110 protein-coding genes, 1 pseudogene, 1 riboswitch and 4 other annotated features (2 of these 116 running past the window's edge) are annotated in these 115,343 nt (G+C 51.4%); of the genes and pseudogenes, 92 read left to right on the top strand and 19 right to left on the bottom strand.

What is annotated here, in order from left to right; translation table 11 throughout:
• Together metK and D889_RS0103675 are read left to right on the top strand one after the other, a co-directional pair.
• On the top strand, window positions 1-627 hold the 3' portion of the coding sequence (gene metK, locus D889_RS0103680; RefSeq protein ID WP_010630476.1) for a methionine adenosyltransferase. The gene continues 606 nt to the left of window position 1, outside the view; only the last 627 of its 1,233 coding nucleotides appear in the window; its start codon lies off the left edge, out of view; it ends in the stop codon at window positions 625-627.
• Window positions 628-844: 217 nt separating this feature from the next.
• Entirely contained in the window at window positions 845-1,915 is a 1,071-nt protein-coding gene (locus tag D889_RS0103675) for a tetraprenyl-beta-curcumene synthase family protein (RefSeq protein ID WP_026038968.1), read from the top strand.
• 91 nt (window positions 1,916-2,006) lie between these two features.
• Here the strand turns inward: D889_RS0103675 and mnmL are convergent, their stop codons facing one another.
• The gene (mnmL, locus tag D889_RS0103670) at window positions 2,007-2,969 is read right to left on the bottom strand and encodes a tRNA modification radical SAM protein MnmL/YtqA (RefSeq protein WP_010630474.1); all 963 of its coding nucleotides are present in this window, start codon (window positions 2,967-2,969) and stop codon (window positions 2,007-2,009) included.
• A 166-nt stretch (window positions 2,970-3,135) separates the two neighbouring features.
• Window positions 3,136-3,375 (top strand) — a binding site (T-box leader).
• 68 nt (window positions 3,376-3,443) lie between these two features.
• Between mnmL and leuS the strand changes: the two genes are divergently transcribed.
• Entirely contained in the window at window positions 3,444-5,867 is a 2,424-nt protein-coding gene (gene leuS, locus D889_RS0103665) for a leucine--tRNA ligase (protein ID WP_026038967.1), read from the top strand.
• Between the two features lie 286 nt (window positions 5,868-6,153).
• A complete protein-coding gene (locus D889_RS0103660) occupies window positions 6,154-7,761 on the top strand; it encodes a putative polysaccharide biosynthesis protein (RefSeq protein ID WP_010630472.1) in 1,608 nt (535 codons plus the stop codon).
• 131 nt (window positions 7,762-7,892) lie between these two features.
• Here D889_RS0103660 and D889_RS0103655 read toward each other — a convergent pair whose 3' ends face one another.
• The 3 genes from D889_RS0103655 to cysK form a co-directional block, all read right to left on the bottom strand.
• A complete protein-coding gene (locus D889_RS0103655) occupies window positions 7,893-8,294 on the bottom strand; it encodes a hypothetical protein (protein ID WP_010630471.1) in 402 nt (133 codons plus the stop codon).
• Between the two features lie 163 nt (window positions 8,295-8,457).
• On the bottom strand, window positions 8,458-8,676 hold the full coding sequence (locus D889_RS15355; RefSeq protein WP_010630470.1) for a DeoR family transcriptional regulator: 219 nt from the start codon (window positions 8,674-8,676) through the stop codon (window positions 8,458-8,460).
• 373 nt (window positions 8,677-9,049) lie between these two features.
• Window positions 9,050-9,982 carry a cysteine synthase A gene (cysK, locus tag D889_RS0103650; RefSeq protein WP_010630469.1) on the bottom strand — a complete coding sequence of 311 codons (933 nt, stop codon included), beginning with the start codon at window positions 9,980-9,982 and terminating at the stop codon, window positions 9,050-9,052.
• Window positions 9,983-10,237: 255 nt separating this feature from the next.
• Between cysK and thpR the strand changes: the two genes are divergently transcribed.
• From thpR to trmB, 4 genes are all read left to right on the top strand, one after another.
• On the top strand, window positions 10,238-10,792 hold the full coding sequence (gene thpR, locus D889_RS0103640) for an RNA 2',3'-cyclic phosphodiesterase (RefSeq protein WP_010630468.1): 555 nt from the start codon (window positions 10,238-10,240) through the stop codon (window positions 10,790-10,792).
• Between the two features lie 136 nt (window positions 10,793-10,928).
• A complete protein-coding gene (locus tag D889_RS0103635) occupies window positions 10,929-11,663 on the top strand; it encodes a hypothetical protein (RefSeq protein ID WP_010630467.1) in 735 nt (244 codons plus the stop codon).
• Window positions 11,664-11,905: 242 nt separating this feature from the next.
• Window positions 11,906-12,700 (top strand): phosphotransferase family protein, encoded by a 795-nt coding sequence (locus D889_RS0103630; RefSeq protein WP_010630466.1) that lies wholly within the window; start codon window positions 11,906-11,908, stop codon window positions 12,698-12,700.
• Between the two features lie 128 nt (window positions 12,701-12,828).
• Window positions 12,829-13,473, top strand: coding sequence for a tRNA (guanosine(46)-N7)-methyltransferase TrmB (gene trmB / locus D889_RS0103625; protein WP_010630465.1), 645 nt, complete (start codon window positions 12,829-12,831; stop codon window positions 13,471-13,473).
• A gap of 9 nt (window positions 13,474-13,482) precedes the next feature.
• On the opposite strand, the gene D889_RS0103620 is transcribed toward trmB, so the two are convergent.
• Window positions 13,483-13,803 (bottom strand): hypothetical protein, encoded by a 321-nt coding sequence (locus tag D889_RS0103620; protein WP_010630464.1) that lies wholly within the window; start codon window positions 13,801-13,803, stop codon window positions 13,483-13,485.
• Window positions 13,804-13,929: 126 nt separating this feature from the next.
• On the opposite strand from D889_RS0103620, the gene D889_RS0103615 reads away from it, so the two are divergent.
• The 8 genes from D889_RS0103615 to ccpA all read left to right on the top strand — a co-directional run bounded on the left by D889_RS0103615 (window position 13,930) and on the right by ccpA (window position 22,282).
• Window positions 13,930-14,457 carry a DUF84 family protein gene (locus D889_RS0103615; RefSeq protein ID WP_010630463.1) on the top strand — a complete coding sequence of 176 codons (528 nt, stop codon included), beginning with the start codon at window positions 13,930-13,932 and terminating at the stop codon, window positions 14,455-14,457.
• Window positions 14,458-14,589: 132 nt separating this feature from the next.
• Window positions 14,590-15,408 (top strand): DUF1444 family protein, encoded by an 819-nt coding sequence (locus tag D889_RS0103610; RefSeq protein WP_010630462.1) that lies wholly within the window; start codon window positions 14,590-14,592, stop codon window positions 15,406-15,408.
• A 77-nt stretch (window positions 15,409-15,485) separates the two neighbouring features.
• A complete protein-coding gene (gene ytpR / locus D889_RS0103605) occupies window positions 15,486-16,115 on the top strand; it encodes a YtpR family tRNA-binding protein (protein WP_010630461.1) in 630 nt (209 codons plus the stop codon).
• Between the two features lie 36 nt (window positions 16,116-16,151).
• A complete protein-coding gene (locus D889_RS0103600) occupies window positions 16,152-18,539 on the top strand; it encodes a DNA translocase FtsK (protein WP_010630460.1) in 2,388 nt (795 codons plus the stop codon).
• Between the two features lie 284 nt (window positions 18,540-18,823).
• Window positions 18,824-20,137 (top strand): UDP-N-acetylmuramate--L-alanine ligase, encoded by a 1,314-nt coding sequence (gene murC, locus D889_RS0103595; protein WP_010630459.1) that lies wholly within the window; start codon window positions 18,824-18,826, stop codon window positions 20,135-20,137.
• Window positions 20,138-20,306: 169 nt separating this feature from the next.
• Complete coding sequence (locus tag D889_RS0103590; protein ID WP_010630458.1) at window positions 20,307-20,729, top strand: DUF948 domain-containing protein; 423 nt, start codon at window positions 20,307-20,309, stop codon at window positions 20,727-20,729.
• A gap of 28 nt (window positions 20,730-20,757) precedes the next feature.
• The gene (locus D889_RS0103585) at window positions 20,758-21,036 is read left to right on the top strand and encodes a DNA adenine methylase (protein ID WP_010630457.1); all 279 of its coding nucleotides are present in this window, start codon (window positions 20,758-20,760) and stop codon (window positions 21,034-21,036) included.
• 247 nt (window positions 21,037-21,283) lie between these two features.
• Window positions 21,284-22,282, top strand: coding sequence for a catabolite control protein A (gene ccpA, locus D889_RS0103580; protein WP_010630456.1), 999 nt, complete (start codon window positions 21,284-21,286; stop codon window positions 22,280-22,282).
• Between the two features lie 100 nt (window positions 22,283-22,382).
• Here the strand turns inward: ccpA and D889_RS0103575 are convergent, their stop codons facing one another.
• The 3 genes from D889_RS0103575 to D889_RS0103565 all read right to left on the bottom strand — a co-directional run bounded on the left by D889_RS0103575 (window position 22,383) and on the right by D889_RS0103565 (window position 26,444).
• Window positions 22,383-24,929, bottom strand: coding sequence for a transglycosylase domain-containing protein (locus tag D889_RS0103575; RefSeq protein WP_010630455.1), 2,547 nt, complete (start codon window positions 24,927-24,929; stop codon window positions 22,383-22,385).
• A 203-nt stretch (window positions 24,930-25,132) separates the two neighbouring features.
• Window positions 25,133-25,735 (bottom strand): 30S ribosomal protein S4, encoded by a 603-nt coding sequence (gene rpsD / locus D889_RS0103570; RefSeq protein WP_010630454.1) that lies wholly within the window; start codon window positions 25,733-25,735, stop codon window positions 25,133-25,135.
• Between the two features lie 259 nt (window positions 25,736-25,994).
• On the bottom strand, window positions 25,995-26,444 hold the full coding sequence (locus D889_RS0103565) for a GAF domain-containing protein (protein ID WP_010630453.1): 450 nt from the start codon (window positions 26,442-26,444) through the stop codon (window positions 25,995-25,997).
• 192 nt (window positions 26,445-26,636) lie between these two features.
• On the opposite strand from D889_RS0103565, the gene refZ reads away from it, so the two are divergent.
• A complete protein-coding gene (gene refZ / locus D889_RS0103560) occupies window positions 26,637-27,299 on the top strand; it encodes a forespore capture DNA-binding protein RefZ (protein ID WP_010630452.1) in 663 nt (220 codons plus the stop codon).
• Here refZ and D889_RS0103555 read toward each other — a convergent pair.
• The gene (locus D889_RS0103555) at window positions 27,293-28,063 is read right to left on the bottom strand and encodes a sulfite exporter TauE/SafE family protein (protein ID WP_010630451.1); all 771 of its coding nucleotides are present in this window, start codon (window positions 28,061-28,063) and stop codon (window positions 27,293-27,295) included. The two genes, refZ and D889_RS0103555, sit on opposite strands and share 7 nt — an antisense overlap.
• 224 nt (window positions 28,064-28,287) lie before the next feature.
• On the opposite strand from D889_RS0103555, the gene D889_RS0103550 reads away from it, so the two are divergent.
• The 17 genes from D889_RS0103550 (at window position 28,288) to D889_RS0103470 (ending at window position 44,443) form a co-directional block, all read left to right on the top strand.
• Window positions 28,288-29,982: a septation ring formation regulator EzrA gene (locus D889_RS0103550; RefSeq protein WP_010630450.1), complete on the top strand. Its 1,695-nt coding sequence runs from the start codon at window positions 28,288-28,290 to the stop codon at window positions 29,980-29,982.
• Window positions 29,983-30,086: 104 nt separating this feature from the next.
• On the top strand, window positions 30,087-31,229 hold the full coding sequence (locus D889_RS0103545) for a cysteine desulfurase family protein (protein ID WP_010630449.1): 1,143 nt from the start codon (window positions 30,087-30,089) through the stop codon (window positions 31,227-31,229).
• A 5-nt stretch (window positions 31,230-31,234) separates the two neighbouring features.
• The gene (thiI, locus tag D889_RS0103540; protein WP_010630448.1) at window positions 31,235-32,434 is read left to right on the top strand and encodes a tRNA uracil 4-sulfurtransferase ThiI; all 1,200 of its coding nucleotides are present in this window, start codon (window positions 31,235-31,237) and stop codon (window positions 32,432-32,434) included.
• 119 nt (window positions 32,435-32,553) lie between these two features.
• Window positions 32,554-32,736, top strand: coding sequence for an alpha/beta-type small acid-soluble spore protein (locus tag D889_RS0103535; RefSeq protein ID WP_010630447.1), 183 nt, complete (start codon window positions 32,554-32,556; stop codon window positions 32,734-32,736).
• 430 nt (window positions 32,737-33,166) lie between these two features.
• Window positions 33,167-34,381 carry an ATP phosphoribosyltransferase regulatory subunit gene (locus D889_RS0103530; protein ID WP_010630446.1) on the top strand — a complete coding sequence of 405 codons (1,215 nt, stop codon included), beginning with the start codon at window positions 33,167-33,169 and terminating at the stop codon, window positions 34,379-34,381.
• Window positions 34,378-35,028 carry an ATP phosphoribosyltransferase gene (hisG, locus tag D889_RS0103525; RefSeq protein ID WP_010630445.1) on the top strand — a complete coding sequence of 217 codons (651 nt, stop codon included), beginning with the start codon at window positions 34,378-34,380 and terminating at the stop codon, window positions 35,026-35,028. Before D889_RS0103530 ends, hisG begins: the two co-directional genes overlap by 4 nt.
• Window positions 35,015-36,298 carry a histidinol dehydrogenase gene (gene hisD, locus D889_RS0103520; protein ID WP_010630444.1) on the top strand — a complete coding sequence of 428 codons (1,284 nt, stop codon included), beginning with the start codon at window positions 35,015-35,017 and terminating at the stop codon, window positions 36,296-36,298. The genes hisG and hisD overlap by 14 nt, the downstream gene beginning before the upstream one ends.
• Window positions 36,291-36,884, top strand: a complete 594-nt coding sequence (gene hisB / locus D889_RS0103515; protein WP_010630443.1) for an imidazoleglycerol-phosphate dehydratase HisB — start codon at window positions 36,291-36,293, stop codon at window positions 36,882-36,884. The genes hisD and hisB overlap by 8 nt, the downstream gene beginning before the upstream one ends.
• Window positions 36,881-37,543: an imidazole glycerol phosphate synthase subunit HisH gene (gene hisH / locus D889_RS0103510; RefSeq protein WP_010630442.1), complete on the top strand. Its 663-nt coding sequence runs from the start codon at window positions 36,881-36,883 to the stop codon at window positions 37,541-37,543. Before hisB ends, hisH begins: the two co-directional genes overlap by 4 nt.
• Entirely contained in the window at window positions 37,543-38,301 is a 759-nt protein-coding gene (gene hisA / locus D889_RS0103505) for a 1-(5-phosphoribosyl)-5-[(5-phosphoribosylamino)methylideneamino]imidazole-4-carboxamide isomerase (protein ID WP_010630441.1), read from the top strand. Before hisH ends, hisA begins: the two co-directional genes overlap by 1 nt.
• On the top strand, window positions 38,270-39,028 hold the full coding sequence (hisF, locus tag D889_RS0103500; RefSeq protein WP_010630440.1) for an imidazole glycerol phosphate synthase subunit HisF: 759 nt from the start codon (window positions 38,270-38,272) through the stop codon (window positions 39,026-39,028). Before hisA ends, hisF begins: the two co-directional genes overlap by 32 nt.
• Window positions 39,025-39,696 (top strand): bifunctional phosphoribosyl-AMP cyclohydrolase/phosphoribosyl-ATP diphosphatase HisIE, encoded by a 672-nt coding sequence (hisIE, locus tag D889_RS0103495; protein ID WP_010630439.1) that lies wholly within the window; start codon window positions 39,025-39,027, stop codon window positions 39,694-39,696. Before hisF ends, hisIE begins: the two co-directional genes overlap by 4 nt.
• 122 nt (window positions 39,697-39,818) lie before the next feature.
• Window positions 39,819-40,457, top strand: a complete 639-nt coding sequence (locus D889_RS0103490) for a DUF2953 domain-containing protein (RefSeq protein ID WP_010630438.1) — start codon at window positions 39,819-39,821, stop codon at window positions 40,455-40,457.
• A complete protein-coding gene (gene ytfJ / locus D889_RS0103485; protein ID WP_010630437.1) occupies window positions 40,414-40,893 on the top strand; it encodes a GerW family sporulation protein in 480 nt (159 codons plus the stop codon). The genes D889_RS0103490 and ytfJ overlap by 44 nt, the downstream gene beginning before the upstream one ends.
• A 406-nt stretch (window positions 40,894-41,299) precedes the next feature.
• Window positions 41,300-42,280 (top strand): class I SAM-dependent methyltransferase, encoded by a 981-nt coding sequence (locus D889_RS0103480; protein WP_010630436.1) that lies wholly within the window; start codon window positions 41,300-41,302, stop codon window positions 42,278-42,280.
• A gap of 24 nt (window positions 42,281-42,304) precedes the next feature.
• Entirely contained in the window at window positions 42,305-43,507 is a 1,203-nt protein-coding gene (locus D889_RS0103475) for an acetate kinase (RefSeq protein ID WP_010630435.1), read from the top strand.
• 84 nt (window positions 43,508-43,591) lie between these two features.
• Window positions 43,592-44,443 (top strand): glycosyltransferase family 8 protein, encoded by an 852-nt coding sequence (locus tag D889_RS0103470; RefSeq protein WP_010630434.1) that lies wholly within the window; start codon window positions 43,592-43,594, stop codon window positions 44,441-44,443.
• A 72-nt stretch (window positions 44,444-44,515) separates the two neighbouring features.
• On the opposite strand, the gene D889_RS0103465 is transcribed toward D889_RS0103470, so the two are convergent.
• Window positions 44,516-45,613, bottom strand: a complete 1,098-nt coding sequence (locus D889_RS0103465; protein WP_010630433.1) for a M24 family metallopeptidase — start codon at window positions 45,611-45,613, stop codon at window positions 44,516-44,518.
• A 244-nt stretch (window positions 45,614-45,857) separates the two neighbouring features.
• Between D889_RS0103465 and D889_RS0103460 the strand changes: the two genes are divergently transcribed.
• From D889_RS0103460 to D889_RS0103415, 10 genes and pseudogenes are all read left to right on the top strand, one after another.
• Window positions 45,858-46,541 carry a metal-dependent hydrolase gene (locus D889_RS0103460; RefSeq protein WP_010630432.1) on the top strand — a complete coding sequence of 228 codons (684 nt, stop codon included), beginning with the start codon at window positions 45,858-45,860 and terminating at the stop codon, window positions 46,539-46,541.
• A gap of 31 nt (window positions 46,542-46,572) precedes the next feature.
• A complete protein-coding gene (locus tag D889_RS0103455) occupies window positions 46,573-47,895 on the top strand; it encodes a DRTGG domain-containing protein (RefSeq protein ID WP_010630431.1) in 1,323 nt (440 codons plus the stop codon).
• A gap of 42 nt (window positions 47,896-47,937) precedes the next feature.
• Window positions 47,938-48,873, top strand: coding sequence for a DHH family phosphoesterase (locus tag D889_RS0103450; protein WP_010630430.1), 936 nt, complete (start codon window positions 47,938-47,940; stop codon window positions 48,871-48,873).
• Between the two features lie 47 nt (window positions 48,874-48,920).
• Window positions 48,921-52,301: a DNA polymerase III subunit alpha gene (gene dnaE, locus D889_RS0103445; protein WP_010630429.1), complete on the top strand. Its 3,381-nt coding sequence runs from the start codon at window positions 48,921-48,923 to the stop codon at window positions 52,299-52,301.
• 167 nt (window positions 52,302-52,468) lie between these two features.
• Window positions 52,469-53,347, top strand: a complete 879-nt coding sequence (accD, locus tag D889_RS0103440) for an acetyl-CoA carboxylase, carboxyltransferase subunit beta (RefSeq protein WP_010630428.1) — start codon at window positions 52,469-52,471, stop codon at window positions 53,345-53,347.
• Window positions 53,325-54,299 (top strand): acetyl-CoA carboxylase carboxyltransferase subunit alpha, encoded by a 975-nt coding sequence (locus tag D889_RS0103435; RefSeq protein WP_010630427.1) that lies wholly within the window; start codon window positions 53,325-53,327, stop codon window positions 54,297-54,299. The genes accD and D889_RS0103435 overlap by 23 nt, the downstream gene beginning before the upstream one ends.
• A gap of 57 nt (window positions 54,300-54,356) precedes the next feature.
• The gene (gene pfkA / locus D889_RS0103430) at window positions 54,357-55,319 is read left to right on the top strand and encodes a 6-phosphofructokinase (RefSeq protein ID WP_010630426.1); all 963 of its coding nucleotides are present in this window, start codon (window positions 54,357-54,359) and stop codon (window positions 55,317-55,319) included.
• 103 nt (window positions 55,320-55,422) lie between these two features.
• Window positions 55,423-56,859, top strand: a pseudogene (gene pyk, locus D889_RS0103425) (pyruvate kinase); the annotation flags it as partial.
• Window positions 56,860-56,987: 128 nt separating this feature from the next.
• Window positions 56,988-57,410: an acyl-CoA thioesterase gene (locus tag D889_RS0103420; protein WP_010630424.1), complete on the top strand. Its 423-nt coding sequence runs from the start codon at window positions 56,988-56,990 to the stop codon at window positions 57,408-57,410.
• Entirely contained in the window at window positions 57,407-57,856 is a 450-nt protein-coding gene (locus D889_RS0103415) for an FxsA family protein (protein ID WP_010630423.1), read from the top strand. Before D889_RS0103420 ends, D889_RS0103415 begins: the two co-directional genes overlap by 4 nt.
• 3 nt (window positions 57,857-57,859) lie before the next feature.
• Here the strand turns inward: D889_RS0103415 and ytvI are convergent, their stop codons facing one another.
• On the bottom strand, window positions 57,860-59,002 hold the full coding sequence (gene ytvI, locus D889_RS0103410; RefSeq protein WP_010630422.1) for a sporulation integral membrane protein YtvI: 1,143 nt from the start codon (window positions 59,000-59,002) through the stop codon (window positions 57,860-57,862).
• A 302-nt stretch (window positions 59,003-59,304) separates the two neighbouring features.
• Between ytvI and citZ the strand changes: the two genes are divergently transcribed.
• The 24 genes from citZ (at window position 59,305) to D889_RS0103280 (ending at window position 84,133) form a co-directional block, all read left to right on the top strand.
• On the top strand, window positions 59,305-60,420 hold the full coding sequence (gene citZ, locus D889_RS0103405; protein ID WP_010630421.1) for a citrate synthase: 1,116 nt from the start codon (window positions 59,305-59,307) through the stop codon (window positions 60,418-60,420).
• Between the two features lie 82 nt (window positions 60,421-60,502).
• Complete coding sequence (icd, locus tag D889_RS0103400) at window positions 60,503-61,771, top strand: NADP-dependent isocitrate dehydrogenase (protein WP_010630420.1); 1,269 nt, start codon at window positions 60,503-60,505, stop codon at window positions 61,769-61,771.
• 166 nt (window positions 61,772-61,937) lie between these two features.
• Window positions 61,938-62,873 carry a malate dehydrogenase gene (mdh, locus tag D889_RS0103395; RefSeq protein WP_010630419.1) on the top strand — a complete coding sequence of 312 codons (936 nt, stop codon included), beginning with the start codon at window positions 61,938-61,940 and terminating at the stop codon, window positions 62,871-62,873.
• Between the two features lie 210 nt (window positions 62,874-63,083).
• A complete protein-coding gene (locus D889_RS0103385) occupies window positions 63,084-64,004 on the top strand; it encodes a phosphate ABC transporter substrate-binding protein (protein ID WP_010630418.1) in 921 nt (306 codons plus the stop codon).
• A 97-nt stretch (window positions 64,005-64,101) separates the two neighbouring features.
• Window positions 64,102-65,064 (top strand): phosphate ABC transporter permease subunit PstC, encoded by a 963-nt coding sequence (pstC, locus tag D889_RS0103380; RefSeq protein WP_010630417.1) that lies wholly within the window; start codon window positions 64,102-64,104, stop codon window positions 65,062-65,064.
• The gene (gene pstA, locus D889_RS0103375) at window positions 65,064-65,951 is read left to right on the top strand and encodes a phosphate ABC transporter permease PstA (protein ID WP_010630416.1); all 888 of its coding nucleotides are present in this window, start codon (window positions 65,064-65,066) and stop codon (window positions 65,949-65,951) included. The genes pstC and pstA overlap by 1 nt, the downstream gene beginning before the upstream one ends.
• A 50-nt stretch (window positions 65,952-66,001) precedes the next feature.
• Window positions 66,002-66,778 (top strand): phosphate ABC transporter ATP-binding protein PstB, encoded by a 777-nt coding sequence (pstB, locus tag D889_RS0103370; RefSeq protein WP_238537523.1) that lies wholly within the window; start codon window positions 66,002-66,004, stop codon window positions 66,776-66,778.
• Window positions 66,779-66,911: 133 nt separating this feature from the next.
• Complete coding sequence (locus D889_RS0103365; protein WP_010630414.1) at window positions 66,912-67,607, top strand: response regulator transcription factor; 696 nt, start codon at window positions 66,912-66,914, stop codon at window positions 67,605-67,607.
• The gene (gene pnpS / locus D889_RS0103360) at window positions 67,588-69,303 is read left to right on the top strand and encodes a two-component system histidine kinase PnpS (RefSeq protein ID WP_010630413.1); all 1,716 of its coding nucleotides are present in this window, start codon (window positions 67,588-67,590) and stop codon (window positions 69,301-69,303) included. The genes D889_RS0103365 and pnpS overlap by 20 nt, the downstream gene beginning before the upstream one ends.
• A gap of 57 nt (window positions 69,304-69,360) precedes the next feature.
• Window positions 69,361-71,994, top strand: a complete 2,634-nt coding sequence (polA, locus tag D889_RS0103355; protein ID WP_010630412.1) for a DNA polymerase I — start codon at window positions 69,361-69,363, stop codon at window positions 71,992-71,994.
• 117 nt (window positions 71,995-72,111) lie between these two features.
• Complete coding sequence (gene mutM / locus D889_RS0103350) at window positions 72,112-72,951, top strand: DNA-formamidopyrimidine glycosylase (protein ID WP_010630411.1); 840 nt, start codon at window positions 72,112-72,114, stop codon at window positions 72,949-72,951.
• Window positions 72,945-73,544 (top strand): dephospho-CoA kinase, encoded by a 600-nt coding sequence (gene coaE / locus D889_RS0103345; protein WP_026038965.1) that lies wholly within the window; start codon window positions 72,945-72,947, stop codon window positions 73,542-73,544. The genes mutM and coaE overlap by 7 nt, the downstream gene beginning before the upstream one ends.
• A gap of 85 nt (window positions 73,545-73,629) precedes the next feature.
• Window positions 73,630-74,112 carry a transcriptional regulator NrdR gene (gene nrdR / locus D889_RS0103340; protein WP_010630409.1) on the top strand — a complete coding sequence of 161 codons (483 nt, stop codon included), beginning with the start codon at window positions 73,630-73,632 and terminating at the stop codon, window positions 74,110-74,112.
• 60 nt (window positions 74,113-74,172) lie between these two features.
• Window positions 74,173-75,540, top strand: coding sequence for a replication initiation and membrane attachment family protein (locus tag D889_RS0103335; RefSeq protein WP_010630408.1), 1,368 nt, complete (start codon window positions 74,173-74,175; stop codon window positions 75,538-75,540).
• An 18-nt stretch (window positions 75,541-75,558) separates the two neighbouring features.
• Window positions 75,559-76,491 (top strand): primosomal protein DnaI, encoded by a 933-nt coding sequence (gene dnaI / locus D889_RS0103330; protein ID WP_010630407.1) that lies wholly within the window; start codon window positions 75,559-75,561, stop codon window positions 76,489-76,491.
• Between the two features lie 379 nt (window positions 76,492-76,870).
• Window positions 76,871-77,695: a sporulation protein YtxC gene (gene ytxC / locus D889_RS0103325; RefSeq protein WP_010630406.1), complete on the top strand. Its 825-nt coding sequence runs from the start codon at window positions 76,871-76,873 to the stop codon at window positions 77,693-77,695.
• A gap of 490 nt (window positions 77,696-78,185) precedes the next feature.
• On the top strand, window positions 78,186-78,338 hold the full coding sequence (locus D889_RS15720) for a YrzI family small protein (protein ID WP_018962139.1): 153 nt from the start codon (window positions 78,186-78,188) through the stop codon (window positions 78,336-78,338).
• A 264-nt stretch (window positions 78,339-78,602) separates the two neighbouring features.
• Window positions 78,603-79,181, top strand: coding sequence for a DJ-1 family glyoxalase III (locus D889_RS0103310; RefSeq protein ID WP_010630404.1), 579 nt, complete (start codon window positions 78,603-78,605; stop codon window positions 79,179-79,181).
• Window positions 79,182-79,248: 67 nt separating this feature from the next.
• Window positions 79,249-79,469: a binding site (T-box leader), on the top strand.
• Between the two features lie 92 nt (window positions 79,470-79,561).
• Window positions 79,562-81,487 carry a threonine--tRNA ligase gene (gene thrS, locus D889_RS0103305; protein WP_010630403.1) on the top strand — a complete coding sequence of 642 codons (1,926 nt, stop codon included), beginning with the start codon at window positions 79,562-79,564 and terminating at the stop codon, window positions 81,485-81,487.
• A gap of 95 nt (window positions 81,488-81,582) precedes the next feature.
• Window positions 81,583-81,698: a sequence feature (ribosomal protein L20 leader region), on the top strand.
• A 71-nt stretch (window positions 81,699-81,769) separates the two neighbouring features.
• Window positions 81,770-82,273 (top strand): translation initiation factor IF-3, encoded by a 504-nt coding sequence (gene infC / locus D889_RS0103300; protein WP_010630402.1) that lies wholly within the window; start codon window positions 81,770-81,772, stop codon window positions 82,271-82,273.
• 67 nt (window positions 82,274-82,340) lie between these two features.
• Window positions 82,341-82,535 (top strand): 50S ribosomal protein L35, encoded by a 195-nt coding sequence (gene rpmI, locus D889_RS0103295; RefSeq protein ID WP_010630401.1) that lies wholly within the window; start codon window positions 82,341-82,343, stop codon window positions 82,533-82,535.
• A 114-nt stretch (window positions 82,536-82,649) separates the two neighbouring features.
• On the top strand, window positions 82,650-83,003 hold the full coding sequence (rplT, locus tag D889_RS0103290) for a 50S ribosomal protein L20 (RefSeq protein WP_010630400.1): 354 nt from the start codon (window positions 82,650-82,652) through the stop codon (window positions 83,001-83,003).
• Window positions 83,004-83,136: 133 nt separating this feature from the next.
• Complete coding sequence (locus D889_RS0103285; protein WP_010630399.1) at window positions 83,137-83,826, top strand: AzlC family ABC transporter permease; 690 nt, start codon at window positions 83,137-83,139, stop codon at window positions 83,824-83,826.
• Window positions 83,819-84,133, top strand: coding sequence for an AzlD domain-containing protein (locus tag D889_RS0103280; protein ID WP_010630398.1), 315 nt, complete (start codon window positions 83,819-83,821; stop codon window positions 84,131-84,133). The genes D889_RS0103285 and D889_RS0103280 overlap by 8 nt, the downstream gene beginning before the upstream one ends.
• An 88-nt stretch (window positions 84,134-84,221) precedes the next feature.
• Here the strand turns inward: D889_RS0103280 and sspI are convergent, their stop codons facing one another.
• The gene (gene sspI / locus D889_RS0103275; protein WP_010630397.1) at window positions 84,222-84,425 is read right to left on the bottom strand and encodes a small acid-soluble spore protein SspI; all 204 of its coding nucleotides are present in this window, start codon (window positions 84,423-84,425) and stop codon (window positions 84,222-84,224) included.
• A 116-nt stretch (window positions 84,426-84,541) separates the two neighbouring features.
• On the opposite strand from sspI, the gene D889_RS0103270 reads away from it, so the two are divergent.
• The 14 genes from D889_RS0103270 to D889_RS0103195 all read left to right on the top strand — a co-directional run bounded on the left by D889_RS0103270 (window position 84,542) and on the right by D889_RS0103195 (window position 101,934).
• The gene (locus D889_RS0103270; RefSeq protein WP_010630396.1) at window positions 84,542-85,309 is read left to right on the top strand and encodes a TrmH family RNA methyltransferase; all 768 of its coding nucleotides are present in this window, start codon (window positions 84,542-84,544) and stop codon (window positions 85,307-85,309) included.
• A 62-nt stretch (window positions 85,310-85,371) separates the two neighbouring features.
• Window positions 85,372-85,600: a binding site (T-box leader), on the top strand.
• 61 nt (window positions 85,601-85,661) lie between these two features.
• The gene (pheS, locus tag D889_RS0103260; protein WP_010630395.1) at window positions 85,662-86,705 is read left to right on the top strand and encodes a phenylalanine--tRNA ligase subunit alpha; all 1,044 of its coding nucleotides are present in this window, start codon (window positions 85,662-85,664) and stop codon (window positions 86,703-86,705) included.
• Between the two features lie 15 nt (window positions 86,706-86,720).
• Complete coding sequence (gene pheT / locus D889_RS0103255; protein WP_010630394.1) at window positions 86,721-89,132, top strand: phenylalanine--tRNA ligase subunit beta; 2,412 nt, start codon at window positions 86,721-86,723, stop codon at window positions 89,130-89,132.
• Complete coding sequence (locus tag D889_RS0103250; protein WP_018962136.1) at window positions 89,098-89,346, top strand: hypothetical protein; 249 nt, start codon at window positions 89,098-89,100, stop codon at window positions 89,344-89,346. The genes pheT and D889_RS0103250 overlap by 35 nt, the downstream gene beginning before the upstream one ends.
• Entirely contained in the window at window positions 89,346-89,897 is a 552-nt protein-coding gene (locus D889_RS0103245) for a CvpA family protein (RefSeq protein ID WP_010630393.1), read from the top strand. The genes D889_RS0103250 and D889_RS0103245 overlap by 1 nt, the downstream gene beginning before the upstream one ends.
• 43 nt (window positions 89,898-89,940) lie before the next feature.
• Window positions 89,941-91,662 carry a DNA polymerase/3'-5' exonuclease PolX gene (gene polX / locus D889_RS0103240; RefSeq protein WP_010630392.1) on the top strand — a complete coding sequence of 574 codons (1,722 nt, stop codon included), beginning with the start codon at window positions 89,941-89,943 and terminating at the stop codon, window positions 91,660-91,662.
• Window positions 91,663-91,702: 40 nt separating this feature from the next.
• Entirely contained in the window at window positions 91,703-94,063 is a 2,361-nt protein-coding gene (locus D889_RS0103235; RefSeq protein ID WP_010630391.1) for an endonuclease MutS2, read from the top strand.
• Window positions 94,064-94,155: 92 nt separating this feature from the next.
• Window positions 94,156-94,473 (top strand): thioredoxin, encoded by a 318-nt coding sequence (trxA, locus tag D889_RS0103230; RefSeq protein WP_010630390.1) that lies wholly within the window; start codon window positions 94,156-94,158, stop codon window positions 94,471-94,473.
• Window positions 94,474-94,855: 382 nt separating this feature from the next.
• Window positions 94,856-96,637: an excinuclease ABC subunit UvrC gene (gene uvrC, locus D889_RS0103225; RefSeq protein WP_010630389.1), complete on the top strand. Its 1,782-nt coding sequence runs from the start codon at window positions 94,856-94,858 to the stop codon at window positions 96,635-96,637.
• A gap of 61 nt (window positions 96,638-96,698) precedes the next feature.
• Window positions 96,699-96,920: riboswitch (Lysine riboswitch) on the top strand.
• Window positions 96,921-97,101: 181 nt separating this feature from the next.
• Window positions 97,102-98,334 (top strand): aspartate kinase, encoded by a 1,233-nt coding sequence (locus D889_RS0103215; RefSeq protein ID WP_010630388.1) that lies wholly within the window; start codon window positions 97,102-97,104, stop codon window positions 98,332-98,334.
• 380 nt (window positions 98,335-98,714) lie between these two features.
• Window positions 98,715-99,335 (top strand): TetR/AcrR family transcriptional regulator, encoded by a 621-nt coding sequence (locus D889_RS0103210; RefSeq protein ID WP_010630387.1) that lies wholly within the window; start codon window positions 98,715-98,717, stop codon window positions 99,333-99,335.
• 77 nt (window positions 99,336-99,412) lie between these two features.
• Window positions 99,413-100,294 carry an ABC transporter ATP-binding protein gene (locus D889_RS0103205; RefSeq protein WP_010630386.1) on the top strand — a complete coding sequence of 294 codons (882 nt, stop codon included), beginning with the start codon at window positions 99,413-99,415 and terminating at the stop codon, window positions 100,292-100,294.
• A gap of 5 nt (window positions 100,295-100,299) precedes the next feature.
• Window positions 100,300-101,103, top strand: coding sequence for an ABC transporter permease subunit (locus D889_RS0103200; RefSeq protein WP_010630385.1), 804 nt, complete (start codon window positions 100,300-100,302; stop codon window positions 101,101-101,103).
• 36 nt (window positions 101,104-101,139) lie between these two features.
• Window positions 101,140-101,934, top strand: a complete 795-nt coding sequence (locus D889_RS0103195) for an ABC transporter permease subunit (protein ID WP_010630384.1) — start codon at window positions 101,140-101,142, stop codon at window positions 101,932-101,934.
• Window positions 101,935-102,055: 121 nt separating this feature from the next.
• Here the strand turns inward: D889_RS0103195 and D889_RS0103190 are convergent, their stop codons facing one another.
• Window positions 102,056-102,529, bottom strand: coding sequence for a YslB family protein (locus D889_RS0103190; RefSeq protein ID WP_010630383.1), 474 nt, complete (start codon window positions 102,527-102,529; stop codon window positions 102,056-102,058).
• 214 nt (window positions 102,530-102,743) lie between these two features.
• Here D889_RS0103190 and D889_RS0103185 point away from each other — a divergent pair, with 214 nt between their 5' ends.
• From D889_RS0103185 to murI, 6 genes are all read left to right on the top strand, one after another.
• Window positions 102,744-103,349: a succinate dehydrogenase cytochrome b558 subunit gene (locus D889_RS0103185; protein WP_010630382.1), complete on the top strand. Its 606-nt coding sequence runs from the start codon at window positions 102,744-102,746 to the stop codon at window positions 103,347-103,349.
• 119 nt (window positions 103,350-103,468) lie between these two features.
• The gene (gene sdhA / locus D889_RS0103180) at window positions 103,469-105,172 is read left to right on the top strand and encodes a succinate dehydrogenase flavoprotein subunit (RefSeq protein WP_428834899.1); all 1,704 of its coding nucleotides are present in this window, start codon (window positions 103,469-103,471) and stop codon (window positions 105,170-105,172) included.
• A 14-nt stretch (window positions 105,173-105,186) separates the two neighbouring features.
• Window positions 105,187-105,957: a succinate dehydrogenase iron-sulfur subunit gene (sdhB, locus tag D889_RS0103175; protein WP_010630380.1), complete on the top strand. Its 771-nt coding sequence runs from the start codon at window positions 105,187-105,189 to the stop codon at window positions 105,955-105,957.
• A gap of 112 nt (window positions 105,958-106,069) precedes the next feature.
• Window positions 106,070-106,294: a helix-turn-helix domain-containing protein gene (locus D889_RS0103170; protein ID WP_010630379.1), complete on the top strand. Its 225-nt coding sequence runs from the start codon at window positions 106,070-106,072 to the stop codon at window positions 106,292-106,294.
• Between the two features lie 233 nt (window positions 106,295-106,527).
• Window positions 106,528-106,695 carry a hypothetical protein gene (locus tag D889_RS15555; protein ID WP_018962135.1) on the top strand — a complete coding sequence of 56 codons (168 nt, stop codon included), beginning with the start codon at window positions 106,528-106,530 and terminating at the stop codon, window positions 106,693-106,695.
• A gap of 216 nt (window positions 106,696-106,911) precedes the next feature.
• Window positions 106,912-107,694, top strand: a complete 783-nt coding sequence (gene murI / locus D889_RS0103160; RefSeq protein WP_010630378.1) for a glutamate racemase — start codon at window positions 106,912-106,914, stop codon at window positions 107,692-107,694.
• 50 nt (window positions 107,695-107,744) lie between these two features.
• On the opposite strand, the gene D889_RS0103155 is transcribed toward murI, so the two are convergent.
• Window positions 107,745-108,176: a hypothetical protein gene (locus D889_RS0103155; RefSeq protein WP_010630377.1), complete on the bottom strand. Its 432-nt coding sequence runs from the start codon at window positions 108,174-108,176 to the stop codon at window positions 107,745-107,747.
• Between the two features lie 180 nt (window positions 108,177-108,356).
• Here D889_RS0103155 and D889_RS0103150 point away from each other — a divergent pair, with 180 nt between their 5' ends.
• The 4 genes from D889_RS0103150 (at window position 108,357) to D889_RS0103135 (ending at window position 111,419) form a co-directional block, all read left to right on the top strand.
• A complete protein-coding gene (locus D889_RS0103150) occupies window positions 108,357-109,382 on the top strand; it encodes a GerMN domain-containing protein (RefSeq protein ID WP_010630376.1) in 1,026 nt (341 codons plus the stop codon).
• Between the two features lie 164 nt (window positions 109,383-109,546).
• On the top strand, window positions 109,547-110,299 hold the full coding sequence (gene rph, locus D889_RS0103145) for a ribonuclease PH (RefSeq protein WP_010630375.1): 753 nt from the start codon (window positions 109,547-109,549) through the stop codon (window positions 110,297-110,299).
• Window positions 110,296-110,901 (top strand): XTP/dITP diphosphatase, encoded by a 606-nt coding sequence (locus D889_RS0103140; protein ID WP_010630374.1) that lies wholly within the window; start codon window positions 110,296-110,298, stop codon window positions 110,899-110,901. Before rph ends, D889_RS0103140 begins: the two co-directional genes overlap by 4 nt.
• Window positions 110,898-111,419: a metallophosphoesterase family protein gene (locus tag D889_RS0103135; protein WP_010630373.1), complete on the top strand. Its 522-nt coding sequence runs from the start codon at window positions 110,898-110,900 to the stop codon at window positions 111,417-111,419. The genes D889_RS0103140 and D889_RS0103135 overlap by 4 nt, the downstream gene beginning before the upstream one ends.
• An 825-nt stretch (window positions 111,420-112,244) precedes the next feature.
• On the opposite strand, the gene D889_RS0103110 is transcribed toward D889_RS0103135, so the two are convergent.
• The 5 genes from D889_RS0103110 to D889_RS0103085 form a co-directional block, all read right to left on the bottom strand.
• Entirely contained in the window at window positions 112,245-112,805 is a 561-nt protein-coding gene (locus tag D889_RS0103110) for a cob(I)yrinic acid a,c-diamide adenosyltransferase (protein ID WP_010630370.1), read from the bottom strand.
• A 143-nt stretch (window positions 112,806-112,948) separates the two neighbouring features.
• Complete coding sequence (locus D889_RS0103105) at window positions 112,949-113,227, bottom strand: DUF3243 domain-containing protein (RefSeq protein WP_010630369.1); 279 nt, start codon at window positions 113,225-113,227, stop codon at window positions 112,949-112,951.
• A 250-nt stretch (window positions 113,228-113,477) separates the two neighbouring features.
• Complete coding sequence (locus D889_RS0103095; protein WP_010630368.1) at window positions 113,478-115,028, bottom strand: DUF4153 domain-containing protein; 1,551 nt, start codon at window positions 115,026-115,028, stop codon at window positions 113,478-113,480.
• Window positions 115,029-115,277 carry a helix-turn-helix domain-containing protein gene (locus D889_RS0103090; RefSeq protein ID WP_010630367.1) on the bottom strand — a complete coding sequence of 83 codons (249 nt, stop codon included), beginning with the start codon at window positions 115,275-115,277 and terminating at the stop codon, window positions 115,029-115,031.
• A 10-nt stretch (window positions 115,278-115,287) separates the two neighbouring features.
• Window positions 115,288-115,343, bottom strand: partial view of a DUF2975 domain-containing protein gene (locus D889_RS0103085; protein ID WP_010630366.1) — the 3' portion only. Its footprint extends 406 nt past the window's final position; the window shows 56 of its 462 coding nt (coding positions 407-462); the start codon falls outside the window, past its right edge — the gene reads right to left on this strand; its stop codon occupies window positions 115,288-115,290.

Raw genomic sequence — 115,343 nt, 5'->3', positions numbered from 1 at the left:
TCCACGCAGCATGATCCCGATGTCTCACTGGCGCAGATTACGAGAGATATTCGTGAACATGTGATCGCCCCTTCTGTTCCTGAAGGATTAATTGATGATGAGACGAAATTTTTCATTAATCCGACCGGACGGTTTGTCATCGGCGGGCCTCAGGGGGATGCCGGACTGACCGGACGAAAGATCATCGTGGATACGTATGGCGGTTATGCCCGCCACGGCGGGGGCGCATTCTCCGGAAAAGACGCTACGAAGGTCGACCGCTCGGCCTCTTATGCTGCCCGCTATGTAGCCAAGAACATTGTCGCTGCAGGCCTGGCTGATAAATGTGAAGTACAGTTTGCCTATGCCATCGGCGTTGCCCGTCCTGTATCCATTTCCGTCGATACTTTCGGCACGGGTAAAGCGTCGGAAGAACAGCTCGTTCAGCTGATCCGCCATAATTTTGACCTGCGTCCGGCAGGCATTATCAAAATGCTTGATCTGCGCCGTCCCATTTACAGGCAGACGGCGGCATACGGCCATTTCGGCCGGACGGACATCGATCTGCCCTGGGAAAAGACAGATAAAGCAGAGCTGCTGAAACAGCAGATCAGCAACGGTTCTTTTGCCGCAACGCATCTTGACTAAAACTTATTGATTTGAAAAACAGGATCTCCGGCAGACTGTGCCGGAGATTCTTTGGCTTCTGAACATAACGTATGCTGAAGGGATTTATTTCTATGATGTGTCTATAATAGATATAAAGAAGTGACCGGGTCCTGTGGCCAACAGACAGATTTACCGCAGCATTGCGAATGGAATGAAGACGGAGAATACATTCTGTCCGGAAGGGAGCAAAGAGACGATGGCTGTACCCACAACGCCAATCAGACTGATGTCGCAGATTTACAGGCATGTGCTCCCTGAAGTGCATCGCCGCCTGGGCACGTGGCAGCAAAAGGCGGAAAAGATTCCGGATCCGGAACTGCGCAGGCAGGCACTGGCAAGCATCGAAACGAAAACCTTTCACTGTGAAGGCGGCGCCATCTACGGGCTTCTTGCCGGTGATCGGCGCAAGGAGGTCATGGCGTTTATCATTGCCTACCAGACGATCAGTGATTATCTGGACAACTTGTGCGACCGGAGTATCTCGCTGGATCCTGAAGATTTTCGCTGCCTTCATGCATCAATGCTCGAGGCACTGACGCCTGGCGCCCCGCATTCGGACTATTACCGGTTTCGCGGGTCTTTAGGTGATGATGGGTATCTTGACGGGCTCGTCACTGCCTGTCAGAGCGTCCTGGCCCGTTTGCCTGCCTATCCTCTTATCCGGGCATCATTGCAGGAACTGGCCGGACTTTACTGCGATCTTCAGGTGTATAAACATATCCGAAAGGATCAGCGTGTTCCGAGACTGATTGCCTGGTTCCGGAAACATCAGGAGCGGTTTCCTGAGATGAGCTGGTATGAGTTTGCTGCGTGCTCCGGTTCCACACTCGGCATCTTCTGCATTGTCGGTTATGCCGCTTCCCGCGGAGATGAGATGGCACGCCTGACCGGGATCATCCGGGGCAGCTATTTCCCCTGGGTACAGGGCCTGCATATTCTGATGGATTATTTTGTTGATCAGGAAGAGGACCGGAAAGAGGGGGACCTCAATTTCTGCTTCTATTACGACAGCGAAGAAGAAATGATGCGGCGGTTCAATCATTTCATCGAAGAGGCGGATACCTCGATTGCGGACATGCCGGATCGGAATTTCCATAAAATGATCAACCGGGGTCTTCTCGGTATCTATCTGGCGGATAAGAAAGTCGCCCGGCAGCGCAATGTCCGGATTCTCGCCAGAAAACTGATCCGTCATTCCGGGGGATGCGGTCTGTTCTTCTTCCTCAACGGATGGATTTATCGGAGACTGCGGCAAAATTTCTCATGAGAAAAACAGCCGGGAGCTGTGAACGCCTGCTCCCGGCTGTTAACCTTTACCTTATGCATGAGATTGGGTTTGTTTCCGCTTTTCCCTTTGCCTAGTGAATCACCGGTGCTTTGTAACATTTCCCCTGCCAGCTGTCACGCCGTTTTAGCTCCGCATCGATTGCATCGAGAACTTCCCATTTGTTGAGGCTCCACATCGGACCGATCAGCAGATCCGCCGGCCCGTCACCGGTGAGCCGATGAATGATCATTTGCGGCGGCAGCACTTCCAGCTGATCACAGACAAGCTGAATGTAAGTCCGGAAATCGAGAAATTTCACCATGCCTTTTTGATATTGCCGGACCATTGCTGTTTTTCGCAATAAATGCAGCAGATGGATTTTGATTCCCTGGATATCCAGTCCGGCGACCGCCCGGGCCGTTTCCATCATCATCTCCGTTGTTTCAAGCGGCAGTCCGTCAATAATATGCACACAGACACGAATTCCCTGATTCCGCAGCTTCCGGACGCCGTCGATGAAGCACTGGTAGTCGTGAGCCCGGTTGATCAGCCTGCCGGTTTCATCATGAATGGTCTGCAGGCCGAGCTCAACCCAGAGAAAGGTCCGCCGGTTCAGCTCAGCCAGGTAGGCAACGACATCGTCAGGCAGACAGTCGGGCCGTGTGGCAATCGACAGTCCGACAACCCCTTCCTGTTCCAGAATCACTTCAAATCGCTCGCGGAGCACGCTGACCGGAGCGTAGGTATTCGTGAATGCCTGAAAGAATCCAATGTATTTTCTGGCATGCGGCCACTTCTGCAGCATTCTTGCCTTGACGGTTTTGAACTGGGTGACCAGATCATCGCGACGATCTCCTGCAAAGTCACCCGATCCGCGCTGGTCGCAGAACGTGCAGCCTCCATAGGCTACTTTCCCGTCACGGTTCGGGCAGTCGAAGCCGCCGTCAAGAGGGACTTTGAACACTTTTTCTCCGAACTGATTCCGCAGATAGGTGTTCCAGGAATAGAAACGTTTTTCAGAGCCGAAAAAGGCCGGCCGTTCGTTCTCGGGCATGTGTGGCAGCCCCCCTTCCGTAATCTACTGAAAAATTTTATCAGAGTTCGGAGAAAACTTAAAGGCAGGGACGCGGGCGCGAAGAGAAAATACAGGGTTGATTGTCGCAGACTGTTGACATGTCGCATGAGAATACATAAAATGGATTACACAGCCTAATTAATCAGGAAAAGCAATGACGGGGAGCAGTAATCACCGCATCCGCTTCAGAGAGCCGGCGGAAGGTGCGAGCCGGCCGGATAAAGTGATGAACTCGTCTCTGAGCTGCAGAAGTCCTTGACTGGACAGTTCTGCCGTTACCCTGCGTTACGGGATCAAGTGAGCGGCGGTCCGCGTTCGGGCTGCATGCTAATCTGGGTGGTACCGCGGGAAATAGTCTATCTGTTAACAACCTCTCGTCCCTGACAAACGTGTCAGTGACGGGAGGTTTATTTTCATGTTGAGTGGATCAAAAGGGGAGGATTCGCAATGGGACTGGCTTATGATCATCGCAAGATCGAAGCAAAATGGCAGAAATACTGGGATGATCATCAGACTTTTAAAACGGATGATCATTCAGGTAAGCCGAAATATTATGTAATGGATATGTTTCCGTATCCATCCGGCAAGGGACTTCATGTCGGCCATCCGGAGGGCTATACGGCGACCGATATTCTGGCGCGAATGAAACGGATGCAGGGCTTCGAAGTGCTGCACCCGATGGGCTGGGATGCTTTCGGGCTTCCTGCCGAACAATACGCGCTGAACACAGGACATGATCCGAAGGAATTCACGGCGCAGAATATCGGCACTTTTAAACGTCAGATCAAATCGCTTGGCTTTTCATATGACTGGACCCGTGAAATCAATACAACGGATCCGGAGTATTATAGATGGACTCAGTGGATTTTTCTGCAACTCTATAAAAAAGGACTCGCCTATGAGGCGGAAGTACCGGTAAACTGGTGTCCGGCACTCGGGACAGTGCTTGCCAACGAGGAAGTCATTGACGGGAAAAGCGAACGCGGCGGTTTTCCTGTCATCCGCAGGCCGATGAAGCAGTGGATGCTGAAGATTACGGCTTACGCCGACCGGCTGATCAAAGATCTGGACGGACTGGACTGGCCGGAAAGCATCAAAGAGATGCAGCGCAACTGGATCGGACGTTCCGAGGGCGCCGAAGTCGTCTTTGAAATCGACGGGCATCCGGATGCATCGGTCACCGTTTTTACCACCCGGCCGGATACGCTTTTCGGTGCTACCTACATGGTGCTTGCCCCGGAACATAAACTGGTCGACAAGATTACGACACCGGAACAAAAGGCAGCAGTGGATGCCTATCGTAAGAAAGTTGCCGTCAAAAGCGATCTGGAACGCACCGATCTGAACAAGACAAAGACCGGCGCATTCACCGGCGCCTACGCAGTGAATCCGGTCAACGGCCGCAAGGTTCCGGTCTGGATTGCCGATTATGTCCTGATCACCTACGGCTCCGGGGCCATCATGGCGGTTCCGGGTCATGATGACCGTGATTATGAATTCGCGAAGAAATTTGGCCTGCCTGTGGTTGAAGTGGTTGCCGGCGGTGATCTTTCAAAAGAAGCCTATACAGGAGACGGAAAACATGTCAATTCCGGTTTTCTGGACGGAATGGGCAAACAGGAAGCCATCTCTGCGATGATCGACTGGCTGGAAACCCGTCATGTCGGCAAACGGAAAGTGACCTACCGGCTGCGCGACTGGCTGTTCAGCCGCCAGCGCTATTGGGGCGAACCGATTCCGGTTATTCATTGGGAAGACGGAACGACCACGACGGTATCGGAAGACGAGCTGCCGCTCAGGCTGCCGGTGATGAAGGACATCAAACCGACAGGCAACGGTGAGTCGCCGCTGGCCAAGGACAAGGATTGGATTGAAGTGACCGATCCGAAAACCGGAAAGAAAGGCCGGCGTGAAACGAATACGATGCCGCAATGGGCGGGCAGCAGCTGGTATTTCCTCAGATACGTTGATCCGCACAATAAGAAACAGCTTGCTGATCCGGAAAAACTGAAGCACTGGTTCCCGGTCGATCTGTACGTCGGCGGCGCGGAACATGCCGTCCTGCATCTGCTCTATTCGCGTTTCTGGCACAAGTTCCTTTATGATATCGGCATTGTACCGACAAAGGAACCATTCCACAAACTGGTCAACCAGGGCATGATTCTCGGCGGCAATCACGAAAAGATGAGCAAGTCGAAGGGAAATGTGGTCAATCCGGATGATATCGTCGCGTCACACGGAGCCGACACCCTTCGCCTGTATGAAATGTTCATGGGGCCGATTGATGCGGCGGTTTCCTGGTCGGAAAAGGGCATCGACGGCGCCCGCAGATTTCTGGATCGCGTCTGGAGACTGTTTGTCTCGGCAGACGGTGATCTATCGGACAATGTTGCCGATGGTGTTCAGGCCGACCGGGAGTTTGACAAGATCTATAATCAGACGGTCAAGAAAGTAACCGAAGATTATACGATGATGCATTACAATACGGCCATTGCCCAGATGATGACATTTATCAACGATGCGTATAAGCAGAACAAGATCCCGAAACGGATGGCTGAAGGATTCATACAGCTGCTGTCTCCGGTCTGCCCGCACATCTGTGAAGAGATATGGTCGCTTCTCGGTCATAATCAGTCGATTGAAAAATCATCGTGGCCGACCTTTGATGCGTCCAGGCTGACAGAAAAGCAGGTCGAAGTGATTGTCCAGGTCAACGGCAAGATCCGTGCCCGGCTGACGCTGGATAAGGGAACGCCTAAGGATGCGCTCGAGAAGAAGGCGCTGGGCGAGAACCGGATTTCGGAACTGCTCGCCGGCAAGACGGTGCGCAAAGTCATTGCCGTGCCGGATAAACTGGTGAATATCGTCGCTAAATGACGCCGGCTCATTCTGTTCAAGCCGGACAGGCGGGACCGTTTCGTCTCTATGTGGATCATCGAAACGGTTCGGCGGCCTGGACAGGGGAAATGGCCCGATTCCGAAAAAACAGATGAACGGACTGAAGATTGCCCGGTGCTCCTTGCCGCGGCAATCTTTTTTTGCATCGGTCGGCATATTTTTCCTCGATCCGACAAACCCGGGTGATTTGAAACCCGGATTAATGTGGTAAAATACATAGAGTTGCGGGCTCGGAAACTGCCGCATTAATAGGAGTGTACTTTTCATGGCTGCATCAAAAATGATCAGGGGAACGATGATTCTTACCGTTGCCGCTGTTGTTTCGCGCTTTTTAGGCATCTTTTTTATGGTTCCATATTATTGGCTCACCGGATCCGAGGGTTCTTATCTCTATGCCAATGCCTATACGCTTTACGCCATTATGCTGAGCATTTCCACTCTTGGGCTGCCGCTGGCAGTCTCTAAATTCGTGTCAAAATATAATACGCTCGGTGACTATGAATCAGGAAGAAGGCTGCTGAAATCCGGCGTTGTCCTGATGCTCGCCGCCGGGTTTGCGGGTTTTCTGATTCTGTTTTTGGGCGCTCCGGCACTGGCAGACGCCTACGGTATTCCTGCTGCGAATTTTGATAATATCGTTCTGATGATTCGCGCTGTCAGTATTGCGATCACGATTGTTCCGCTGATGAGCCTTTTACGCGGCTATTTTCAGGGATTTCAGTCGATGGGGCCGACGGCCGTTTCCCAGGTCGTCGAACAGGTCATGCGTGTCGCGTTCATACTTGTCAGTTCTTTTGTCGTCATGAACGTCCTGCACGGCTCGGTAGTTACGGCGGCGGCACTGGCTACTTTTGCCGCGTTCATCGGTGCGGTTGCCGGTCTCTATGTGGTGCTTCATTACTGGGTAACCCGCCATCGGAAAATTGCGGCGATGGCAGAAAAAGCGGGGACGACACAAAGGTACCGGATGTCGCTCTGGTCGATGTACAAGGAACTGATCACCTATGCCGCACCGTTTGTCGCTGTCGGCATCGCGATGCAGGCGTACCAGCTGATCGATCAGATGATGGCGTTCCACTATCTGCCCTATTCGGAAGATATCAAGGATATCGTTGTTGGCGACCTGACGATGAACGACCAGAAACTGGTGCTGATTCCTGTCACTCTGGCCACTTCGCTGGCAGTCAGTGCTGTTCCGGCCATCATCTCTTCCTTTGCCAATAAAGATCTGCGTGCGGTCCACGAGAAGATTACCCAGGCATTTGAGCTTGTTCTTTTTCTGACCGTCCCTGCTGCCGTCGGATTATCGATGCTCGGCTATATGGTCCATGGTTTTCTATATACAGCTGATCCCCAGCAACTGGCGATCGGGGGAAAAATTTTACGCTGGTATGCGCCGACCGCGCTCCTGTTTGCCCTGTTTCAGGTCGGCGCGTCGATCCTGCAGGGCATTAACCGGCAGTTTGTTACACTTATAGCGCTTGGTGCGGGCATTCTGCTCAAGATTCTGCTCAATCCGATCTCGATGAAACTGTTCGGGATGATCGGCTCGATCATCGCGACAGATATCGGTTATACGGTCTCCATTATCATGATCTTCATTGCGATCCGGAAAACAACAGATTACCAATTCTCCCTGCTGGGTCAGCAGATCGTCCATATTCTCGCTTATACAGGGATCATGGCGCTGATCATCAAAATCATCTTTATGCTGACCGGCGGTGCTATTCCGGGCGGAAGGCTGCCTGCCCTGATGATCACGCTGCTGGCGGTTCTGATCGGGGCAGCGGTCTATCTCACCCTGGCGAAGTGGACCGGATTGCTCCGGCGGATTTCAGGCGGAACACGCCTGAGCGTCCGGAAACGGGGTTAATAAGTACAGCCGTCCATCGTGAGACCGGGATGATCCGGTATCCTGGTGGACGGCTGTTTTTTTTCTGAGAAGGTTTGGTTAAAAATGATCCGGAGTCAGAGGACGAGACCGTTCTGACTGCGACAGGATCATCATCTCGGCGGAAACGGTACGGGCGGAACAGGAATGCCGATTCGCCGTTCAACAACACGCAGGCGCCGGTCGATCCGGTCCACTTCCCGGCTCAGGCGCTCCTGTTGGCGCTCCAGCCGGTCCACCCGGCGTTCCAGCCGGCTGAGCCGGTCACCCCCGGGCTGCTGCTGCGGCGGTCGGGGGGGCTGGCGGTCGTCGGGCAGTGAAGGGGCACCATACCATTCAAATGTATTTCCGGGTACAGAATAAGCTGCCGACGGGCTATCCGGATATTGAGAAAAGCTGTCTGTGACAAATCCCTGAGGAACAGCAGCCTCCGGACCTGCGGGCAGGCGTGAAGCCGTCTGGTCCTGCGGCGAAAAAGTTCCCGGGTAATTCTGTGGATCATATGGATGAAACATTGATCAATTCCTCCCTGGTCATATGCCTTATTGCCGGTTCAGTAAACAGTCTATGACTGAAGCCTGAAATTGACCGCAGTTCGGGGCAAACGCCCGGATCGGTGACGGCAGGATAAGATCAGGCCGAGGTAGGCGAAAATAAAAAGAGCTGTTTCACAACAGCTCACGATACTCTGACTTTCCTTTCGGTAACCACCCACTGGCCTCTTTTTGGGCTTCGGACCAGCCGGTTATAGGTAAGAATATTTAAGTCTCTTTGCATTGTTCTTTGTGTCATGTCAAATTCTTCAACCAGTTCTTTCGTTGAGACCGGACCTTGTTTACGAATAAATAAATAGACCGACTTTACACGAGTTAACATACGATCAGTTGAAGGACTCAAATCACCACTCCCCGAAAGTTTTATCATTAAAGAATCGGACGGGTCCATTTCGGATCTCTCCGGCTTCTCTGATGAAGCAACGACCAAATTCAGAATGATGGAAGTTCAGGGTATGCAAGTTGAATAATGAAACTATTCTATTAATTAACTATAATTAATATACCGCTTCATCGTGAAAAGTCAAATAATTATCATCTTCTCTTCGGTAATGTTCGGTTTTTGACGAAAAATTTCTGTTTACAGTGAAATTTGTCGCACGGTCTGTTCTTTCTCTCCGGAAGCACACTGTCCGGAAGTGATTCATGGACCTTTTTGCCTGAACATTTGCTGTGAAGAGACACCAGGCTAAAAAAGGGAGATACCCTTTTCGCTTTCAGCGTTGAAAGATATCTCCGGACAAATAACGTTCTCCTGTGTCGTTGATCATACAGACGACGATGTCATCGGGTTTAAAACGCCGTGCAACTTGAAGTGCGACAAAAACAGAGGCTCCGGAAGAAGGGCCGCAGAGAATCCCTTCTTCGCGTGCCAGCCTCCGGGTGATTTCGTAGGCATCTTCATCAGTCACGGGTATGATTTCATTAATCAGAGAAAGATCAAGCGTGTCGGGGATAAACCCCGGGCTTGTCCCGACAATTTTGTGTCTGCCGGGTTTCCCGCCCGTCAATACCGGGGATCCGGCCGGTTCGCAAATATGAATGGTCATTTTCGGAAATGCTTTTTTAAGCGCTTCTCCGGTTCCTGAAACCGTACCCCCTGTGCCGGCTGCGCCGATAAACGCGGTGAGCGGTTTGCCGAGCGTCCGCATATCCTCGATAATTTCCGGGGCCGTCGTTTTTCGGTGCGCTTCCGGATTATCCGGGTTGGAGAACTGCATCGGCATAAAGCTGCCGGGTATCTGCTGAGAAAGCTCACGCGCCTTGCGAATCGCTCCCGGCATTTTATCTTTTCCCGGTGTCAGGACCACCTGAGCACCGAATGCCTTCAGCAGTTTAATCCGTTCCTGAGTCATTGTATCGGGCATGACGATCATTGCCTGGTATCCCCTGGAAACCGCGTTCATCGCGAGCCCGATCCCCATATTTCCGGATGTGGGTTCGATGATCGTCGCACCTTTTTTTAACCTGCCGTCTTTTTCAGCGGCCAGAATCATATTCAGGGCCGCCCGGTCTTTGACACTCTTTGTCGGATTAAAATAGTCAAGCTTGGCATAAATCGTCGCACCGTTCGGATCAGGGATTCTGTTGAGCCGGACCATTGGTGTCTGGCCGACCAGGTCGGCCATCGTTGCAGCCACTTTAACCATCACAGTCACTCTCTTTCTTCGATAACTAAAAACACATGTTCATCAGAAACAGCGGCTTACCGGCCAAACGGCCGGAAAAAGGATTACCGCCTGCATGCTTTCTTTCCATTATACAGGATTGTCCGGCATCCGGCAGGCGTAGTTGGCTTTTTCCATATTTAAGAACGTGGAATGATCGTTACATGGTAAAATAGATGAGGATTTTGAATCTTTTGTAATGAACGGTGGAAAGGATAATCGTGGAGGTGCTTACAAATGGACAGATATTATTTTCTTGCCGTTCCGATTCCGGAACACATCCGTCTGAGTCTGAAACAGGAAGCCGATCTGCTGAAGGACAAGTGGGCCTACCGAAAATGGACGGGCTGCGGCGACTATCATATCACCCTGCATTTTTTCGGCGGACTGGATCCAGAGCAGCTGGAAAAAGTTCGGCTACTGTCTGCAGAAACCGCTGCAAAGCATCGTCCTTTCCATTTGACACTGTCCGGCCCGGGCGGCTTCGGTTCGAAGGGCCATCCGCGGGTGATTTTCTTCGGCACGGAACCCAGCGCTTCGCTGATAAGACTGCACAGTGATCTCATGTGCAGTCTGGATGAATCCGGTTTCCGGACGGAAAAACGGCCGTACCATCCGCATATTACGCTTGCCAAAAACTGGCAGTCCGGTGAATCCGGAGACTGGAGATCAATGGCGTGTGCGGCGGCAGGACAGTCATGGATCACGGACAGGATCGTCCTTTATTCAATCTGGCCGGGACAGACACCTGAATATCATTCAGAAGGAGCTTTTTCGCTCAAACTGTCCTGACAGTGTTACCCATCACCTCGTTTTGAGATACAATAAAACTGATTTACTAAGACTTAATACATCTCGCGGTTATTTTTCGTTCCAATCCATGGAGAAGATAAACTCGCCGTAAGAGCTTAAAAGAAAAGGTGGGACTATGGCTCAGCTGATCAAGGTCGGTCAATGTGTTTCACGCTATCAGAATGATGTGCTGCGCTATGCAGGCCGATTTCTCAGACTGAAAAGCAGACGGGCCGCCGAATGGGACGACCGGCAGGAAGGAACAGGGCGTAATTTTGAACACTGGCTGTTCCGGATGCAGCTGGACTGGGCCACACGGACCGCGGATCGGCGGTCGGCCTGTCCCGATGACATGCAGCGGGCTCTGTGGGTTCAAAAATTGCTGCATCAGATCAATGATCTTTCCTTCATTGCCTATAAGCCCGTCCTTCTGACACGATCCGGAGCCGTCCAGCTGGATTCACTGCTGATTACAAACGATGTCGTCTGGTGTATCCTGTCACTGCCGGGGGAAACAGGAAGTGTTTTCCAGGAAATCTCCGGCCGCAGATGGCGGGAAATTATCAGCGGCGGTGAACGTACACTGATCAGTCCGCTGATCTCCCTGAAACGTACTCAGAAAGTCATAGATGCTTTTCTGAAACAGGAAGGGCTTGAGATGAGAACGGCATCTGCTGTTCTGAGTACGGAAAGCTTTATCGAATTCGTCCCGGATGACCGCGGGGTTTCCCTGGTGGACCGGCGCAGTCTGCGAAACTGGCTGGATGAAATAGCCAGACATTCCCTGATCCTGAAGAAGGGGCAGGTTCTGGCGGCAGAAGCGCTGCTGGCTCATTTTGAGACGGTTGATGAATCCCGCTTCCCGCTGTAAAAAGGGAATACCATGACACTCAGGATCCTCATCCCGGAAACTGATCAAAAATAAATATTTGTCCGATTCGACGGAAAGTGATATATTTTGATTCATGCAGATTTATCTTTATTCTAACGATTATTCATATATGAAATTGACGGTATCCGCGATATGGACAGCTCAGGGAAGCCGGAGAAGTGAAATGTTGCCGGTTCCTGTGGTGCAGCACTCTGATATTTGCAGTAAAGGTGGCCTGTCCGATGAAGTTTTTCGACAGTGAGGATTGGGAGCTTTCATCCGCCGGAGGTCTGACCGGTGAAGCCTATATGGCCACTTCAGGCGAAAACAAATTATTTATCAAACGGAATTCATCGCCGTTCCTCGCTGTTTTATCCGCAGAGGGCATTGTTCCAAAATTATTGTGGACCCGGCGCATGTACAATGGCGATGTACTGACCGCCCAGCAGTGGATGAACGGCAGAGTGCTGAAGACAGAGGAAATGAAATCGGCCGAAGTGGCTGCCTTGCTGAAGAAAATCCATACGTCGGTGCCGCTCCTGAACATGTTAAAACGCCTGGGCAAGCGTCCTGTGTCAACCCGGCAAATTGCCGGCGAGCTGGCGGCAAGGGCAGGCGGACGGGGAGAAATCCCCGGGCTGCAAAAGTCGATACGTTTTCTTCTGGAATCGGCGGATCAAGCGGACCACCAGGAGAAATTTGTCTGTCATAGCGACGTCAACCGCAATAACTGGCTGCTGAATACAAGCGACAACAGCCTCTACCTTGTTGACTGGGATCAGGCGGTCATCGCCGATCCGGCGATGGATCTGGCGATGCTGCTTTACTGGTACGTGGAAGAGGATCAATGGGGCGAGTGGCTGAAACTGTACGGCTGGGAACTGAATTCCTCACTTCAGCTCCGGCTGGTCTGGCACATGATTGCAATGACACTCCGGTTTATGTTCTGGCATCAGGAGCACGCAGATACAAAGAAGCTGATTCTTTTTGAAAAAGACCTTCTCTGGCTGAATGATTATGCTGTGCACATCGGCTGACGATCAGCATACGGTCTGAAGTCATTAAATAAATGAGGAACTAACGGAATTCTGCTCGGACAGCCGCAGCCGGCACTGGGGGGGTCGAAGAGCGGAAATTTCACGCATGAAAAAAGGGGAACCTGATTATGAGAGTACGTCATAAACCATGGGCAAGGGGTAAACTGGAGAAACATTCCGACATTGTCATCCCGTCGCCCAGGTATTATAACGGCGAATGGGGCGAAGTCTTTCATCGCGAAGCCCCGCTGTGTGTGGAAATCGGCACAGGAAAAGGCAAGTTTATTATCGGGATGGCGAAGAAACGTCCCGATGCAAACTTTATCGGCATTGAACTGAATGAGAGTATCATTGTTTCGGCACTTGAGAAGTGTCTTGAGGCCGGTGCCACCAATGTACGGCTGATCAATGAAGATGCCCGCGGGCTCACAGACTTTTTTGCGGAGGACGAGGTCGACGATCTGTATCTCAATTTCTGTGATCCCTGGCCGAAGAAGCGGCATGAAAAGCGGCGCCTGACGTATTCGGCTTTTCTCGCACAGTATGAATATGTCCTGAAAAGTCACGGCGTGATCCACTTCAAAACCGACAATCAGGGGCTTTTTGAGTATTCCCTTGAAAGCTTTTCACAGTATGGCTTCCTGTTACGGAATATCAGTCTTGACCTTCAGCATGCGCGCGATGCCAAGGATAACGTGATGACGGAATATGAGGAAAAATTTACGGACAAAGGGCAGAGAATCTATCGTTGTGAGGCAGTCTGCAGCGACTGAACCACAGCCTTATCGCTGTGCCTTCAGGTCGATCAGGCTGCCTGTTTCCGCATCGGCAACGAAATCATAATGTTTTACGCCCTCACCCTTCTTGACGGTAAGGCCGCCCTGATAGGCATATGTCTTCAGGTCGTTTCGGATGACTTCATGCGGGGATAAAAAAATCCAGACACCGTTCACCGGCAGCTTGTTCTGCAACGACTTTTTCACAAGCTCGAGGACTTTCTCAGGTGTGAGCGGTCTCTTTTTGTTCTGTTTTTCAAGTATGAAGCCGGCGGTAAAACCGGCAGCAGCTGCCGCAAGGATGATTGAACCGATGTTTCGTTTCATAATTGCCCCTCCGATACATGTTGGCGTTGTCCTGCTCCATTAAGTATATTCGGAACATCGCCTGAAACCAAGTGATTCATCGAAAAACCGCCGGGTCTTCCGGCTGAACAGAATGGAAGTGTACGCATGACAACTATGAAAATCGGCGTCGGTACGCTGAATCCGGCGAAACTTGATGCGGTCGAACGCTATGCTGCAGAGTTTGGCCTGACTGCAAAAGTGACCGGGTACGACGTGGCTACCGGCGTCTCCGCGATGCCGATGAGCGATCACGAGACCCGTCTCGGGGCAATGAACCGGGCACGCGCCGTACTGGCGGCTGATCCGGAAGTGACTTTCGGCATCGGACTGGAGGGCGGCGTCAGCATGCTGGATGAACAAATGTTTCTGGTGAACTGGGGTGCGGCCGCCGATCGTTCCGGCCGCATCATTACGGCGGGAGGAGCAAGAATCGTTCTTCCCGATGCGCTTTCCAGGGGCATTCTTGACGGCCGGGAACTCGGCGATGTCGTCGACGACTATGTCCATCAGAAAAATGTTCATCAGCATGGCGGGACAATCGGTATTCTGACCGACGGGCGCGTGACCCGGAGCGATATGTTTCTGGATATTCTCCGGCTGATCGGCGGTCTTTATGCCCACAGCCGGAACTGACAACTGCACCTGCATGAAGCACGGGGCAGCTTGCGGTCAGCACTGTAGCGGTGATCTATGATAAAATGAGTTTAACTGTTTAAAAACACCACACTGCAGATCTTAATGGAGAATAAAGAAGGTTGATCGTCTGTGGATCTTCACAAACTGAGACAAAAAATAACGGATGAACTGAACACTGACGGCCGGACTATCCATTTTGACAGCCGCTCCGGGAAATTGCGTATTGAGGATAAACAAACCGGAAAGGGATTCAGCGTGTCTCTGCCGGACCTTTTGAGGCAATTTGAACAGACCGGTGAGAATGCGGTGGATGAGTGTATCCGGACAATCCGCAAGGGACTCGCCGCACTGCATACAACGCTTCATCTTCGCGGCCATGAGAACCGGATCTTTCCGGTTGTCCGGTCCGCTTCATTTCCGCAGAAGACAAAATCCGGAAAACGTCTGATCTCCCGGCCGCACACTGCGGAAACCCGCATCTTTTATGTGCTCGATCTGGGTGAAGCCTATCGGATGATCGATGAATCCTGGGCGGAAGAAGAAGGCATGGACAGCAGTCAGGTGACAAGAGATGCAGCTGCGAATCTGACGGCACTGCCGGCCAGCCCGAAGAAGGACATGGTCCGGCACAACGTATTTTACTTTATAAATGAGAATGACGGGTACGATGCCAGCAGAATTCTCAACCGGCAGTTGCTGAATATGATGAAAGCCAAAGCACATGGGGATCTGGCCGTCGCTGTTCCTCATCAGGATGTACTGATCTTTGCCGATCTGGTTAATCCGGAAGGCTACGATATTCTGGCACAGATGGTCATGAAATTCTATGCGGAGGGCCGTGTTCCGGTCAGCCTGCTTCCGTTTATCTATGATCAGGGACAGCTTGAACCCATATTTATCATGGCCAACAGACGGCCTCAGCCAGGACAGCGTAAGGATAATCGCTGACCGGCGGGCTTCCGGTGCCAGGAGCGACACGTTTGTGATGCGAAAAGATTCATGCCATTGGAAGGAGAAAGCAAGAGATGATTCTTTATTATAACAAGCAAAGTATTGGTGACACATTGATCTGTTACCTGAAAGAAGGTACCGGCGAAGCGTTTGAACGCCGGTTGGATGTTGCCCGGATTTTTGATCCGGAATCCGGTGAAACGCTGGGATACAATTTTTTCACCGCCTCGGGAATACTCGGCACCGGTCAGGCCGGCGGCCGCATCATTCCCGACAGCATCCTCCTGAACCAGCTGAATGAGAAGATTACCGGTGCCGGTTTTCAGGATTTACTGGCAGCAGACCGTCATGCCCATATCGTCACCGGTTATGTTGTATCGCTGAAGAAGCATCCGGATTCCGATCACCTGCATATTTGCCGGGTTGATGTCGGTGAGGAAAACCTGCAGATTGTTTGCGGTGCGCCGAATATCGGTCAGGGACAGAAGGTTGTTGTGGCAAGGACAGGCGCCCTGATGCCCAATGGCCAGATCATCCGGCCTTCAGTGCTGCGCGGTGTGGCGTCCGACGGGATGATCTGTTCGGCACGGGAACTTGGCCTTCCCGGTGCACCGCAGAAACGCGGCATTCTGATTCTTGATAACCGTGTGACGCCCGGACTCGATTTTTACGCCTACTTCAATAAGGAAATGAAAATGGCCTGATGAACCACTGAATGACGGCAAAAGGAGGCGGACTCTGTGAATTGGAAAGACTGGTGGCATCGACTTTTTGATGATGATTTAAAAGAAAATGCGGATCCAGAGCAGCGGCTGCGGCCGGAGGAGCCCGAGAACGGCCATTCCTTCGGTACCGGGCGCTTCCATGATGCTCGTCACACAGTAAAGGTCAGGATGCTGTCCCAATACCCGGACGGGATGAGAAAAGTCTCCGGCAGCCCGGTTCAGAACCGGAAAACTCAGGATGACGGTATCCCGGAGGCTTCGCCTGCTGTACGTCCGGATGCGCCGAAAATCCCGAAAATCCCGAAAATGCCGGAAACGCCGACAGTAAAAGATAAACCGACGATCCGGCAGCGGTTCCGGCCGAGCAAGGTACCATCCCCGATCTTCGGCTACAGGAAACCGCCTGAAAATTTTTACCGCACCGATGAGCATCGTGATTTTTATCTTAATCCGGATAAAGAGATTCAGGAGAAAAAGCAGATTCAGGAAGCAAAAGCGGCAGAGAAGCGAGCCGCTCCGCCATTACTGACGCCACACGGGAACGGGCCGGTTGTGGATTCTGAAGTGACTGAAAAGCCCTCTCTAACACGGCTTCCGGAAAATGAGCGGGATGCGGCGCAGGACGATGCTGCTGCACGTGCAGCAGCATCGACGGCGACGGACAGCCGGGCCGCAAATGATTCATTGCGCCGTCCGGGTACAGCAGACGATCCGGTGCAACAGGAATCTGACTCGCTGCATGCGGAACACCATGCTGATCGTGATGAAGCAAGCGTACATAAGGCCGGCGAGACAGGTGCCGGTACCAGGCAAGTAGAAACCGATCAGCCTGTTCCGGCGGGAACCCGGCTGAACCGTTCGATCCATCATTCCGGAACCGCATCGAGAGTGCCTTTTAATGTACTGATGTTCCGGCAGGACCGGGAAGCTGCTTCGCGTCCTGCCCGTCCGCTGCAGCAGTCATTCGCGAACAATGCGGCGCCAAACAGCGGCAACCGGTATGGCTCGCTGCGTCTGCCGCTCAGTCTGCTGGACGATCCGCCGGAAACGGGCGGGGACAGTGGAACGTGGATCAGCCAAAAGCAGCAGCGGCTTGCGGAGACGCTGACAAACTTCCATGTGGCTGCAAAAGTGACCGGTTATGTTCAGGGACCGAGTGTGACGCGTTTTGAAATACAGCTTCATCCGGGTGTAAAAATCAATAAAGTGGTGCGGCTTTCTGAAGATATCAAGCTGAGTCTGGCCGTCCGGCAAATCAGAATTGCACCGGTCCCGGGGAAGAGTATTGTCGGCATTGAGATACCGAACGAAATTCGCAAACCGGTTGTTCTGAAACAGATTCTGAGTTCAAAAGCCTTTCGGGAGAGCCGGAAGCCGCTGACCGTGGCCCTCGGCCAGGATGTTGCCGGGAATCAGATTGTCACTGATCTGGCAACGATGCCCCATGGCCTGATTGCGGGTGCAACCGGATCCGGAAAGAGTGTCTGCATCCATTCGCTGATTATCAGCCTGATCTATCGAAACTCACCGGCGGATGTGCGGCTGCTTCTGATTGATCCGAAGGTTGTCGAACTGGCGCCGTACCAGCAGATCCCCCATCTTGCCGCACCGGTCATCACGGAACCGAAAGAGGCAGCACTCGCTCTGAAATGGGCGGTCGACGAAATGGAGACGCGTTACCGTAAATTTGCGGCAGAACGCGTCCGTGACATTGAAGGTTATAATAAGAAGTTGAAAGCCGTGGGAAGAGAAACACTTCCTTATCTCGTGATTATCATCGACGAACTTGCCGATCTGATGATGACGTCGCCTCAGGAAGTTGAAGAGTCGGTCTGCCGCATCGCCCAGAAAGCGCGTGCTGCAGGAATTCATCTGCTCCTGGCAACACAGCGGCCGTCGGTGGACGTGATTACCGGGCTGATCAAGTCGAATATTCCGACACGAATTGCCTTCAGTGTATCTTCTCAGGCAGACTCCCGGACGATTCTCGACAGCGGCGGAGCGGAACGGCTGCTGGGAAGAGGAGATATGCTTTTTTCCGGAAATGGGATGCGCGGCCAGCAGCGCCTGCAAGGATGCTTTGTTTCGGATGAAGAGATTAACCGGGTCGCTGCCAGCAGCGCTGCGTCTCAAAAAGCTGATTACCTTTTTTCAGCGGAAGACCTGCATGAACGGATCGAGGACGCCGGGAACTCTGAAGATGACTTGCTGGATGATGCTGCGGCGTTTGTCATCGAACAAGGCCAGGCATCGGTGTCCAGCCTTCAGCGCCACTTTCGGATCGGGTACAATCGGGCTGCACGTCTGGTGGAGGATCTGGAATCCCGCAATGTGGTTTCCGGTGCGAACGGCAGTAAGCCGCGACGTGTCCTGATTACCGGAGAACATCACACAGACCGGTAACCGGCAAAACTGCGCACCTGGTGCTTTTTCAGGAAAATCACGCCTGTTCAGGGAATTTTGAACCCCGTCGAATTATGCTTTTACAACCTGAATGAGAAAGGTTAAAATAAGTGTCGGGTCGATGGTCCGGGATGAAAACAGCCCGGACCGTTATTCTGAAAAAAAGGTCCGGGTGCCGCAGCCATCCGGGTTAAGGCAGCGGCGGGCACTCATCTTGGCAACAACGAGTATACTGCAATGTCTCTGCATGAATGAATGATGAAGCATGTTATGGAGGTCATTTTATGACGAAGTACCATTTTGTTGGGATAAAGGGTACAGGAATGAGTGCACTGGCACAGGTTCTTCAGGGCCTGCACAATGAAGTTCAGGGATCTGACGTAGAAAAACGATTCTTTACGCAGAAAGCCCTGGAAGAGAAACAGATCAAAATTCTGCCTTTCTCAAAATCGAATATCCAACCGGATGAAACCGTGATTGCCGGAAATGCTTTTCCCGACACCAATGAAGAAATTGTCCGTGCCCGGGAACTGAATGTACCGGTCCGCCGGTATTATGATTTTCTCGGCGACCTGGCAAAAAAGTATACCAGTGTGGCGGTGACAGGCACACACGGCAAGACGTCGACGACCGGAATGCTTTCATTCGTGTTCGAGAAATTTGCGCCGACATCGTATCTGATCGGTGACGGAACCGGGTCGGGAAGCGAGAATGCAAAGTATTTTATCTGGGAGTCCTGCGAGTACAAACGGCATTTTCTTCACAGCACACCAGATTATTGCATCATCACGAATATTGAATTTGACCATTCGGACTATTATAAAGATCTGAAAGATGTTGTCAGTGCTTTCCAGGAACTGGCGCTGAAAGTGAATAAGGCGATTTTTGCCTGTGGCGATAATGAACAGTTGCAGACGATCAAATCCAATGTGCCGATTATTTATTATGGATTCAATGAGGATAATGATTTTCAGGCGCGGAATGTGGTTTTCCAGGCCGACGATTCGGGTACCACATTCGATGCCTATATTCGCAACGACCTGTATGGTCATTTTAAAATCCGCGGGTATGGGAAGCACAATGTACTGAATGCCCTGGCCGTCATTGCTTTCTGCAATTACATGAATGTGCCGCTGACGCTGATTCAGGAACGTCTGGCTGAGTTTGAAGGCGTCAAGCGCAGATTCAGCGAAACACGCCTTCATAAATTCGATCAGGTGATGATTGATGATTATGCGCATCATCCGACAGAAATCCGGGTGACCATGCAGGCGGCGAGGGAAAAATATCCGGACCGGAAACTGGTGGCCATTTTCCAGCCGCATACGTACTCCCGGACAATGACGTTTATGGACGAATTTGCTGAGACGCTGAAAACGGCGGACGATGTCTATCTCTGCGATATCTTCGGTTCTGCCAGGGAAAAGACCGGCAGAACGTCGATTCATGATCTGCAGGACCGGATCCCGGGTTCACACATCCTGCACAACAGCAATATTGAAGAGCTGACCACGTTCCATCATAGTGTGCTCCTGTTTATGGGTGCCGGGGATATTCAGAAATACCAGAGTGAATATAAGAAATTGCTCAATCCGTGAGAGAAGGTGTCCCCCCTTCTCCTTTTTTTTGCGGTTATTCCATGATAATATATAATGAGAACTTTTTTCAGATGACTCGTTTCCGGAACCGTTCGATCTGAAAAAAAGCGAATAGAAAAACATTTATATATCAAACTAAAACGGACTTGCTAATTAAGGGGGACTTACCGTGATTATTATCCTGTATCTGGCCGTGGCCGTTATTGCGGTTGCTTTTTCCATCCTGGTGTATTTCCTGGCCCAGACATTGAGCGCGGCTCAGAAAACCATGGATGACGTGGCATCGACACTGGAAAATGTTCAGGAACAGATGAAAGGGCTCAACGCAGAAACAACGGAACTGCTGCACCGGACAAACCAACTGGCTGAAGATGTCCAGCAGAAGTCCAAATCTCTGAACAGTGTGTTCGATGCTGTACAGGGATTCGGGGAATCACTCGGAACAGTAAACGATTCCATTCGGAAGATCACGTCCAGTGTGGCGCGCAGTGGTGAGGAACATGCCGGGAAGACGGCACAGGCATTGCAGTGGGGCAAGGCAGCGATTGATCTGATCCATCGCTGGAAAAACAGAAGATCAGCGGATTCATGATCTTTTTCGACAAAAGAAGGGACAGGTTATGACGCAATCGAACAGCCGGACCGGGAGACGCACGGCTTTTCTCACAGGTTTTCTGGCAGGCGGTTTTCTGGGCGCCGCCGCAGTTTATTTTTCATTCGTTCCTTCAGGGAAGGAATGGCTAAAGAGTCAAAGTGCCGCGTTAAATGCGGAGCGTGCCAGGCTTTATCGGAGTGCGCAGAAAAAGACGATTGATCTGAAAAGAGCCGCTGATTTTCTGAAACATCGCTCGAGCGATGAAGATCAGCAAATGATACCGATTCCGAAAGATTATATCTGAAGGAAATTTGTCGTATCATAAAATTTTTTACGGGCAATGTTGGTTTCATGGCGAAAAATTTGTTATGATAGTCATATATTGTCAGCTGTTCCCGATTAACGTTTCTCAGGCGTTATCCGCCTTGCTGTTCCGGCAAAGACGAGTCGGGTGCATCGGAAGTTTGGTTCTGCCAGGCTTTTTTGAGGTGCAGAAAAATGAAAACGTTACAGCCGTTCAGAAAGGCTGATCAGGAAGAGGAGGAATGGTTTTGAGCGCTACAATTTATGATGTTGCCCGTGAAGCCGGTGTATCGATGGCAACCGTTTCCCGTGTTGTCAATGGGAATCCCAATGTCAAGCCGACCACAAGAAAAAAGGTGTCGCAAGCCATTAAAAGGCTTGGTTACCGCCCGAACGCCGTTGCCCGTGGCCTGGCCAGCAAAAAAACAACCACGGTCGGAGTGATCATACCGGATATATCCAGTGTCTTTTTTTCGGAACTGGCCAGGGGTATTGAAGATATCGCAACGATGTATAAGTACAATATTATTCTTTGCAATTCTGATCAGAACAAGGAAAAGGAAATCCGTCTGCTTCAGACACTGCTGGGAAAACAGGTTGACGGTATCGTCTTTATGGGCGGGAAGATCACGAAGGAACATGCGGAAGAATTTAACAACACGTCTGTTCCGATTGTTCTTGCAGCCACAGTGGATGAGAATAAGAAGATTCCTTCCGTCAACATCAACTATGAACAGGCAGCTTATGAGGTTGTGTCCGGACTGATCGCGAAGGGGCACAGGAAAATCGGTTTTATCGATGGTCCTCTGGAAGTGCCGATCAGCGGCAAGGAGAAGCTGAACGGTTATAAACGCGCGCTTAAAGAAGCAGCGATCCCGTTTGACGAGACACTGCTGTCCGTCGGGGATTATACTTATGAATCCGGAAAAGAAGCGACTGAGCAGTTTCTCGATCAGGAGAACAAGCCTACTGCTATTTTTGCGGATTCGGATGAAATGGCGATCGGGGCGATCACCCAAATCCAGGATCGCGGCCTGAAGGTTCCTGACGATATTGAAGTCATCAGCAGCGAGAACACCCGGCTTGTCCAGATGGTCCGTCCGACGCTTTCCAGCATTGCCGAACCGACTTACGACATCGGCGCTGTTGCCATGCGCCTGCTGACGAAGCTCATGAACAACGAGAAGGTCGAAAATGTGACGGTCGTTCTGCCGCACCGGATTGAATACCGGCAGTCGACGAAATGAAGCAATCGGCTGCATGAATCTTTATTAGTGAACAGTAAAAAACCGTCTTCCGGGGAAGACGGTTTTTTGTGTTAAGCTGAACGGTTGTTTTCCACTGCATTCAGGGGATAATCTTTCCGAGCAATTTCGGGTTGGCCTGATGCAGGTTGATATAGGGAAACCGCGAGTTCATGATTTCCGGTTTGATCCGGTACCGGTCACCGGCTGTTCCGGAATCTGCAGCGTCTGACGGCTGAAGCGCTTCGACCGACGTTTTCGGCAAATATTTATTATTCACCAGATCCGTTGTCACAAATCCGGCTGCCTGACAGATGGCCGTGGGTTTCTGATCGCTAAGTCCGCACATGGCTGTCCGGGACATGCCTGAAGGCCGGGCAAACTTCGCAGTCGGCGCCATGAGCTGCGGATCGTTATGATAGGCACTGTTGGCGAATCCTGCCCAGAGCTGGCGTGTCTGCGTTGAATACGTATAGCGATTAAGCCGGCTGTTATGGGCGTAACCGTTCCAGACGCCCATCGTGATGTTCGGGTTCGACGCGACCAGCCAGGAATCATGCCAGTTCTGAGAAGTACCGGTTTTCCCTGCCCAGTCGGCAGAAAACTGAAGCAGACCGGGAAGAGCACGTGCCGTACCGCTCTTCACGACATCACGCATCATGTCCAGCATCAGGTAGCTGGTCTGCGGCGTGAAGACGCGAACCGGATTCGACTGATGCTGATAAACGATCCGGCCCCTGCCGTCGACAATTTTATCGATCAGATAGGCATCGACGAACTGTCCCTCATTGGCAAATGTTGTATACGCATTGGTGTTCTCTTCAACGGTGATCCCTTTTGTGATGCCGCCCAAAGCTGCCGAAACATTGTGCCCGTCACTGCCCACAAGTGAAGTCACACCCATTTTCTTAAGATAGTCGGGGGCATTGTCCGTCGCCGAACTCAGACGGGTAAATGTATCGACAGCAGGCACATTATGGGACAGGGCCAGTGCTTTTCTGGCCGTTTCAAAACCGCTGAAAATTTTCGTTGTCGATGTGGAACCGTAGTCTGTCGGTTCATATTTATGACCGTTGACGATCCGTGAATAGGGAAGATCGGCGACAATCGAGCCCGGTTGAATCAGGCCAAGTTCCATCGCCGGTGCGTAGACAAGCAGCGGTTTCATTGTCGATCCATTCTGCCGTGTGACACCGGTAGCATAATTATATTCCGATGATTTAAAGCCGCGCCCGCCGACAAAACTGATGATTTTACCCGTTTTGTTTTCGATCAGGACAGCGCCTACCTGCATCGGATCCGACACTTTTTTCACTGCACCTGTTTTTGTTCTACCGGCCGCGACCGTTTTATCCGGGCCGTAGCCCTGATAATTTTCCGCAAATGTCTGCATGTCGTCATAGATCGGTTTGTTGATCGTTGTATAAATCCGGTAACCGCCGTACTGGAGGTTTTTCCGTGCGGCACTCTCAAGACTTGAGAAGAGCTGGTAATGGTTCTTTAATGTTTCGAAATTTTCATGGTGAATCCCGGCGATCTCGCTGATCGTGCGGTTCCCGTACAAATGATTGTCTGCTTCATAAATTAACTTGCGGTAGTTTTGATAATCCTGATAGAGGACCTGACCGTTCTGTCCCTGTTCGCCCGCCATCTTCTCAGCGAGAATCAGCGTCGCCCGGTTTTCCACTTCGAGGGACAGATACGGGTAATCGGAATAAACCGGTTTTCCCGGCTTTGCAAAATGTTTCCGGTAATCATAGTTCAGCGCTGTATTCAACTGACTTTTGGTGATCGTCCCGGTATGATACATCCGTTTGAGAACCTGATGTGCCCGGCCGACGCCTGCCGAGATATCTTTTTTAAGACCGCCCTGATTCATGAACGGTGTATAAGCAAACGGATTCTTCGGTAAACCGGCAAGAAAAGCGGCCTGAGGCAGATTCAGCCGGTCCGCACGGACATGAAAGATACCCTCTGCGGCCGCCTGAGCGCCGGCCACATTCCTCCCGGTTGAGTCCCGTCCGAACGGGGCCATATTGAGGTAAGATTCAAGAATTTGATTTTTGGTGAAGAATTTCTCCAGACGCAGAGCAAGCAGGATCTCCCGGAACTTTCTGTCGACGGTAACCTGACTGCCCAGAATCTGATTTTTCACCAACTGCTGAGTAATGGAACTGCCGCCGGTCACTTGCGGATCGTGCATCACCTGTTCCAGACTGGCGCGGATGACGGCCTTCGGAACGACGCCGTGGTGTTGATAGTACAGCTCATCTTCAATGGAGATCACAGCATGTGTGAGATTGGGTGAGAGGTCGCTGAATTTGGTCTTGCTCCGGATCAGCTCGCTGTTCAGCCGTCCGATCGGGATATTCCCGGCAAAGAAGCTCATGCTGCTTTCACTGTAATTGTTGATATCGGCGTTCAGCGTCTGATAGCTGAGAACCGGCTGATCCCGCACTAGTCTGGCAAAATAACCCGACAGTGCGCCGGCGCCGAAGCAGACCACGATGAAGACGACACTGACCGTGATCAGGAAGGAATTCCAAATGGTCTTCCCGACTGTATGGAACTTGCGGATCTTTGGGCTGGCAGCCCAGAACGCAGCCAACTTATCGAAATACTCGGAAATTTTTTTGATACCGGACCGCATTGCCAGTCTCCTTTTTATATCTGTACTGTGCTCCTAGTCGTCACTCAAGTGACGTGTTTCTTCTATCTTAACGTAAACCAGGAAGCAATGGAAGGGAATGGCAGCTGCCTTCACTGCGGCAGCCGTACGGGTTTCTTATCGTTTGTTAAATCGGCCGAAAAAAATCCCGCCTGCATAAAGCAGACGGGACGTTGTCCAGCGGATTATTTGGAATAGAATTCGACGATCATGGCTTCTGTGATTTCTGCAGGAAGTTCTGAGCGTTCCGGAAGCCGGCTGAACGTAGCTTCCAGCTTCTTTTCATCGAAGGAAAGATATTCAGGAACGAACGTATTCGTATCGAGTGCGTCTTTGACGATGGTCAGGTTCCTCGATTTCTCGCGAAGGCCGATCGTCTGTCCCGGCTTAACACGATAGGAAGGAATGTCCACACGTTTGCCGTTCACGGTAATATGTCCGTGATTGACGAGCTGACGAGCCTGACGGCGGGTTCTGGCGAAGCCGATCCGATAAACCAGGTTATCAAGACGGGATTCAAGCAGAATCATAAAGTTGGCGCCGTGTACGCCTTTCATTTTCGCAGCATCGTCAAATGTCCGGCGGAACTGCCGTTCGTTCAGACCATACATGAACCGCAGTTTCTGCTTTTCCTGCTGTTGCAGGCCGTATTCGGACAATTTGATACGCTGGGTCGGGCCGTGCTGCCCAGGTGCATATGGACGCCTTTCGAGTTCTTTTCCTGTACCGCTGAGAGAAATTCCCAGACGGCGTGATTTCTTCCATATCGGACCAGTATAGCGAGCCATAAAGATGACTCCTCCTTTGTCATTTTATTGGATAAACGCGTTATCCGTATCGGCATAAAATGACACCTCCGGCTGTTCTTCCGAAGCGATTCTGCCATCTTGCATCTTCGCCCAGGCAGCCTAGGTTACATGATGCACCTCACGGAGAGGAACAGAATAAACTTCCGAAACTTACCGGCACTGCCTCATTTTACACGCTGACTATTATACTGTTTTCGCGCAGGCACTGTCAACAGGCCGCGCTCCGCTGCAGCAAGTTTTACAGATAACGGACGAGCGTTTCGGCAAACGCTTCAAGAAACTGCTGGTCGTCCTCTGAAAACCGGTCGGTAACCGGGCTGTCGATGTCGAGCACACCGATCAGCCTGTTGCCGGAAATGAGCGGTACAACAATTTCCGACCGGGATTCTTCATCACAGGAAATATACCCCGGAAAATCGTGGACATCGGCAACGCGGACAATTTCATTATTCTGGGCGGCCGTACCACAGACGCCCTTTCCCAGAGGGATGCGGACACATGCCGGCTTTCCCTGAAACGGCCCCAGTACCAGTTCTTTTTTGTCGAGCAGGTAGAAACCGACCCAATTGACACGGTCCAGACATTCATTCAGCCAGGATGAACTGTTGGCCAGATTGGCGATCCGGCTCGGTTCATCCTTAACCAGCGATTCGAGTACCTGAAGCCGGGTTTTATTTACAGAATTCATTTGTTTTCTCCTCTGCTTTCTTTGATACAGTCATTAATAACCTCATTCTATCAGATCATTTTACAACTTTCAGCAGGGAGAACAAAAAGTTTTTGCAGGGTAGACGGATTTCAGGACGAATGTATTATAGAGGTTAGAAGCGGCCGGGCAGCAGCCGGTCCAGAAAAAATTCCAGGGAAAGGATGACGCTGCATGGCGCCGGAGTCCAGACATTCAGTACGTACGAAATCGAAGGAGGCAGTCGTTCATTCTGCGTTGAAGCTGTTCAACATCTCCGGATTCGACGGGACGTCTGTCCGGGCGATTGCCGCCGATGCGGGGGTCAACCTGGCACTTGTTTCCTACTATTTTGGGGGAAAGCAGGGGCTTCTCGAGGACCTGATGGCTTCGTTCTTTGAGGGATATCTCAGTGAACTGGAACGGGGCATGAAGGATGCGGCGGAATCCGGACTGTCGTCTCAGGAACGGCTGATTCACGTGGCGGATAAGCTGATCGGCTACCAGCAGAACTATTTCTATCTCTCGCGGTTCGTTCACCGGGAGATGACGCTGGACAACCAGCTTGTCCGCGAACTGATGTCCAGCTATCTGATGAAAGAAAAATATTTGCTCGACCGGCTGTTCCGGCAAGTTATTCATGATGCGGCAACCGATCCGCTGAACGCGGACTTTGTCATGCTGCAATACCGGGACCTCATCACGATGCCCTTTATGCAGCCGCAGTACCTCAGAGAGGTCTATTATCTGAACCCGCGTGAGGCAGCGTTCCGCGCAAATTATCTTCGCTACATCCGCAGATGGGTCGCCCGACTGACGGACCGTACGGAACGCCTGCCGGAAACAGGTCTTCAGTGAAACAGTGTACTTAGATAGTCAAAGATGTTTTTTCCAATCAGTGTAACGGTAATCATGATGAACAGGACTTTGACGTAAGACGAACCTTTTTTAATCGCAAATTTCGCGCCGCACCATGAACCGGTCAGCAGGCCGGCCGCCATGATGATTCCGATCATCAGATCGACGTAGCCGAGAATGGCGAAGGTGATCAGTGCCGCGATGTTGCTGCCGAAATTAAGTACTTTAGCGTTTCCGGCAGCATAGAGAAAGTCAAAACCCAGCATCAGAAATGAGAAAATCAGGAAAGAACCGGTTCCGGCACCGAGAAAACCGTCATAAAATCCGATAATAAACGTAAGCGGCAGAAACCCGGCCGCTTTTTTTCGGGTCAGACCGGTATACGTTGATGCCGCACCCCACTGTTTGTTCACCAGTGTATAAACAGTGACCGCACAGAGCAGAAACAGGATCAGCGGACGAAGCAGGGCCGGTGAGAGAAAATGGACGAGCATGACGCCGAAAACGGCACCGCAGAAGGAAAGAGGAAAAAGTTTCAGCGTCAGTTTCAGGTCGATTTTGCCGGAACGGATAAACGTCAGCGAGCTGGTCAGTGATCCGGCCGAACTGGCCAGTTTATTGGTGCCCAGCGCAATCTGCGGCGGGAGTCCGGCGGCAAGCAGAGCCGGTGTCGAAATCAGCCCGCCTCCTCCGACCACCGCATCAATAAAACCGGACGTGAAACCTGAAGTCAGCAGAAAAAGAGTGGTCCATAAGCCTGTCACCGCGCAGCCATCCCCGTTCATTCGATGAATGTGATCAAGAATACGCTGATTATAATAGCATTCACCGGACCGTTTGTGCAGGACGCCGCTGAGTTCAGCAAGGGTTCGTCCATGTCACAAAAATCGACTGTTTCTTACTTTTTTTAATCTTAACAGGCTGTTTTTTTGTTACAATAGATAATAATTGTAAGCAGGGTTTCATGCGAGAATGGAGGAAATTCCGTATGCTTTATCTGATCATCGGACTGATACTTCTCATTATTATAGTTATTTCGTATGGTGGCTGGATGAGGAAGAAAACCTACGGCGCCATCGATCGGGCTGAAGAAACGCGTACCGCACTTGCGGCGCTGCCGCTGGCCGGGGAAATCGCCAAAATCAAGCAGCTGAAAATGGCCGGCGATACGGAAAAAAAGTTTGAGCAGTGGCGAAAAGACTGGGACAGCATTGTAACGGCCGAGCTGCCTTCCATTGAGGAACAGCTGTTTAAAGCGGAAGAATCCACCGACAGATACCGGTTTAAAAAAGCGGCCGCGCTGGTGGCGCAGATGGACCGTCAGATGGAAGGCATAAAAGAAAAGACGGACCGGATCCTGAAGGAAATCAACATGGTGGTGGACAGCGAGCGTAAGAACAGGAATGATGTCACACCGATTAAAGAAGCCTACCATCAGATCAAAAAGCTGATGATCACGAAACGGAGCCAGTTCCGCGGAGCCCTCAATCTGCTCGAAGCATCGGTGAAGGAAATTGACGATCACTATGAAAAGTACGGCAGTGAAACAGAGAACGGGAATTATATTGAAGCCAGGGACATCCTCCTTCAAGTGAAAACAAAAATTGAAAAGGTAAACGGGCAGATTGAACAAGTACCCGATTTCTATGAAGAAATCCTTCAGTCGATTCCGGATCAGCTCAAAGAACTGAGCCAGGGCAAGGAAGAAATGGAGGAACAGGGTTATTCGCTGGGACATCTGCGCATCGATACACTGATCAGGGAGACAGAAGAACAGCTTCAGGTACTTAAAGATCTTGTCGATAAACTGGAACTGGATCAGGTTGCTGCAGGACTTAAAGGCATCCATGATCAGCTGGACTGGCTCTACAGTCAGCTTGATAAAGAAGTGGACAGCCGCAAGCAAGTGATCGAGATGATTCCCGAGATCGGTTCGAAACTGGAAGACACCGGAACACGACTTGAGGCGGTGACGCGTTCGACGGAGGCACTCAGGGACAGCTACCGGATCAGGGAAGAGGATCTCAGCGCGCAGCGGGAAATCGGAAGGACTTATCAGAAGCTGCAGAAAAATTTCAATCAGACAGATGATCAGCTCTCCCGTCATACGGAAGCCTTCAGTCTGGCGCTTGATCAACTGAAAAAGATTCAGTCGGATATCGATAATGTTGCTTCGCTGACCCTTGAATTTGATCAAAAACTGAAAGCTTTGCGGAAAGATGAAATTGAAGCACGGGATACGATGGTTCAGCTGCGGCATTCACTTTTTGAAACCGGCCAGTTGTTCCGGCGGAGCAATCTTCCCGGGGCACCGCAGTCTTTTTCTGCGGCTATGGAGCAGGCCGGCGATCACATTAAGTTTGTTGATGAAAAACTTGATGCGAAGCCCCTGAACATGGAGGAAGTGCGGGAGGCACTCAAAGCAGCGGGAAAGGACGTCGAAGAAGTGGCTCGTCAGGCGCGTTCGCTTGTGGATACGGCGGGGTATGCGGAATTTATGATCCGTTACGGGAACCGCTATCGGAGCAGCGACCCGCAGATCGACAGTGATCTGAGCAAGGCCGAGGCACAGTTCCGTGCGTATGACTATTCGGGAGCGGTGAAAACAGCTATCGAAGCTGTCGAACGGAAAGAACCGAAAATATTAAAAAGGACCGATTTATTCCCGCAACATCAGGCGTAATCATCGACATTGGAGCCATTCCATGATACGCTCTTTGTCTGAAGAAAGCAGCCTGATTCATGACGGGTGATCCGGTATGGAAATGAAAGGAGTTATGGAAAATAATGATTTATCTGGATAATAGTGCGACCACAAAACCATATACTGAGGCGATTGAAACCTACCAGAAGGTTTCTGAAGATTTCTTTGCCAATCCTTCGTCGATTCATTCCCTCGGCGGGCGAAGCGAATCCTTGCTGGCAAAATCACGTGAACAGGCAGCGTCACTTCTTGGTGTTGATCCTGATGAGATTGTATTTACCTCAGGCGGGACAGAAGGAAACAATCTGGCTGTGAAAGGAGCCGCACTCGCATATCGCGGACGCGGGCGCCATCTGATTACGACAACGGTGGAACACGCGTCGAGTCTCAATGCTTTCCATCAGCTGGAAGAACTTGGCTTTGAGGTGACTTATCTTCCGGTTGACCGTGACTGCCGGATTTCTTTTGACGATTTCAAAAAAGCGTACCGCAAAGATACGATTCTTGTGTCGGTGATGCATGTGAATAATGAAGTCGGCACGGTGCAGCCGATCCGGGAAATTGCAGAATTTCTCAAGACGAAACCGACGACGGTCTTTCATGTGGACCACGTACAGGGATTCTCGAAGGTGCCTCTGGAACTTAAAGACAGCGGGATTGATCTGTGTACCATTTCCGGACACAAGTTTCATGGACCAAAGGGTACGGGTATTCTCTATGTACGAAAAGGTACATCGCTGTCGCCGCTTCTTTCCGGAGGCGGTCAGGAAGGCGGCCTGCGTTCCGGTACGGAAAATCTTCCCGGTATCTGCGGGATGGTCAAGGCACTGCGGATAACGAAGGAACATGAGAAGGACGGGATCGGGCACCTTCTTGCTCTGCAGCAGCAATTGCGGAAGGGACTGTCGCGGATCGATGACGCAGTGATCCATACTCCGGAAGATGGCGCAGCGCCAAGTATTATGAACGTGTCGTTGAAAGGCATCCGATCGGAAGTGCTGGTTCATGCGCTTGAAGAGAATCAAATTTATGTGTCGACAAAGTCTGCCTGCTCGTCAAAGGACAGCGGAGCGAGCGGTGTACTTCTGGCGATGGGTGTAGATGAGCAGGAAGCGCGTCAGGCGATCCGGATCAGCACGGCTTTTGAAAATACAGAAGAGGATATTGCCGCGTTTCTTTCGGTTCTGGCCGATAAGGTGCGTCAATTGAAACCTGTCATGAGGTGAATTCAGTGATTTATGATTATCTGGTGATCCGCTTCGGCGAAATCACCTTAAAAGGTAAAAACAAAAAGGATTTTGTCCTGAAACTTGAAAATGATGTCCGGGCGAAGCTGAGTCGTTTCACGAAACTTGATGTCAAACGTCATTTTGATGATCTGGAGATTCATCTGAATGGCGAGGATGCGGAGCCGGTGATTCACGTTCTGACGCGGATTTTTGGCATTCAGAACATCTCTACCGCGATCAAAGTCGAAAATAATCTGGATGCCATCCGTGCCGGCGTTCTGCGTGTTATGGGTGCCGAGAAGGACGTGCATACATTTAAAATTGCGGCACGCCGCAAGAATAAGCAATTTCCGGTTCATGGGAGTGAACTGAATCAGGAATTGGGCGCCTGCGTACTGAAAAACTGCGAAGGGGTCAGCGTCGATGTGCATCACCCGGATCTGACCGTGCGTGTTGAAGTCGGCTATCATGAGACAAGAATTTATGGTCATGAATACGACGGTGCCGGCGGACTTCCGGTCGGGAGCAGCGGGAAAGTGCTGCTGCTTCTCTCCGGGGGGATTGACAGCCCGGTTGCCGGATATCTGCTCGCAAAAAGAGGGGCCACTGTTGACGCCATTCATTTTCAAAGCCCGCCCTATACCAGCGACCGTGCAAGGCAGAAGGTCATTGACCTGGCTGGTAAAATCGAGTCGTTCGGCGGTACTGTCCGGATCCATATTGTTCCTTTCACCAAGGCGCAGCTGGCGATCCGTGATCAGATCCCTGAAGATTACCGGGTGACGATCATGCGCCGCCTGATGTTCCGGATTGCCGAGAAAGAAGCACAGAGGACCGGGGCGCTGGCGCTGGCTACCGGTGAAAGCCTCGGCCAGGTCGCAAGCCAGACAATGGAGAGCATGAATACAATCAACCAGGTGACCAATCTGCCGATCCTGAGGCCGCTGATCACGATGGACAAGATCGAGATCGCACGTCTTGCAAAAAAGATCGACACTTATGATATATCGATCCGTCCGTATGAGGACTGCTGCACGATCTTTTTGCCGAAAGCGCCGAGAACGCGTCCTGATCGTATTCATGCGGCCCGTTTCGAACGGGCACTGGACATCGACGCACTTGTTGACGAGGCGGTCCGCGGTATCGTCGTACAGACAGCTGCGGATGAGAACCAGAAGGATACATTTAACCAGTTGCTTTAATCCTTTGCGTTCTGCCTCCGGGACAAGATGACTTCACCCGGTTGAAATAATTACCATACTCACTTCTGAATGGTACCGATCATGCCTGCACATGATAATGGCACAAGGAGGTGAGAAACATGGCTGAAAACAACAAAATTCTTGTTCCGGGTGCAGAACAGGCTCTTGAACAGATGAAGACTGAAATCGCTTCTGAATTCGGTGTTCATCTTGGCCCGGATACAACCTCACGTGCCAATGGTTCCGTCGGTGGTGAAATCACTAAGCGTCTTGTCGCAACTGCACTGAGCGGCAAGTTCTGATCCAGATGAAAAAGACTGTCAAGGGGACGGCTGATGCCGTCCCTTTTTACTTTTCTTAATGATGTTTTAAATTCTACGCTGTTTTTCCGCTCCGGATACGAGAATCCGCCATATATTTTTTAGCTCTGTTCACATTTACTGTTGTTTTATGCTGCGTTGTTTTGAGCGGATCGCCCGCGGAAAGCGAGCGCCTGCAGCGAAAAACAACAGACAAGTTTAACAGAGCCATTTTTTAAAAACCGCTTTCAATGTTATCCCAGCCGCAAACATCCTTTTTTCTATTGACTTCTTTTTTTTTTTACACTAAAATACACATTACATACTTTATCGTACTAGTGAATTAAAGCGAATGAGCAAATGTTCTACCGGGTAAAAAGCTCTGGTATTGTACCTCAGACAAAGAAAAACTGCAGAGAAGGGAAACCGATCAATGACGCAACCCTATATGTTCGAAAAGCCGCTCGGACTCCGCGATTTGCTTCCGCCGGCACAGCGTGCGACGGCGCAACTTGAAGATTTGTTTCACAATGAATTAAATCGGTGGGGCTATGATTTTCTCCGGACACCGGCTCTGGAATTTGCCGAAACAATCGGCCGTGCATCGGCGATTGAAGACGGGCAGCTGTTTAAGTTTTTTGATGCGGAGGGGCATCCTGTCGTGCTCAGGCCGGATATGACGACGCCGATTGCCCGGATCGCTGCATCGAGCCTGCGCGGACAGCCCTTACCGCTTCGGCTGGCATATACGGCCAATTTATATCGCAGTCAGAAAAGGGAAGGCGGCCATCCGAGTGAATTTGAACAGACCGGTGCGGAGCTGATCGGCGACGGAACCCCTTATGCCGATGTCGAGGTCATCTCTCTGATGATTTCGCTGCTTGAAAAGACGGGACTGGAATCCATTCGTGTAGCAGTCGGCCACGTAGGGTTTGTCAATGCCTTCTTTTATGATATGGTGAAGGATAAAGAAACCGTACGGCGGCTTCGCCATCTTCTTTACAATAAAAATGATGTCGGATTCCGCGAATATGTCGCATCACTGAATCTTTCCGAAGCCGCAGCCGGAAAACTGAACCGGTTTGTCGATTCGAGACGGCTGGATAATGCGGCTACACTGGACTACCTGAAGACACTGACATCAGGTGCGGCAATGCCGGTTCACTCTTATTACCAGAATATTCTTGAATTATTGGACTTGCTGAAGATTGACCGGCTGGACGGGAAAATCGATCTGGATATCACCCTTGTGCCCCATCTTAGTTATTACACCGGTTTTGTTTTTCAGGGCTTCGGCGGCGGTCTCGGTTTTCCGGTTGCCAGCGGCGGCCGTTACGATGATTTACTCGCTCAGTTTAATCGGCCCTGCCCGGCGACCGGCTTCGGTATCCGGCTGGACCGGCTGATGAGCGCGGTAAAGACCGACGATCGGAAGGCCGGTCTGAGGAAAGGTCCGAGAAAACTCGCGGTGATTTACGATCACGAACATGCAGAAGAGGCCCTGAGATTTGCAAACCAGGTACGTGATGCCGGTAAAACCGTTGTTCTCCAGCATTCCGGAGGGATTGATGATCCGGATGCATTTGCCGGACAGTTTACAACGATCAGGAGATTTCTGACTCAGGAGAGAACGGAGACAGGAGAATGAAGGATTCTTTAATAACCGTGGCCATGCCGAAGGGACGTATTTTCGGGGATGCCTGCCGCCTGCTCCGGAAAGCAGGATTCGCGCTTCCCGAGACATTTGAAACGACACGAAAGCTGATTTTTGATCTGGAGGATGAGCCTTTTCGGTTCATTCTGGCAAAACCTGTGGATGTACCGACCTATGTCGAATACGGTGCCGTCGATATTGGCATTGCCGGAAAGGACGTGCTGCTTGAAAGCGGCCGCGATGTGTACGAAGTGGTCGACCTCGGTATCAGCAAATGCCATATGGCGGTTGCCGGTCTGCCCGGTCACCGCGGCGTTCATCCTTTTTTAAAGATCGCGACAAAATATCCGCACATCGCCTCCGATTATTACCGGAAACGCGGGGAACAGGTTGAACTGATTGCACTTAACGGGTCGATCGAACTTGCTCCGATCGTCGGGCTTGCCGACGCCATTGTCGATATTGTGTCGACCGGACGGACCTTGAAGGATAACGGGCTTGTGGAATACGACCGGCTGATGGATATCAGTTCGCGGCTGATTGTCAATCCGGTTAGCTACCGGATGAAGAAGCAGGCAATCGACCGGATTATCGAGAAAATCATCGGAATCACGGAGGGGACCAAAATTGGAATGGATTGAGGACGGGAATCTGGCATTTCTTAAGAGCAGAAAAGTGGAAGCGAAGCAGGAAGCCCGGCAGGCCGTACAGGGGATTATTGACGAAGTTAAAGCCAAAGGCGATGCGGCGCTCAAGGCCTACACAAAGAAATTCGACGGCATTGCCTTAAACGATCTGCGCGTCAGCGAAGACATGATTTCCGAAGCAGTGAAAAAGGTTCCGGATGACGTGCGCCGGGCCATTCATCAGGCGGCTCAGAACATCCGGGCTTTTCATGAGAAGCAGCTGCAGCATTCATGGACGGAAAAGGTGGATGACGGCGTTGTACTCGGGCAGAAAGTCACTCCGCTGGATTCTGTCGGCGTTTACGTTCCCGGCGGGACTGCCTGCTACCCGTCTTCGGTTCTGATGGGCGCGATTCCGGCACTGGTTGCCGGTGTCCGGCGGGTCGTCCTGATCTCACCGCCGCAGAAGGACGGATTAATTGCCGCCGGGGTTCTGGCCGCAGCCAGGGAAATCGGGATCAAAGAAATTTATCAGGCCGGCGGTGCCCAGGCGATTGCCGCGCTTGCTTACGGTACGGAAACGATCGTTCCGGTCGATAAAATTGTCGGCCCTGGAAATATATATGTCATGCTGGCAAAAAAGCAGGTATTCGGCGATGTTGCGATCGACAGTCTGGCCGGACCCAGTGAGGTCACGGTTCTGGCTGATGAAACGGCGAACCCCGTCTGGGTGGCCGCCGATCTTTTGTCTCAGGCGGAGCACGATAAAATGTCGATGCCGGTACTGATTACGGCCTCCCGGGCATTCGGGGAACTAGTGGACAAGGAAGTTGACCGCCAGCTGGCAACGCTGCCGAGGCGTGATATCGCCGGTCCGTCCATCGAACAGGTCGGCAAAATCATTTTGGTAAAGGATCTTGCGGAAGGCGCGGAAACCGTCAACCGGATTGCACCGGAACATCTGGAAATTGCGACGGCCGATCCTGAGGCGGCCCTGCCGCTGATCCGTCATGCCGGAGCGATTTTCCTCGGCAGGTACAGTTCCGAACCGGTCGGTGACTACTTTGCCGGGCCCAACCACATTATTCCGACTAATGGATCGGCGCGTTATGCCAGTCCGCTTGGTGTGGACAGCTTTATCAAACGGTCCAGCGTGATTCGCTACACGGATCAGGCGTTGAAGAAGAACGGGGCCGCTATTGAAGCATTTGCCCGCTATGAGGGGCTTGAAGCACATGCCCGGGCTGTTGAAAAAAGGCTGAAAGGGGCTGCCATCCATGGCTGAGCGTTCAGGGGAAATTGAACGGAATACATTTGAAACGCAAATCAAGCTCCATTTTCTGATCGACGGCGATGGTACATCGGACCTGGAAACCGGTGTCCCGTTTCTGACCCATATGCTGACGCTTTTTACGAAACACGGATTGTTCCGGCTCTCTGTTGAGGCACATGGTGATACCGACGTCGATGATCATCATACTACTGAAGATATTGCGATCTGTCTCGGGCAGGCGATCCGCCAGGCGCTCGGGGATAAAAAAGGGATCAATCGTTACGGCTATGCGGTTGTGCCGATGGATGAAGCATTGTCTGAGGTCGTGATTGACCTCAGCGACCGGCCGGCTTTTGTTTTTCACGGTACCCTGCCGGCGCAGAAGGTCGGGACATTCGACACGGAACTGGTTCAGGAATTTCTGGATAAACTGGCCATCGAAGCGCGCATGAATCTTCATGTTACCGTGCGTTACGGAGCGAATACCCATCATATCATTGAGTCTGTTTTCAAGGCGCTCGGTCGCGCCCTTGACGCGGCGACACTTAAAAATCCCAGGATTCAAGGGGTCCTGTCAACGAAAGGAACGTTGGGATGATCGGCATCGTCGATTATGGAATGGGTAATTTATATAGTCTGAGCCGTGCCCTGATCCGTCTTGAGGAAGCGTATTTTATCAGTGATAATGAAAATGAGCTGGCAAAAGCAGACGGGTTAATTCTTCCGGGGGTGGGCGCCTTCAGAGATGCCATGCTGCTGCTGAATCAAAAGAAACTGACCGGTTTTATCCGTCACTATGCTGCAGAAAAGCCGCTGCTCGGGATTTGTCTCGGCATGCAGCTGCTGTTCGATGAGAGCGAAGAGGGCCGGCTGACTGAAGGACTGAAGCTGCTTCCCGGCCGGGTCGTCCGGTTCAGCGGCATCGACAACCGGGGTATTTCCTATAAAGTACCGCATATGGGCTGGAACATGCTGACATTCCGCCAGCCGGAGGCGCCGCTTCTAACCGGGCTGAAACCGGATTATGCGTATTTTGTCCACTCTTATTACGTGCAGACACCGCAGCCGGATATTTTAACTGCGACGACCGATTACCATCAGGAGGTTCCGGCAGTTGTCGGCAGAGGTTCCGTGTTCGGCACACAGTTCCATCCGGAAAAGAGCGGCGCTTTCGGCCAGTCGCTGCTTGGAAATTTTCTGAAATACGCGGCCGGGAGCATGCACAGCCGTCAGGAAGCAGACAGGAGGGAAAACTGATGTTCACCGTTTATCCGGCAATTGACATTCTCGGCGGAAAATGTGTCCGGCTTTATCAGGGAGATTACGGCCAGTCAATGGTCTATGATGACTCACCTGACCGGATTGCCGCAAAGTTCTGCAATCAGGGTGCGGACTGGATTCATATCGTCGATCTGGATGGCGCAAAAAGCGGACGGCCGGTCAATGACCGGGTCATCAAAAAGATTGCAAGAGACGTATCGGTGAAAATTGAAGTCGGCGGCGGCATCCGCGATATGGATACGGTGAAGGCCTACCTGGACAGCGGAGTAAGCAGAGTGGTCCTTGGCAGCTCGGCAATTTCTGATCCGGGCTTTACTAGAGAAGCGCTGCGCCAGTATCCCTATGCTGTGGCTATCGGCCTGGATGTCAAAGACGGCAAGGTTGCGGTTGAAGGATGGCGGGAAGTGTCCGGGATCAGTGCTGAAGCGCTGGCCGTTGAACTGATCCAGGCCGGCGCCCGGCAGTTTATTTATACGGATATCAGCCGGGACGGGGCCTTGAAGGGCGCCGACTTTAACGGCGCGGAGCAACTGGCGGAAAAAATCGGCCTGCCTGTGGTTCTGTCCGGCGGTGTCACGACACAAACCGAACTTGAAAAAATTGCCGGAAGAAGTTCCGGCAGAATCAGCGGCGTCATCATTGGCCGGGCACTGTATACCGGACAGATTGATCTTGGCCGGGCCATAAGGACGGTGAATGCCATTGCTGGCAAAACGAATCATCCCATGTCTTGACGTGAAAGACGGCCGCGTCGTTAAGGGGAAAAAGTTTATTCATTTGCACGATGCCGGTGATCCGGTTGAGCTGGCCATGTATTATAACCAGCAAGGTGCCGATGAGCTCGTATTTCTTGATATTTCCGCAACAAATGAAGGAAGAAATACGATGGTCGACGTTGTCCGTGCAGTCGCTGCGAAACTGGCCATTCCCTTTACGGTCGGCGGCGGGATTCATTCAATGGCGAATATTAAAAATCTGCTCCGTGCCGGTGCTGACAAAGTCTCACTGAACAGTTCGGCGGTAGCCCATCCGGAACTGATTACTGCCGGCGCGGAGTTCTTCGGCTGTCAGTGCATCGTCTGCGCCATCGATGCCAAGTGGGATAAAGAATCAGGTACATATCGCGTCTATACCCACGGGGGACAGGAGAAAACCGGTCTGGATGCCGTTCAATGGGCGAAAAAAGCGGTGGCTCTGGGCGCCGGAGAAATTCTGCTGACGAGCATGGACCGCGACGGTGAAAAAGACGGATTTGAACTGAACCTGACGCGCGAAGTCAGCGAAGCCGTTGCCGTTCCGGTCATTGCTTCCGGAGGTGCAGGCAAGGCATCGGATTTTCTGGATGCCTTTCAGGAAGGCAAAGCGGACGCTGCGCTCGCTGCATCAATTTTTCATTATAAAGAAACATCAGTCAGCAAAGTCAAAGCATATCTGAGAGAAGAAGGAGTGGCCGTTCGATGAATGTAGCAGATGTTAAGTTTGATGAAAAGGGGCTGGTACCTGCCGTAATACAGGATGCCCAAAGCAAAGAAATCCTGATGGTTGCTTATATGAATAAGGAATCGTTGGAGAAATCTCTGGAAACCGGTGAGACCTGGTTTTTCAGCAGGTCGCGTCAGAAACTGTGGCACAAGGGAGAAACATCAGGAAATACTCAGAAGATCATCGACTGGGCGCTGGACTGCGATGCCGACACGCTGCTGCTTAAAGTCAATCCGGCGGGACCTGCCTGTCATACCGGCACTTACAGCTGCTTCCGGGACGAGAAAAGCGATAAACAGGAAGCTGTTCAGAGCGGCAGTGACCGTTTCGGCATTCTGGCCGAACTGGAGCATGTGATTGCGAAACGGGAAGCCGAGCGCCCCGAGGGGACGTATACCACTTACCTGTTTAACGAGGGCATTGATAAGATCCTGAAGAAGATCGGCGAAGAAACTTCGGAAGTCATCATTGCCGCCAAAAATCGCTCGGCCGAGGAACTCGAATGGGAAGTTTCCGATGTCATCTATCATACGCTGGTAATGCTCCGGGAACAGAACGTCGGTTTCGACCGCGTGCTGCATGTTCTGGAAAAACGTCACCGTGAAAAAAGTGAATTTCAGCGTGAAAAAGCAAAGAAACTGGACTGAGATCAACAGGGGAAAAGGTACCTCGGGGTGTGAGGGCCTTTTTTTGTACCTCCGATCATGGATAAAAAGCCGGGAACGTCAGAAAACTAATTAAAAAGCTGCCACTTAAGGAGTCCTGCTGGATGATCACCGTATTGCTTATTATCGGTACCGGTGCTGCGGTTCTTGCCATCATCATTTTTCTGCTTCTGCGAAGTCTGCTGGGAATCACGATTGAAGCACATGTCGGCAGGCTGGAAAACAGCGCCATCATCCGGCTCATTCTCTGGAAGAAAGAAGTCTATTGTCTGCAATTAAATAAACGGGAGATAGAAAAATGGATGGCAGAGCTTTCCGGTGAGCTGCAGAGACAGCCGGCCGAGAGAGCGGACCTGCTGCATTCGATCGCCGACTGGAAACGGCTGTGTTCGGACCTGACGGCTGCCGGCCGGCAGGTCTTCCGATCCGGCAGGCTCCGGCTTCGCCGCATCTCCTGGATCACTGAATACGGGTCCGGTGATGCCGCACAGACCGCCATTTTCTGCGGCCTGATCCGGTCGGCCCAGTCACTGCTCTGTCCGCTTCTGCATTCTGCGGAGGATGCCCGGATCGATGTTGTTCCTTTTTTCCAGGAGCGGCGTTTTGAATCATGGTTTTCATGCATGATGACCATCAAGGTGGGAGAAGCTATGACTGTCATGCTGAAAATCAGGCAGAAGCAGAAAGAGGGAACAGCCAATGGCCGATCATCCGATCCAGGGGCTGATGAAAACAGCGCTTGAAAGTTTACGGTCGATGACTGATGTCAGGACCATCATTGGCGAACCGATCCGAACTGAGGACGGTCACTTGATCATTACGATTTCCAAGGTCGGTTTCGGTTTTGTCGCCGGCGGAAGCGAATTTAATACACAAAATGAAAATCAGGATGAAGATCCTTCAGAAGAAACGGAAGCCTATCTTCCTTTTGGCGGCGGCGCCGGGGGAGGCGTATCGATCACACCGATTGCCTTCCTGATCATCGGTCCTCGAGGCGTCAAGACCATTCATCTGGATAACCGGACGCATCTCTACGAGCGGGTACTCGATCTCACGCCGCAGACGATTGAAAAAATCAAGGATGTACTGGAACAGGCAGTCCCCGGTCGAAACAGCAAGCAAAAAGCGGACGTTTCCAGACGGAAGGACAAAAATCGCTGGTACGATGAAGATGACTAACAATCAGCACGTTAATAAGAAGCACCGGAACAAGTGACCTGTCACCGTTTCGGTGCTTCTTTCACGGCTGGGGAACTTTGCCAAAGCGGAAACAGTGTCCGGAAATTCCGGTTTGTGAAGAAATCAGAAGCTGCTTGCGTTCTTAGTGCGTGGTCGTTAAAATTAAAAGTGTAAAACCTGAATAATTACGGACTTTTACTGTAAGGCGGAGGGGGCGATGATGGCTGCAGAGCGCAGAGTGATGTCCGGTAAATGCCGCACCGTGTTCTTGAAGAATGGGAACAATACGGCACCCTCTGCGATGTGTCAGACATCAGCCGAACCCTCTGCAGGGGATAGAGCTGCAATATAAATATTTTTTTTGCCTTTGTTGGGTATTGTAAGCGCTTTTAAATGTTTTGGAGGAATGGATTTGGAGACAACACTGGTTAGCGATCTGTTTTCCGACCTGGATCAGGCGGCATCATTATTAAAGGAAAAGAAGAAAATCACTTATCTGGAAGCACTCTGCCTCGCAGGTGAGGGAATCTATACGGAGCAGGTCGTTGATGCTTCACTCCGGGATCAGCTGGAAAAGCTGAACCGGTCGTTCTTCCGTGAGAAGATGACCAGTGAGGACGTGCGGCGTGCTTTTCAGCTTGCCGTGCTCAAAGGGATGAAGGCGGACCCGAAACCCGGTCGCGAGATGACACCGGATACGCTCGTGCTGCTGATCGGGCATATTGTATCCGTACTTGCCGGCAGCCGTCCGTATACTTTGCTTGATCCGGCTGTCGGTACCGCAAATCTGCTGACGGGTATCCTGAACCAGTCTGAGACCGATCAGGTTGATGCATTCGGGGCAGACACGGACGATCTTCTGATTAAAGTGGCTTACACCAGCGCCAATCTGCAGCAAAAAGACGTTCACCTGCTGCATCAGGACGGTCTGAAGCCGATTCCCTGCGACCCTGCCGATTTTGTTGTCTGCGATGTACCTGTCGGCTATTACCCGGATCAGGAATCGGCGGAGCAATATGCGTTAAACGGGATTAACGGCAAAGCTTACACGCACTTTTTATTTATCGAACAAGGGCTGAATCATCTGAAAGAGGCGGGTTATCTGGTCTATTTGATTCCAAACAGCCTTTTTACAGAGGATAAGGATCGCCTTTTCCATGATTATGTGAAAAAAAGCGCAATCATTTTGGCATTGCTCCAGTTGCCTGCCGGTCTGTTCCAGGACGCGAAAAACGCCAAAAGCATTATTCTGATGCAGAAGAAGGGCGAACACGTGAAGGTTCCGAAACAAACGCTGCTTGCAGAAATGCCTGATTTCATGGAAGAAGACAAGATGACTGCTTTTATGGCTCAGCTGAATGACTGGCTTGCTGAACATTCAGCCTGAGAAGTTAAGAAGGGGGTGAAGGGCATGGCTTTAATTCTTGCAATCAATGCTGGCAGTTCCTCACTTAAATTCCAGCTTCTGAATATGCCCGCTGAAAAACTGGTTACAAAAGGTTCCGTAGAAAGAATCGGCCTGTCGGATTCGATTTTCACGATCAGTGTAAACGGAGAAAAAATTCAGAAAATCGAAGCCATCGGGGACCATGAAGTAGCTGTGCGGCTGCTTCTCGACAAACTGGTCTCGCTGAAAATCATCCATTCACTGAAGGAAATTGACGGTGTCGGCCATCGTGTCGTCCACGGGGGCGAAACGTTCAATGATTCGGCACTGGTCACCGATGAGGTGATCAAGAAGATAGAGAATCTGTCCGACCTGGCACCGCTGCACAACCCGGCCAACCTTGTCGGTATCAGAGCCTTCCGACAGGTACTTCCCGACGTCCCTGAAGTAGTGGTCTTCGACACGGCTTTTCATCAGACCATGGGCAGCGAAGCTTATCTTTACAGTGTCCCCTATGACTATTACACGAAATATGGAGTCAGGAAATATGGTTTTCACGGGACAAGTCACAAATATGTAACCGGCCGGGCTGCGGAACTGCTTCACCGTCCTCTGGAAAAACTCCGGCTGATTTCCTGCCACCTGGGCAATGGTGCCAGTATCACAGCGGTAAAGGGCGGAAAATCGATTGATACTTCGATGGGTTTCACACCGCTTGCCGGACTGACGATGGGTACCCGGTCGGGTGACATTGATCCGGCCCTGATTCCGTACATTATGGATAAAACGGGTATGAACGCGACTGAAGTCGTCAATGTACTGAACAAGAAAAGCGGTCTCCTCGGACTGACCGGGTTTTCGAGCGACCTGCGGGATATCGAGAAAGAGGCGAAACGCGGGAACAAGCGTGCCAAAATGGCGATTGATGTGTTTATCGAGCGCATCCAGAAGTTTATCGGGGCCTATGCGGCTAAATTATCCGGCGTCGATGCGGTTATTTTTACTGCAGGTATCGGTGAACACAGTCCGATGATCCGGGAACGGGTTATGGAGGGACTGGAATTCATGGGCATTTATGCGGATCATGAGAAAAATCAGGTGATCGGTGAAGAAGCAGTGGTCAGTGCGCCGCATTCTCCGGTTAAAGTACTGGTCATACCGACAAATGAGGAAGTTATGATCGCCAGAGATACGGTTCGTCTCTCCCGGCAGCACCAGAAAATCTGATCGGCAGCGGCCGATCCAGTACCGAGCTGTTCCTCACTGCCTGAATCCCTGATCCGGACGCAGAGAAAACGGAGGTGAGGATGAATGAATATTCTTGTTGCACTGAATGCAAATTATCTGTACCCGCTCAGGGTTATGCTCCGCTCTTTATTTATTAATAATCCTGAGGCTCATTTTCATATCTATCTGATGCATTCAGAACTGACCCGGAACCAGATCGAGAAGCTGCGTCTTTTTGTTGCCCGTCAAGGACAGGAATTGTCTCCGATCTACGTCAGTCCGGATCTGTTCGGCCATGCCGCCGTGCACCGTCATTTCTCTTCAGAAATGTATTACAGGCTGATTGCCTGTCGCTATCTTCCTGATTCGGTAGACCGTATCCTCTATCTGGATCCGGATATTGTTGTTCTGAATTCTGTCGAAAAATTCTATGGCCGCTCTTTTCACCACGCCCGGTATATTGCGGCGGAACATGGTTATTCAGCCAGGATGGCCCGGACATTTAATAAGATCCGTCTCAAAACGCCGGCTGCAAAGGGCTATTATAATACCGGCGTACTGTTAATCAATGTTCGCAAACTGAAAAGCGATCAGCCGTTTTGCCCGGTTATTCGATTTATCGAAAGCCATCGTCACCAGCTGCTGCTCCCGGACCAGGATGTCTTTAATGCCCTCTACTGGGACCAGGTTATCCCTGCCGCCTGGCCATATTATAATTATGATGCCCGGTACTACGATCTGGCAAAGCTGCTGCCGAATCGTAAGAAGGCAAGTCAGCTGTCATGGATTGAAACGCATACTGTTTTTCTGCATTTTTGCGGAAAACAGAAACCCTGGCAGAAGAATTACCGCGGAGAACTTGGCTTCTTATTTCGCTGCTATGCGGAAGATACCGGAACCCGGAAACAGGTAACCGGTGGGCCTTATGCCGACTGATCATACATAGTTAGTAAAAAACACAGGAATCGCCATAATTGCGATTCCTGTGTTTTTTTCAATAAGTCTGAATCAGGAAATAATCTGCAGATCCTTGGGATAATGGGTCAGTGTTTCGGGGCCGTCTGCGCCCAGATAGATGTCGTCCTCAATCCGTACACCGCCGACATCCGGTACGTAAATGCCCGGTTCAATCGTGAAGACCATACCGGTTTCCAATGTCTGGTCATTATCGGCACTCATCGAAGGCTCCTCATGCTCACCAAGTCCGAGACCGTGGCCGACCCGATGCGTGAAGTAGTCGCCGTAACCGGCATCGGTGATCACTTTCCTTGCCACACCGTCCAGGTCGCCGATACGCAGGCCCTCGTGCACCGCCTTAATGGCTTCCCTGTTGGCCGCAAGAGTTGTCTCGTATATTTTTCTTTGTTCATCCGAAATATATTTGTAGCAGACCGTACGGGTGATATCCGAGCAGTACCCGTCGATCACAACGCCGAGATCAAAGAGAACAAAGTCCCCTTCCTTGATCTGGCGGCTTCCCGGACGACCATGCGGCTTCGCACTGTTCTCACCGGTCAGGCACATCGTCTCGAAAGCCATTTCAGAATAGCCCTGCTTGGCCAGTTCATGCTCGATCTCAGCGATGATTGCCTGCTCGGTCCGGCCCTTCTTGATCGCTTCGATACCCAGTTTTACAGCATAATCGGCCAGCTCACCGGCCTTTCGCATCGCTGCAAGTTCGTGCGCATCTTTGATTTTTCTCAGTGACGCCAGGAAATTTTCGATTGAAGCAAAGACGGCTTCAGGATACAATTCTTTAACGGCCATCGCCTTGCGGAACGGAAGCGTGGACGGTTCGATATAGATTTTTCCTGAAGAAGGTTTGCGTGCTTCCAGCGCCTTATTGACAAATGACCAGGGATCCTGGTCGTCACGATAGCCGATCACTTCGCGGCCAAAGGCTGAATCCCGCGCCTGACCGACTTCAAGCTCCGGACAGACCAAAAAAGGCGCTGCTTCGGGAAAGACAAACAGTCCGAGAAACCGTTCGTGCGGGTCGCATTTGAAATGGGTCAGGTAGAAAACATTGGTTGGGTCGGCAATGTAGGCAAAACTGCCGTCATGCTGCTGCAGCCAGGTTTCGATTTCAGAAATTTTGTCTGCCAATAAAAGTCACTCCAATAAATAATAATACTTTAAATGTAACATAAATTTGCTGCCTGTCGTCACAGGATGAAAGAAAATTACAAAATATATCCATTCCTCAGGCAGTTATCATGATGCCTTTTTCACGAATCCGGCAGGGCGTAGTGTATAATGATACTGATAAAGTTAAACCGAACAGTCATTCGGTGAGAAAAATCTGAAGCGTACTGAAGAATTAAAACTATTCCTTTCGGGAGGGAATTTGATGAAAATCACTTATATCGGTCACGCAACAGTCCTGCTTCAGACCAGTCAGGCAAATCTGCTGATTGATCCGTTTATCACCGGAAACAGTCTGATCAAGACCAGGATTGAAGATCTTCCGAAAATCGATGCCATTCTTCTGACCCATGGCCACGGTGACCATACTCAGGATGTGGAGGCGATCGCCAGGCGCGACGGATCGCTGATCATAGCTGTTGCGGAACTGGCCACCTGGTTCGGCTGGAAAGGCTTGCGGACCCATGGTATGTCGATCGGCGGCGCGTATACTTTTCCGTTCGGAACGGTTAAACTGACGCAGGCTTTTCACGGATCGAGCATTGCCGATCCCGAACGCCGGCAGATCGTTTATACCGGAATGCCAGCCGGTCTTCTGCTGCAGCTGGACGGCAAGACGATCTATCATGCCGGGGATACGGCACTTTACTCAGACATGAAACTGCTGGGTGAACGCTACTCGATCGATCTGGCCTTCCTGCCGATCGGCGATAACTTTACGATGGGTCCGGAAGACGCGCAGACCGCTGCAAAATGGATCGGTGCCGAGAAGGTTGTTCCAATTCATTACAATACATTCCCGGTGATTCGCCAGGATCCCGAAAAGTTTGTGTCCGGGCTCGATGGCCACGGCCTGGTTCTGGAACCCGGCCGGTCACTGGAGCTGTAAGTCATTTTAAGAAGCGTGGTGTGCGGACAAAGTGGAGACAGAAACAAAACATGACCTGATTATGAAATATATTCAGGACTTAGAGACCGGAAGCCGGATTTCGGTGCGTCAGACGGCGAAAACACTCAATGTGAGTGAAGGCACCGCATACCGGGCGATTAAAGATGCCGAGGCGCAGGGCTTCGTCAGTACCGTCGAACGCGTCGGGACAATCCGGATTGAGAAGAAGCAGAAACCGAGCATCGAGAAACTGACTTTTGATTCGGTGGTGAAAATGGTTGACGGCCAGGTTCTCGGCGGACGAGGCGGGCTGTCGAAATCGCTCCATCATTTTGTCATCGGGGCAATGGAAATTGACGCGATGAAGAGATATATCGGAACCGACGATCTGATGATTGCCGGCAACCGGGAAGCCGTTCACCGCTGCGCCCTGAACAGCGGAGCAGCCGTGCTGATTACCGGCGGTTTTGAGGCAAGCGAGAAGATCCGGTCACTGGCGGATCAGCTTGAGCTTCCGGTCATTTCCACCTCATATGATACCTTTACGGTAGCCGCAAAGATCAATCGGGCCATCTATGACCAGATGATCAAAAAAGAGATCGTCCATGTTTCCGATATTCTGATCCCCTTATCCAAAACCCGTTTTCTCTTTTCCGCTGATCCGCTGACCCGTTGGGAGGAACTGAACCGGACGACGACGCACGGCCGCTTTCCCGTTGTCGACAGCAAAATGAAAGTAGTCGGCATCGTAACCATGAAAGATGTGATCGGACATCAGGAAACGGACAGGATCCGTGATGTGATGACGTCGGATCCGCTGACCGTCACACCGGGGACTTCGGTGGCTGCGGCAGCACACCGGATGATCTGGGAGGGAATCGAGTGCCTTCCGGTAGTCGACCATGATCATTCTCTTCTGATCGGCATCATTACCCGGCGCGATGTGCTCAAGGCGCTGCAGATGGTTCAGCAGCAGCCTCAGATGGGGGAGACGATCGATGATCTCGTCTCTGCAAATCTGACCGACGAATCGGACGAGGATCATGATGTCTTTCGCTTTGCCGTGACGCCGCAGATGACGGATTATCTCGGCTTTCTCTCATATGGCGTGATGACCGCACTGGTGACTGTAGTCGGCAGAAGGGTTCTGAACCGGATTAAGAAAGGGGATCTGGTAGTCGACAATCTATCCTTCTACTTTTTCAAACCGGTACAGCTGGAGCAAAATGTGACGGTGCGGCCGAAAGTGCTGGAACGAACGCGACGCAATGGGAAACTGGATATGGAATTATTTGCCGACGGCCAGCTCGCCGGGAAGGCGCTTCTGACGGCTCAGTTTATTGACCGTTTCTGATTGCCGCCGCAGTCTAAAAATTTACTACCTGGAGGATTCACCTTGATCGAACAGATACTTGACAAAATACGTCACTACAACACCATTATCATTCATCGCCACGTCCGTCCGGATCCGGATGCACTTGGGTCGCAGGGCGGGCTTGCACGCTTGATCCGCGATAACTTTCCGGAAAAAAAGGTCTATTCCGTCGGTGAGGAAGCGGCCGACCTGCGCTTTCTGGTACGCATGGACCGGATTGAGGATGCGGCATACCGTGGCGCACTGGTGATTGTCTGTGATACCGCCAATCAGGCACGCATTTCCGATGCCCGCTATACACTCGGTGACGCGCTGATCAAAATCGATCATCATCCGGTCGTCGATGCTTACGGAGATCCGCAGTGGGTCCGGACGGAAGCCAGCTCAACGAGTGAAATGATTACCTCGATATACATGAAACATCCGGAACTGACGCTTTCCGATGCGGCGGCAAGACTGCTCTTTGCGGGGATCGTCGGCGACACCGGGCGCTTTCAGTTCAGCAATGTCACGAAAGAGACCTTTCTTGCATCGGCCAGACTGGTCAGCCGCCCTTTTGACAGACAGGCTTTCTTTGACCGGCTCTATCAGAAAAAGCTGGATCTGGTCCGTTTAAACGGTTATGTCCTTCAGCATTTTACGCTGACCCGTGAAGGTGCGGGATATATTAAGCTGCCGCTTGATCTGATCCGGTCCTACCATCTCGAGCCGTCTGATGCCGCCGCCCTGGTGAACAGCTTTTCGATGACTGAAGGACTGAAGGCATGGGCCCTCTTTTCCGAGGAGGAAAGCCGGATCCGTGTACGTCTCCGTTCGAAAGGCCCGGTGATTAACAGCCTTGCTGCAGACTATCACGGCGGCGGGCATCCGCTTGCTTCGGGGGCAACGGTTTACAGCTGGGATGAGGCCGACCGTCTGATCGATGCGCTAGTCGCTTTATGCCGGCCGGAAAAGTGAAGGCGCTGCGGTGTTCCTAGCATTTCCGTCTGAAAGGGGCTTGTCCGATGTCATTTGCCCATCTCCATGTTTACAGTGAATTCAGCCTGCTCCACAGTACCTGCCGGATCAGGCAGCTGGTCGCCCGGGCGGTGAAAGAGGGGCAGACAGCACTTGCACTGACGGACAAAAATGTCATGTACGGTGTGATCCCTTTTTATAATGCCTGTAAAGAAGCGGGCATTCACCCTGTGATCGGGATCGAGTTATCCGTCCAGTGGGGTGCAGTCCGTCCGGACAAGGCACAGGGGACGCTTGTTCTGCTCGCTGAGAATCAGCAGGGATATGTTCACCTTGTCAAGCTCGCATCGCTTGTTCAGCTGCATGAGGAACATCAGGTCGGCCTGGAGAAGCTGGCAGCTTATGCCAGCGGATTGATTGCCCTTTCCGGCGGGCCGGCAGGTCTGATCGACCAGCTGATTGCTGCCGGGAATCCAGAATGCGCAGAGAAAGCGGCCGGAACGCTGGCAAAAATTTTTCCCGGCCGGTTTTATCTTGAAGTGCAGCGCCGCGGGTCGGCACGCGGAACACAGAACGAGCAGGCGATCATTGGATTGAGCCGTGCCTTGTCGGTGCCGCTTGTTGCGACCGGCAGTATTCATTATCTTGATGCCGGGGAATCGCGTGCGTACGCCTGCCTCAGGTGTATCGAGAACGGGACAAGACTGAATGATGAACAGGATGCGGAATCGCATGACAACGATTTCAAATCCACCGGCGAGATGGAGCGCAGGTTCTCCGATTTACCGGAGGCACTGGCAAACACGATGAAAATCGCCGCTCAGTGCCGTGTGACTTTTTCGTTCGGCCGGATGCAGCTGCCCGCCTATCCGGTGCCTGCCGGAAAGACTTCGGCCCAGGTATTGAGAGAAGACTGCGAACGCGGCTTGCAAAATAAATATCCGGTCGTCACCGATCAAGTCCGGTCGCGGCTGGAGAAGGAACTGGCGATCATCGGCCAGATGGGATTCGACGATTATTTTCTGATTGTCAGCGACCTGATCGATCACGCCAGAAGATCCGGATTCACCCCCGGTCCGGGCCGGGGTTCAGCGGCCGGTTCGCTGGTCGCCTACATATTGAACATTACGGAAGTAGATCCGATAAAATATCATTTGCTGTTTGAACGATTCCTGAATCCGGAGCGTGTGACGATGCCCGATATCGACATGGATTTTCCCGACGTCGACCGGGACAAGATGATTGTCTATGCCAGCCATAAATACGGCCGGGATCATGTGGCTCAGATCGTCACTTTCGGAACGCTGGCAGCCCGGGCGGCTGTCCGTGATGCGGGAAGGGCGATGGATTCGGATCCCCGTCTGCCGGACAAAATGGCGCGGCTGATCCCGTCGGTCCCCAAAATGACGTTAAAAAGAGCTTTAAGCGAGGCACCGAAACTCCGGACGTTGATTCAGACTTCTGCAGATGCGGCTGAACTGTTCCGGCTTGCCGGTCAGATTGAAGGGCTGCCGCGGCACTCGTCGATCCATGCTGCAGGCGTCGTCTTCAGCGATCGTCCTTTGACGGACACTGTTCCGCTGCAGGAGGGGCACGAGGACATACCGGTGACGCAGTATCCCATGGACGTTCTGGAGTCGCTGGGGATGCTGAAAATTGATTTTCTCGGACTGCGCAATCTGACCTTCCTGAGAGAAGTGATCCAGAGAGTGACTGCACTTTCCGGAAAACCACTGTCTCCGGAGACCATTCCGGTTGAGGATCAGAAAACATATGAAATGCTGGGACGCGGCGACACGACTGGTATTTTTCAGCTTGAATCGGAAGGCATGCGGCAGTTTTTACGCAAACTGAAACCGACGGACTTTGAAGATATTGTCGCCGTTATCTCGCTTTACCGGCCCGGACCCGTGCAGTTCATTGACCGTTATATTAAACGAAAGCATGGCGAAGAGGCCGTCACCTATCCCCATCCGGATCTGGAAAAGATACTGGCACCGACGTACGGCGTTCTCGTCTATCAGGAACAGATCATGCAGATCGCGGTTAAGATGGCCGGCTATTCCCTTGGACAGGCCGATATTCTCCGGCGGGCGGTTGCAAAGAAGAAGCGTGATCTGCTGGAGGATCAGAAGAAAGATTTTCTTGCCGGCAGTATCAGGAACGGATATCGCTCAGAAGTGGCGGAATCGATATTTGATCTGATCGTCCGGTTTGCCAACTATGGGTTCAACCGGTCGCATGCGGTCGCCTACGGAATGGTTTCTTACCGGCTGGCCTTTCTTAAAGCCCATTATCCGCAAGTATTTATGGCCTGCCATCTGTCAAGCATTTCCGGAAATGATGAGAAAGTAAACGCCGCACTTCAGGAACTTCGCCGGCATGAGATTGCTGTTTTTCCGCCTTCGGTCAATAAGAGCCGAAAGACTTTTGAACAGGAACAGGACGGAATCCGGTTCGGGCTGTCGGCCATTAAAAATCTTGGCGACGGAGCGATCGATGAACTGATTCATCAGCGCCGAAACGGCGGCATGTTCCGCAATTTATTTGATTTCTGCCGACGTGTGTCGCTGCGAAAAGTCAACCGAAAAGCCATTGAATCGATGATCTTTGCCGGCGCGATGGATGATTTCGGCACGGATCGGGCGGTTCTTCTGGCCTCACTCGACCGGGCCATTCAGGCTGGTGAAGAGGACCAGAAGAACGCTGCGGGCCAGGAATCGATGAATCTTGCGGAGAACGAAGAGGAAAGTTATATTGAGGTACCGCCGCTGACAGCAATGGAAAAACTGCATTATGAACGGGAAGTACTCGGAGTGTATCTTTCCGCACATCCGCTGCAGCGGTACCGGAAAGATCTTCCGACGGCATTTCCGAAAATTTCCGAATTCACTGGGACCGGTGCAGAAATGAAACGGGCGCTCCCGCTTGCGATTATGATCGAAGACGTGAAAGTTATCCGGACAAAAGCAGGGAAAACGATGGCTTTTCTGTCGGTCAGCGACGAATCGGGTGCGGCGGAAGCAATCTGCTTCCCGGAATGCTACAGCCGCGTTCAGCCCGAGCTCCAGGAAGGCCGGCTGCTGCTGATCCAGGCATCTGTTTCCGGACGAAAGGGGAGGGACGGGAACCAGCTGATCATTGATCAGGTGATCCCTCTTAGAGACTATATGAAGCGGAAGCGGGCCGTCGTTTTCCTGCAGATCGACCGGGCACATCAGCGGACAGAGCTGCTCGATCGTCTGAAAGAGCAGCTTCTTGCCTGCCCGGATCACCATCGCGTGGTGATTCACTACGTGCAAAGTGGAAAAACACTGGCACTCGCAGAGGAATACACGGCATCGGTCGGCGGACGATTCATCGGATGGCTGAAACAATTTCTGGGAAATGAAAATGTGATTGTCGGGGCAGGCAGGAATAATCCTTAATTTTTGCCGACCCCTCTGTTATAATAATGAAGTTTAGGCCTGTCAGACAGGAAACCCGACCGGAAAACCGGATGATCGACGATTTGTTGGAGAATTCATGAAGAATATATGAACTGTCGGGCAGTCGATCGGAACAAAGGCTTGACCAGGATAGAGGGTGATATACTTTGATAAAGGACTTTTTCATGAAAAAGAAAAAATATGCGACGGTGCCTTCGAAACGATCCGGGCAGGAAGTCCCGGAAGGCATTGTGATGAAATGTCCGAAATGTAAGAAAATCATGTATGTCAAAGAACTGAAAAAGCATCTTTATGTCTGCCAGTCCTGTGGCTATCATTATCCGCTCGGAGCCTTTGACCGGGCAGCGATGATTTTTGACGAAGACACTTTTGAAGAATTTGACAAAGACATGATCTCGGAAAATCCGCTTCAGTTTCCCAATTACATGAACAAGCTGGATAAGGACAGGAAGAAAACCGGTTTGAATGAAGCCGTGCTGACCGGCAAGGGGAAAATCGAGGGATTCTCAGCCGCCGTTGCCATTATGGACAAAGGGTTCCGGATGGGCAGCATGGGTTCTGTTGTCGGTGAGAAGATCACACGTGTGATTGAATACGCCGACCGGCAGCATATTCCCGTGATTATTTTTTCGGCGTCCGGCGGCGCAAGAATGCAGGAGGGTATGCTCAGCCTGATGCAGATGGCGAAAACAAGTGCGGCGTTGAAGGTATTCGGCGAACACGGCGGCCTGTATATCTCCGTGATGACGCATCCGACAACCGGCGGTGTTTCAGCCAGCTTTGCATCCCTGGGCGACTATAATTTTGCCGAACCCGGGGCTCTGATTGGTTTTGCCGGCAGACGGATTATCGAACAGACGATCGGTGAAGAGCTGCCGAAAGATTTTCAGACAGCTGAATTTCTGCTGGAACACGGCCAGCTTGATCAGGTTATTCCGCGCAGCAAACTGAAACACGTGCTGGCAAATGTCCTGTCGATACATGCGGAAGGGAGTGCTGCAGGTGGGTCCGGAACTGGAATTTGAGAAACCGATCCGGGAAATTAAAGACAAGATTGCCGAACTGAAGCGGTTTATGGACGAGAAAGATATCGATCTGTCCGGTGAAGTGGGCAAGCTGGAAGAGCGTCTTGTCGCCCTTGAAAAAGAGACTTACGGGAAGCTGTCGCCATGGGAACGTGTTCAGATTGCCAGAGAGTTTACCCGGCCGACAACGCTGGACTATATTCCGCTGCTTTTTAAGGATTTTCTCGAATGTCACGGAGACAGATTGTTTGGAGACGACGCAGCGGTTGTCGCCGGCATTGCCAAATTTCACGGCCGGCCGGTAACCATTATTGGAGAGCAGCGCGGCAGGGATACGAAGGAAAACATCCGGAGAAATTTCGGTATGCCGCATCCGGAGGGCTACCGTAAGGCTCTGAGAATGATGAAACAGGCGAATAAATTTCATCGGCCGATAATTACGTTTATTGACACAAAAGGCGCTTTTCCCGGAAAGGCGGCTGAAGAGCGCGGCCAGAGTGAAGCCATTGCCCGGAATCTGTATGAGATGTCCGGCCTGGGCGTGCCGGTAATCAGCGTGGTGATCGGCGAAGGAGCCAGCGGCGGCGCCCTGGCGATTGGTGTCGGAAACCAGATTCTGATGCTCGAAAATTCCTGGTATTCGGTGATTTCTCCGGAAGGTGCGGCGGCACTTCTCTGGAAAGATGCAGGCCAGGCTGAAAAGGCTGCTGAAACGATGAAAATCACCGGACTGGATTTGAAAAAACTTGGCATTATTGATAAACTAATTCCGGAGGTTTTAGGTGGTGCGCACCACGATCCGAAGAAACAGTCGGAGCTGATCGACACCGCATTGTCCGCTGCCCTGACAGAACTCGACAAGATGAACAGTGCGGAGCTGCAACAGCAGCGCCGGTTGAAGTATCGGAAAATCGGCGATTTTGACACCATAGAGAATCAGACTCAGGATTAATCCGGATTTACTTATTTATCATAATCTGCAGCGATTGCAAATGAGGTGAAGACATTGTTGAAAAAGATTGGTGTTCTGACGAGTGGCGGTGATGCCCCGGGGATGAACGCGGCGATCCGTGCAGTCGTTCGCGCCGGCATTTACCGTGGTGTTGAGGTTTACGGTATCTATCACGGTTACAAGGGATTGATTACCGGGAATATTAAGAAACTCGGAGTTTCCGATGTCGGTGACATCGTTCAGCGTGGTGGTACGATTTTGTATACGGCGCGTTGCGAAGAATTCAAGACTGAGGAAGGCCGCGCGACGGCGATCAAGCAGTTGAAGAAGTTTGGCATCGAAGGACTTGTCGTGATTGGCGGCGACGGTTCCTTCATGGGCGGTGTCAAGCTGACGCAACTTGGTTTTCCGACAATCGGCATTCCGGGAACGATTGATAACGATATCCCGGAAACCGATTTTACACTTGGCTTCGATACGGCACTGAACACGATCATCGATGCGATTGACAAAATCCGTGATACGGCGACGTCGCATGAACGCCGGTTCATCATTGAAGTCATGGGCCGCGGCTGCGGTGATCTGGCACTCTGGTCGGGTCTGGCCGACGGTGCGGAAACGATTATTGTTCCGGAAAAAGAGCAGAACTACGATGCAATCGTCAAGCGCCTGAATCATGGCATCGAACGCGGCAAAAAGCACAACATTATCGTTGTTGCCGAAGGCGCAGGAAGTGCTTTTGATGTCGCCAAACAAATCAAGCAGAGAACCAAAATGGAAGACACACGTGTCACTGTTCTCGGTCATGTTCAGCGTGGCGGCTCGCCGACGGCATTTGACCGCGTTCTTGCAAGCCGGATGGGCAGCAAAGCGGTTGAATTGCTGCTTGAAGGTACGGCCGGCAAGATGATTGCCATTCAGAATAACCAGATTGTTGCTCATGATATTCTTGACCTGCTGACAAAAAAACATCCGTTCAACGAAGATCTTTATCAGCTGGCTAAAGAATTATCTATATAAGAGAGCGTTCGGAGGAATGGGCGGCTTTCTATTAGTTTGCCTCTCCTTGTGATCTATTGAACAATCTCTGACATTTTTCCAAATAAAAGCTGGGGGTATTAAGATGAGAAAAACCAAGATTGTCTGCACGTTAGGCCCTGCAAGTGATACGGTTGAAAAGCTCGTTCAACTGATTAATGCAGGAATGAATGTGGCACGCTTCAACTTTTCACACGGTGATCATGCAGAGCATCATCAGAAAGTGATCAATCTGAGAAAAGCGATGAAGATTACCGGGAAGACGATCGGTATTCTGCTGGATACAAAAGGACCGGAAATTCGCACACATGATATGGCGACTCCGGAAGTTCTGCTTGAAGAAGGCAAATCAGTTGATATTTCAACGACGGAAGTTGCCGGAACGGCGGAAAAGTTCTCAATTACTTATGCGGATCTGATTAATGACGTCAAGGTAGGTTCACGAATTCTGATTGATGACGGACTGGTCGAACTGGTCGTTACCGGCATCGATAAGGAAAAAGGCCTGATTCATAACAAGATTATGAATACCGGTGTGCTGAAGAGCAAAAAAGGGATTATTGTTCCTAATGTCAGCATTAATCTTCCAGGCATGACTGATAAAGACGCCAATGACATCGTCTTCGGTATCGGTGAGGGTATTGATTTCATTGCCGCCTCGTTCGTCCGTCACGCATCTGATGTTCATGCGATTCGCAAGCTCTGCAAGGAACACGGCGCAAACGATATTCACATCTTCCCGAAGATCGAAAGCCAGGAAGCTGTCGACAATATCGATGAAATTCTCGAAGCTTCAGACGGTTTGATGGTTGCCCGTGGCGACCTCGGCGTGGAAATTCCTCCGGAAGATGTTCCGTTGGTTCAGAAACGTCTGATCAAGATGTGCAACAAGGCCGGCAAGACAGTTATTACGGCGACTCAGATGCTGGATTCGATGATTCGCAATCCACGTTGCACCCGTGCAGAAGCCAGCGACGTGGCCAACGCCATCTTTGACGGCACCGACGCCATCATGCTGTCCGGTGAAACGGCTTCCGGTAAATATCCGGTGGAAGCTGTAACGACGATGGATCATATCGCCAAGAAGACGGAAACGGCTCTCGATTATCATGCAATCCTGAACAGACTGAGTGAAAAGAGTGAACCGTCCGTGACCGCAGCGATTGGCGAAGCTGTGGCGCATACGGCCCTCAGTCTTGATGTCAGCGCGATTATTTCGGCAACGGTCAGCGGCTATACGGCTCGCGTTGTTTCTCATTATCGTCCGAAAGCGCCGATCGTTGCAGTGACAAACTCAGAGCGTGTGGCACATAAAATGTGTCTTGCCTGGGGTGTGACACCGGTTCTGGCAGAACAGGCAAAGACAACTGATGAAATGTTCGAGATTGCTGTAGACAGCGGCGAGAAAACAGGACTTGTCAAAGACGATGATCTGGTAGTCATCACGGCCGGCCTGCCTGTAGCGGCACAAGGCAAGACCAACGTGCTCAGAGTTCATCGCGTCGGTGAAAGTCTGTCAGAAGCCTGATTCATTAAGAAACACTGTTTTTTATCAGAAATTCAATGATTTATGGTAAGAGAGGGTACAAGCACCGTACCTTCTCTTAACTTTTATTCAGCGTCATTTTATTACAGACAGGAGTGTTCTTGTTGACCACGACACGAACCAGAATCGTTGCCAGATACAATGAAACGGACAAAATGGGCATTGTTCATCACAGCCAGTATGTCAACTGGTTTGAGGTGGCACGAACAGATTGGGTCCGCCAATTCGGCCTGAGTTTCAGGCAGATCGAGGAAAGGGGGCTGATGCTTCCGGTGATCGGTATCCGTGTACGCTACCATGCTTCTGCACGATTTGACGACGCAGTCATTGTGGAAACGTCGATGAAAGATTACGACACCATTAAATTAAGCTTTAATTATCGGATTATTCGTGAGGAGGACGGCCAATTACTGGTTGATGGCTACAGTGAACATTGCTGGACCGATGACCGGATGCGTCCGGTTTCACTGCGAAAAAAGGATCCGGAGTTGAACCGGCTGCTCAGCCAGGAAAAGGAATGCCGATGAGCCGGATTCATAAGATCCGCAGAATCAGGCCCTCCGGAATCCGGATCAGATTCAAATACATTCCGCTGATCCTGCTTGTTTATCTGATTGCGGAAATCAGTCTGCTGATCTGGGTCGGTCGCCGGTTCGGTGCGCTGAACACCATCTTATTGCTGGCTGTCTGTGCCGTCATTGGTCTGTGGCTGGTGATGAAGCAAGGCGTGTCCCTATTCAAAGCCATCTGGAGGGAACTGAGCGAGCATCGGCTGCCCGGGCTGCCTCTGCTGGATGGTTTTGTCCGGATCATCGGCGGTATCCTGATTGCCATTCCGGGGTTCATCAGTGATGCCGCAGGTTTGCTGCTTCTGGTTCCGGCTGTGCGCCGGGGACTTCTGCGGCGGCTGAACGGCTGGCTGCGGAATCAATTCAAGGGGGGGATCTGGTATTTCGACGATTTCAGGCGGTGAACTTTAATGTGTCTTTCCATTCAGGATGTACTGCCATACGCGGTGCCATGACCCGGTCCGATAGACAGCGCGGAAGAGAATGAGCAGGACGGGGCCGACCAGCATGCCGGTAAATCCAAACCACCGGAATCCGAAATAAATGACGACCAGGAGGGCGAGCGGATCAAGCCCTGTACCGGAGGCAAGCATTTTAGGCTCTGCCAGCTGGCGCTGAATAATAACCGCCAGATAAAGGGCTGCCAGACAGACGGCAAATGAAAAGCGGCTGATCAGGAACATGTAGAGCATCCATGGGATGAAAACAGCACCGGTGCCCAGGTAGGGGATCAGATCAAAGAACCCAGTGATAAAAGCAATCGTGAACGCATGATCGACTCTGAGGATCAGGAGTCCGAGATAGATCAGTCCCACGGTCATCATGACAAGCAGCAGCTGGGCACGCAGAAAACCGGCACATGTATTTTTCAAATCCTGCCATATTTTTTGTATGGAGTCGATACACGACTTAAGGAAAGGGATCCGGTTCAGACGGGTACGGATTACTTCCAAATCTTTTGAAAGAAAAAAAGCGGCAAGAAAGATAAACAGAACAGAAATGAGTGTCTGTGGCAGGGATGAGATAAATTGTGTCAGACTGCGGAGCAGCCGGGTGCCCAGATCATTGAGAAATTGGATCAGTGTTCCGGCCATTTTCTCAATATTCAGCTGAATCAGATGCTGGTGGTCCGGACTCAGGCCGGAATAGAGACGAATGGCGTTCTCCCAGGAGGGAAGCAGCCGTGAAAAGAAGAGGCTTTGCAGATCGCCCGCCAGTGTTGAGAAATTTCCGGGGATGGTGCGGCTGAATGAAGACAGGCCGTTGACCAGTGTCATCGCAAGCAGCACAAGGGCGCTCAATGTCAGCGAGAAGAGTAAGAACAGGATCACAAACGTTGCCAGCCCGCGGGACAGCCCGGTCCGTTCGACAATCCTGGAGATCACCGGATTTAAGAATGCCGACAGGATGCAGGCAAGCAGGAGCGGGAGTGCAAGACGAACCGCAAAATAAACAGCGAGGACGAACAGCAGAGCGGCACAGATCACGCAGAGTGCCCTTAAAAATATCCGTATTTGTTTCGTTAAGGAGCGTTTCTCCGCTGAATTCATCGCACGAATCCATCCTTTTTCTTAATGCTTTGTGTCCGTTGAATGCGGCTTCTTTCATTTGGCAGGATCGGCATGCAGAACGGCAGGCAACGCTTAAAAAGTCCTTCTCAATAGCTATGCAGAAAACATGGGAGTATGTCCCAATCTTCAGGCCGGCCGTCCCCGGCAGAGCATTTCTGTTCACAATATTGTTACAAACCGATATAATCAATTTAAAAGGTCGGCTTTTTTGGGTCAGAAATAATTAAGCGCTTACAAACTAGCATTCGTATTATTCAGGATTCAAACAGGGAGGGGTTCCATTGACAACGACTAAGGGTCTCGAAGGTGTTGTCGCAACGACTTCAGCAATCAGTTCGATTCATCAGGACGTACTGACTTACCGTGGATACAGCATACAGGATCTGGCAGAGCATTCAAATTTTGAAGAAGTCATCTATCTGCTTTGGAATGGTGATTTGCCGACGGAAGACCAGCTGGAAGATTTCAAAAAGCGACTGGCCGACAATGCCGATGTTCCCGATCAACTTTTTGAATCAATGAAGGCTTTTCCTTTGCAAAGCGTTCATCCCATGGCCGTACTGCGCACAGCAATTTCAACTCTTGGGGTGCTTGATTCAGATGCCGACCGGATGGATTTGCTGTCGAACAAAGAAAAAGCGATTCGGATCCAGGCAAAGGCACCGACGCTGGTCGCGGGATTTGCTCGGATACGGAAGGGTCAGGAACCGATCGCACCAAGAAAAGATCTCAGTCTTGCGGCCAATTTTTTATATATGCTCAAAGGGCGTGTACCGACCGAAGTTGAAGCACGAGACTTTGATACCGCGCTTATCCTCCACGCCGATCATGAACTGAATGCTTCGACATTCACGGCACGGGTCTGTGTGGCGACGCTCTCAGACATTTATTCCGGGATCACTTCGGCGATCGGCGCTCTGAAGGGACCGCTTCACGGCGGTGCCAATGAACAGGTCATGAAAATGCTTGAGGAGATCGGATCGATCGATCGGGTTGACGATTATATTGAAAATGCGCTTGACGAGAAGAAGAAGATCATGGGTTTTGGACACAGAGTGTATAAAAACGGCGATCCGCGTGCACGCATCATTAAAAAAATGGTTGCTCAGCTCTGCCGGCTGAGCGGAGATGAACACTATTTTGAGATGTCTGAGCGGATTGAAGAACTGATGAAAGAACGCAAGCACCTGCTGCCGAATACGGATTTCTATTCGGCAACGCTATACCACACGCTGGGCATTGAAAAAGATTTATTCACACCGGTATTTGCGGTGAGCAGAATATCCGGCTGGGCAGCGCACATTCTGGAACAGTACAGTGATAACCGGCTCATCCGTCCGAGAGCGGAGTATAACGGGCCGTCACAGCGGGCATTTCTTCCGTTGAATGAGCGGTGAATCGCACACGTTGCGGTTTATGGAACTGATATAATGGATTTAGTAACTTTTGTTAATCAGATTGATGCAGGGAGGCAATGAAGTGACACAGGGTGAACCGATTACAGTCAATGATGGTGTATTAAACGTACCGGACCGTCCGGTGATTCCGTTTATTGAAGGCGACGGAATCGGGCCGGACATCTGGCGGGCAGCGTCGCGGGTGTTTGATGCTGCTGTGGAGAAAGCATACGGTGGGAAGAAAGAAATCGTCTGGAAGGAAGTCCTTGCCGGACAGAAAGCATTCGACCGGACAGGGGAGTGGCTCCCACAGGCGACACTTGATGCGATCCGGCAATATGTGATTGCGATCAAGGGACCGCTGACGACACCGGTCGGCGGCGGGATCCGTTCCTTGAATGTGGCACTTCGGCAGCAGCTTGATCTTTTTACCTGTCTGCGCCCGGTCCGCTACTTTGACGGCGTGCCTTCGCCGGTCAAGCATCCGGAACTTGTCGATATGGTCATTTTCCGTGAAAATACGGAAGATATCTATGCCGGGATTGAATTCGAGTCTGGTACGCCTGAAGTGAAAAAGGTGATCCGGTTCCTGCAGGATGAAATGGGTGTACACAAGATCCGTTTCCCTGAAACTTCAGGTATCGGCATCAAACCGGTTTCCAAAGAAGGCACGAGCCGACTGGTCCGGGCAGCGATCCGTTATGCCATCAGTGAGCACCGTAAGAGTGTTACGCTGGTTCACAAGGGCAACATCATGAAATTCACAGAAGGCGCATTTAAAAACTGGGGTTATGATGTCGCTGAAAAGGAATTTCCGGAGCAAACGTTCACCTGGCGCCAGTTTGATGCCATTGCGGCGAAGCGCGGCAAAGCGGCCGCCGCTGAAGCTCAGAAGCAGGCGCAGTCCGAGGGGAAGATCATCGTTAAGGATGCCATCGCCGATAATTTTCTGCAGCAGATTCTCACCCGTCCTGCAGATCATGATGTCGTGGCAACGATGAATCTCGATGGGGATTATATCTCCGACGCCCTTGCGGCTCAGGTCGGAGGGATCGGCATCGCACCGGGTGCGAATATCAACTATGAGACCGGCATCGCTATTTTTGAAGCAACACACGGCACAGCACCGAAATATACCGGGCTGGACAAAGTCAATCCTTCCTCGGTCATTCTTTCCGGTGTCCTGATGTTTGAACATCTGAAATGGTATGAACCGGCCAAATTGATCATTCAGGCGATTGAGAAGACCATCTCGAGCAAAACGGTGACCTACGATTTCGCCCGCCTGATGGAGAATGCGCATGAAGTAAAATGTTCGGAATTTGCGGATGCGGTTATTGCAAATTTGTAACTGAAGTTGCCGCCATTCCGAATCATGCACTATAATAGAGACAGGATAAAGCCATGGAGACAGTATCCGGCGTGAGAGGCACTGCCTCCAGACTTTTTCAAAAAAATGATAGCGCATACATTTTGCGTCTTGGAATGCCTGTGCCAGAAATCAAGGAGGAATCATCATGTCTGTTCGTCACAGAAAAGTCACTGTCGTTGGTGCGGGATTCACGGGTGCTACAACTGCTTACCTTATAGCCCAGAAGGAGCTGGCGGATGTCGTGCTTGTGGATATACCCGGGATGGAAAGCCCGACTCGGGGAAAAGCACTGGATATGCGTGAGTCCTCCCCGATTCTCGGCTTCGATTCCAAAATCACCGGCACTTCAGATTACAGCGAAACAGCAGATTCGGATCTGGTGATTATTACTGCAGGTATTGCCAGAAAACCGGGAATGAGCCGTGACGACCTTGTGTCGATTAATGTCGGGATCATGAAGGAAGTCACAAAAAATGTGGTTCGCTATTCACCCGATACGACGATCATCGTGCTCAGCAATCCGGTCGATGCGATGACTTACACAGTATATAAGGAATCAGGATTCCCGAAGAACAGAGTCATCGGGCAGTCGGGCGTGCTCGATACGGCGAGGTTCCGCACCTTTATTGCCGATGAGCTGAATCTGTCGGTGGCCGACGTCAGCGGTTTTGTTCTGGGCGGCCATGGCGACTCCATGGTTCCGCTGATTCAATATTCCTATGCGGGCGGTATTCCGATCGACAGGCTGATCTCCCGCGAGCGGATTGATGCGATTATTGAAAGGACGCGCAAGGGCGGCGGAGAAATTGTTTCCCTGCTCGGAAATGGAAGCGCTTATTATGCTCCTGCGGCGGCACTCTTTCAAATGGCGGAAGCGATCCTGAAAGATAAACGCCGTGTTCTCCCGGCTATTGCCTATCTCGACGGTGAATATGGTTACAACGACATTTATCTGGGCGTTCCGGTTGTCCTTGGACGCAACGGGATTGAAAAAATTGTTGAACTGAGCCTGACCAAGGAAGAAAAGTCGGCACTGGATCGTTCAGTGGCATCCGTCAAGGCGGTGCTGGGTAACATCTGAATGAACGTGCAGCGGCACACAAAAAGCGGCGATTCGCAGAACATGCGAATTGCCGCTTTTTTGATGCGCCAGGGTGTATATCGTCTGTATGAACCGACAAAAAGCGTCTTTACAATTTATTTACATTAGGTTTATATGCCTTTAAAAGAGCAAGATTATTATTAATTATGCAATGAGGGTACGTTAAAACTGAGGGGGAAAAAAGTTCTCATGAAAAAGAAAAGTTTGCTCACACTTGGAATGCTTCTCGCACTGTCATTCATCCTGGTATTGGGTGCATGTGGAAGCAGCACGGCAGGAAGCAGCTCTTCAAGCAGTTCGGCGTCAAGTTCCAAAGCACTTTCCGGCAAACTGACTATCGGCGGTTCGACAGCGCTCCAGCCTCTGGCGGCACAGGCGGCAAAAGAGTTTATGGACAAGAATCCGGGCGTGCAGATTGACGTCCAGGGCGGGGGCAGCGGCACAGGCCTGAGCGAAGTTTCTGCAGGGAACTTTAATATCGGCATGTCCGATATCTTTGCTGAGAACGGTAAGAATATCGATGCAAAAGCTCTGACAGACAATAAGGTTGCTGTTGTCGGCATGACCGCGGCAGTCAACCCGAAAGCGGGCGTCAAGAACCTGTCCAAAGCAGACCTGATCAAAGTGTTCACAGGCAAAGTCAGGAACTGGAAGCAGGTGGGCGGAAAGAATGTTAAGATCACGCTCGTTAACCGTCCGGATGGTTCAGGAACACGGGCAACCTTTGACCAGTTCGCACTGGACAAACAGACTCCGGCAGAAGGAATCACTCAGGATTCAACGAACACCGTTAAGAAAATTGTTGCTCAGACGCCGGGGGCGATCGGCTACATGGCACTTTCCTACTTCACAGCAAACGATCATTCAGTGGTTAAGCTGTCCATCGACGGTGTCGATGCAACTTATGAAAATGTTGCATCCGGAAAGTTCCCTGTCTGGGCATATGAACACATGTATACGAAAGGCGCACCGACCGGTCTGACCAAAGCGTTTATCGACTTCGTGATGAGCGATGCGGTTCAGAGTAAAGACGTACCGGCTCAGGGCTACTTCTCAGAATCGAAGATGACGGTTCAGCGTGACGCATCCGGCAAAACGACGAATAAATAATTCATACGGCTAAAATCAGTCAATACGGCGAAGCGGGATGAGTCACTTAATCCCGCTTACCGCCGTATACAGACTGTCAGATAAATGGGGTGTGATGATGAATACCAGAAAAGCAATGGCTGATTCGGCGGCTAATGTTCCGGCCGGGCCGTCGTTACTTAGAGAAAAAGGGATCATTAAACGATTTACGGACCGCTACAGTGAGAGCAGAGGAAAAGCGATCATCTACAGCAGTGCCTTTTTGATGATTATTGCGGTAGTGGCCATCACATTGTTTCTGACCCTTCAGGGGCTCCGTTCTTTCGTCATTGATCATTTGAACATATGGAATTTTCTCACTGGGACTGAATGGTATCCGGATCGCGCGAGTAACCCTCAGTTTGGCGCGTTTCCATTCATTTTCGGTTCCGTGGCCGTAACGCTTCTTGCCGCCCTGCTGGCTACTCCGATCGCCATCGGCACAGCAATTTTCATGGCTGAGCTGGCGAACAAATGGGGTCAGAGAATCATGCAGCCGGTTATCGAGATCCTTGTGGGGATCCCTTCAGTTGTTTACGGGCTGATCGGTTTGTCGGTTTTCGTTCCGCTTATGCGCGCGCATTTCGGCGGCTCAGGTTTCAATTTACTGGCCGGCGCACTTGTGGTCGGCATTATGATCCTGCCGACTGTGGCGAGTATTGCCGCCGACAGTATCCGAGCTGTCCCGGACAAACTCCGGGAAGCATCCTACGCGATCGGTGGAACCAAGTGGCAGACGATCTGGAAAGTCGTGATTCCCGCAGCCGGATCGAGTCTGATGACCGCTATTGTACTTGGCATGTCCCGGGCTTTCGGAGAGGCGCTGGCGGTCCAGATGGTGATTGGCAATGCACGCAATCTGCCGCATTCGATTTTTGATCCGTCGGCAACGCTGACAACCATCATTACGCTCAGTATGGGAAACACCACAACCGGAAGCGTGCTGAATGATGCCCTCTGGTCGCTTGGGCTGATCCTTCTGGCAATTTCCTATATCTTTATCCTGATCATCCGTTATCTGTCACGAAAGAGGGTGGTCTGATGAACAGTAAGATAACCAACCGGGTAGCCCTGTCTCTGATCGTTCTCTGTGCGGTCATCATGGCCGGGACACTTGCGGCATTGCTTGGCTATATTTTATACCAGGGGCTTGGCAGTATATCCTGGCACTTTCTGACTTCCGAATCCAATCCCTTTCTGGCCGGCGGGGGCATTAAGGACCAGCTCTGGAATTCATTCTATGTTCTGCTGATTACGATGCTGATCACGATTCCGATCGGCGTCAGCGGAGGCATCTATCTTGCCGAATATGCAAAACCGGGCAAACTGACTTCGTTCATTCGCTCTTGTGTCGAAGTATTGGCTTCACTTCCGTCCATTGTTGTCGGCATGTTCGGGATGCTGATTTTTGTTAACTATTTCGGATTTCATTACTCTGTTCTCTCAGGTGCCCTGGCACTGACCGTGTTTAATCTGCCGGTTATCGTCCGCGTCACCGAAGATGGATTCAGCGCCTTGTCGCTGCACCAGAAAGAAGGCGGGCTGGCGCTTGGCCTGACACATTGGCACACAATTAAAACCATTCTCTTACCTGCGGCATTCCCAAGCATTCTTACGGGGGTTATCCTTTCAGCCGGCAGAGTCTTCGGTGAATCAGCGGCACTTCTTTTCACCGCCGGACTTTCCACACCGAACCTTGATTTTACAAACTGGAATCCGGCAGCACCCAATTCGCCGCTGAATATTTTCAGATCGGCTGAAACGTTATCCGTTCACATCTGGGCGGTAAATACTTCAGGGATCATACCGGATATTCAGACAGTGGCCAATGGCTCAGCCGCAGTTCTGGTTATCTGTGTCCTGCTGTTTAACCTGCTGGCACGGGGATTAGGGAAAGCAATCAATCGGAAATTGTCAGGAAAATCCTGAGGGGGTCGAGTTGAATGATGATTCAGCTGAATACAAAAATGGAAAATTTTATGAACGGGCAAACAGATGAAACGCCAATCCAAATACAAGTAAATCATGTGAATATTTATTATGGGTCGAATCACGCCGTCAAGGATGTCAATATGCCGATTCACCGGAATTCAATTACGGCGCTGATCGGGCCTTCCGGATGCGGCAAGTCGACATTCATCCGCTCGATTAACCGGATGAATGATCTGATTCCTTCGGCCAGGTGTGAAGGAGAAATCAACTATAGGGACTATAATATTTTAAATAAAAAGATCGATGTGGTACAGCTGCGCAAAGAAATCGGTATGGTCTTTCAGCAGCCTAACCCGTTTCCCAAATCAATCAGTGAAAATATTCAGCTGCCGCTGAAATTTGCCGGCGTTCACAATAAGAGATTGCTGAACGAGACGACAGAGGACAGTCTGAAACAGGTGGCCTTGTGGGACGAAGTGAAAGACCGTCTGGATCACTCGGCAACCGGATTGTCCGGTGGCCAGCAGCAGCGTCTCTGCATTGCCAGAGCACTGGCCCTGAAGCCGAGTGTCCTGCTTCTGGATGAACCGACTTCTGCACTGGATCCGGTCTCAACATCAAAAATTGAAGAGCAGCTGCTTGAACTTAAGAAAAAATATACGATTGTTATCGTCACACATAATATGCAGCAGGCCGCACGTATTGCTGACTATACAGCTTTCTTCTATCAAGGCGAGCTTGTGGAATTCGGCCATACTAAAGACCTGTTCACGCACCCGGTGAAAAAGGCTACGGCCGATTATATTTCGGGACGTTTCGGCTGATCTGCTGTGATGTGCCCTGCTGCGATCCCCTGAAGTCGCTGGTCCTCACTCATGATATCCGGTCAACCGGCGGATGTATCCGATTTTAAAAAAAGGTATGATAAGAGTGAGAACAGAGAGGGAGCGATCAGACATGGCGAAGTTAATACTGGTTGTTGACGATGAACCGTCAATTGTGACGCTGCTTGCATTTAATCTGAAAAAAGCAGGTTATGAAACCATCACCGCAGGTAAAGGGACGGAAGTTCTGCCGCTTGTCAAAGAGAAGCATCCGGATCTGATCATTCTCGATCTGATGCTCCCGGAGATGGACGGGATGGATGTCTGCAAACAACTGCGTCAGGAATTTATCTATATTCCAATTATTATGCTTACGGCCAGAGATGACGAACTGGATAAGGTGCTTGGCCTGGAACTGGGTGCCGACGATTATATGACGAAACCGTTCAGTCCCCGCGAAGTAGTTGCAAGGGTCAAAGCCATCTTTCGCCGGGCCGATCTTGGCCGCCAGCCTCAGGGTGAAGTACTGACAGCCGGTGATCTGAAGGTTTATCCGAATAAGTTTGAAGCGCAGTTCAAAGATGAGGAATTACTGCTGACACCCAAGGAATTTGAACTGCTTGTTTATATGCTGAAACATAAGGGCATTGTTCTGACGCGTGAACAATTGCTTAACGCCGTCTGGAATTATGATTTTGCCGGAGATACCCGGATCGTGGATGTGCACGTCAGCCATCTGCGCGAAAAAATAGAGAAGGTTACACGAAAACCACTCTATATCAAGACAGTGCGAGGGTTGGGTTATAAATTTGAAGAGCCAAAGGTTTGAGACAAGGCAGTGGATTCGCTGGTCATATGTCATCGCCTGTTTGCTGTTCTTAATCTATGTAGTCCATCAGGTGATCCTGATCGCCTGTGCCGAACAGGACCGCCAGCTTCTTGACGAGCGTTCGGAGTGGATCAGTACCCTTATTGTTCGTCAGGGGAAAATCCACCTTTCGGCTGTCGGACCCGGACTCACAAATTATGGACATCAGAAAAAGGTGCGGATCTCTGTCTATAATGCGGCAGGGCAGCCGGTTTATACATCGGATTCAATGCTGAACCCTAAGCTTTCTGCAGACTCGAAACCGTTCAGGCTCAGTGGTCAGTTCGCTTACTTGATGACGCCGATCAGGGCAGACCATCAGACAATCGGTTATCTGGAACTGCGGAGTCCCAGAACCGTCATTGTTGGGCTGGGACTGTTCTATTGGCTTATCTTTTTATCAGGGATCGCTCTGCTGTTTTACCGGGATTTTCTTGTCCACTCTTATAAAGCACCGGTACGTTTTGCTGCAAATATGGCAGAGAATATGCTTGACGGTAAGTACACCATGATCGCTTCAAACAGTGAGCGGCATGACAGTGTCCTGCGGCTTAATCTGGCTATGAACCGGCTCTCCGAATCTCTTCATGAAATCAACCGGTCCTATACAGAGCAGCGCGACAGCATGGAAACACTGATTGAGAATATTGGAAACGGCCTGATTTTCATTGATGGCAACGGCCGGATCGACTATGTCAACCGGACGTTCAAGGACGATTTCAAAACAGAGGCCGCGCACTGGGATTTCGCGGAGTATCAGGAAGTGATCCCTTATCCTGAAATTAATGAGATGATTGCCGGTGTCTATCAAAGTAAGAAGAGAGCGATTCGTCAGGTGCAGCTTCCGGTCGATATTGAGCGGAAACATTTTGATGTGTCCTGTGCGCCGATTCTTGATAGACGGCAGAAAGTACGCGGTATCGTCGCGGTATTTCATGATATTACCAGTCTCAAGAAGCTTGAAAATATCCGCCGCGATTTTGTTGCCAATGTCTCTCATGAACTGAAGACACCGATCACTTCCCTGATCGGTTTCACAGAGACACTGCTCGACGGAGCGAAAGACGATAAACAACTTGAAGAACAGTTTCTGAATATCATGCTTCATGAAGCAAGACGCCTTCAGGACCTCGTCCGGGATCTGCTCGATCTCTCGAAGATTGAACGCGAACATTTCTCGATTGACTGGCAGACCGTGTCGCTGACAAAGATTATGGATGCTGCCCTGCTGATCTTCAGGGAAAAGGCAGATGCGAAGAAAATCCGTCTGATCCGCGTTCCAGGGGATGAAGGCTGGGCGCTCGGCGACCCGTTCCGAATCCGTCAGATCATGATTAATCTGATTTCTAATGCGATTGCCTACACTCCGGAAGGCGGAACGGTTCGTCTTTCCATCAGTGAAAAGGAGAAAACGTCCGCCTTTACGATAACGGATAATGGTATGGGTATTGAAAAAGAACAGATTCCGAGGATATTCGAACGCTTTTACCGTGTGGATAAGGCCAGAAGCCGGGATTCAGGCGGTACGGGTCTGGGCCTGGCTATTGTTAAGCATCTGGTTGAAGCGCATAAGGGACATATTGAGGTACAGAGTGAACCGGGAAAAGGGACAACTTTTGTCATATCTTTCCGGAGAACGTCGCCGCCGAATGGATAATTTGCCGGTCATGCCTTAAAATATAAGAATAAGCGGCATGAATCCGGGAGGCAGTCTATGAAAAAACTCGTACTGATTGACGGCAACAATGTCGTCTACCGCGCTTTTTTTGCGCTTCCCTTACTAAGCAATAATCAGGGTATGTACACGAATGCAATCTATGGATTTACAACGATGCTGATGAAAGTGATCATGGAAGAGAAACCGACACACCTGCTGGTTGCTTTTGATGCGGGAAAAACGACCTTCAGGCACAAGACATATAAAGACTATAAAGGCGGTCGGCAGAAAACGCCTCCTGAACTTTCGCAGCAATTTCCTTTTGTCTATGAGCTGCTCGATGCAATGGGCATCAAGCGTTATGAACTGGATAACTATGAGGCGGACGATATTGTCGGCACACTGTCCAGACGGGCACAGCAGGAAGGTTTCGAAGTCCGGATCATCACAGGGGACAAGGATTACCTCCAGCTGGTCGGTGACCACATCCATGTCTCTTTAATCAAAAAAGGAATCACCGATACGGTGGATTATAATGTCGATCAGGTCGGACAGCGCTACGGAGGGCTGAAACCGTCAGGAGTGATCGATTTAAAGGGATTGATGGGCGATGCCTCGGACAACATCCCCGGAGTTCCCGGTGTCGGAGAAAAGACCGCCGTCAAGCTGCTCAGCCGCTTCGGAACAGTTGAGGGCGTCTATGGGCATCTTGATGAGGTTTCCGGCAAGAAGCTGAAAGAGAGACTGGAAAACAACCGGGAACAGGCAATGATGAGCAAGCAGGTAGCGACGATTGACCGTGATGCCCCTGTTGCGCTGAAGGTAGAGGACTGCGCTTTTGAAGAAAGCGTGACACCGGAACTGACAGATCTGTTTCATGAACTCGGTTTCCAGTCGATGCTGGAAAAAATGGATGTGCCGACAGAAGAAGAGGACGTTAAGGCATCTGAAGAAATTAAAGTGACTTCAGTCGATGCTTTCTCCAAAGAGCAGTTGGTCTCGCCTTCTGCACTGCTTGTGAACATGCTTGACGACAATTATCATTATGCGGCCATCACCGGTTTTAGCGTTGCAAACCGCACAGGCACATATTTTATTCAGACCGAAGCGGCATTGAAGGATGCCTGTTTTGCCGAGTGGCTGGCCGACAGTGCGCGCAAGAAAGTCGTGCTTGACGGCAAACAGGCCGAGGTAGCGCTTAAATGGCGCGGGCTGACGCTAAAAGGGATCTCTTTCGACATCCGCCTTGCCGCTTATCTGATTGATCCGTCTGAAGCTGGTCAGGACGTGGCGCTGCTTGCCGGTAAATACGGCATTCCGAATCTGAAGACCGACGACGTTTTCTATGGAAAAGGAGCGAAGCGGCAGATACCTCCGGATGACGGACAGGCGCAGCATCTCGGCGAGAGGGCCGATGCGCTTCTGAAGCTGCAGCCGAAACTGATGGAGAAGCTGAAAGCCAATCAGCAGGAGAAGCTGCTCTTTGATCTGGAAATGCCGCTTTCGCGGGTGCTGGCGAGAATGGAGTTCACCGGCGTGCGAACAAGTAAAGAGACGTTAACCGCCATGGGCAGCGAACTCGACCGGACACTTGAAGTCATCGAGAATGAGATTTACCAGATGGCCGGCGTGACATTCAATATCAACTCACCGAAGCAACTGGGTGAAATTCTGTTTGAGAAACTGCAGCTTCCGGCCATCAAAAAGACCAAGACAGGCTATTCAACGGCAGCCGATGTTCTGGAAAAATTACGCGGGCGTCATGAGATCATTGACCGGATCCTGGATTACCGGCAGCTCGGCAAACTGAAATCAACCTATGTTGAAGGCTTACTGAAAGTCATCCATCCCAAAACAGGCAAGATCCATACCGTATACAATCAGGCGCTGACGCAGACCGGCCGGTTAAGTTCCAATGATCCGAACCTCCAGAATATTCCCATCCGTATGGAAGAGGGCCGGAAGATTCGCAAGGCATTTCTGCCGTCGGAACAAGGCTGGCAAATGTTTTCGGCCGACTATTCGCAGATCGAACTGCGCGTGCTTGCGCATATTGCCGATGATGCCAATCTCCAGCAGGCGTTCATCGACGGTATGGATATTCACACGCGGACAGCCATGGATGTTTTCGGTGTACCGAAGGAAGACGTCACACCGCTGATGCGCCGGCATGCCAAAGCAGTCAACTTCGGTATCATTTATGGAATCAGCGATTACGGCCTCTCTCAGAACATCGGGATTACGCGCAAACAGGCCGGGCAGTTCATTGAAACTTATCTGAAAAGTTATCCCGGTGTCCGGAATTATATGGCGGAAATTGTTGCCAAAGCGCATCAGGAAGGCTATGTCACGACACTGCTTAACCGGCGCCGCTATCTGCCGGATATCAACAGCCGGAATTTCAATCGGCGCAGTTTTGCGGAGCGGACGGCAATGAATACGCCGATTCAGGGCAGCGCGGCAGACGTGATTAAACTGGCGATGATCCAGATGCAAGACCGGCTCGAGCAGGAACGGCTCAAGGCACGAATGCTGCTTCAGGTGCATGACGAACTGATCTTTGAAGTACCCGCGGACGAGCTTGAGACGATGAAGAAAATCGTACCCGATGTCATGGAACATGCCATTCAGCTTAAAGTACCGCTGAAAGTCGAATGTGCCTACGGACCCACATGGTATGATGCAAAATGACCGCATTTTGTAAAGACGGAAAGGCTGGGAAGTATTTCAGCTTTTCCGTTTCTATTTAATTGTGTGGGAAATTCACTGCATCTGTGGTCAATAAACAGAAGTAAAGGGGAAATTTTTGTGCCCGAACTGCCCGAAGTGGAAACGGTCAAAAGAACATTGAATGAACTCGTGATAGGGAAAACGGTGGCGAACGTTGAGATCCGCTGGCCGCACATCATCCGCCGGCCGCAGGACAGCCGGCAGTTTGCCCGCCTATTAATAGGAGAAACGCTGCACCATGTCGGCAGGAGAGGAAAATTTCTTCTGCTTTGTTTTGATGATGAAGTCGTCGTCTCCCATCTGCGAATGGAAGGGAGATACCGGCTGGAATCTGAAGAAGTGCCGGTTGACCGTTATACGCATGTCATTTTTCATTTCACAGATGGGACGGCCCTTCGTTACCGCGATGTACGCAAATTCGGGACGATGCATCTGTTTGAAAAGGGTCGCGAATGGGACAGCCTTCCGCTCAGCAAGCTCGGACCGGAACCTTTTTCACCGGTATTCACGGATGCGTTTCTGCGTTCTGTCTGCCGGAAGACAACCCGGGCGATCAAACCGCTGCTCCTTGATCAGACAGCGGTCGTCGGCCTGGGCAATATCTACGTCGACGAATCGCTCTTTCGCGCCCGGATCCATCCGCTGACCCCTGCGGCAAATCTGACCGTGAAACAAATCTCAGCACTAAGAAAAGCGATTGTTGAAACGTTGCGCGAAGCTGTCCGGATGGGCGGGAGCAGTGTCAGAACGTTTGTCAACGGGCAGGGTGAGATGGGCTTTTTTCAGCAGAAACTCTGCGTCTACGGAAGAGAAGGGCAGCCTTGTGTCCGATGCGGCACGCGGATTGAGAAAACCCGGGTCGGTGGCCGCGGGACGCATTTTTGTCCGAAGTGCCAGGCAAGAAGGCGGAAATCATGATGCGGATCGGGCTCACCGGCGGCATTGCCAGCGGGAAAAGCACGGTCTCCGGCTGGTTTCGGCGCCACGGTTTCCCGGTGATCGATGCCGACCGGATTGCCCGTCAGGTGGTTGCCCCCGGGGAAGAAGGCCTGAGGCGGGTCATCAAAGCCTTTGGTCCGGAAGTCGTGGCGGCAGATGGAAAACTTGACCGTGCCCGGCTTGGTGCGATGATTTTCCATGATTCTGAGAAGCGAAAGCAGCTGGATGATTTGCTTCATCCGCTGATCCGGAAGAGAATGCGCGAACAGATGGCAACCTGTGAAGCGCAGGGATGCCCTGTGGTTGTTCTCGACGTACCGTTGCTGTTCGAGGGCCCTTTTACAAGCTGGACCGACCGGACAATTGTCGTCTATGTCACCCCGGAAACCGAACTGTCCCGCCTGATGCAGCGGGATCACCTGTCGAAGACGGAAGCGCTGGCGCGGATTCGGTCGCAGATGTCACTTGAGGAGAAAAAGAGGCGCGCCGACGCGGTCATTCAGAACGACGGCTCGGTCGCATCCACCGAGCGGCAGCTCGCCGGCCTGCTGAAACAGTGGCACCTCTTGTGACACGCCGGCGGGGCGGCGCTTTTCTTCTGTGTTCGGTTAGGATAAAATGTAAGTAACAGTAAAACTGCGATTGAGGTGGGTAATGATGCGCTGTCCAAGCTGTAAAAAAGATGGGACAAAAGTGCTTGACTCTCGCCCTGTGAACAGCGGAAAAGCCATTCGCAGAAGAAGAGAATGTGAACATTGCCATTTTCGGTTTACGACTTTTGAACGGGTAGAACAGACACCGCTGGTTGTTGTCAAAAAAGGGGACACCCGTGAAGCCTTCAGTTCGGAGAAGATTCTCCATGGGTTGATCAAGGCCTGCGAGAAGCGCCCTGTACCGCTGGAAAAGCTTGAGGACATCGCCAGTCGAGTTGAGAAAACGCTTCGCGACGACGGGCGTTCTGAGGTTCACAGTCATGAGATCGGCGAACTGGTGATGAACGAGCTTGCCAAGGTGGACGAGGTCGCCTATGTTCGCTTTGCATCGGTCTACCGCCGGTTCAAGGATATCAATGTCTTTGCGAGAGAAATTCAGGAATTGAAAGATCAGCTTGAACGTGAGAAGAACAGTAAGAAAGGGTAACCCTGCAGCCGAAGGGGCGCGGAAGATGGCCCGGAAACTGTTCGGAAAGGGGTTGCCGGTATGATTCAGTCGTGGAAGGAAATCCTCCCGGGTGACCGTTATGAAGTCAGAACGGCCGGTTTATTAAGTGTTTACGACCAGAGAATCATCACTTGTCTGTATCAGCCGCTTGTCGGGATCGAAGCGACGAGCCTGTATTTTACGTTCTGGCAGGAACAGGATCCGGCAGGGGAAACGATTTCTGAAACGCATCATCAGCTTATGAGTTTTATGAACCTTTCGCTCGACCGGATTCTGAAGGCGCGCAAGAAACTGGAGGCTGTCGGATTGCTCCGGACATTCCGCAAGGAGCAAACAGATCCCGGCTTTTTTCTCTATCAGCTGAATCCGCCGATGCAGCCGGACCGTTTCTTTCATGACGGACTGCTCAGTACATTTCTTTATCATCAGGTCGGCCCGCACGATTATCAGCGGCTCAGCACGCTTTTTAAGGCTGAACAGCAGCCTTCCCCGGATGCGTTCGAGGAGATATCTGCTGCCTTCAATGATGTTTTTGAAACAGTTCCCCAGTCTGAAGCTGAGGAAACGCAGCGGCTGACGGACGAAACCAGCCAGTGGGCGAAGCGCGTAAAGGCGCCCGGTGTCCGGATCCGGCATACATTTGATTTCAAGGCATTGAAGGGGTATTTGTCGGATGCGATTGTTTCCGAAGACGCGCTTACTGCCGAAGTCCGTTCCGCCGTGGAAAAGCTTGCTTTTATCTATCAGACGGATCCTTTTGACATGAGCCGGGCGATCGAATCCGCTTCGCTTGAGACCGGAAACGTGGATATTGAGTCGTTGAGGAAAGAAGTACGCGATTTTTACCGCCTCGAGCATGGAGCCGATGAGCTGCCAGCTTTGTATGAACGCACACAGCCGGCTGCCGACCGCGAAATGGCAGGGAAGAAGCCGGAGACGGAAGAGCAGCGGCTGATTCTCTGGTATGAATCCAATTCGCCTTATCAGCTGCTGGAACAGCTCGGAAACGGCAGCAAACCTCAGCCGCCGGATCTACGCCTGGTCGAAAATCTGATGTTTACGACCAGGCTGAATCCCGGCGTCATCAATGTGCTGATCGACTATATTGTTCATGTCAATCATAATAAGCTGAATCAGGCATTCGTTGAAAAAATCGCGGCTCAGTGGTCACGCGCCAATATCCGGACGGTCCGTCAGGCGATGTCCGTGGCCCGGGCGGAACAAAAAAAGCGGCGGAACCGGACGACGGCGAAGAAACCGGCGGCGAGAAGGCCATCGGGAAGCGGACACCATGAAGTGGTTCCGGAGTGGATGAACCGGCCGGCTGCGAAAGAAACGGCAAAGATTCCCGATGAAGAGGCAAGAAAAAGAGCCAAGTGGCTGGATGATTATCTGAACAGTATCTGATGAGAGGAGGGATCACTGATGGAGCCGATTAAGTCGTTACTGAAGAGTATGGGGAACGGCGGGAACGGACGGACCGACAGAGAACAAGTTCTGGCGGAACTTAAGAAAAACCCAAGAGTGCAGCGTTTCGCGGCTCAGAATCCATCACTCGGCGATAAGGACTGGTCAAGATCGCTGAACCGCCTGTATCAGTTTACTGAGGAATGGAATCATTGTGACCATTGCCCGGGACTCGATCATTGCCCCAACCTGCTTTCCGGCTACAGGCCCGATCTGGTGAACGACAGAGGCAGCCTGACACTGACCTTTTCGCCTTGCCCGCTGCTTCTGGAACGGGAAGCCGAGCAGCGGCAGAGCCAGCTGATCCGAAGCTATTATGTACCCAAGGATATCCTCCGTGCCACGTTTAAGAATATTGACAAACTGGATAGCGGCCGTCAGCTTGCGTTGAAAGCGGCCGGCGATTTTGTCCGGGCCTATCTCGACAATCCTGAAACGGCAAAGGGACTCTATCTCTGCGGTCAATTCGGTGTCGGAAAAACGTATCTGATGGGCGCCATCATGAACAGTCTGGCGGAACGGAAGCATGTTGCTTCATTAATCGTTTACGCACCGGATTTTTTCAGGGAAATAAAAAGTGCCATTCAGGATAATACGGTTGATACCAAGCTTGATGTGCTGAAGAAGGCCCCTGTTCTGATCCTGGACGATATCGGTGCGGAGACCATGACCCCGTGGATCCGCGATGAGGTGCTCGGAAGTGTCCTTCAGTACCGGATGATGGAGCATCTGCCGACGCTTTATACCTCGAACTTTAATTACGACGAACTTGAGGATCATTTTTCCTATTCTCAGAAGAGCGGAGTGGAATACGTGAAAGCCCGCCGGCTGATGGAACGGATCCGCCATTTCACAGTCCAGGTGAAGATGGAGGGCGCAAACCGCAGATAATGCCGGACTGCATCGTAGATTAATCGAGCATTTCATTTTGGCTGATATATTTTCAAATCGGCTGATAAAACACTTTCCGGCGGATCTATTCCGGAGTAATCAGTCTCTTTTTTTCAGGAACATTGAAAAATGGATCAGGCAGTTGTTAATTTTGTTCTCTTTCTTAACATTCCTGCGCTTTCTTTGCATTTCCCGTCAACGACGAAACATCCCCTTTCCTCTCGTTAATTATTGAACAGGAAAACTGCTTATTTATCATTGAATTATCGTGCGATCTGCGACCTGAAAAAGGTCTTTTTTTATTTCTTCTTTTCAGCGCATGATCCGGCTGTGTCCCCCATATAGTCTTTATAAAGATGTGGACGGGGAGGATAAGCGATTGGAGATCGTATTTGAAACCAGAGAGGAAGCAGCCGGTCTTTACAGAGAACTCCCGGCGGTGTTCCGCCAGGCGTCAGGAGTCCTCCTGATCAACAGCAGCCTGGCCATCGTTTCCGAAAACGATGAGGACTACAAAGAACTGGCGAATCTGACTGCGCGGCACATCATCGAGCAGTCCGAACGAAACTGGCTGCTCGAAATGATTGAGAAATACTACCTTTTTACCGATCCTGCGGAGAAGGTCGCCATTCTGAGCATTGTCCAGGCGATTTTTGCCGGAGAGAAAAAGGATCTGCCACAGGCAGGGACGCTTCCGGACCGGCGTGAACTGATGGTCGGCGCGCTGAATGAGGTCTTTCAGGAGCGCCGGACGTTCACTTACGGGTCATTTCTTCGCTTCCGGCTGACGGCCTATCGGGATGTGCTGCGCCGGTTCGTTGAAATTGCGATCGATGAGTATAAGCTCGAACAGGAGTATCAAGTGTTTATCGACAAACTGCGGCGGATCATCAGAAGCTACCGGCCGCTGTGCAACCGGATTGAAGTTTTCGACGAACAGCCCTTCAGACTCTATGACGACCGGCACCGGCCGGTTCGCAATGACCAGTCCGTCCGTTCGTTTTACCCGCTGCTCAAACAGTGGGGGATCGAGGCGGAACCATCGATCATACTGACCTTGATCGCACTGGCTCCGCAGCAGGTGATCGTCCATACCGACCGGCCGGAGCACAGCATTATGAGAACGCTGCACCAGGTCTTCGAAGACCGGGTCTGCTTCCTGCCCTCATCATTTCATACTGAGGACCAGGCCGGCTATCCGTAAAAATGGGCACCGGAAGGGTTTACAAAGAAATCATTTCCATTTATACTGTAAAAGTAAACAGCAGAAATTTAAGGAGGTCATCACGATATGATGATGAATACACGAACAACGCATACGGTATCATCAACTGCATATCGTTTTTCATGGCCTCGGCAAGAGCGCTCTGCTGACTGATCCGCTTTTTTCAATCAGAACACAACTAACTGCCGCAGGCCGGTCACTGGCTGCGGTTTTTCTGTGCCCTATTTTGCTTCAGAAAAACCGTCTCATGCCGATGCCCCTACGGCCTTTCTGCGTCTTCGGACTGATTGCAGAGAGAAACACGAAACGCACGAATGGTCTCAGGTATAAAGCCGTTCCTGATTCGGGACGCTTTTATATAAATGATTTGTGGGAGGTCGTTAAGATGGATGCATTAATGATCAGAGAAAACAGTTGCGCTGTCGGAAATAATCAAGAAACCATACCAATTGTGAGGGGAGGGGATTTGATGCTGAAATTAAACCTGTTTGCGCTTAATGTAACGATTTCCGTTCAGAGAGCGAAAATGACGGCGGCCCGTTATCGTGACGCGCAGCGCGTCAGGTCGATGCAGGATGATATGCTGACCCGACGTCTGAACTATTCCCGGTTTATTCGCTGATTTCCGGCGCATAGAAATGAAAAATCAGATCTTACCAGATACATGGCAAAGGGGGAGTTCAAAATGATCAAAAAAGCAGATTCGCTATGCACAGTAACGGACGTACAGGAATGGGGACTTCTGATCCGGTAATGGCCGGCAGCGGGCTGCTAAAACAGCCGGCTGCCGGCCTCTTTTTAAAAAAGCAGGTGAGACAGTGCGTTTTGTAATCGTTCCTCTGTATGTTACGATGAGACTGATGAAATCACTTGGGAGGCGACAGACTTGAAGCGGATTCTTGTCTTGCTTGCAAACGGATTTGAAGAAACCGAAGCAGTAACGGCGATTGATGTCCTGCTCAGAGGCGGTGTTGAGGTGGTGCTCTGTTCGCTCGGCGGAAAACTGGTCGAAGGATCACACCGCATTACGCTGCAGGCGGATACAACCATTGACAGTGACGGACTGACTGATTTCGACGGTATCTATCTGCCCGGCGGGACGAAAGGCGCGAAGACGCTCAGAGATGATGCACGTGTTCAGAAACTGATCCGGTATTATTACGACAACGGGAAAAAGGTCGCGGCCATCTGTGCGGCGCCTATTGCTTTGGAACGTGCCGGCATTCTGAAAGGTGAAAAAGTGACGAGCAATCCGGACTTCCGCAGCCACATCAAGGATGCGGATTATCTGGAAGACCCTGTGGTTGTCTCAGGAAATATCATTACATCGCGCGCGGCAGGCACAACACTGCCGATCGGTCTGGAACTGCTCCGTCAGCTCGGCCTGGAAAACGAAGCGGATCAGGTTAGCAAGGCGATGCTGTTTGATTTTCTGATGGAAAACCGGGATAAAGTCAGGGCCTGACCTAAAATTATTAGCGCGTCTTGATTTTCAAGTCAGGTCAGGCTATAATCGACATTAAGTTAATCAGTGATCGGTGACGACGAGGACACGGACTTTTCAAGACTGTCTGCAGAGAGGGAACCATAGGTGCAACGTTCCCGGCGGTGTGAAAAGCTCACCACCTCCGAACTTCGGCGGGGAAATCAGTATCCGCCGGCGGAAAAATTTTCCGTTATCAGATTCTTGAGCTGTCCGGTTTGTACCGGGCGGGAACAAGGGTGGAACCGCGGGCAGACACTCGTCCCTTTACAGGGACGGGTGTTTTTTTGCGTCCAGACAGGGGCTTTGCCGTCACCGGAATTAATCAGTCAATAAGCTGTGATACAAAGGAGTGTTCTTTCATGTCAGTGATTCATCTTACGTTTCCTGATCAGAGTGTCAGGAATTTCGAATCAGGGGTAACGACGGAAGACGTTGCCGCTTCGATCTCAAACAGTCTGAAGAAAAAGGCTGTTCTCGGTAAAGTCAATGGTGATCTTTATGATCTCGACCGGCCAATTGTTTCGGACGCTACCATTGAAATCCTTCCTCAGGATTCCGATGAAGGTCTGAAGGTGATGAGACACAGCTGCGCCCATTTGCTGGCGCAGGCGCTCAGACACCTGTATCCCGATGTCAAGCTTGGCATCGGTCCGGTCATTGAAAACGGGTTCTATTATGATGTCGATATGGATCACTCCCTTTCAAAGGAAGATTTTCCGGCGATTGAGAAGGAAATGAAGAAAATCGTCAGTGAAAACCTGCCGATCGAACGGAAGGAAGTTTCCCGGGACGAAGCACTGGAAATCTTCGCCGATGATCCGCTGAAAACAGAGCTGATCCGCGAACTTCCGGAGGGAGAAACGATCACGACCTACAGGCAGGGTGATTATGTTGATCTCTGCCGCGGACCGCATCTGCCGTCGACCGGCAAGATTAAGGCATTCAAGCTGATGAGCGTGGCCGGTGCCTACTGGCGCGGGGACAGCAATAATAAAATGCTGCAGCGTGTCTACGGCACGGCTTTCCTGAACCAGAAAGACCTGGATCACTATCTCCATTTCCTTGATGAAGCCGCGAAACGCGACCACCGGAAGATCGGCAAACAGCTTGATCTGTTCATGTTCTCGGAAGAAGCACCGGGCATGCCGTTCTATCTGGCGAACGGGATGATTATCCGGACGGAGCTGGAGGACTTTGCACGCCAGCTGCAGCGTCAGGCGGATTACGAAGAAGTGCGGACGCCGCTGATTATGAACCAGAGACTTTGGGAAAACTCAGGGCACTGGGCACATTACCATGAAAATATGTATTTTACCAAAGTGGATGACGTCAACTATGCACTGAAACCGATGAACTGTCCGGGACACATGCTGATCTACAAGAATACGCTGCATTCCTACCGTGACCTGCCGATCCGGATCGCTGAATTCGGACAGGTCCATCGTCATGAACTCAGCGGTGCGCTGAACGGCATGTTCCGTGTCCGCACATTCTGTCAGGATGATGCACACATTTTCATCCGTCCGGATCAGATTGAGAGCGAAATCCAGAACATCTTCGGTCTGATCAAGAAAATATACGGCACGTTCGGTTTCCCCTATACCGTCGAGCTGTCGACCCGTCCTGAGGATCACATGGGCAGCATCGAACTCTGGGATTCCGCGGAAGCATCACTGAAGCATGCGCTGAGCGTCATGGACGTGCCTTACACGATTAATGAAGGCGACGGCGCGTTCTACGGCCCGAAGATCGACTTCCATATTAAGGATGCGCTGGGACGCAGCCATCAGTGCGCGACGATCCAGCTTGACTATCAGATGCCGCTGAAGTTCGATCTGACCTATACCGATCAGAATAACGAGAAGGCACGCCCGGTAGTTCTGCACCGCGCCATTTATGGTTCGCTTGACCGCTTCATCGGCATTCTGATCGAACACTTCGCAGGCGCATTCCCGACCTGGCTGGCACCGGTTCAGGCTGAACTGCTTCCGGTTGCCGATGTGCATACGGATTATGTAAAGGGCCTGGAACGCGATCTGAAGGCGCTGCAGATCCGTGCGCATGCCGACACACGTGAAGAGAAACTGAGCTACAAGATCCGCGACGCACAGACACACAAGATTCCATATACTCTGGTTATCGGTGACAATGAGATCAAGGATCACACTGTGACGGTCCGGAAATACGGTGAAAAGGCTACGGAAACGGTACCTTATGCGGATTTTAAAGCAAAGATACTTGAGGAAATTAAAAACCGGGTCACGAAAAAACCGGTCGTTAAATAAACAGAAAGATCTTGCGGGATAACGGGCGGCTACGTTTTCTGATTTCCGGCCTTGCAAAGTATTGGATGTCATGCTATATTAAGTAAGTTAATGTTTGAGTAAAGCAGAGGCGCCCCGCTTCTCACCTGAACGATGCAGAGATGTTGTTGTCAGGTCGGTATAACGATTGATTTTTCCATGCGGGCGTTTACGCCCGCATTTTCTTTTGCCTTTGAACTTGAAAAGGAATTGCCTGAAGCTTTGCTCAAAATAATCTGGAGGTGGCTCAATATTAGCAAAGACATGATTGTCAACGAGGGTATCCGTGCTCAGCAAGTCCGTCTGATCGACCAGAACGGCGGTCAGGTCGGCATCAAGTCCAAATCGGAAGCTCTGGCAATGGCCCGCAATGTGAATCTTGATCTTGTGATGGTTGCACCGGGCGCAAAACCGCCTGTATGCCGCATCATGGATTACGGAAAGTACCGGTTCGAGCAGCAGAAGAAGGACCGGGAAGCCCGCAAGAATCAGAAAGTGATCAGCATCAAGGAAATCCGTCTGAGTCCGAGCATTGAGGAACATGATTTCAACACCAAGATGCGCAATGCCCGCAAGTTTCTTGAGAAGGGCGACAAAGTGAAGGTGTCCGTCCGCTTCAGAGGACGCGCCATCACTCACTCTGATCTTGGCCGCCAGGTGCTCGAGAAACTTGCCAGGGAATGTGCGGAAGTCAGTGTCGTCGAGGCAAGGCCGAAGATGGAAGGCCGCAGCATGTTTCTCGTGCTTGCCCCGAAAGTCGATAAGTAAAACAGTATTTGGAGCGGCATAAGTTCAGTCGACGGCTTTCAGCTGCTCCGCCGGGAGGAAATTTTCAATGCCAAAAATGAAAACACACAAAGGTGCTGCAAAGCGCTTCAGAAAAACTGCATCGGGAAAAATGAAACGGAATCATTCATATACGAGCCATATGATGAGCCACAAGTCTCAGAAGCAGAAACGCAATCTACGCAAGAGCGCGATCGCAACGTCTACATTAGCTAAAAAAGTCAAAAAAATGATCAACGCCTGAGAACAGGCAGCTAAAGATTTGCACTATTTTTTGAAGACTGTCCGATGCGGCGTCAGGAAACTGTGACGTTTCTCCGGTTGTTCACGGGCAGGCTATTCTAGGAGGTTTTTTACAATGGCAAGAGTTAAAGGCGGATTTGTGACTCGGCGCAGACACAAGAAAATTCTGAAACTTGCGAAGGGTTATTATGGCGCAAAACATAAATTATTCAAGGTCGCTCAGGAACAGGTCTTCAAATCCCTGACCTATGCTTACCGCGACCGTCGTCAGACGAAGCGGAATTTCCGCAAACTGTGGATCGCCCGGATTAATGCGGCGGCCCGGATTAACGGCCTTTCTTACAGTACGCTGATTCATGGCCTGAAAGTGGCCGGTATTGAAGTCAACCGCAAAATGCTGGCCGATCTGGCTGTGAACGACGAAAAAGCGTTCGCCACACTGGCTGAAAAAGCAAAAGCTGCTATCTGAATGAAAATCAAATAGCCGTGACAGATGCAATTCTGCAGCTTCACGGTGACCCGGCCCCTTTCCTGTTCTGATGACAGGAGGGGGCTTCATTTATATTTTTTTACCCTAGAAATGAAAGATGTGGTGAAAGAAAATGGAGCATCGCAAGAGTACAGTGAAAACAGCCTGCATCGAGGCACTGCCGCTTGCCATTGCCATTGCCGCCTATGGCTTGTCTTATGGCGTCATGGCTGTTCAGGCCGGATTCAGCCTGCTGACAGCAGCGGCGATGTCTGTCCTGGTCTTTTCCGGATCCGCACAGCTGGTGGCTGTGGCCATGGCAGCGGGCGGAGCCGGCATGATCAGTATCCTTCTGACAGTGATGCTGCTGAACCTGCGGAATCTGTTATACGGTGCCGCACTCGCCGAAGGTCTGGCACCGGCAGGAAAATGGAAGGCATTACTGGCATTCGGCATTTCAGATGAACCATTTGTTCTGTCCAGTTCCCGTTTCAAAAAATTCGGTCCCGACCCCGTCTATTTCTCCATCGTGACCGGAATGTTCTACATTGCCTGGATTCTCGCCGGGTATTTCGGTGCCTTGATGGGCAGTCAGCTGGATCCGCAGCAGTGGGGGCTGGATCTGGCTTTTCCGGTGACCTTTGCCGCACTGCTCGTTCCGGGGCTGAAGGGGAAACCGGTGATCGCCACGGCACTGGCAGCGGCAGTGATCGCCATCAGTATGGACTATTTTGCCCCCGGCAATCAGCTGACGATTATCACTACGGGACTGCTTGCACCGCTCGTCGGCCTCTGGCTGCACGGGAGGCAGAAACATGCTTAATCAGTGGCTGTTCATCGGTATTCTTGCGATTGTCACTTACCTGTCACGCCTTCTGGGTGTTGAACTCATGGCCGGGCGAAAGATGAGCTCGGCATTGCGTCTTTATTTTAATTATGTTCCGGTTGCCATCATTACCGCGTTAATTGTCAAGCAAATTTTCATTCCGACATCGGGCCGTCTCGTGCTCTCTTTCCCGGTCCTGATCAGCTGTCTGATTGCCGCTCTGGCTGTCCGGCTGACCCGGCACTTTCTGCCGTCTGTCGTGATCGGTATTGTGACCGGGCTTCTGGTCCGTTATTTTCTGTGAATCAGGAATCTGTAAAAAAACGGGCTGCCTCATCAATGATCATGATGAGGCAGCTCGTTTGAACTCTGCTTGATCTGGAAAACGGAAATCAGACGCCTTGTTCCAGCCGCATGAGCATCTGGTCACGGAATGGGGCGTCCGCTTTGTTCCAGATGACTTCCATCAGCACGCCGAGACCCGGAAGCATTTTTTCTTCTCCGTTGGTAATGGCGTCGACGATCGTTTCCTGCAGCTGCTCTTTATTATTTCCTTTCAGATTTTGCAGTACGGCGCGGCGAATATCAAGATCCATGGTGCCTTCCTTCTTTCTGCAAGCAATTTTTTCAGACAGTATGGTATAGTATGGATTAAAAGCAGTGGTTTATACCGCTTCAGAGTGTGTTAAAGGGGTTCCTTTGTTTGAGACGAATGGTTTCGATGCAAAATGAAAAAGTTAAATTGTGGAAAAAGCTGAAGCTGCGAAAATGGCGGGAGCGGGAACAGATGTATTTGCTGGAAGGCCCGCATCTGGTCCAGGAAGCAGCTTTCTCGGCCCGTCACCTGCTGAGTGCCGTGCTTATTGACGAAGCTTTCCGTCTGCCGGAAGACTGGCCGCTCGACGATGTTGAAGTCTATCAGGTGACGCATAAAATTTTTACCGAACTATCCCAGACGGAGACACCGCAGGGGATCATTGCCGTCTGCCGGATGGTGCAGCCGGCGGTGACCGTCCATCAGGGGCGTTACCTGCTCATTGACGGCGTCCAGGACCCGGGCAATCTCGGGACACTGATCCGGACAGCAGATGCATTCGGACTGGATGCTGTTTTTCTCGGTGAAGGGTGCGTCGACGGCTATAACGGCAAAACGCTCCGGTCGGCACAGGGCTCTCATTTTCACCTGCCGGTTGTCCATCGCAATCTGTTTACGGTTGTTGCGGCAATGAAGCAGCAGGGCATTCCGATTTACGGTTCTTCTCTGCAGGGGCAGAATATGAAAAAGACAGACGGGGACAAAAATGATTATGCCCTGATCGTCGGCAATGAAGGGAACGGCGCTCAGCCGGAACTGCTTGCCGAAACCGATATACAGATCAGGATTCCGATGGCCGGCCGGGCCGAGTCGATGAACGTCGCCGTGGCGGCGGGCATCCTGCTGTACTGGTTGAGTGCGGATGAACTTGCACATCAGGCGTGAAATGCCTATACTTAGAGATACCAACTGAGAAAAATGCTGAATGCTTTCTCATGGTTGCTGAAGCAAAAGCAATGAAGGAGAGCAGTACGGCTGCACCGCCGCTCAGGGAGAACACGTCACCGACTGAAAGCGTGTTTGCGGAACGGACAGCGGGAATTCGCTCCGGAGCTGTACATTCGAAGACAGGTTTTCGTTTAGAGTGTGCCGGTTTTTCGCCGTTATCCGATATCGAGTGGGCATTGTCTTACAGAAATGTCAACAAGGGTGGTACCGCGACGCTTCGTCCCTTTTCAGGGGCGGGGCGTTTTTTGTGATCCGGTAAAAATTTCAGAGGAATGCCAGAAGGGAAGAAATGAATGTGCTGCAGGAAAAGTTGATGGAACTGCGCAGGAAAGCGTTCGAAAACGTGGAGTCGGCGGAAGATCTGAAGAACCTTCAGGATCTGCGGGTCCGTTTTCTCGGTAAAAAAGGACCGATCACGGAAATATTGAAGGGCATGGGCAAGCTGAGTAAGGAAGAGCGCCCGGTCATCGGCCAGCTGGCCAACGATGTCCGAAATGCGATTGGAAACATCATTGATACAAAGAAAGCGGAGCTTGAACAAAAGCTGCTTGAAAAGGAACTGGAAAACGAGAAAATCGATGTGACGCTGCCGGGACGAAAGATCCGGACCGGCAGCCACCACTTACTCGCCTCCGTTATTCGTGAGGTGGAAGATCTGTTTATCGGGCTTGGATTCTCAGTTGCCGAAGGACCCGAGGTTGAGGAAGACTACTACAATTTTGAAGCGCTGAATCTGCCGAAGGATCATCCGGCGCGTGATATGCAGGACTCTTTTTACATCACCGATGAGATTCTGATGCGGACGCATACGTCGCCGATGCAGGCGCGGACGCTGGAAGCGCACAAAGGCAAGGGTCCGGTGAAGATTATCTGCCCGGGCAAAGTGTACCGGCGCGATACGGATGATGCGACGCATTCCCACCAGTTCATGCAAATCGAGGGGCTGTGCGTCGATAAGCATATCCGGCTCAGTGATCTGAAAGGCGTATTGACCGTGTTTGCCAAGCATATTTTTGGTGAAGACCGCGAGATTCGGCTGCGGCCGAGCTTTTTCCCGTTTACCGAACCTTCTGTTGAAATGGATATTTCCTGTTTCCGCTGCGGCGGCCATGGCTGTGCCGTCTGCAAGGGTACCGGCTGGATCGAAATCCTCGGCGCCGGCATGGTGCATCCCAATGTGCTGCGGATGTCGGGTTTTGATCCGTCGGTCTATACAGGATTCGCTTTCGGCATGGGGCCGGAACGGATTGCGATGCTGAAGTACGGGATTGAAGACATCAGACATTTCTATACGGACGATATCCGTTTTCTGAATCAATTCAGGCGGGCTTAAAGGGAGAGAGAGACAATGCTGGTTTCTTATAAGTGGTTAAAAGATTTTGTCGATCTGGACGGGGTGACGCCGGAAGCGCTGGCCGACCGGATCACCAACTCCGGAATTGAAGTAGAACATCTGACGTATCCCGGAGAAGGGCTCAAGAACATTGTCGTCGGGAAAATTTTAACGTGCGAGCCGCATCCGGAATCCGATCACCTGCACCTGTGTCAGGTCGATCTCGGTTCAGAGACGGTGCAGATTGTCTGCGGCGCCCCGAACGTCGCCGCCGGGCAGAAGGTGCCTGTGGCGACAAACGGTGCCCGGATCGCCGGCCATGTATCGATCAAGCGCACGAAGTTCCGCGGCGAAGAGTCGAACGGGATGATCTGCGCGCTGAGCGAACTGGGTGTCGATAAGGCGCTGGCACCGTATGAAGACGGAATCTATGTGTTTGACGACGAGGTGCCGGTCGGTGCGGATGCGCTGCCGTATCTCAACCTGGACGATGCGATTCTCGATCTGGATATTCTTGTCAGCAGTGCGCACTGTATGAATATGATCGGCGTTGCTTACGAAGTGGGCGCGGTGCTGAACCGGCCTGTCCATATTCCGGTGCCTGATCCGCATGAAACGGATGAGGCGGCAGCAGATGCCATCAGTGTGGCGGTCGATGCCGGTGACAAGGTGCCCTACTACGGGGCCCGGCTGATCAAGGGCATTCAGGTAGGCCCGTCGCCGCGCTGGATGCAGCTGCGCCTGATCGCCGCCGGTATCCGGCCGATCAGCAACGTGGTCGATATTTCCAACTACGTCATGCTGGAGTACGGCCAGCCGCTGCACACCTTCGATTTTGATGCCTTTGGTTCGAATCACGTGCTGGTCCGCTTCGCCGGTGAGAACGAGACGATTGAAACGCTGGACAAGCAGCAGAGAAAGCTTGAACCGACGGATGTCGTCATTACCAATGGAAAGAAAGCGGAAGCCGTCGCCGGGGTCATGGGCGGAGAGAGTTCTGAAGTAACTGCAGACACACATACGGTGCTGCTTGAATCGGCCATTTTTGACCCGATGACGATCCGGAAGGCGGCGCTGCACCTGCAGATGCGGACGTCAGCGAGCAGCCGCTATGAAAAAGGGGTCGACCGCAACCGCGTCGCGGCGGCATCGGATCGTGCGGCCGAGCTGCTGACGAAATATGCATCCGCTAAGGTTCTTAGGGGCATCGTCGGGCAAGGACCGCAGACTGTGGCGGAGCAGACGATTACCATGCCCTGGCAGAAGATCAACCGGGTGCTCGGTGCCGGGCTGCCGCCGGAACAGATCAGCGGGATTCTGAAACGGCTTGGGTTCACTGCCGCGATTGAGGGCGATACGCTTCATGTCAGCGTTCCGACACGACGCTTCGATGTGTCGATTCCTGAAGATCTGGTTGAAGAAGTCGGACGGATCTACGGCTACAATAACCTGCCGGCAACACTGCCGGAAGGCGAAGCGATCAAGGCAAGCCTGACTCCGTACCAGAAACTGATGCGGCGGACGGAACAGCTGATGGAGGACTGCGGGCTGAACCAGGCATTCACCTATTCACTGACGACAGACGAAAATGCCGCAGCCTATACCATCCATGATACGGATCGCAGGCCGACACGGGTCATCTGGCCGATGAGTGAAGAGCACGCAGTGCTGCGGGAAAGTATCGTACCGCAGCTGATCAATGCAGTCGGCTATCATCTGAACCGGCAGATGACAGATGTCGCATTCTATGAAATCGGAAAAGTTTTTCTTCCCAAATCAGGAGATCCGCGTCCGGATGAAGAGGAGCACCTTGCCGGCGCAATCACCGGAAACCGGACAGAACGCAACTGGGAAGGCGAACCGCAGCCGGTTGATTTCTTTACGGCAAAGGGGATTCTGGAGAACCTGTTCGACGCGCTGGCGCTTTCGGACCGGATCGACTATCGTCCGGCAAAAAGGGAAGGCCTGCATCCGGGACAGACGGCGGACGTCTTCCTGGACGGCAAGGTCATCGGCTATGTCGGTGCCCTCCATCCGGCCGTGCTGAAAAAGGAAGAGCTGAATCCGACCTTTGTTTTCGAAATCGCGATCGAACCGCTGCTGCGCGGGAAGCAGCCGGAAATTGTCTACAGCGGGCTGCCGCGCTTCCCGTCGACCGCCCGGGATATTGCACTGGTGGTCAAACGGACGGTCCCTGCTGCAGATCTGTACCATGTGATTCAGAAAAACGGTGCACCGCTGCTTCAGTCTGTCCGCCTGTTCGACGTCTATGAAGGCGGACATGTGGCCAAAGACGAGAAGTCGATGGCTTTCTCGCTCACTTACTTTGATCCGGAACGCACGCTGACCGATGACGAGGTTAATGCGGTCCATGACCGGATTCTCAAAGCGTGTGAAGAAGAATGCGGGGCCGAACTGCGCGGCTGAAACTGAATGGATTGAAGAGGACAGGCTCCGGCCCGTTCTCTTTTTTTTTGCAAAAGTGGGCCCGGACAAGTTTATCGGTCTTCGCAGTGAAGTTTTCGGTCTTCAGCAAAAAACTGCTGCGCGCCACAGCTCCCTCTGCGCTCACTTCATTTACCATCAGGTTTTTGATATGATTAGAGCAGTGAATGATTATCGAAAGCTGGTGTTAACATGATGCTCAATCTGATTATACTGATCCTTCTTGCTTCGGGATTCTTTATGGGGTTCCGGCGCGGGCTGGTGCTCCAGCTCGTTCATCTGGCGGGATTCATCATCGCATATATCGTTGCTTTTCTGTATTACAGGCAGCTGGCGCCGACGGTCAGACTCTGGATTCCGTTTCCGACGTCGGCCGCAAACAGCGGGACGTTCAGTTTTCTTGGCACGACGGATCTGCAGTCGGCTTATTATCAGGCCATCGCTTTTCTGATCCTTTTTCTGGCGACAAAAATTATTTTAACGATTATCGGACATATGCTCGATTTTCTGGCGGAACTGCCGATTCTCCGTTCCGTCAATCATCTGACGGGGGGCCTGTTCGGTTTTGCCGAACTGTACCTGATTGTCTTCATCCTGCTGTTTGTTGGTGCCTTAACGCCGATCAGCTGGGTGCAGTCGTCGATCCATGGGTCGTCGCTGGCTCAGGCGATTATCGGACATACGCCGGGATTCTCGAAAACGCTGCAAAGTCTGTGGGCCGGGCTGATCGGCTCCGTTTCCCGGTAAAAAGGATTCAGCGTCACTTTTCAGTTGGAAAAGAGTGAGTCGTGTGGATAAGAAGCAGGTCATTGATGTTCTCGATCGTATTGCCCTGTATCTGGAAATACAGGGAGAGAATCCGTTTAAAATTACTGCTTACCGCCGCGCCGGACAGGCTCTGGAAACCGATGAACGGTCGATCGGCGGGATCGATGACTTCAGCAAAATCAAAGGGATCGGCAAGGGAACAGGCGATGTCATCAGGGAACTGATCGCGACCGGTGAGTCTTCCGTGCTGAATACACTGAAACAGGAAGTCCCTGCAAGTCTCCTGGAACTGGTGAAGATCCAGGGGCTCGGCGGTAAGAAAATCGGCCGCCTGTATCGTGAACTGAACGTCACGGATACGGCCTCGCTCATCCAGGCATGTCAATCCGGAAAAGTCCGGGCACTTCCGGGATTCGGCGAGAAAACAGAAGAAAAATTGCTCGAAGCGGTACAGAAATTGAACCAGCGGCCGGCAGAACTGCCCATTGCCTACATGGTCGGTCTGGCCGAGTCGATTGAGAAAGTACTGGTCACTATTCCGGGGATCGTCCGCTTCTCTCGTGCCGGCAGTCTGCGGCGTGCCAGGGAATCCATGAAAGACCTGGATTTTGTGATTGAGACGGCGGATCCGGAAGGCGTTTCAGGCCAGATCAGAGAGCGCCTTAACGTTAGAGAAGTGACCGGTCAGGGCGAAGCCAAAATGACGGTCGTGCTTCCGGATACTTACGGCGTCTCCGTTGATTTCAGATTTACCTCGGCAGCGGACTTCATCATGATGCTTCATCACTTTACCGGGTCCAGGGACCACAATATTCTGCTCAGGCATCTGGCCAAAGAACACGGGGAGAAGATCAGCGAGTACGGCGTAACCCCGGTACAGGGACCGGTGCTGACGTTTTCCAGCGAAGCGGCGTTCTATCATCACCTTGGGTTAAACGACATTCCCCCGGAAGTACGCGAGGGCACGGATGAAGTCGAGCGGGCCATGGAGGCACCGCTCGGACTGATCCGTCTCTCGGATATTAAGGGCGATCTGCACATGCATTCTACCTGGAGCGACGGGAATGAGACGATTCAGGCGATGGCAGAGGCAATGGAAGCCAGAGGCTATGCGTATGCCTGCCTGACCGACCATTCAAAATCGCTGCGTGTGGCAACGGGCCTTTCGGAAGACCGTCTGCTTCGGCAGCTGGACGAGGTAGCCAGTGTCAATGCGCGGTTTACTGATTTTACACTCTATTCCGGAGTGGAAATGGACATTCTGCCGGACGGATCGCTCGATTATAGTGATGAAATTCTGAAACAGCTTGACTTTGTGATCGCATCGATCCACTCCTCTTTTTCCCAGAGTAAGAAGCAGATCATGAAGCGGCTCGCCAATGCCTGCAGGAATCCCTTTGTGCGGCTGATTGCCCATCCGACCGGACGTCTGCTTGGGAGACGGCGGGGCTATCCGGTGGACGTGGATGCGCTGATTCGCCTGGCGAAGGAAACCGGCACAGCACTGGAATTAAACAGCAACCGAAACCGGCTTGATCTGTCGGCAAAATGGGTCCGAAAAGCCCAGCAGGCCGGCGTGAAAATTGCCATCGATACCGACAGCCACTCGAAAAAGATGATGGAAGACATGGCTCTTGGTGTGCAGACGGCAGTACGTGGCTGGATCCGGCCGGAGTCGGTGATCAATACGATGAGTGCGGCGCAGTTTTCCGATTTTATCAAGGCAGGGAAGCAGCCCGGCTGATGAACGGAAAAAGGCCGCTTTGATGAGGGTGATAAAAGTTATGAACGACCATGCACTGAAGGCATTGGAATACAGTAAAATCAAGCAGCAGCTGATGCACTATACAGCGTCTTCGCTGGGTAAGCGCCGAATTGAGCAGCTGCAGCCGGCGGAAACTCTTGAAGCGGTCAGAAATCTTCAGGAAGAAACCGACGAAGGGGCAACTGTACTGAGGCTTAAAGGGTCAATCCCGTTCGGCGGGATTACGGACATCCGTCCGGCGCTGAAGCGCACGAAAATCGGCAGCATGCTGCTGGCGAAGGAACTGATCGACATTGCCGACACCATACGCGGCATCCGGCTGATGAAGTCCTTTATTCTCGATCTGGCTGAGGATCAGGAACTGGATCTTCCGATTCTGACCGGGCTGGTTGAGCATATGACAGTGCCCGGTGGCCTGGAACGGGAGATTCGCAGCGCGATCGACGATCAGGGCGGCGTGATGGACTCGGCCAGCACGACGCTGCGCCACATCCGCGGCCAGATCCGGACCTTCGACAGCCGGGTGAAACAAAAGCTGGAGAATATCGTACATTCAAGTGGAAAGATGCTGTCCGAGGCGATCATCACGATCCGCAACGATCGCCAGGTCATTCCCGTGAAGCAGGAATACCGCGGGGCGTTCGGGGGCATTGTTCATGATCAATCGGCTTCCGGAGCCACGCTGTTTATCGAACCCCAGTCGATCGTCGACCTGAACAATCAGCTGAGTGAAGCAAGGGCGAAAGAACGGCACGAAGTGGAACGCATTTTACGCGTCCTTTCCGAGAAGACGGCAGAATATGCCGACGGACTGCTGGACTCGGTTGCCGGACTGGCTCAGCTGGATTTCATCTTTGCCAAAGCATCCTACGGGCATCAGATGAAAGCATCCCGGCCGCGGCTGAATGACCGCGGGGTGATCCGGCTGAAAAGGGCACGCCATCCGCTGATCAGTCCCGACCGGGTGGTGCCGATCGATGTCCTTTTCGATGAACAGACGCACGCCCTGATCATCACCGGACCGAACACCGGTGGAAAAACCGTTTCACTGAAAACAACCGGTCTGCTCACGCTGATGGCTCAGTCCGGCTTGCAGATCCCCGCGGAAGAGGGCTCGGAAGTCAGTGTGTTCAAGAAGGTGTTCGCCGATATTGGGGACGAGCAGTCGATTGAGCAGAGCCTGAGCACATTTTCCTCACATATGACCAACATCGTCGGAATTCTTGGCCAGGTTGACGACCAGAGCCTGGTGCTTTTCGACGAGCTTGGAGCGGGGACGGATCCCCAGGAAGGCGCCGCGCTGTCGATTGCCATTCTGGATACGGTTTACGGACGCGGCGCGACGATCGTCTGCACGACCCATTACAGCGAACTCAAAGCCTACGCCTATGAACGGCCCGGTGTCATGAATGCCAGCGTCGAATTTGACGTTGAAACGCTCAGTCCGACATACCGGCTGCTGCTTGGCATTCCCGGACGCAGCAACGCGTTTGAAATCTCGAAGAAGCTCGGTTTGCCTGAAGAAATCATCGATGAGGCCCGTCTGCAGATCAGCCATGAGACGAACCAGATCGATAAGATGATTGCGTCTCTGGAACAGAACCGGAAGGCGGCTGAAACCGAAGAGGAAAACGCCCGGAAACTGAAACATGACGCTCAAGCACGGGAAGCAGAGCTGACGAAGAAACTGAACGATCTGGAGCGGAACAAAGAACAGATTCTTATTCAGGCGAAGGAAAAAGCAGAACGTGCGGTGAAAAAGGCAAGACAGGAAGCTGACGAGATTATCGCGGCCCTGCACCACTATAAAAACAGCGGCAATGTGAAGGAACATCAGCTGATCGACGCGAAAACACGGCTGTCGCACGCCCTTGATGCGCTGGAAAGCACAGACTCGCGGAAAATAAAGCACCGGATTCAGGTACCGAAAAAGATGCCTGCCGGCTTCAAATCCGGGGATCATGTCCGGATGACGAGCTTCGGCCAGGATGGGTACATTGTTGATAAAATCAATGATCATGAATATCTGGTTCAGGCCGGTGTACTGAAAATGAATGTTCAGGATTCGGACCTGAAACTGGTTAAAGAAGAAAAGAAAACCCGACCGGTTGTCAATGTCCGGACGTCCGGAGAGACGGTCCGTCCGGAACTGGATCTGCGCGGCGACCGGTATGAGGATGCCATGCTGAAAGTGGAAAAATATCTGGATGAAGCCATGCTCGCCGGTTATCCGCGCGTGTCGATCATCCACGGGAAGGGTACCGGTGCCCTGCGCAAGGGCGTGACCAAATTGATCGAGCGTCATCCGAATGTCAAAAGCTCGCGGCTCGGCAATCAGGGCGAAGGGGGAAGCGGCGTTACCGTTGTCGACTTCAAATGACCTTTTCAGGCAGGGAAATGGCATCTCAGAACCGGAGATGCTATACTGTTTCTCAGGATGATGCAAGAACCAATTAAGGAGGTTTACTCATAATGGCTATCAGTCAGGTAAACGATGCAAATTTTGCGGATGAAACATCGAAGGGACTTGTGCTTGCCGATTTCTGGGCAACATGGTGCGGACCATGCAAGATGATGGCTCCGGTTCTCGAAGAAGTGGATTCCGAATTAAAAGATAAGCTGAAAATCGTCAAACTTGATGTGGAGGAAAATCATGCGACCGCCAGCAAATTCGGTGTCATGAGCATTCCGACAATGTTCCTGTTCAAGGATGGCGAAATCGCCGATAAGATCGTCGGCTTCACGCCAAAAGAGGCATTGCTCGACCGCATCAATGAACATGTCGGCTGATTCGACAATTTGATCTGAAAAGAGGCTGCTTCCTGAAACGGGGCAGCTTCTTTTTTTGGCGATGTTAAACTTGTCTGTTGTTTTTCGCTGCAGGCGCTCGCTTTTCACGGGCGATCCGTGAGCCTCCTCGTGCGGGGTCTCACCTGGCTCACTGATCCCGCAGGAGTCTCGCGCCTTCCGCTCAGAACAACACTGCATAAAGCAACAGTAAATGTGAACAGAGCCTTTTTTTGAAAAGATTGTTTGGAACGGAAGGTGCGGGACTCAGCGAGACAAAACCCCGGACATTTGATTGTTTCCGTCTTTTTGTTGATAATGAAATGAGACAGTCTGTTCGCTCCTTTCGATACGTCAGACAGATTTTGCAAAAGGTGAAAAGTTTATGGTTAACCAGAAAATCAAAGAGAAACTCAGCCTGCTCCCGAAACAGCCGGGCTGCTACCAGATGAAGAACAGCCAGGGTGAAATTATTTACGTCGGCAAGGCGAAGAACTTATTCAACCGTGTGCATTCTTATTTCAGCGGTTCGCACGATGCGAAAACGCAACGCCTGGTCGCCGATATTGCGGATTTCGAATACATCGTTGTTTCTTCGGAAATTGAATCCCTGCTGCTCGAGATCAATCTGATTAAAAAGTTTGAACCCAGATACAATATCATGCTGAAGGATGACAAAAGTTATCCGTATATCAAACTGACGAAAGAAAAATATCCGCGCCTGATCATTACCCGGAAAGTTAACCGAAAAAGCGGGAAATACTTCGGCCCGTACCCGAACGTGACGGCGGCGAACGAAACAAAACGACTGCTCGACCGGCTCTATCCGCTGCGAAAGTGCCGCACACTCCCGCACCGCGTCTGCCTTTACTATCATATCGGCCAGTGCCTGGCGCCCTGCGTCAACGTGATTGCGCCGGAGGTTTATCAGAAGATGACCGACGATATCAGCCATTTTCTGAACGGCGGCTATCAGGATGTGAAACGGGAACTCAAGGAAAAGATGCTTAAAGCATCGGAACAGCTCCATTTTGAAAAGGCGAAGGAATACCGCGATCAGATCCGCAGCATCGAGACAATCATGGAGAAACAGAAAATCATTTTTAACGATCTGGATGACTGTGATGTTTTCGGCTATGCCTTTGACAAAGGCTGGATGTGCGTCCAGGTCTTCTTCATGCGGCAGGGGAAACTGATCGAACGCGCCGTTTCACTATTTCCTTTTTATCAGGAGCCGGAAGAAGACTTCCTGACGTTCATCGGACAGTTCTATTCGCATCGCAATCATATCAAGCCGAAAGAAGTGCTGCTGCCGGAGCGCGCCGATGCCGGACTTGCCGGGCAAATGCTTGGTGTGACGGTGCTTCAGCCGCAACGCGGGCGGAAAAAAGACCTGGTCAATATGGCGGTCAAAAACGGTCAGATTGCGCTGAAAGAGAAATTCGCGCTGATTGAACGGGATGAAAAGCGCACGATCGGTGCCGTCGAACAGCTTGGCGTAGCTCTGGATATGCCGGCACCGCGCCGGATCGAGACCTTTGATAATTCGAATATTCAGGGGGCCGATCCAGTGTCGGCGATGGTTGTTTTCGAAGACGGGCGGCCGAAGAAGAGCGACTACCGGAAATACCGTGTCAAGACGGTCAGCGGCCCGGATGATTTTGCGACGATGAAAGAGGTCATCCGCAGGCGCTATTCCCGGTTGCTGCGGGAAGGCGCGGTTCTGCCCGACCTGATCCTGATTGACGGCGGTAAGGGTCAGCTGTCGGCTGCCATTGACGTGCTGGAAAATGAATTCGGTCTTTATATTCCGGTATGCGGGCTGGCCAAGGACGACAAGCACCGGACGGCACAGCTTGTTGCCGGAGAGCCGCCGGTTTTTGTCCCGCTGGCAAGGAACAGCCAGGCCTTTTATCTGCTGCAGCGCATTCAGGATGAAGTGCACCGGTTTGCGATCACTTTTCACAGACAGGTTCATGGAAAAGAAATGCTTCATTCCGTGCTTGATGATATTCCGGGCATCGGCCGCCAGCGGAAAATGGCTCTGCTGCGCAAGTTCGGTTCGGTCAAAAAGATTCGCGAAGCCAGCAGCGCCGACCTGAGAGATGCCGGCCTGCCGCAGCATGTCGCCGAGTCGGTACAGAAATATTTGAAGACGCCGGACTGAAGGCATTGTCACCGGAGAGCAGCTCTGCTATAATTTGCATAAATTAAACTTTTCAAAAATCTGAAGTGATAGAGGAGCAGTATTCATCAGTAGGCTGTGTGAGAAGGATGACCTTCGGCGATCACAGCTCAAAGGGGACGCTGCCGAAGCGGGGAACGGATCATCACGTTGCCGGGCTGGAACTGCACTGAACAAGTGCAGGGCTGTCACACGGACATAAATGATGACGACCGGTTATGAAACATGCCGGAAATCCGTGTCCGGGTGGAGAACTATCTCAGCATGTTGAAAAAGAGTATCGATTCAACAGCGGGGATCCCTGCTGTTCTTTTTGTCACTGAAGATCTTCGTGAAAGTGCAGCTCTTTTCAAAAGATCATCCCGGCGAATCGTTCAGAGAGGATGCGGGAGAGCGGGAGAAAGCGGCAGTAGAACTGCTGCCTAATTTAAAGGAGCGAGTAGAGAGTGGCTTTAACAGTGATGAAGTTTGGCGGAACATCAGTGGCAAATGTGGAACGGCTTCAGAAAGTTGCAGACAGGATTATCAAACAGAAGAAGACCGGCGATCAGCTGATCGTTGTTGTCTCCGCCATGGGGAAGACAACCGACGAGCTTGTCCGGATGGCTGGCGAAATTTCGGACAGGCCGTCGAAGCGTGAGATGGATGTCCTGCTTTCGACCGGTGAGCAGGTCACCATTGCACTCCTGTCGATGGTTCTGATCCAGCGCGGGTACGATGCGATCTCCTTTACCGGCTGGCAGGCGGGTATTAAAACGGAAGATGTTCATGAAAGTGCGCGGATCGGTGCCATTGATACATCGCTGATCCGACCTCATCTGAAAAAAGGGACGATTGTGATTGTTGCCGGTTTTCAGGGCGTCACGGAAATCGGAGAGATCACGACACTCGGCCGCGGCGGCTCAGATACCTCTGCCGTGGCGCTGGCTGCTGCTTTTGGTGCGGCAAAATGCGAGATCTACACGGATGTCACCGGCGTCTTTACCACGGATCCGCGTTATGTGGTTAATGCACGCAAACTTAAAGAGATCAGCTATGACGAAATGCTTGAAATGGCCTATCTCGGTGCCGGTGTCCTTCATCCGCGTGCCGTTGAATATGCAAAGAATAATCATATCGAGCTGGTTGTTCGCTCCTCTTTTTCCGATGAAGAGGGTACGGTGATTAAGGAGGAAGTTTTTATGGAGAAGTCAAAGAGCGTTCGCGGGCTCGCATTTGAGAAAAATGTCACCAAAGTAACCTTGCTTGGCCTGCCGAACAGCGTCTGCGCGGTTTCAAAGGTATTCGACGCGATTGCCGCCAAACATATCAATATTGATGTCATTGTTCAGAATGTGCTCGATCAGGAAAAGACCAGCCTGTCGTTCACCGTCGACCGCGATCTGCTGAACGAAACGTTGGATGTGCTGAAGACACAGGAAAAGGCTCTGCATTTTCAGCACCTGATCCATGAATCCGGTCTTGCCAAAGTGTCGATTGTCGGTTCCGGCATGGCCTCGAATCCCGGGGTAGCGGCTCAGATGTTCCATGCGCTGGCGGAGAAGGGGATCAAAGTGAAAATGATCAGCACTTCTGAGATAAAAGTGTCGACGATTATTGACGAGGACAAGCTGCAGGAAGCACTCGAAACGCTGCACGACACGTTCCGTCTGACCGAAGAGGAATCCGTCAGACTCTAAAGAATTGTCAATCACTCCTTTTCAAAAAGCTCTGTTCACGTTTACTGTTGTTTTATACTGTGTTGTTCTGAGCGGAAGGCGCGAGGTTCCTGCGGGAAAAGCTCGCGGATCGCCCGCGGAAAGCGAGCGTCTGCAGCGAAATACAACCGACACGTTTAACAGCGTCTTTCAACAAGCTCTATGTAAAATACTGCACATCTTTTTACAGACTGTTTCTAAAACTGCTCTGGGTTTAGACACCCGAGCAGTTTTTGCGCTTTCCTGGCCGCAATCGGACGGAGAGCAACAATTTTTTTTACTCTGCTATTGACCGAATCGGTTGATAGCAATATACTCTCAATGTAAACCGAATCGGTCGAAATTGATAAGGAGGCGATTTGATGGAAGGACTGGATCATTTTCATAAAATTCCGGTGGAAAAACAGAACAAAATTATTGATGCGGCGTTGAACGCATTCGGATCAAATGGCTATAAAAAAACATCGGCAAAAGATATCGCTGAGGCAGCCGGGATTTCAAAGGCGATGATTTTTCACTACTTCGGAAACAAAAAAGCACTTTACCTTTATTTGATTCAGCTGTGCGGCGAGACAGTCATGACTGAAGTCAGTGAAAAGCTGAACAGAAACAACACCGATTTTTTTGAACGTATCCGCATGGCCGCCGAGATCAAGTTCGATGTGCTCCGGAAACGGCCCGGTGTCCTTCCTTTTCTGAGCAGTGTGATGAACGAGACGGCCGATGAGGTTAAGCCGGAAGTGCATGCGATCATCGCCGGCAAAGAGGCATCCGCTTTCCGTGAAAAAATGGTTTTCGAAGGCATGGACACGTCCAAATTTAAAGAAGGCATTGATCCGAAACTGATACTGAAAATGCTGATCTGGATGTCTGAAGGCTATTTCAACGATCTGACTTCCGATGCAGACCCTGATTTTGATGCCTTTTATACAGAATTCATGGACTGCCTGAATCTGCTGAAGAAAGCATGTTATCAGTCATGACGATTGCCTGAGATTGTCCTGAGCAAAAGGCCGGTTTCAAAAAGCAACTAAGTAAAAATGCGGGAGGGACCTCGATTATGAACGTGATTGAACTGAAACACCTGACGAAAAATTACGGAAAATCCAGAGGGATTAACGATGTTAATCTGAACGTCGAACAGGGAGAGATTTTCGGGTTCATCGGTCCGAACGGGGCCGGAAAATCGACGACGATCCGGACGCTGCTCGGGCTGATTCATCCGACGAGCGGATCGGCAACGATCTTCGGCAAGAGCTGCTTTGACCATCCGGAAGTCCGGAAAGAACTGGGCTATCTGCCATCAGAGGTTTTTTACTACGAAAAAATGCGGGTTATCGATCTGTTGAAGTATTCCGCAAGCTTTTATAAAAAGGATTGTACCAGGCGAATTCATGAACTGGCCGATGCGATGAATCTTGACCTGAAAAGGAAGATTGCCGACCTCTCCTACGGCAACAGGAAGAAAGTCGGGATTGTCCAGGGACTCCTCCATGATCCGCAACTGATTATTCTTGATGAGCCGACCGGCGGGCTTGATCCGCTGATGCAGCAGAAGTTTTTCGAACTGATCCGTGAGGAAAACAAGAAAGGCGCCACCGTCTTTTTCTCATCGCACATCCTGACCGAAGTGCAGCGTATGTGCGACCGCGTGGCCTTCATTAAGGAAGGGAGAATTATTCAGGTCGAGAAGGTCCGGACACTTCGGGAAAACAATTATAAGCGGATTCATGTGGAAGCGAGAAACCGACTCGACAAAAACATTTTCCAGATCGACGGTGTCGGCGATCTGAAAGTCAGGGACAATGAGGCAAGTTTTATTTTCAGAGGAGACATCAATGCGGTGATCCGAAAAATCGCCGGGCTCGACCTGATTAACCTGTCGGTCGGCGAACCCGATCTTGAAGAAATTTTCCTGCACTATTATGAAAAGGAGCGCTGACTGTCATGAATATGTACGTGCATGAGCTGAAAGCTCTGAGAAAATCGACGATGCTCTGGACCGTGGTGCTGATCGGGCTGGCTGTAATGTACTTATCCATTTATCCCGGAATGGCACATGACGCAAAAGACTTCGTCCGGCTTCTTGCCAATTATCCGCCGCAGATCCGGGCGATGCTGGGCATCAACCTGAGTTACATCACCTCCATTCTGGGCTTCTACTCGATGATTTTTTCCTTTATTGTCCTGTGCGGTGCGATTCAGGGCATGAATCTTGGCCTCTCCGTCCTCTCCAAGGAATCGCGTGAACAGACGGCTGATTTTTTGCTCGTCAAGCCGGTTTCGCGGCCGGCGATCGTCACAGCCAAACTCTTTGCCTCGCTGACGGCGATTCTTGCCACTTACTGGATCTTTTATGCTGCGGCAATCCTTATCGCCAATGGGGTAAAAACAGATAATTTCGACGGAAAAGTCTTTTTCCTGATCAATTTAACGCTGCTGTTCATTCAGCTGATTTTCTTTGCCGTCGGCATGGCTTTGTCCGTTCTATTCGGCAAGCTCAAAACCGTGCTGCCGCTCTCGCTCGGTGTGGTTATCGGTTTCTATCTGATCGGTGCTCTGATCAATTCGGGGAAGAACGATCCGGCGGTCCGCTATTTTTCACCGTTCAATTATTTTAACTCGGCTTACATTATTCGTCATTCCGCCTATGAAGCACCTTATCTGATCACGGCGGCGGGAATTGTGGTAGCGGCGGTTCTTGTCACTTATATTGTTTATTCAAAAAAAGATATCCATGCGGTAAGCTGACTGCCACGGAATCCGGATAACAGGGAGGTAGAGCACATGAATCTGTTTTTCAGGGAACTTAAGGCAAATCGCAAAGCGCTGATCATCTGGAGTATCTGCATGGTGATCGGCGTGCTGAGCGGGATGAGCAAATATACCACGTACTCTTCCGGGGGCGCGGCCAGTGCCGCACTGATGGCGCTGCCGCATACGATTCGGGCGGTTTTCGGTATGGGGTCATTTGATGTCGCGTCGATGAGCGGCTTTTATGCTTTCCTGTTTTCTTATATTGAGCTTGCGGTTGCCGTCCACGCCGCATTGCTGGGGAGTACGATTATTGCCAAAGAGGAACGTGATAAGACGACGGAATTCCTGATGGTGAAGCCGATATCACGTGCCCGCGTCATCACGGCAAAACTGCTGGCGGCACTGGTCAATCTGATCCTTCTTAATCTTGTCACGCTGCTCTCATCGGTTTTCTTTGTTGCCGCATATAATAAAGGAAAGGATATTACCGGTGAGATTATCCTGTTCTGCGTCACGCTGCTCGTCGTTCAGCTGGTTTTTCTTTCGCTTGGGGCACTGCTTGCCGCGGTACTGCGGCATTCAAAAGCATCAGGGGCCGTGGCGACTTCCGTTTTATTCGGCGCCTATATCATTGCCAAGGTTACGGACATCACCACGCATCTTAATGTGCTGAACATCCTTTCGCCGTTTAAGTACTTTGATGCGGCCGATATTGTCCGCGGTGAGGGGATCGGTGCCTGGCCGGTGATCCTCTCGCTTGCTCTTGCCGGGCTGTTTGCTGCCGCCGCATATTATTTTTACACGAAACGTGATCTGAGCATCTGAGGGCACCAGGGGATACGGACCGGATCAAGCTTCCATTTATCAGCAATAGATCGTCAAAGTGCCGGTGCAGCGAACTGCCCGGCACTGATTATTTTCTTTATTGTGCTATGTAAATCTTTGATCAAGTCCGTGAAGCCGTTTGAACAGGATCCCTGGCATCCCACTCGACCGAGAAAATCACTTTTTTATCCCTGCCGGTGCGGATGTCGGTATAGGATTCGGCGATAAAGCCATGGATTTTCTGGATCTGTTCAGCGAGAAAACCAGCTTCCATCGTAAACAGAACGGTATTCGGATGATCCTTGATTCGGGATTCTATGAGTGAAGAATGGCATTCAAAAACCATTTTTGTTTTTTTGCTTTCAGTCAGTTTCAATTCCCCCCAGCCGGCATGGGCGAAGAACTGCTCGATCTCTTCCTCGCTCCGGGCGGGATAATTCCTGGCCAGTTTCCGGCCGGCCCAGTAAAGGATTGATGCGGTTTCTTTTCCCAGAAGTTCCGGTAGCAGCTGGTTCCTGAGCAGCTCGTAGCCGAAGGCCGGGACGCTGGCATCTCCGAATTGCTCAGGTCCCGGAATGATTTCTTTTTTTGACATCTGTATCCCTCCAGGGACTATTATATCTTTTTTTCTTTCGGTTCACTATCATAACATGAAATTGCCATATTCGGTAAAATTGACGGCAAAAATATCGGGCGTTACAATTGATTGTGTTGGATAACAGCCATAAAATTACTTATGACAGTTGCCCGGATTTTTTAAAATCAAAAATATAAAGCGCTGTCATTTCAGCCGGAGGAGGAGACGTACCATGGAAGATCATGAATACGGGCTGCACCGATTGCACTCGCTTCTGGGTGTGATCCCGATTGGATTGTTCCTGATTGTACACCTGACGGTCAACTATCAGGCGACAAAGGGAGCAGATGCATTCAATCATGCGGCATCCGCGATGGAGAGCCTGCCTTATTTGCTTTTCCTGGAGTTGATCATGATCTATCTGCCGATTCTGTTCCATGCAGTGTTCGGGGTGTATATTGCGTTTACTGCAAAGAACAATGTCGGAAATTTCAGCTTTTTCAGGAACTGGATGTTTGTGTTTCAACGGTTTTCCGGACTTTTTCTTGTTATTTTTCTGGCCTGGCATTTGTGGCAGACACGAATCGCGATGGCGCTTGGTACGCCGCTCAACTATGAGCTGATGGTTCACGCACTGAGCAATCCGGGGATCGTGATCTTTTACCTTGTCGGTATCCTCTGTGCCGTCTACCACTTTTCAAATGGCCTCTGGGCTTTCTGCGTTCACTGGGGCATCCTGGTATCGCCGAAATCTCAGAGAATCGGAACCTATGTATCTCTCGTTATTTTTGTATTGCTCAGTTATGTCGGCATTCGTGCACTGTTTGCATTTATCTGATGAAGCGCTGAAAGAAGACAGGCTCAAAAGAATCATAAGCGCAGAGACAGCAGGAAAAGGAGTGAATCCATTTGGGCAAAGGTAAAATTATTATCGTCGGCGGCGGACTTGCCGGACTGATGTCCGCGATAAAAGCCGCAGAAGCCGGCGTGGAAGTTGATCTGTTCTCGGTGGTTCCTGTGAAGCGGTCCCATTCTGTCTGCGCGCAGGGCGGAATCAACGGAGCTGTAAACACAAAAGGCGAAGGTGATTCTCCCTGGGAGCATCTGGACGACACGATTTACGGCGGCGACTTTCTGGCCAACCAGCCGCCGGTCAAGGCGATGTGCGAAGCCGCACCGGGTATCATTCATCTGCTCGACCGGATGGGTGTGATGTTCAACCGGACACCTGAGGGCCTGCTTGATTTCCGCCAGTTCGGCGGGACAAAGTACCATAGAACCGCATATGCCGGCGCCACGACCGGCCAGCAGCTGCTGTACGCCCTGGATGAGCAGGTCCGGCGACAGGAAGTCAACGGCCTGGTTCACAAGCATGAATATGAGGAATTTCTCTCCGCCGTCATTGATGACGACAAGGTCTGTCACGGTATTGTCGTCCAGGATCTGAAATCTATGGAGATTCAGGTCTATCGTGCAGACGCGGTGATCGTTGCTTCCGGCGGGCTCGGAATGATTTATGGGAAATCAACCAATTCAATGATCAATACCGGCTCGGCTGCCGGAGAGCTTTATCAGCAAGGTGCCTATTTTGCCAACGGAGAATTTATCCAGATTCATCCGACGGCGATTCCGGGCGAGGACAAGCTTCGGCTGATGAGCGAATCGGCACGTGGTGAAGGCGGCCGGCTGTGGACCTATAAAAACGGCAAACCGTGGTATTTTCTTGAAGAAATGTACCCGGCCTACGGCAACCTTGTACCCCGTGATGTAGCTACTCGTGCGATCTTCGATATCTGCGTCAACCAGCATCTGGGGATCAATGGTGAAAATATGGTGTACCTGGATCTGTCGCATAAGGATCCGCATGAGCTGGATGTGAAACTGGGCGGCATTATCGATATCTATGAAAAATTCGTCGGCGAAGATCCGCATAAAGTGCCGATGAAGGTCTTCCCGGCGGTGCACTATTCGATGGGCGGCCTCTGGGTGGATTTCGACCAGATGACCAATATCAAGGGCCTGTTTGCCTGCGGTGAGTGCGACTACCAGTATCACGGTGCCAACCGGCTCGGCGCGAATTCCCTGCTGTCGGCAATCTACGGCGGCATGGTCGCCGGACCGAATGCCGTCCGTTATCTCAAGGGCCTGGACAAATCAAGCGAAGAGGAATCTTCGGCGCTGTTCGACGACGCCCGGGAACGTGAGAAGGAGAGATACCGCCGCATCACGGAAATGGACGGCGATGAGAATGCCTACGTACTCCATAAAGAACTTGGCGAATGGATGACAAAATATGTGACTGTGGTCCGTGAAAACAAAACATTGCTTGCGACGGATCAGCACATTCAGGAGCTGATGGAGCGCTATAAGCACATAAATATCAACGACACTTCGAAGTGGAGCAACAGCGGCGCGTCATTTACCCGTCAGCTGTGGAATATGATGGAACTGGCCCGTGTGATCACCCTTGGCGCATATAACCGTAATGAAAGCCGCGGCGCTCACTACAAACCGGAGTTTCCTGAACGTAATGATGAAGACTGGCTCAAAACGACCAAAGCCAAATATAATCCGGACACGAACGGCCCGGATTTTGAGTACGAGCCGGTTGATATTTCGCTGATCAAACCGCGGAAACGGGATTATACACACGATAAATAAGGGGGGAGAAACATATGAGTGAGGAAAGTCGTCCGAAGTCAATTCAGTTGATTATCACTCGCCAGGACGGTCCGGATGCGCCTCCCTATAAGGAAACCTTTGAGGTGCCCTATCGCCCGAATATGAATGTCATCTCAGCGCTAATGGCGATCCGCCGTAATCCGGTTACCGCAGGAGGGAAAAAGACGTCGCCCCCGCAATGGGAGATGAACTGTCTGGAGGAAGTGTGCGGTGCCTGTTCAATGGTGATCAACGGGCGTCCGCGTCAGGCATGCACGGCGCTGATCGATAAGCTGGAAAAGCCCATTCGCCTGGAGCCGATGGGTACATTCCCGATTGTCCGTGATCTGATCGTCGACCGGAGCCGGATGTTTGATGCGCTGAAGCAGGTCAAAGCATGGATCCCGATTGACGGAACCTATGATCTCGGACCGGGACCGCGTATGGCAGAGAGCAAGCGGCAGTGGGCCTATGAACTCTCCAAATGTATGACCTGCGGTGTCTGCCTGGAAGCATGCCCGAATGTGAACAGCAAGTCGGATTTCATGGGCCCTGCGCCGTTGTCACAGGTTCGCCTGTTTAATGCCCATCCGACCGGTGCCATGAATAAAGCGGAACGGCTGCACGCCATTATGGGTCCCGGCGGTATTGCCGGCTGCGGTAATTCACAGAACTGCGTGCAGGTATGCCCTAAAGGCATTCCGCTGACGACGTCGATTGCGGTGCTGAACCGCGCCACAGTCGGCCAGTCGTTCCGCGACTTCTTCGGCAGCGATAACATGTAACGGGCGCTCTGAGCAGATTTTTCGGGTCACACCCCGTTTCCCGGTAACATAGACTATCAGTGACTAAAAGCCTTTCCCGCCCGCTCTTCTGCCGAGCAAGGAGGGGGAATTGTTGAAGGAAGCCTACCATCATCCGAAACCTTTACTGACAAAAAGAGAAAGAGAAGTCTTTGAGCTGCTCGTTCAGGACAAAACAACCCGTGATATTGCCGGGGAACTTTTTATCAGTGAGAAAACAGTTCGCAACCATATTTCCAATACGATGCAAAAACTGGGCGTAAAAGGACGCTCCCAGGCGGTTGTTGAATTGCTCAGGCTCGGAGAACTCAAATTATAGCATCGGCCGGTTCTGATGAAGGACCGGCTGTTGTTTTTTTTCTTAATATGGAACATCGGGGACCCGTCGGTCGGATCTCTTTCTAAAATTCGGCTGATGGATATGGAACCGCGGGAAGACAGGCGTCCGGGGTGTGAGAGATGCATCCGGAAAAATAAGATGGTATGATTCTGTTGCACACAGCAGTCCCTCTGTGGGAGTCACCCGCAGCGGATAAAGGAGTTTTATACACCATGAGTCAGGAATATCAGTCTTTTATCGCCTTGTTTCGAAGGTCAAGCCGGCATCTGGACCGGGTGAAAGAAAAGTTGCAGATTCTGAACGACCTCGTCGGTCAGATGGAGAACAACCGGCGCCATTCCCCGAAAGTAAACATGCCTGTGCCTTCAGGCAGGGAATAACGACATTTAATTTACAACGATGCATTTTGCCGGCTGTACATATATACTGAAAGAGTTATGGCATTTGAAAAAAGGGCTCTATTAAATTTGGCAGTCGTTTTCCGCGGCAGGTGCTTGTTTTCCCCGCGGGAGTCCGGCACCCTTCGCTCTGGACGATCGAGTGGTAAAAATACCATTACGTTTAACAGGGCAAAAAAATAAAAGAGAGTGGAATTCGTGAAAATAGCTGTTTTTGATTCCGGGATCGGCGGCATCACCGTGCTTCACCAGGCGATGAAACTGCTGCCCGACGAAGATTATATCTTTTTTGCCGATACGGCACATGTTCCTTATGGCGAGAAGCCCAAAGAGGAAGTCAGGGGCTTTGTGATGGATGCAGCCGATTTTCTGAATCAGCAGCATCTTAAGGCACTAGTGGTGGCCTGCAACACAGCGACCAGTGTCGCGATTGACGATTTGCGGGCGAAGTATGCATTCCCGGTCCTCGGCATCGAACCGGCGGTGAAACCGGCTGTCCGGGAGAGCGAGGAACGAGGGAAGAAAGTTTTGGTGACGGCGACACGACTGACACTGAGTGAAGCGAAATATCACCACCTTGTCGAACGTCTTGACAAAAACGACCGGGTTGACGGTCTGCCGCTTCCCGGCCTCGTCACCCTTGCTGAAAAATTTGATTTTGACCGTAACCATGTCATTCCCTACCTTAAGGAACAACTCGCCGGATTCGACGTCACAGAATATGGGACGGTCGTCCTCGGCTGTACGCATTTTCCTTTTTTCAGGGACAGTTTCAGGGAACTGTTTCCTGAAGGTACGGATATTATCGACGGCGGTCCGGGCACAGCACGCAATCTTAAACGCATCCTTGCCGGCCGTCATCAGACCGGCGGCGGGACGGGCCATGTGACTTATTATCGGTCGGGCGTCGAGGTCGCGGATCAGGAGACGCTGGTTCACTATCAGCACCTGCTCGACAGACTGGACAGGCTGGAAAAATAACGATGGGACCGGAGAAGCCGGGTGCCCGTTCCGGATACATGCCGGGCTGGTTAACCGGCGTTCATTCCGCAAACCAGGCGGCCCATAAAGCCAACGTTTGAGAACTCAATGACTTCACGGTTAATCCCCCGGCAGTCACGCAGAATCAGCGTTTGTGGGGTGAGTAAGCGGGAGATGCCGGCAAAGATCCGGCCATCGTTCATTCTGACAACGATCCGGTCTCCGTCGGCGTATATTTTTCGCTGCTCGATGATCCATACTGGAAAGGCCTGTACGCCGACAAAATCGATGATGTTTGCTCCGGCAGTACGGAAAGCCAGTGTTCCCGGCACCGGTTTTCGGCCAGGATCCATCGGATAGTCATGCAGAGTGACGGTTAATGTCTGATTGTATTGATGGATTTGCGTCAGATCTTCGATAAAGGGAATTTCAACAAAATGAATCGGTTTAGATGTAATCGTAAAAACCTCCGGGTGAAGCATACTGATTAAAAAATTATTTTCATAATAACATAATCGGCAAAATCGTGTCGTTTTTAAACATCATCCGGCGTGACGATATTTTTATTCCGCGGACGCGAATAAAATCGCCCGCCTGCAGGTCTATTCATTCCGAGGGCTCGTATACATGAGAGTACAAACCCAATCGGGAGGGCAAATATGATGAGGTATCGTCGATTTACCTGCAGTGCCGTAATTCTGGTATTTCTTTTGTCTGCTTCGCTGCTTGCCGGCTGCGGCGGTGCGGACACCCAGAAACCGGACAGCCTGAGTTATGTTAAAAGCAAATCGGATCTTCAGAAAGCGTCAAAGGCGACCACCTATATTCAGCGGCAGCTGTACTTGTCCAATGCGACAGGTGTGCTGATTCCCCAGGCAGTCGGACTGCCCGAGACGAAGGATGCCATCCGGCAGACCCTGCAATATCTGGTCAAGGACGGTCCGGTCACCGATCTCCTGCCCAATGGATTTCAGGCGGTGCTCCCGCCGGATACGGAAGTGACACATACGTCGCTAGATGCAAGGGGAAACCTGACGGCCGATTTTTCTAAAGAACTGATCGGCACCGGAGCGGACAGGCAGCAGATCCTTCAGTCGATTGTCTGGACAGCCACACAGTTTGATCAGGTGAAGTCAGTCACCGTCCGGATTGCTGCCGGAAAAGGTGCGTCGGGCGGATCCGCCGGGGCTGCTCAGGTGGTCGGCCGCGAATTGACCCGAGCGGATGGCATTAATCCCGTCTTCGGTTCACTGGCCGATGTCACCGGGAGCAGTCAGCAGACGGTCTACTATCTTGCGGCAGATAAAGGGAAAACCTATGAGGTGCCGGTCACCGTCAGAATTGCTGATCAGGGAGATATCCTGTCGGGGCTGGTTGCGGCGCTGATTCATGAACCTGCTTCAAGCGATTTCATTTCGCCGTTTAACCCGGATACAAAGCTGGTTGAAAAACCGACGATCAGCGACGGTGTCGTGCGGCTGCATTTTAATAATGCCATTTTTGACAGCCCGAAGGCAAAAAAAATCAGTGATCAGGCGCTACGCAGTCTCGTTCTGACCCTGACCGGCGAGCCGGGAATCCGTCAGGTCGCTATCAAGGTCGGCAATTCGGAGCGCATCCTGCTTGAATCCGGGAAAGTTATTTCCGGACCGGTATCCCGGAAAATGGTGGACGCAACAGGTTTATAATACCGTTTTAAAATTATGGTATAGTAAAAGAGCAGCGGCATGCTGTTCTTTTTTAATGGAACAATCCATGGGCTGCGAATCATCTCTGAAATACAGTTCATAAATGACGAGGCAGGCACTTTAAAGTGAATCAAGTTTCAGATATACAGCGGAGGAATCGAGCAATGAGACCAGACGGAAGAAACAGTGACGAGCTTCGCGCCGTTAAAATACAACCGGATTTTATTATTCATCCGGAAGGGTCGGTTCTGATATCGATCGGCCGGACAAAAGTCATCTGCAATGCAAGTATTGAGGATCGTGTGCCGCCGTTTATGCGCGGACAGAAGAAGGGCTGGATTACAGCGGAATATTCAATGCTGCCGCGGGCCACTCCGGAACGGACGATGCGTGAGTCTTCAAGAGGGCGGGTTGCCGGCCGGACGATGGAGATCCAGCGTCTGATCGGGCGCGCCCTGCGATCGGTCGTTGATTTGAGCGCCATCGGTGAGCGGACGATCTGGATTGACTGCGACGTCATTCAGGCGGACGGCGGGACGCGCACCGCTTCAATTACCGGAGCCTTCGTGGCGATGGTGCTGGCCTTTAATACGGCGATGGACAGAAAAATGATCGACAAGCTTCCGGTTTCAACCTACCTGGCAGCGACATCGGTCGGGATTCATCCGCAGTTCGGTCCGGTCCTTGATCTGTGCTATCAGGAGGATTCGACAACCGACGTGGATATGAACATTGTCATGAACGGCGAAGGACGTTTTGTCGAGATTCAGGGGACCGGAGAAGAGGCCACTTTCAGTGATGAAGAGCTGGCTGAACTGCTCCGGCTCGCGAAGAAGGGCATCCGTGAACTGATTCACGCCGAACAGGCGGTCATCGGGACTATTCTGACCAAAAACAAGGTGGGGATCGACAGATGACTCAGGTACTGATTGCGTCGAATAACCAGGGGAAGATAAAAGAAATCAAGGAACTCCTCGAGGACTTCGATGTCAACATCCGTTCCCTGAAGGACCTGAACATCGTCATTGATGTGCCGGAAACAGGGAAGACCTTTAAGGAAAACGCAGCATTGAAAGCAGAAGCCTTGTCCAAAGAGACGCATTTGATCACCATTGCCGACGACTCGGGACTGTCGGTCGACGCACTGCACGGGGAACCCGGCATTTACTCAGCACGTTATTCCGGACCCGAAAAGGACAGCGAACGGAATATTGATAAACTGCTCGGAAACCTGAAGGGCGTACCGACGGATCGGCGTACAGCACATTTCAGCTGTACGCTGGCACTCAGCATTCCCGGTACGCCGACCCGTTTTGCGGTCGGACGCTGCGACGGTGTCATTACGACGGAACGGCGCGGTGCCGACGGATTCGGCTATGATCCGGTCTTTCTTGTTCCGGATGAGAAGGAAACATTCGCTGAAATGGGTGAAGCGAAGAAGAACCGGATCAGCCATCGTGCACGGGCATTGCAGGAATTACGCCGAAAATGGCCAGAATGGGTAGGGAAAAGAAAATGAAATGGCTGATTGTCAGTGACACACACGGAATGAAGCGCGAACTGGCTGTGCTCAGAGCACGATATCAGGGGAAAGTCGAAGCATTGATCCATTGCGGGGATTCGGAACTCAAACCGGACAGTCCGGAACTGAAGGGTTATCTGACGGTTGAGGGCAACTGCGATTTTCCCGGACGTTTTCCGGATGAGATCGTGAAACAGTCCGGGCCGCTGAAATTTCTGGTGGCACACGGTCATCTGCTTGGCGTCCGGCAGTCGCCGGCCAGAATTTGCTACCGGGGACTTGAGGTGAAGGCAGACATCATCTGCTACGGCCATACGCACTTTGCCGGTTCCTTTAAAGAAGCAGGCATGATCGGCATCAACCCGGGAAGTCTGCGTCTGCCGAGAAATTATCAGGAGGGGACGTATGTCGTCCTTGAGCTTAGTGCGGACGAGAAGCAGGCAGCTGTCCGTTATTATAACTTCAAAGGTGAGCCGGTTCCCCAATTTTCAAAGGTGTATTCCCGGGGGCAATGAGCGGTTGACCGGGTCCTCCGGCAGCTAATCCCGGCTTACGGCGCTGCCGGGTGAATGGATGGAATGAATTTCAGAATATATGGGAAAACTGCCTGATAAAAGTGGGTTGGCTTGAGTCGATCCACAGTCACCGAGGGTGGTTTTTTTGGAAGGAAATTTTTTTAAGGGAGCAGCCTGGGCGACGGCGATCTGCCTGCCGTTCTGGGCGATCGTTATCGCAATGATACTGAGGTTTTGATTCGGCGACTCATTTTCAGCATTCTGAACCGAATCGGCGGGCTCCATCGTATATATTGCTGGGATTGTTCAGCTTGAAACAATCCTTTTAATCTCGAATCAGGCAAGACCCCCCTAATTCAGGACCCGAAGAAGGTCCTGCTTTTTTAATTTCATCAATGAAAATGCAGAACAGGGAAAAAGATTTCCTCCGGCAGGCAAAAGCATTGAATCAATCAACAGATTCAGGATATAATATAGATGTGGAAGCGATTACATTTTATTTCATTTCCACGATAGGAGTGAGACAGAGATGACAGCAGTAGGTGTGTTTGGCACAATTGTTATGATTCTTCCGGTGGTAGGGATTATTTGGTGGGATACGAAACTCAAGAAGCAGCGGGGCTACTGATGCTGCAGATCGGAACAGTTCTTCAGCCGGTCTTTTTTGACCGGCCGTACATAATGATGACTCCTCCCTGACTGATGCAGAAACGCTGCCGCGGCCGGGGATTTATTTTTAAGATGCCGTTAAAACCCGGCTGCAGTTTTCCGCTGCAGGTGCACTGTTTGCCGCGTATCAGCCGCAGAACCGATTTGATCCGGAATTCAACCATCAATCTGCTTCCATTTGGATACGGTTGCCTCCTTGATCCCGCTGCATTTATTCAGATAACGGGCGAGAACAAAGAAATAGTCGGAGAGCCGGTTGATGAACAGATAGCTTTGAGGGATCTTCTGATCGGCTTCGCTTAAAAAAGTGACAAAGTCCCGTTCACAGCGCCGCGTCACCGATCGTGTGACCTGCGCATAAGCGGCCGGCATCGTGCCGCTGTATAAAATAAACTCCGTCAGCGGATCATTCTGCCCGTCAAGCCGGTCGATCCGGGATTCCAGTGCGGCAACACAGGACGAATCAATATAAAGCCTGGAAAAAGCCGAACTGACTTCGATACCGATATGGTAAAGCACGTTCTGTATCCAGACCAGATCCTCTTGTTCTTCTGAACGGTTGTTCCGGCTGCCGATCAGTGTGATCAGGTAACCGGCAGATGCCGACACTTCGTCAAGACTCCCGTTCAACTGAATCAGCGGGCTGTTTTTCAAAGGCTGGGAACCGTTTAAGGTTAGTGTCCTCCCGGCGTCACCGTGTCCGGTATAAATTTTCATTGACGTTTCCTCCATAGCCCCGCGGGCAAAAAAATTTTACTGAATCATTCGCATTATAGCATATTAAAAATCGCTTGCAGGCACCGAAACCCTCCGGAGCTTCCGGAGGGTTCTGATGGCTTCCCATACACTTATTCGTCGTATCAACGCTGCAGTTCAGGCTGCTGGAGTGTACCGTTATTGTTGACCAGTTTCATGATCAGGCGCGCGATGGTTTTTTGTTCCTCGGTATCGGCAACGTGCCAAAGATCGGCAAGCATCCGCTGCTGTTCATTTTTCGGGTCGACGTGATCGGAGAGATAGCCGCCGATTTTCGTGGCAAAATCATTGATGATCTCCGAACTGGCGCCGATGTTTTCTGCCCGGTGCATCTGGTCGGCCAGAAAATCTTTCCACTGATCCCAATTGCTCATGACAGACATCGTCGAATCTCCTCCTTTTTTAAAGCATCGTTAATTTTCCTCAATCGGCTGAAAATCATGCATCGGCCACTCATCAATTTCTAATCGTGGTTTCACAAATTTTTAAACTTGCCCGGTTATACTGAACAGGAAAGACGGGTGAGACATATGAACAGCACATCCAGTGAAACATTTGCCAAAGCACTGACCTTTCTGTTGCCGGCGTTGACCGTTGTGACGGCCATTGTCATGCTCGCATTCGCCGGCTGAATCAGGGCTCATTGAATGATGCGGCCGGCGGCTGATCATAGTTCTGCCGATGGTGCAGTGTATAGCCGGACAGGATTTTCTTTGCGCGGTGATGCGACAGATTGAAGGATTGCCATGGCTCCGGAGCGGATAGGCTCTGATTCCGGAAATAGAGCATATTTTCCATGCGACCGGAGACAGACAGATCCTTTACATGCAGCAGGCGGACGCTGCCGGCAACGGCATCATCAGATAGCGTGGAGAGATAGCTGACGTCGATTTTTCCGGTCAGCTGGTAGCGCTCAATGTTGTATTTTGTAATCAGCTGGTCGATGTTCACATAGTTGATCGTAACATAAGCCGCGATCGCAGTGACCAGATAATATTTATACAGGGGCACTTTCTTCTTCCAGATTTTCCAGAAAGTCAGAATAAACAGGACAAAGAGAAAGATCATGAACGCATGCGTCAGCAGGCGAAGATAGGTGTAGCCATAGGCCTGTTCATACAGCGCCATTCTGAAGAAAGCAGAAAGCAGCATGACCAGCGTGCAGACGACAAGCAGCGATTCGAACAGGCGGACGGCCCTGCCGATCAGCCGTCCGCTCTCCTTAATCAGATAGATCAGCGTCAGGAGCACGCTGAAATTGATCAGCGTCACAACGATCAGTTCAAAGAATCCTCTCCGGGCATATCCGGCATAAGAAAAATGTGCCGGGAGCGCTATTGCGGGTCCGCCGAACAGATAGGAAAACTGAATCAACGTAAAGAGCACATAAATTGCATCGATGAGGCTGAGCAGAGTGACCGCGATGACGGGGTCGATCCGCGGCTTCGGCCCGGACGCGCCAAAACGCTGGATTCGTGATTCGTTTTCCGGCTTCGGCCGCATCAGACTCCAGATATAGCTGAACAGAACCACGGCGACAATACCTGCCAGTACAATCCGGCCGACGAATGTGTTCCAGGGGATCTTTGCCAGCAGCATGGGGATCTGGCCGAACAAGTGACCGAAGACTTCATCCGCCGAAGCCAGCAGGGACAGGATCAGCGCGAGCAGCGGAAGGGTAATCAGGATACCGATAATCACTTTCAGCAGGGTACTGTCTTTTTTAATCCGCGATTTGGTGAGCAGCCCCTTTGATAACAGAACGAAAGGCACCGTCACATAAGCAAACGGCCTGTAGAAGAAACTGTAAATCAGGTCATTAAGAAAGGATACGCTGTGCCAGCGCCGCGTGGCCCTGTCGGTCACAAGCAGGGTCTGCACCACAACCAGGAAGGGAACGGCAACAAAATTCAGCACGTAGAAAATCATGTTGGAGAAAAATAAATAGGTCAGCGACAGCAGAAAAATCGGGATCAGCAGCAGCCAGCCGAAGCTGAGCCGGACCTGAATCCGGTTTCGGAAATTCCAGAAAAACAGACTGTAGAATGCAGCGACAAAAATCGGATAAGAGACACCCAGCATCCTATCATAGAACAGGATGTCGACAAGCACACCAAGCAAAATGGTGCTCAACAGCAGCGTACGGCTTTTTTTCATCGAGTGAAAAGGATGATTATTTTTCATCTATCTCCGCTCCTTTTTAAACTGTTTTGCCGGCTCATGGGCCGATGGAGCAACATATTCGAGCAGATCTCCGGGCTGGCAGTCAAGAGCATGGCAGATCGCTTCCAGAGTGGAAAAACGGATTGCCTTTGCCTTGTTGTTTTTCAGAATCGACAGATTGGCCGGTGTAATGCCGACGCTTTCGGCAAGTTCCGAGGCGCTGATTTTCTTTTGTGCCATGACCACGTCAAGATTCACAATAATCGACATATTGCACCCCTCAAATCGTTAGATCGTTTTCTTCTTTAACAATTACCGCCTGCCGGAATACTTCTG

This window comes from Sporolactobacillus vineae DSM 21990 = SL153 (genome assembly GCF_000377985.1).
Taxonomy (GTDB): Bacteria; Bacillota; Bacilli; order Bacillales; family Sporolactobacillaceae; genus Sporolactobacillus; species Sporolactobacillus vineae.
This window is presented reverse-complemented; position numbering and strand designations above follow the sequence as displayed.

Bases quoted from the DNA above. Each gene is read 5' to 3' on its own strand.
- D889_RS0103110 (WP_010630370.1), bottom strand. From the start codon at position 112,805: ATGAAAATTTATACCGGACACGGTGACGCCGGGAGGACACTAACCTTA.
- D889_RS0103615 (WP_010630463.1), top strand. From the start codon at position 13,930: ATGACAACTATGAAAATCGGCGTCGGTACGCTGAATCCGGCGAAACTT.
- D889_RS0103200 (WP_010630385.1), top strand. From the start codon at position 100,300: ATGAATATGTACGTGCATGAGCTGAAAGCTCTGAGAAAATCGACGATG.
- D889_RS0103460 (WP_010630432.1), top strand. From the start codon at position 45,858: ATGAAAATCACTTATATCGGTCACGCAACAGTCCTGCTTCAGACCAGT.
- D889_RS0103475 (WP_010630435.1), top strand. From the start codon at position 42,305: ATGGCTTTAATTCTTGCAATCAATGCTGGCAGTTCCTCACTTAAATTC.
- D889_RS0103655 (WP_010630471.1), bottom strand. From the start codon at position 8,294: ATGTTTCATCCATATGATCCACAGAATTACCCGGGAACTTTTTCGCCG.
- thrS (WP_010630403.1), top strand. From the start codon at position 79,562: ATGTCAGTGATTCATCTTACGTTTCCTGATCAGAGTGTCAGGAATTTC.
- pheS (WP_010630395.1), top strand. From the start codon at position 85,662: ATGAATGTGCTGCAGGAAAAGTTGATGGAACTGCGCAGGAAAGCGTTC.
- D889_RS0103105 (WP_010630369.1), bottom strand. From the start codon at position 113,227: ATGTCTGTCATGAGCAATTGGGATCAGTGGAAAGATTTTCTGGCCGAC.
- dnaI (WP_010630407.1), top strand. From the start codon at position 75,559: ATGGAGCCGATTAAGTCGTTACTGAAGAGTATGGGGAACGGCGGGAAC.
- D889_RS0103335 (WP_010630408.1), top strand. From the start codon at position 74,173: ATGATTCAGTCGTGGAAGGAAATCCTCCCGGGTGACCGTTATGAAGTC.
- D889_RS0103530 (WP_010630446.1), top strand. From the start codon at position 33,167: ATGACGCAACCCTATATGTTCGAAAAGCCGCTCGGACTCCGCGATTTG.
- D889_RS0103235 (WP_010630391.1), top strand. From the start codon at position 91,703: ATGAACGACCATGCACTGAAGGCATTGGAATACAGTAAAATCAAGCAG.
- D889_RS15720 (WP_018962139.1), top strand. From the start codon at position 78,186: ATGCTGAAATTAAACCTGTTTGCGCTTAATGTAACGATTTCCGTTCAG.
- ytfJ (WP_010630437.1), top strand. From the start codon at position 40,414: ATGGCCGATCATCCGATCCAGGGGCTGATGAAAACAGCGCTTGAAAGT.
- D889_RS0103205 (WP_010630386.1), top strand. From the start codon at position 99,413: ATGAACGTGATTGAACTGAAACACCTGACGAAAAATTACGGAAAATCC.
- hisH (WP_010630442.1), top strand. From the start codon at position 36,881: ATGATCGGCATCGTCGATTATGGAATGGGTAATTTATATAGTCTGAGC.
- uvrC (WP_010630389.1), top strand. From the start codon at position 94,856: ATGGTTAACCAGAAAATCAAAGAGAAACTCAGCCTGCTCCCGAAACAG.
- D889_RS0103195 (WP_010630384.1), top strand. From the start codon at position 101,140: ATGAATCTGTTTTTCAGGGAACTTAAGGCAAATCGCAAAGCGCTGATC.
- polA (WP_010630412.1), top strand. From the start codon at position 69,361: ATGAAAAAACTCGTACTGATTGACGGCAACAATGTCGTCTACCGCGCT.
- D889_RS0103585 (WP_010630457.1), top strand. From the start codon at position 20,758: ATGACGCAATCGAACAGCCGGACCGGGAGACGCACGGCTTTTCTCACA.
- sspI (WP_010630397.1), bottom strand. From the start codon at position 84,425: ATGGATCTTGATATTCGCCGCGCCGTACTGCAAAATCTGAAAGGAAAT.
- ytpR (WP_010630461.1), top strand. From the start codon at position 15,486: ATGATTCTTTATTATAACAAGCAAAGTATTGGTGACACATTGATCTGT.
- D889_RS0103635 (WP_010630467.1), top strand. From the start codon at position 10,929: ATGGCTCAGCTGATCAAGGTCGGTCAATGTGTTTCACGCTATCAGAAT.
- D889_RS0103210 (WP_010630387.1), top strand. From the start codon at position 98,715: ATGGAAGGACTGGATCATTTTCATAAAATTCCGGTGGAAAAACAGAAC.
- D889_RS0103135 (WP_010630373.1), top strand. From the start codon at position 110,898: ATGAAATGGCTGATTGTCAGTGACACACACGGAATGAAGCGCGAACTG.
- D889_RS0103620 (WP_010630464.1), bottom strand. From the start codon at position 13,803: ATGAAACGAAACATCGGTTCAATCATCCTTGCGGCAGCTGCTGCCGGT.
- D889_RS0103190 (WP_010630383.1), bottom strand. From the start codon at position 102,529: ATGTCAAAAAAAGAAATCATTCCGGGACCTGAGCAATTCGGAGATGCC.
- nrdR (WP_010630409.1), top strand. From the start codon at position 73,630: ATGCGCTGTCCAAGCTGTAAAAAAGATGGGACAAAAGTGCTTGACTCT.
- D889_RS0103245 (WP_010630393.1), top strand. From the start codon at position 89,346: ATGCTCAATCTGATTATACTGATCCTTCTTGCTTCGGGATTCTTTATG.
- sdhA (WP_428834899.1), top strand. From the start codon at position 103,469: ATGTCCGCGATAAAAGCCGCAGAAGCCGGCGTGGAAGTTGATCTGTTC.
- dnaE (WP_010630429.1), top strand. From the start codon at position 48,921: ATGTCATTTGCCCATCTCCATGTTTACAGTGAATTCAGCCTGCTCCAC.
- rplT (WP_010630400.1), top strand. From the start codon at position 82,650: ATGGCAAGAGTTAAAGGCGGATTTGTGACTCGGCGCAGACACAAGAAA.
- D889_RS0103630 (WP_010630466.1), top strand. From the start codon at position 11,906: ATGAAGTTTTTCGACAGTGAGGATTGGGAGCTTTCATCCGCCGGAGGT.
- thpR (WP_010630468.1), top strand. From the start codon at position 10,238: ATGGACAGATATTATTTTCTTGCCGTTCCGATTCCGGAACACATCCGT.
- D889_RS0103545 (WP_010630449.1), top strand. From the start codon at position 30,087: ATGATTTATCTGGATAATAGTGCGACCACAAAACCATATACTGAGGCG.
- D889_RS0103185 (WP_010630382.1), top strand. From the start codon at position 102,744: ATGGAAGATCATGAATACGGGCTGCACCGATTGCACTCGCTTCTGGGT.
- D889_RS0103470 (WP_010630434.1), top strand. From the start codon at position 43,592: ATGAATATTCTTGTTGCACTGAATGCAAATTATCTGTACCCGCTCAGG.
- D889_RS0103365 (WP_010630414.1), top strand. From the start codon at position 66,912: ATGGCGAAGTTAATACTGGTTGTTGACGATGAACCGTCAATTGTGACG.
- trxA (WP_010630390.1), top strand. From the start codon at position 94,156: ATGGCTATCAGTCAGGTAAACGATGCAAATTTTGCGGATGAAACATCG.
- infC (WP_010630402.1), top strand. From the start codon at position 81,770: ATGATTGTCAACGAGGGTATCCGTGCTCAGCAAGTCCGTCTGATCGAC.
- D889_RS0103415 (WP_010630423.1), top strand. From the start codon at position 57,407: ATGAGCCGGATTCATAAGATCCGCAGAATCAGGCCCTCCGGAATCCGG.
- D889_RS0103285 (WP_010630399.1), top strand. From the start codon at position 83,137: ATGGAGCATCGCAAGAGTACAGTGAAAACAGCCTGCATCGAGGCACTG.
- D889_RS0103535 (WP_010630447.1), top strand. From the start codon at position 32,554: ATGGCTGAAAACAACAAAATTCTTGTTCCGGGTGCAGAACAGGCTCTT.
- rph (WP_010630375.1), top strand. From the start codon at position 109,547: ATGAGACCAGACGGAAGAAACAGTGACGAGCTTCGCGCCGTTAAAATA.
- rpmI (WP_010630401.1), top strand. From the start codon at position 82,341: ATGCCAAAAATGAAAACACACAAAGGTGCTGCAAAGCGCTTCAGAAAA.
- hisG (WP_010630445.1), top strand. From the start codon at position 34,378: ATGAAGGATTCTTTAATAACCGTGGCCATGCCGAAGGGACGTATTTTC.
- mdh (WP_010630419.1), top strand. From the start codon at position 61,938: ATGTCTGTTCGTCACAGAAAAGTCACTGTCGTTGGTGCGGGATTCACG.
- mnmL (WP_010630474.1), bottom strand. From the start codon at position 2,969: ATGCCCGAGAACGAACGGCCGGCCTTTTTCGGCTCTGAAAAACGTTTC.
- pstB (WP_238537523.1), top strand. From the start codon at position 66,002: ATGAACGGGCAAACAGATGAAACGCCAATCCAAATACAAGTAAATCAT.
- D889_RS15555 (WP_018962135.1), top strand. From the start codon at position 106,528: ATGAGTCAGGAATATCAGTCTTTTATCGCCTTGTTTCGAAGGTCAAGC.
- D889_RS0103480 (WP_010630436.1), top strand. From the start codon at position 41,300: ATGGATTTGGAGACAACACTGGTTAGCGATCTGTTTTCCGACCTGGAT.
- D889_RS0103660 (WP_010630472.1), top strand. From the start codon at position 6,154: ATGGCTGCATCAAAAATGATCAGGGGAACGATGATTCTTACCGTTGCC.
- D889_RS0103095 (WP_010630368.1), bottom strand. From the start codon at position 115,028: ATGAAAAATAATCATCCTTTTCACTCGATGAAAAAAAGCCGTACGCTG.
- D889_RS0103090 (WP_010630367.1), bottom strand. From the start codon at position 115,277: ATGTCGATTATTGTGAATCTTGACGTGGTCATGGCACAAAAGAAAATC.
- D889_RS0103150 (WP_010630376.1), top strand. From the start codon at position 108,357: ATGAGGTATCGTCGATTTACCTGCAGTGCCGTAATTCTGGTATTTCTT.
- pheT (WP_010630394.1), top strand. From the start codon at position 86,721: ATGCTGGTTTCTTATAAGTGGTTAAAAGATTTTGTCGATCTGGACGGG.
- cysK (WP_010630469.1), bottom strand. From the start codon at position 9,982: ATGGTTAAAGTGGCTGCAACGATGGCCGACCTGGTCGGCCAGACACCA.
- D889_RS0103490 (WP_010630438.1), top strand. From the start codon at position 39,819: ATGATCACCGTATTGCTTATTATCGGTACCGGTGCTGCGGTTCTTGCC.
- trmB (WP_010630465.1), top strand. From the start codon at position 12,829: ATGAGAGTACGTCATAAACCATGGGCAAGGGGTAAACTGGAGAAACAT.
- sdhB (WP_010630380.1), top strand. From the start codon at position 105,187: ATGAGTGAGGAAAGTCGTCCGAAGTCAATTCAGTTGATTATCACTCGC.
- pstC (WP_010630417.1), top strand. From the start codon at position 64,102: ATGAATACCAGAAAAGCAATGGCTGATTCGGCGGCTAATGTTCCGGCC.
- rpsD (WP_010630454.1), bottom strand. From the start codon at position 25,735: ATGGCTCGCTATACTGGTCCGATATGGAAGAAATCACGCCGTCTGGGA.
- hisB (WP_010630443.1), top strand. From the start codon at position 36,291: ATGGCTGAGCGTTCAGGGGAAATTGAACGGAATACATTTGAAACGCAA.
- murC (WP_010630459.1), top strand. From the start codon at position 18,824: ATGACGAAGTACCATTTTGTTGGGATAAAGGGTACAGGAATGAGTGCA.
- refZ (WP_010630452.1), top strand. From the start codon at position 26,637: ATGGCGCCGGAGTCCAGACATTCAGTACGTACGAAATCGAAGGAGGCA.
- D889_RS0103280 (WP_010630398.1), top strand. From the start codon at position 83,819: ATGCTTAATCAGTGGCTGTTCATCGGTATTCTTGCGATTGTCACTTAC.
- D889_RS0103140 (WP_010630374.1), top strand. From the start codon at position 110,296: ATGACTCAGGTACTGATTGCGTCGAATAACCAGGGGAAGATAAAAGAA.
- hisA (WP_010630441.1), top strand. From the start codon at position 37,543: ATGTTCACCGTTTATCCGGCAATTGACATTCTCGGCGGAAAATGTGTC.
- D889_RS0103270 (WP_010630396.1), top strand. From the start codon at position 84,542: ATGGTTTCGATGCAAAATGAAAAAGTTAAATTGTGGAAAAAGCTGAAG.
- D889_RS0103385 (WP_010630418.1), top strand. From the start codon at position 63,084: ATGAAAAAGAAAAGTTTGCTCACACTTGGAATGCTTCTCGCACTGTCA.
- D889_RS0103575 (WP_010630455.1), bottom strand. From the start codon at position 24,929: ATGCGGTCCGGTATCAAAAAAATTTCCGAGTATTTCGATAAGTTGGCT.
- D889_RS0103550 (WP_010630450.1), top strand. From the start codon at position 28,288: ATGCTTTATCTGATCATCGGACTGATACTTCTCATTATTATAGTTATT.
- D889_RS0103565 (WP_010630453.1), bottom strand. From the start codon at position 26,444: ATGAATTCTGTAAATAAAACCCGGCTTCAGGTACTCGAATCGCTGGTT.
- D889_RS0103155 (WP_010630377.1), bottom strand. From the start codon at position 108,176: ATGCTTCACCCGGAGGTTTTTACGATTACATCTAAACCGATTCATTTT.
- D889_RS0103675 (WP_026038968.1), top strand. From the start codon at position 845: ATGGCTGTACCCACAACGCCAATCAGACTGATGTCGCAGATTTACAGG.
- pstA (WP_010630416.1), top strand. From the start codon at position 65,064: ATGAACAGTAAGATAACCAACCGGGTAGCCCTGTCTCTGATCGTTCTC.
- ytvI (WP_010630422.1), bottom strand. From the start codon at position 59,002: ATGAATTCAGCGGAGAAACGCTCCTTAACGAAACAAATACGGATATTT.
- hisIE (WP_010630439.1), top strand. From the start codon at position 39,025: ATGAATGTAGCAGATGTTAAGTTTGATGAAAAGGGGCTGGTACCTGCC.